83 protein-coding genes (1 of these 83 running past the window's edge) are annotated in these 115,343 nt (G+C 73.7%); 52 read left to right on the top strand and 31 right to left on the bottom strand.

The features are described from left to right. Together BCD49_RS11560 and BCD49_RS11555 are read right to left on the bottom strand one after the other, a co-directional pair. Positions 1-2,492: the 5' end (the start) of an Lhr family helicase gene (locus BCD49_RS11560; protein ID WP_051467544.1), read on the bottom strand. 2,617 nt of this gene lie to the left of the window's left edge; only the first 2,492 of its 5,109 coding nucleotides appear in the window; the start codon lies at positions 2,490-2,492; the stop codon falls past the left edge of the window. Between the two features lie 118 nt (positions 2,493-2,610). Then, on the bottom strand, positions 2,611-4,221 hold the full coding sequence (locus BCD49_RS11555; RefSeq protein ID WP_241832306.1) for an HNH endonuclease: 1,611 nt from the start codon (positions 4,219-4,221) through the stop codon (positions 2,611-2,613). Positions 4,222-4,721: 500 nt separating this feature from the next. Here BCD49_RS11555 and BCD49_RS11550 point away from each other — a divergent pair, with 500 nt between their 5' ends. The 12 genes from BCD49_RS11550 (at position 4,722) to BCD49_RS11495 (ending at position 18,441) form a co-directional block, all read left to right on the top strand. Continuing rightward, on the top strand, positions 4,722-4,916 hold the full coding sequence (locus tag BCD49_RS11550) for a DUF3046 domain-containing protein (RefSeq protein ID WP_007513398.1): 195 nt from the start codon (positions 4,722-4,724) through the stop codon (positions 4,914-4,916). Between the two features lie 243 nt (positions 4,917-5,159). Further along, positions 5,160-6,197, top strand: coding sequence for a recombinase RecA (gene recA, locus BCD49_RS11545; protein WP_007513396.1), 1,038 nt, complete (start codon positions 5,160-5,162; stop codon positions 6,195-6,197). An 11-nt stretch (positions 6,198-6,208) separates the two neighbouring features. Further along, the gene (gene recX / locus BCD49_RS11540; RefSeq protein WP_007513394.1) at positions 6,209-6,769 is read left to right on the top strand and encodes a recombination regulator RecX; all 561 of its coding nucleotides are present in this window, start codon (positions 6,209-6,211) and stop codon (positions 6,767-6,769) included. A 517-nt stretch (positions 6,770-7,286) separates the two neighbouring features. Further along, a complete protein-coding gene (gene rny, locus BCD49_RS11535; protein WP_007513392.1) occupies positions 7,287-8,963 on the top strand; it encodes a ribonuclease Y in 1,677 nt (558 codons plus the stop codon). 101 nt (positions 8,964-9,064) lie between these two features. Continuing rightward, positions 9,065-10,540, top strand: a complete 1,476-nt coding sequence (gene miaB, locus BCD49_RS11530; protein WP_007513390.1) for a tRNA (N6-isopentenyl adenosine(37)-C2)-methylthiotransferase MiaB — start codon at positions 9,065-9,067, stop codon at positions 10,538-10,540. Next, entirely contained in the window at positions 10,537-11,331 is a 795-nt protein-coding gene (locus BCD49_RS11525) for a class III extradiol dioxygenase subunit B-like domain-containing protein (protein WP_007513387.1), read from the top strand. Before miaB ends, BCD49_RS11525 begins: the two co-directional genes overlap by 4 nt. Further along, positions 11,328-12,215: an alpha/beta fold hydrolase gene (locus BCD49_RS11520; RefSeq protein ID WP_007513385.1), complete on the top strand. Its 888-nt coding sequence runs from the start codon at positions 11,328-11,330 to the stop codon at positions 12,213-12,215. The genes BCD49_RS11525 and BCD49_RS11520 overlap by 4 nt, the downstream gene beginning before the upstream one ends. 103 nt (positions 12,216-12,318) lie before the next feature. Further along, positions 12,319-13,239 carry a tRNA (adenosine(37)-N6)-dimethylallyltransferase MiaA gene (miaA, locus tag BCD49_RS11515; RefSeq protein ID WP_007513383.1) on the top strand — a complete coding sequence of 307 codons (921 nt, stop codon included), beginning with the start codon at positions 12,319-12,321 and terminating at the stop codon, positions 13,237-13,239. 134 nt (positions 13,240-13,373) lie between these two features. Beyond that, complete coding sequence (locus BCD49_RS11510; RefSeq protein WP_007513381.1) at positions 13,374-14,246, top strand: EAL domain-containing protein; 873 nt, start codon at positions 13,374-13,376, stop codon at positions 14,244-14,246. A gap of 47 nt (positions 14,247-14,293) precedes the next feature. Beyond that, positions 14,294-15,208 (top strand): diaminopimelate epimerase, encoded by a 915-nt coding sequence (dapF, locus tag BCD49_RS11505; RefSeq protein ID WP_007513380.1) that lies wholly within the window; start codon positions 14,294-14,296, stop codon positions 15,206-15,208. A gap of 280 nt (positions 15,209-15,488) precedes the next feature. Next, positions 15,489-17,105, top strand: a complete 1,617-nt coding sequence (hflX, locus tag BCD49_RS11500) for a GTPase HflX (RefSeq protein ID WP_083401387.1) — start codon at positions 15,489-15,491, stop codon at positions 17,103-17,105. A gap of 40 nt (positions 17,106-17,145) precedes the next feature. Continuing rightward, on the top strand, positions 17,146-18,441 hold the full coding sequence (locus BCD49_RS11495; RefSeq protein WP_007513376.1) for a hypothetical protein: 1,296 nt from the start codon (positions 17,146-17,148) through the stop codon (positions 18,439-18,441). A gap of 45 nt (positions 18,442-18,486) precedes the next feature. Here the strand turns inward: BCD49_RS11495 and lexA are convergent, their stop codons facing one another. Further along, positions 18,487-19,335: a transcriptional repressor LexA gene (lexA, locus tag BCD49_RS11490; protein ID WP_007513374.1), complete on the bottom strand. Its 849-nt coding sequence runs from the start codon at positions 19,333-19,335 to the stop codon at positions 18,487-18,489. Positions 19,336-19,770: 435 nt separating this feature from the next. Here lexA and BCD49_RS11485 point away from each other — a divergent pair, with 435 nt between their 5' ends. From BCD49_RS11485 to BCD49_RS11470, 4 genes are all read left to right on the top strand, one after another. Further along, on the top strand, positions 19,771-20,103 hold the full coding sequence (locus BCD49_RS11485) for a hypothetical protein (protein WP_007513372.1): 333 nt from the start codon (positions 19,771-19,773) through the stop codon (positions 20,101-20,103). 437 nt (positions 20,104-20,540) lie between these two features. Next, entirely contained in the window at positions 20,541-21,065 is a 525-nt protein-coding gene (gene nrdR, locus BCD49_RS11480) for a transcriptional regulator NrdR (RefSeq protein WP_071041471.1), read from the top strand. 146 nt (positions 21,066-21,211) lie between these two features. After that, entirely contained in the window at positions 21,212-24,274 is a 3,063-nt protein-coding gene (locus tag BCD49_RS11475; RefSeq protein WP_007513368.1) for a vitamin B12-dependent ribonucleotide reductase, read from the top strand. A 369-nt stretch (positions 24,275-24,643) separates the two neighbouring features. Further along, the gene (locus BCD49_RS11470) at positions 24,644-26,302 is read left to right on the top strand and encodes an FAD-dependent oxidoreductase (RefSeq protein ID WP_071041470.1); all 1,659 of its coding nucleotides are present in this window, start codon (positions 24,644-24,646) and stop codon (positions 26,300-26,302) included. 98 nt (positions 26,303-26,400) lie between these two features. Here BCD49_RS11470 and BCD49_RS11465 read toward each other — a convergent pair whose 3' ends face one another. Beyond that, positions 26,401-27,834: an ATP-binding protein gene (locus BCD49_RS11465; RefSeq protein ID WP_051467389.1), complete on the bottom strand. Its 1,434-nt coding sequence runs from the start codon at positions 27,832-27,834 to the stop codon at positions 26,401-26,403. A gap of 281 nt (positions 27,835-28,115) precedes the next feature. Further along, complete coding sequence (gene phnF / locus BCD49_RS11460; protein WP_241832305.1) at positions 28,116-28,892, bottom strand: phosphonate metabolism transcriptional regulator PhnF; 777 nt, start codon at positions 28,890-28,892, stop codon at positions 28,116-28,118. Positions 28,893-29,023: 131 nt separating this feature from the next. Between phnF and phnG the strand changes: the two genes are divergently transcribed. Genes phnG through phnN form a run of 9 tightly spaced genes read left to right on the top strand, consistent with a single transcriptional unit; the run spans position 29,024 to position 36,411 of the window. Continuing rightward, complete coding sequence (phnG, locus tag BCD49_RS11455) at positions 29,024-29,554, top strand: phosphonate C-P lyase system protein PhnG (RefSeq protein ID WP_007513360.1); 531 nt, start codon at positions 29,024-29,026, stop codon at positions 29,552-29,554. Continuing rightward, complete coding sequence (phnH, locus tag BCD49_RS11450) at positions 29,551-30,219, top strand: phosphonate C-P lyase system protein PhnH (protein WP_007513358.1); 669 nt, start codon at positions 29,551-29,553, stop codon at positions 30,217-30,219. Before phnG ends, phnH begins: the two co-directional genes overlap by 4 nt. A gap of 4 nt (positions 30,220-30,223) precedes the next feature. Next, positions 30,224-31,417 (top strand): carbon-phosphorus lyase complex subunit PhnI, encoded by a 1,194-nt coding sequence (locus tag BCD49_RS11445; RefSeq protein WP_007513357.1) that lies wholly within the window; start codon positions 30,224-30,226, stop codon positions 31,415-31,417. Further along, the gene (locus BCD49_RS11440; protein ID WP_007513355.1) at positions 31,414-32,316 is read left to right on the top strand and encodes an alpha-D-ribose 1-methylphosphonate 5-phosphate C-P-lyase PhnJ; all 903 of its coding nucleotides are present in this window, start codon (positions 31,414-31,416) and stop codon (positions 32,314-32,316) included. Before BCD49_RS11445 ends, BCD49_RS11440 begins: the two co-directional genes overlap by 4 nt. After that, positions 32,313-33,092, top strand: a complete 780-nt coding sequence (phnK, locus tag BCD49_RS11435) for a phosphonate C-P lyase system protein PhnK (RefSeq protein ID WP_007513353.1) — start codon at positions 32,313-32,315, stop codon at positions 33,090-33,092. The genes BCD49_RS11440 and phnK overlap by 4 nt, the downstream gene beginning before the upstream one ends. A 7-nt stretch (positions 33,093-33,099) precedes the next feature. Then, positions 33,100-33,846 carry a phosphonate C-P lyase system protein PhnL gene (phnL, locus tag BCD49_RS11430; protein ID WP_007513350.1) on the top strand — a complete coding sequence of 249 codons (747 nt, stop codon included), beginning with the start codon at positions 33,100-33,102 and terminating at the stop codon, positions 33,844-33,846. After that, positions 33,843-34,637 carry a DUF1045 domain-containing protein gene (locus tag BCD49_RS11425; RefSeq protein ID WP_007513349.1) on the top strand — a complete coding sequence of 265 codons (795 nt, stop codon included), beginning with the start codon at positions 33,843-33,845 and terminating at the stop codon, positions 34,635-34,637. The genes phnL and BCD49_RS11425 overlap by 4 nt, the downstream gene beginning before the upstream one ends. After that, positions 34,634-35,809 carry an alpha-D-ribose 1-methylphosphonate 5-triphosphate diphosphatase gene (locus BCD49_RS11420; protein WP_007513346.1) on the top strand — a complete coding sequence of 392 codons (1,176 nt, stop codon included), beginning with the start codon at positions 34,634-34,636 and terminating at the stop codon, positions 35,807-35,809. The genes BCD49_RS11425 and BCD49_RS11420 overlap by 4 nt, the downstream gene beginning before the upstream one ends. Before the next feature lie 29 nt (positions 35,810-35,838). Then, positions 35,839-36,411, top strand: coding sequence for a phosphonate metabolism protein/1,5-bisphosphokinase (PRPP-forming) PhnN (phnN, locus tag BCD49_RS11415; protein ID WP_007513345.1), 573 nt, complete (start codon positions 35,839-35,841; stop codon positions 36,409-36,411). Positions 36,412-36,432: 21 nt separating this feature from the next. Here phnN and BCD49_RS11410 read toward each other — a convergent pair whose 3' ends face one another. Beyond that, positions 36,433-37,332, bottom strand: a complete 900-nt coding sequence (locus BCD49_RS11410; RefSeq protein ID WP_007513342.1) for a hypothetical protein — start codon at positions 37,330-37,332, stop codon at positions 36,433-36,435. Then, complete coding sequence (locus tag BCD49_RS11405) at positions 37,329-38,669, bottom strand: hypothetical protein (RefSeq protein ID WP_007513341.1); 1,341 nt, start codon at positions 38,667-38,669, stop codon at positions 37,329-37,331. The genes BCD49_RS11410 and BCD49_RS11405 overlap by 4 nt, the downstream gene beginning before the upstream one ends. A 26-nt stretch (positions 38,670-38,695) precedes the next feature. Between BCD49_RS11405 and BCD49_RS11400 the strand changes: the two genes are divergently transcribed. The 4 genes from BCD49_RS11400 (at position 38,696) to BCD49_RS11385 (ending at position 44,551) form a co-directional block, all read left to right on the top strand. After that, positions 38,696-39,799, top strand: coding sequence for an AAA family ATPase (locus BCD49_RS11400; protein WP_007513339.1), 1,104 nt, complete (start codon positions 38,696-38,698; stop codon positions 39,797-39,799). Next, a complete protein-coding gene (locus BCD49_RS11395) occupies positions 39,796-41,025 on the top strand; it encodes a vWA domain-containing protein (RefSeq protein WP_007513337.1) in 1,230 nt (409 codons plus the stop codon). Before BCD49_RS11400 ends, BCD49_RS11395 begins: the two co-directional genes overlap by 4 nt. Positions 41,026-41,349: 324 nt before the next feature. Next, entirely contained in the window at positions 41,350-42,819 is a 1,470-nt protein-coding gene (locus tag BCD49_RS11390) for an amylo-alpha-1,6-glucosidase (RefSeq protein ID WP_106410573.1), read from the top strand. A 463-nt stretch (positions 42,820-43,282) separates the two neighbouring features. Further along, complete coding sequence (locus tag BCD49_RS11385; protein WP_007513335.1) at positions 43,283-44,551, top strand: RNA polymerase sigma factor; 1,269 nt, start codon at positions 43,283-43,285, stop codon at positions 44,549-44,551. Between the two features lie 78 nt (positions 44,552-44,629). Here BCD49_RS11385 and BCD49_RS11380 read toward each other — a convergent pair whose 3' ends face one another. After that, complete coding sequence (locus tag BCD49_RS11380) at positions 44,630-46,624, bottom strand: acetoacetate--CoA ligase (protein WP_007513334.1); 1,995 nt, start codon at positions 46,622-46,624, stop codon at positions 44,630-44,632. A 244-nt stretch (positions 46,625-46,868) separates the two neighbouring features. Here BCD49_RS11380 and BCD49_RS11375 point away from each other — a divergent pair, with 244 nt between their 5' ends. The 4 genes from BCD49_RS11375 to BCD49_RS11360 all read left to right on the top strand — a co-directional run bounded on the left by BCD49_RS11375 (position 46,869) and on the right by BCD49_RS11360 (position 56,937). Beyond that, a complete protein-coding gene (locus tag BCD49_RS11375) occupies positions 46,869-48,206 on the top strand; it encodes an acetoin utilization protein AcuC (protein WP_007513333.1) in 1,338 nt (445 codons plus the stop codon). 68 nt (positions 48,207-48,274) lie between these two features. After that, positions 48,275-50,923: a bifunctional acetate--CoA ligase family protein/GNAT family N-acetyltransferase gene (locus tag BCD49_RS11370; protein WP_071041469.1), complete on the top strand. Its 2,649-nt coding sequence runs from the start codon at positions 48,275-48,277 to the stop codon at positions 50,921-50,923. A 291-nt stretch (positions 50,924-51,214) separates the two neighbouring features. Continuing rightward, positions 51,215-56,029 (top strand): SpoIIE family protein phosphatase, encoded by a 4,815-nt coding sequence (locus BCD49_RS11365; protein WP_131803442.1) that lies wholly within the window; start codon positions 51,215-51,217, stop codon positions 56,027-56,029. A gap of 86 nt (positions 56,030-56,115) precedes the next feature. Then, on the top strand, positions 56,116-56,937 hold the full coding sequence (locus BCD49_RS11360; RefSeq protein ID WP_035931278.1) for an ABC transporter ATP-binding protein: 822 nt from the start codon (positions 56,116-56,118) through the stop codon (positions 56,935-56,937). 305 nt (positions 56,938-57,242) lie between these two features. On the opposite strand, the gene BCD49_RS11355 is transcribed toward BCD49_RS11360, so the two are convergent. Next, positions 57,243-57,731, bottom strand: a complete 489-nt coding sequence (locus BCD49_RS11355; protein WP_083401399.1) for a hypothetical protein — start codon at positions 57,729-57,731, stop codon at positions 57,243-57,245. Between the two features lie 965 nt (positions 57,732-58,696). Here BCD49_RS11355 and BCD49_RS11350 point away from each other — a divergent pair. Beyond that, positions 58,697-59,041 (top strand): histone-like nucleoid-structuring protein Lsr2, encoded by a 345-nt coding sequence (locus BCD49_RS11350; protein ID WP_007518406.1) that lies wholly within the window; start codon positions 58,697-58,699, stop codon positions 59,039-59,041. Positions 59,042-59,854: 813 nt separating this feature from the next. Here BCD49_RS11350 and BCD49_RS11345 read toward each other — a convergent pair. After that, positions 59,855-61,270: an aminopeptidase P family protein gene (locus BCD49_RS11345; RefSeq protein ID WP_035932181.1), complete on the bottom strand. Its 1,416-nt coding sequence runs from the start codon at positions 61,268-61,270 to the stop codon at positions 59,855-59,857. A gap of 842 nt (positions 61,271-62,112) precedes the next feature. Between BCD49_RS11345 and BCD49_RS11340 the strand changes: the two genes are divergently transcribed. Continuing rightward, a complete protein-coding gene (locus BCD49_RS11340) occupies positions 62,113-63,513 on the top strand; it encodes an LCP family protein (protein ID WP_007518410.1) in 1,401 nt (466 codons plus the stop codon). A 46-nt stretch (positions 63,514-63,559) separates the two neighbouring features. Here BCD49_RS11340 and BCD49_RS40530 read toward each other — a convergent pair whose 3' ends face one another. The 4 genes from BCD49_RS40530 to ppgK form a co-directional block, all read right to left on the bottom strand. Beyond that, on the bottom strand, positions 63,560-64,918 hold the full coding sequence (locus BCD49_RS40530; protein ID WP_007518412.1) for a YihY/virulence factor BrkB family protein: 1,359 nt from the start codon (positions 64,916-64,918) through the stop codon (positions 63,560-63,562). A gap of 269 nt (positions 64,919-65,187) precedes the next feature. Further along, on the bottom strand, positions 65,188-65,391 hold the full coding sequence (locus BCD49_RS11330) for a DUF7455 domain-containing protein (RefSeq protein ID WP_007518414.1): 204 nt from the start codon (positions 65,389-65,391) through the stop codon (positions 65,188-65,190). Between the two features lie 259 nt (positions 65,392-65,650). Further along, on the bottom strand, positions 65,651-68,308 hold the full coding sequence (gene sepH / locus BCD49_RS44980; protein WP_007518416.1) for a septation protein SepH: 2,658 nt from the start codon (positions 68,306-68,308) through the stop codon (positions 65,651-65,653). Between the two features lie 455 nt (positions 68,309-68,763). Then, positions 68,764-69,579, bottom strand: coding sequence for a polyphosphate--glucose phosphotransferase (gene ppgK / locus BCD49_RS11320; RefSeq protein WP_007518418.1), 816 nt, complete (start codon positions 69,577-69,579; stop codon positions 68,764-68,766). A 249-nt stretch (positions 69,580-69,828) separates the two neighbouring features. On the opposite strand from ppgK, the gene moaA reads away from it, so the two are divergent. From moaA to BCD49_RS11305, 3 genes are read left to right on the top strand one after another with little or no spacing between them, the layout of a single operon-like run. Further along, the gene (gene moaA / locus BCD49_RS11315; RefSeq protein ID WP_027141421.1) at positions 69,829-70,815 is read left to right on the top strand and encodes a GTP 3',8-cyclase MoaA; all 987 of its coding nucleotides are present in this window, start codon (positions 69,829-69,831) and stop codon (positions 70,813-70,815) included. 10 nt (positions 70,816-70,825) lie between these two features. After that, positions 70,826-71,503 (top strand): molybdenum cofactor guanylyltransferase, encoded by a 678-nt coding sequence (gene mobA / locus BCD49_RS11310; protein WP_007518423.1) that lies wholly within the window; start codon positions 70,826-70,828, stop codon positions 71,501-71,503. A gap of 41 nt (positions 71,504-71,544) precedes the next feature. Further along, on the top strand, positions 71,545-71,790 hold the full coding sequence (locus BCD49_RS11305) for a DUF6457 domain-containing protein (RefSeq protein WP_035932174.1): 246 nt from the start codon (positions 71,545-71,547) through the stop codon (positions 71,788-71,790). A 293-nt stretch (positions 71,791-72,083) separates the two neighbouring features. Here the strand turns inward: BCD49_RS11305 and BCD49_RS42145 are convergent, their stop codons facing one another. Beyond that, the gene (locus tag BCD49_RS42145) at positions 72,084-73,307 is read right to left on the bottom strand and encodes a hypothetical protein (RefSeq protein ID WP_157845339.1); all 1,224 of its coding nucleotides are present in this window, start codon (positions 73,305-73,307) and stop codon (positions 72,084-72,086) included. 583 nt (positions 73,308-73,890) lie between these two features. On the opposite strand from BCD49_RS42145, the gene BCD49_RS11295 reads away from it, so the two are divergent. Next, positions 73,891-74,613, top strand: coding sequence for a hypothetical protein (locus BCD49_RS11295; protein WP_007518427.1), 723 nt, complete (start codon positions 73,891-73,893; stop codon positions 74,611-74,613). A 311-nt stretch (positions 74,614-74,924) separates the two neighbouring features. Further along, positions 74,925-77,450, top strand: a complete 2,526-nt coding sequence (locus BCD49_RS11290; protein WP_007518429.1) for an AAA family ATPase — start codon at positions 74,925-74,927, stop codon at positions 77,448-77,450. A 33-nt stretch (positions 77,451-77,483) separates the two neighbouring features. On the opposite strand, the gene BCD49_RS11285 is transcribed toward BCD49_RS11290, so the two are convergent. Further along, positions 77,484-79,073 (bottom strand): MFS transporter, encoded by a 1,590-nt coding sequence (locus BCD49_RS11285; RefSeq protein ID WP_083401384.1) that lies wholly within the window; start codon positions 79,071-79,073, stop codon positions 77,484-77,486. Between the two features lie 324 nt (positions 79,074-79,397). On the opposite strand from BCD49_RS11285, the gene BCD49_RS11280 reads away from it, so the two are divergent. Next, positions 79,398-80,027: a DUF222 domain-containing protein gene (locus tag BCD49_RS11280; RefSeq protein ID WP_007518432.1), complete on the top strand. Its 630-nt coding sequence runs from the start codon at positions 79,398-79,400 to the stop codon at positions 80,025-80,027. 721 nt (positions 80,028-80,748) lie between these two features. Here BCD49_RS11280 and BCD49_RS11275 read toward each other — a convergent pair. The 6 genes from BCD49_RS11275 to BCD49_RS11250 all read right to left on the bottom strand — a co-directional run bounded on the left by BCD49_RS11275 (position 80,749) and on the right by BCD49_RS11250 (position 88,209). Next, complete coding sequence (locus tag BCD49_RS11275) at positions 80,749-82,152, bottom strand: acyl-CoA carboxylase subunit beta (protein WP_007520370.1); 1,404 nt, start codon at positions 82,150-82,152, stop codon at positions 80,749-80,751. A 352-nt stretch (positions 82,153-82,504) separates the two neighbouring features. Further along, the gene (gene fabF / locus BCD49_RS11270) at positions 82,505-83,734 is read right to left on the bottom strand and encodes a beta-ketoacyl-ACP synthase II (RefSeq protein ID WP_007520368.1); all 1,230 of its coding nucleotides are present in this window, start codon (positions 83,732-83,734) and stop codon (positions 82,505-82,507) included. After that, on the bottom strand, positions 83,731-83,979 hold the full coding sequence (locus tag BCD49_RS11265) for an acyl carrier protein (RefSeq protein WP_007520367.1): 249 nt from the start codon (positions 83,977-83,979) through the stop codon (positions 83,731-83,733). The genes fabF and BCD49_RS11265 overlap by 4 nt, the downstream gene beginning before the upstream one ends. Before the next feature lie 144 nt (positions 83,980-84,123). Then, on the bottom strand, positions 84,124-85,014 hold the full coding sequence (locus BCD49_RS11260; RefSeq protein ID WP_442960482.1) for a beta-ketoacyl-ACP synthase III: 891 nt from the start codon (positions 85,012-85,014) through the stop codon (positions 84,124-84,126). After that, positions 84,900-86,081, bottom strand: a complete 1,182-nt coding sequence (locus tag BCD49_RS11255; protein ID WP_442960480.1) for an acyltransferase domain-containing protein — start codon at positions 86,079-86,081, stop codon at positions 84,900-84,902. The genes BCD49_RS11260 and BCD49_RS11255 overlap by 115 nt, the downstream gene beginning before the upstream one ends. A 397-nt stretch (positions 86,082-86,478) precedes the next feature. Then, complete coding sequence (locus BCD49_RS11250) at positions 86,479-88,209, bottom strand: helix-turn-helix domain-containing protein (RefSeq protein WP_241832304.1); 1,731 nt, start codon at positions 88,207-88,209, stop codon at positions 86,479-86,481. 172 nt (positions 88,210-88,381) lie between these two features. Here BCD49_RS11250 and BCD49_RS11245 point away from each other — a divergent pair, with 172 nt between their 5' ends. Beyond that, a complete protein-coding gene (locus BCD49_RS11245) occupies positions 88,382-88,927 on the top strand; it encodes a lytic transglycosylase domain-containing protein (RefSeq protein ID WP_007520442.1) in 546 nt (181 codons plus the stop codon). A gap of 127 nt (positions 88,928-89,054) precedes the next feature. Then, positions 89,055-89,567 (top strand): mycothiol transferase, encoded by a 513-nt coding sequence (locus tag BCD49_RS11240; RefSeq protein WP_007520441.1) that lies wholly within the window; start codon positions 89,055-89,057, stop codon positions 89,565-89,567. Positions 89,568-89,621: 54 nt separating this feature from the next. On the opposite strand, the gene BCD49_RS11235 is transcribed toward BCD49_RS11240, so the two are convergent. Further along, positions 89,622-90,137 carry a DinB family protein gene (locus tag BCD49_RS11235; RefSeq protein WP_007520439.1) on the bottom strand — a complete coding sequence of 172 codons (516 nt, stop codon included), beginning with the start codon at positions 90,135-90,137 and terminating at the stop codon, positions 89,622-89,624. 172 nt (positions 90,138-90,309) lie between these two features. Here BCD49_RS11235 and bcp point away from each other — a divergent pair, with 172 nt between their 5' ends. Continuing rightward, on the top strand, positions 90,310-90,801 hold the full coding sequence (bcp, locus tag BCD49_RS11230) for a thioredoxin-dependent thiol peroxidase (protein ID WP_007520438.1): 492 nt from the start codon (positions 90,310-90,312) through the stop codon (positions 90,799-90,801). Positions 90,802-90,850: 49 nt separating this feature from the next. Here bcp and BCD49_RS11225 read toward each other — a convergent pair whose 3' ends face one another. From BCD49_RS11225 to BCD49_RS11210, 4 genes are all read right to left on the bottom strand, one after another. Then, positions 90,851-91,621 (bottom strand): dienelactone hydrolase family protein, encoded by a 771-nt coding sequence (locus BCD49_RS11225; RefSeq protein ID WP_035931273.1) that lies wholly within the window; start codon positions 91,619-91,621, stop codon positions 90,851-90,853. Between the two features lie 161 nt (positions 91,622-91,782). Then, entirely contained in the window at positions 91,783-92,613 is an 831-nt protein-coding gene (locus BCD49_RS11220) for a DsbA family protein (RefSeq protein WP_071041466.1), read from the bottom strand. After that, on the bottom strand, positions 92,610-93,290 hold the full coding sequence (locus tag BCD49_RS11215; RefSeq protein ID WP_007518082.1) for a MauE/DoxX family redox-associated membrane protein: 681 nt from the start codon (positions 93,288-93,290) through the stop codon (positions 92,610-92,612). Before BCD49_RS11215 ends, BCD49_RS11220 begins: the two co-directional genes overlap by 4 nt. Beyond that, positions 93,287-93,964 (bottom strand): SCO family protein, encoded by a 678-nt coding sequence (locus BCD49_RS11210; RefSeq protein ID WP_007518084.1) that lies wholly within the window; start codon positions 93,962-93,964, stop codon positions 93,287-93,289. The genes BCD49_RS11215 and BCD49_RS11210 overlap by 4 nt, the downstream gene beginning before the upstream one ends. A gap of 539 nt (positions 93,965-94,503) precedes the next feature. On the opposite strand from BCD49_RS11210, the gene BCD49_RS11200 reads away from it, so the two are divergent. Continuing rightward, the gene (locus BCD49_RS11200) at positions 94,504-94,881 is read left to right on the top strand and encodes a DUF3618 domain-containing protein (protein ID WP_007518086.1); all 378 of its coding nucleotides are present in this window, start codon (positions 94,504-94,506) and stop codon (positions 94,879-94,881) included. A gap of 19 nt (positions 94,882-94,900) precedes the next feature. Next, the gene (locus BCD49_RS11195) at positions 94,901-95,668 is read left to right on the top strand and encodes a histidine phosphatase family protein (protein WP_007518088.1); all 768 of its coding nucleotides are present in this window, start codon (positions 94,901-94,903) and stop codon (positions 95,666-95,668) included. Here the strand turns inward: BCD49_RS11195 and BCD49_RS11190 are convergent. Then, positions 95,628-97,019: a lysylphosphatidylglycerol synthase transmembrane domain-containing protein gene (locus BCD49_RS11190; RefSeq protein ID WP_007518089.1), complete on the bottom strand. Its 1,392-nt coding sequence runs from the start codon at positions 97,017-97,019 to the stop codon at positions 95,628-95,630. The two genes, BCD49_RS11195 and BCD49_RS11190, sit on opposite strands and share 41 nt — an antisense overlap. A 429-nt stretch (positions 97,020-97,448) precedes the next feature. Between BCD49_RS11190 and BCD49_RS11185 the strand changes: the two genes are divergently transcribed. Next, entirely contained in the window at positions 97,449-97,943 is a 495-nt protein-coding gene (locus BCD49_RS11185; RefSeq protein ID WP_007518090.1) for a glutathione peroxidase, read from the top strand. Positions 97,944-98,004: 61 nt separating this feature from the next. Here BCD49_RS11185 and BCD49_RS43510 read toward each other — a convergent pair whose 3' ends face one another. Continuing rightward, positions 98,005-100,014, bottom strand: coding sequence for a hypothetical protein (locus BCD49_RS43510; protein WP_157845338.1), 2,010 nt, complete (start codon positions 100,012-100,014; stop codon positions 98,005-98,007). Between the two features lie 213 nt (positions 100,015-100,227). Further along, positions 100,228-100,884, bottom strand: coding sequence for a hypothetical protein (locus BCD49_RS11175; RefSeq protein WP_027141418.1), 657 nt, complete (start codon positions 100,882-100,884; stop codon positions 100,228-100,230). A gap of 277 nt (positions 100,885-101,161) precedes the next feature. On the opposite strand from BCD49_RS11175, the gene BCD49_RS11170 reads away from it, so the two are divergent. The 3 genes from BCD49_RS11170 (at position 101,162) to BCD49_RS11160 (ending at position 106,170) form a co-directional block, all read left to right on the top strand. Continuing rightward, the gene (locus BCD49_RS11170) at positions 101,162-101,572 is read left to right on the top strand and encodes a GroES family chaperonin (protein WP_425343362.1); all 411 of its coding nucleotides are present in this window, start codon (positions 101,162-101,164) and stop codon (positions 101,570-101,572) included. Positions 101,573-102,074: 502 nt separating this feature from the next. Beyond that, the gene (locus BCD49_RS11165; protein ID WP_007518097.1) at positions 102,075-102,374 is read left to right on the top strand and encodes a DUF4193 family protein; all 300 of its coding nucleotides are present in this window, start codon (positions 102,075-102,077) and stop codon (positions 102,372-102,374) included. A gap of 196 nt (positions 102,375-102,570) precedes the next feature. Continuing rightward, positions 102,571-106,170: a LuxR C-terminal-related transcriptional regulator gene (locus tag BCD49_RS11160; protein WP_071041465.1), complete on the top strand. Its 3,600-nt coding sequence runs from the start codon at positions 102,571-102,573 to the stop codon at positions 106,168-106,170. A 132-nt stretch (positions 106,171-106,302) separates the two neighbouring features. On the opposite strand, the gene BCD49_RS11155 is transcribed toward BCD49_RS11160, so the two are convergent. Next, positions 106,303-106,614 carry a hypothetical protein gene (locus tag BCD49_RS11155; RefSeq protein ID WP_007518103.1) on the bottom strand — a complete coding sequence of 104 codons (312 nt, stop codon included), beginning with the start codon at positions 106,612-106,614 and terminating at the stop codon, positions 106,303-106,305. 785 nt (positions 106,615-107,399) lie between these two features. On the opposite strand from BCD49_RS11155, the gene BCD49_RS11150 reads away from it, so the two are divergent. Together BCD49_RS11150 and BCD49_RS11145 are read left to right on the top strand one after the other, a co-directional pair. Next, positions 107,400-108,233, top strand: a complete 834-nt coding sequence (locus tag BCD49_RS11150) for a helix-turn-helix transcriptional regulator (protein WP_232794422.1) — start codon at positions 107,400-107,402, stop codon at positions 108,231-108,233. A gap of 1,426 nt (positions 108,234-109,659) precedes the next feature. Continuing rightward, a partial coding sequence (locus BCD49_RS11145) for a type I polyketide synthase (protein WP_071041464.1) occupies positions 109,660-115,343 on the top strand: 5,684 nt, incomplete at its 3' end.

Raw genomic sequence — 115,343 nt, 5'->3', positions numbered from 1 at the left:
CTGGCGACGATGCCGTCGTCGGTGTGCATGATCTGCACCTCGACGCCGTAGCGCTCGCGCAGCCGGCCGCCGATCGCCAGTGCCCACGGGGCGTTGACCCGGGCGCCGAACGGGGAGTGCACGGCCAGGCGCCAGTCGCCCAGCTCGTCGCGGAACCGCTCGACGACCAGCGTTCGGTCGTCCGAGAGCCGGCCGGTGGCGGCCCGCTGCTCCTCCAGGTAGGTGAGCAGGTTGCTCGCGGCCCACTCGTCCAGGCCCGCGGCGCGCAGCCGTGCGTCGGCCTCGTCCGGGGTCTTCCTCATGAGCTCGCGCAGGAACCCGCCGAGCGCCCGACCTAGCTCGGCGGGGCGGCCGGGAGAGTCGCCATGCCAGAACGGCAGCCGGCCCGGCCGGCCCGGTGCCGGGGTGACCAGCACCCGGTCCGGGGTGATCTCCTCGACCCGCCAGCTCGACGATCCGAGCAGCACCACGTCGCCCACCCGGGACTCGTAGACCATCTCCTCGTCGAGCTCGCCGACCCGGCTCGCCTTCTCGCCGACGAGGAACACGCCGAACAGGCCGCGGTCGGGAATGGTGCCGCCGCTGGTGACCGCGAGCCGCTGCGCGCCCGGCCGGCCCGTCACCGTGCCCGCCGCGCGGTCCCAGACGATCCGCGGGCGCAGCTCGGCGAACGCGTCCGACGGGTACCGGCCGGCCAGCATGTCCAGCACGGCCTCGAACGCGGACGCCGGCAGGGTCGCGAACGGCGCCGCGCGCCGGACCAGCGCTCCCAGCTCCTCCACCGGCCAGGTGTCGACGGCGGTCATCGCGACCACCTGCTGGGCAAGGACGTCGAGCGGGTTGCGCGGGTAGTGGGCCTCCTCGATCTCCCCGTCGCGCATCCGCTCGGCGACCACGGCGCATTCCAGGAGGTCGCCGCGGTGGCTGGGCAGCACCACCCCACGGCTGGCGGCGCCGACCTGGTGGCCGGCGCGGCCGACCCGCTGCATCCCGGCGGCGACGCTCGGCGGCGAGGAGATCTGGACCACCAGGTCGACGGCGCCCATGTCGATGCCCAGCTCCAGGCTGGAGGTCGCGACGACGGCGGGCAGCCGGCCGGCCTTGAGGTCCTCCTCGATCAGCAGCCGCTGCTCCCGGCTGACGCTGCCGTGGTGCGCCCGGGCCACCTCGGCGAACGGGAGCGGCTGGGCGGAGCCCGGGGTCCCTGCCGGATCGGCGAAGCCGATCTGGGAGGTCTGCTGGCCCATCATCTCGGCGGGGCTGACGCGGGTCGCCTCCGGCACGGCCGGGAACGGGCCGTCGAGGTCGTCCAGGTCGATCATCCCGGAGCGGCGTTCCACCCCGGCCATCTCGGCGGCCAGCAGGCGCTGCGCGTGCAGCTCGTTCAGCTTGGCGCACAGCCGTTCCGCCACCCGCCGCGAGTTGGCGAACACGATCGTCGACGTGTGCGCCTCGATCAGGTCGAGCACCCGCGCCTCGACGGCCGGCCAGATCGACGGCCGGCTCGGCACGGCGGCGGGCGGGCCGCCACCGAGGGTGTCCAGGCCGGCAAGCCCGGCGAGCGCTCCGGGGCCGTCGGGGCTGGCCAGGCCGACGAGGCTGGTGGGGGCGCCGGGGTCGGCCATGTCCTGGACGGGCACGACGACGTCGACCTGCAGGGTCTTCTCGGTCGGTGGGCGGACCACCGTCACCGGGCGGGCGCCACCGAGGAAACGGGCGACCTCCTCCACCGGGCGCACCGTCGCGGACAGGCCGATCCGCCGGGCCGGAGTCTCCAGCAGGGCATCGAGGCGTTCCAGGCTGAGGGCCAGGTGGGCGCCGCGCTTCGTGCTCGCGACGGCGTGCACCTCGTCCACGATCACCGTCTCCACGCCGCGCAGCGACTCGCGCGCCTGGCTGGTCAGAATGAGGAACAGCGACTCCGGCGTGGTGATCAGAATGTCCGGCGGGGTGCGGCCGAACGCGCGCCGCTCGGTGGCCGGGGTGTCACCGGTGCGCATCGCGACCGTCACCTCGGGCACGGTGACGCCCAGCCGGGTCGCCGCGGCCTGGATGCCCGCCAGCGGAGCCCGCAGGTTGCGGGCCACGTCCACCGCCAGCGCCTTGAGCGGGCTGACGTAGAGGACCCGGCAGCGGCGGGTGGGGTCCGGGGAGGAAACCGGTGAGGACGTCTGCGACGAGGCCCGCGGCGAGGCCCGCGACGCGGACGCGGTTGCCCGTCGTGAGGACCCGTCCGGCGATGACGCGTCCGGCGATGACGCGGAGCGCGGGCGTGCGGCATCTGGCAGGCCGGCACGCACGATTTCGTCCAGCGACCACAGGAACGCCGCGAGGGTCTTGCCCGAGCCGGTCGGCGCCACCACCAACGCGCTGCCGCCCGCCCGCACCGCCGTCCACGCGCCGGCCTGGGCCGCGGTCGGCGCCGGGAAGGCGGCGGAGAACCAGGCCCTGGTCGGCGCCGAGAACCCGGCGAGGGGGTCGGAAAAGGACATGGAGCCAGTCTGCATCCCACCTCCGACACAGCGCTCCGTCCGACCTGGCCGCCTGTGGCGCCAGTCCGCTAYGCAGATGCCCGTGTTCGGCTACGCAGCCGGTCCATACACAGCCGGCCTAGCAGCGGGTGGCCGACGATGTTGCATGAGGGCGATGATGTTGCATGAGGACGAGGAGCGAGTCATCCCAGCTGAGACGTCCACCGTCGTGGGTCTGTATCGCGTCGGCCGCGACGTCTCGCGTCGCCGCGGCGAGGCAGCCGACGGGCTGGGTACCGACGTCCAGGCACGGGGCCGGGGTCACGACGAAGCCGTCGGGCAGTGTCGCGACGATCGTTCCGTCGTCACGGCGGCTCAGGGTGATCCCCTCGTCATGGATCAGCTGGTGATGGCGACTGCACACCAGCGTCAGGTTCTCCAGATCCGTGTCGCCCTCGTCGGCCAGCCACTCCAGCAGGTGATGCGTCTGAAGCCAGCGGGTGTGGCCGCACCCCGGGTACTGACAAGTGCCCTGGTCACGGGCGTGGACGGCCTCCCGTAGCCGGCGGGTCGGTACCCGGTGCCRCCGCCCGAGCGCGAGCGKGTTCCCGGCCGTGTCCCGGACCAGCGCTCGCATCAGTCCGTCGCAGCCGAGCCGGCGCAGCACCGCCTTGGGCAGGCCGACCTCGGGCTCCGCATCGCAACGCAACAGGCCACGGGCAAGCCTGCTGACCGGATCCGAACCGGTCGCCGCCGTGTTCGGTGGCCGGCCGGTGCTTCGCGGGGGCTCGCCCGTCGGGGCCATCCCATCCCTCGCACGGCCGGTCGGGCCTGCCGGCACGCTCGCGGGGCTCTGGGCCCCCGCCACGCGCTGACCGGTGCTCAGCAGAGTCTCGGCGTCGACATGCACGGTGACCGTGTGGGACGGGCTCATCAGGTCTGGGACAGGCCGGTGAAGGAAGCCCTCAGCCAGCGCCACCAACGCGTCGGCGTCGGCCTTCCGGTCGCGCGGGGCGTTGACGATCGGTCTGTCCGCAGGCGACGCGTCGGCCTCGGCACCAGTCCGGGATGGAGCGGTGTCGTCGAGGCTTGCTCTCGCGGCGTCGATCGCGACGGCCAGCCGGGCGCCCTCCTCCGCCGTCAGCACAGCCTGCAGGCGGAACAGCCCGTCCGCCCGGGTGCTCCAGGTCACCTTCCGTGCCGCCCGCTGCTCGGCCGGATCCGCCGTCAGCTGGTGGTAGCGCGACGCGAGCCGCTCAAGCTGGCCCGCGGTGCAGTGCAGCGCATGCGACAGCCAGGTCTGCTCCGTCGCGGCCTCGGCCACGCGCGCCACGGCGCGCACCTTGGAGTAGGACAACCGTCCCTCGGCGAACGCCGCGCGCAGCGCGGGCAGCTCCTCCAGCGCGCGGGCGACGGCCATATGTTCCTGTGCCGTCCGGATTCCCAGGCCACACCGCCAGGACAGCCACTGCGCGCAGGTCGCCATTCCGAGCCCCGACCAGCCTCGCCGCCGGTCGAACGCGGCCAGCATCATCAGCAGTTGGCAGGTCGCCGCGGCGATTCGTGCCGCCCAGGCACAGATGGCGCGTTCCAGCTCCGTCAGCGGGACCGTCTCGACCTCGGCCACCACTGAGTCGGACGCACCGACAGCGGGCGACTCGGCGCTGAGGGAGTTGATGTCGATCTTCGTGTTGGCCATGGGCACCGCCGGGACAGGGGAGGCGGGCCCCGCGCCCGCCGCTGCCGCCATGGTCGCGTCCGGGTACGACATTTTCGCAGGTCAGCCTGGGGGAGCGAGGTTCGTGAAGGTGGCGAGGTGAGTCTCCGCGCTCATCCGTGTCCCGCCGTTCACCGTCCGCTGTCCGTCGTCCTCTGGCCGCTGTGCTCCGTGTCCGCTGTCCGGCGTCGCCGCCGGTTCCGCGGGCCAGAAAAATGATCTTCGCGTTCCGCGGAACGCGTGTTTCTCCGCGGTCCGTCACACCAGCCGCCCAGAGGTAGCCCCCGGGGAGACGGCGCCGGACATGCGCCGCGGGACAGGCGACCGGCACGTCCGGGTCGATCACCGGGCGAGCGGCTCTCGGCGCGCCGCGTCGGTCCCTCGACCCGTGTCGACAGTGGGACGTGGCGCTCGCGCGGTTGTCCGGTTGTCCGGTCGGCACCGTCGGCCCCCGCCGCCTGGCTTCAGCCGGCTTCGGCTGTCGGTCCAGGGGCGCAGGGTTCACCGGGTGGGCTGGCAGGCACACTGGATCGGTGCGACTCACCGAGTTCTGGGCCCGGATGAACCGGCAGTTCGGCGCCGAATACGCGGAGTCAGTCGCCCGCGACCACGTGCTGGCCAGCCTCGGCGGCGTCACCGTGGAGGGCGCGTTCGCCCGGGGCGAGGACGCGAAGGCCGTCTGGCGTGCCGTGTGCACGGAGTTCGACGTCCCCGCCAGGGAGCACTGAGGCGGTCCCGCCGAGGTCCGGGGGACGCTCCGCGCCCGCCGCCATCGGGGAGGCTGGCCCGTCGGGGAAAACGTGGCGGGTTCGGCGTGTCGAGTTCGAACTCGAACGCGTGTTCGGCTAAGGTTGTCCACATGCGCGCGGTTGTCCACAGTTGCGAGGCGGCCCTCGAAACTGTCGGACCGACCCCCTAACGTCGCCCTCGTGGCCACCAAGACTCGACGACCTCAGCCAGGAGTTGCTCCGATGGCAGGACCCGACCGTGACAAGGCGTTGGACAACGCTCTCGCGCAGATCGACAAGCAGTTCGGCAAGGGCTCCGTCATGCGCCTCGGTGACGAGACCCGCATGCCCATCCAGGTCATCCCCACCGGGTCGATCGCGCTCGACGTGGCGCTCGGGATCGGTGGCCTGCCTCGTGGCCGGATCATCGAGATCTACGGCCCGGAGTCGTCCGGCAAGACGACGGTCGCGCTGCACGCGGTCGCCAGTGCCCAGGCCGCCGGCGGCATCGCCGCCTTCATCGACGCCGAGCACGCGCTCGACCCGGACTACGCGTCCAAGCTGGGCGTCGACACCGACAATCTGCTGGTCTCCCAGCCGGACACGGGCGAGCAGGCCCTCGAGATCGCCGACCTGTTGGTCCGCTCCGGCGCGCTGGACATCATCGTCATCGACTCGGTGGCCGCGCTGGTGCCGCGGGCCGAGATCGAGGGCGAGATGGGTGACAGCCACGTCGGCCTGCAGGCCAGGCTGATGTCCCAGGCGCTGCGCAAGATGACCGGTGCGCTGTCGAATTCCCACACCACCGCGATCTTCATCAACCAGCTCCGCGAGAAGATCGGCGTCATGTTCGGCTCGCCGGAGACGACGACCGGTGGCAAGGCGCTGAAGTTCTACGCCTCCGTCCGCCTCGACGTCCGCCGGATCGAGACGCTCAAGGACGGGGCCGAGGCGGTCGGCAACCGTACCAGGGTGAAGGTCGTCAAGAACAAGGTCGCCCCGCCGTTCCGGACCGCCGAGTTCGACATCGTCTACGGCGGTGGCATCAGCCGCGAGGGCTCGCTCATCGACATGGGCGTCGAGCACGCGATCATCCGGAAGTCCGGCGCCTGGTACACCTACGACGGCGACCAGCTCGGCCAGGGCAAGGAGAACGCCCGCAACTTCCTGCGTGACAACCCCGACCTCGCCGACGAGATCGAGAAGCGCATCAAGGAGAAGCTCGGCATCATCCCCACCCTCGACGACGGCGCCCTGGCGCCTGTCCCCGTTGATCTCTAGGAGGAGAACGGATGACGGCGCCGGTCCCGTCCGCGCACAGGCAGGCTGACGCCGGGCGGGACCCGGTGGGGGTGGCTCGGGAGATCTGCCTGCGGCAGCTGGCCGTTCGGGCGCGTAGCCGGGCGGAGCTGGCGGGGACCTTGCGGCGGCGCGGGGTGGCCGACGACGTCGCGGAGGCGGTGCTCGACCGGCTGACCGAGGTCGGGCTGATCGACGACGACGCGTTCGCGACGGCGGTGGTCTCCTCGGCCCGGGAGAACCGCGGGCTGGCGAGGCGGGGGCTCGCGGTCGAGTTGCGGCGGCGGGGTGTGGACGACGACGTCGCCGCCGCGGCGCTCGCGGACGTCGGCGGCGAGGAAGAGGAAGCCGCCGCCCGCGAGCTCGTCACCCGCCGGTTGAGGACCATGGCCGGGCTGGACCGGCAGGTCCAGCTGCGCCGCCTGGTCGCCATGCTCGGCCGCAAGGGCTACCCGACGGAGCTCGCCGTGCGTGTCGTCACCGAACTGGTCAGCTCGGCGAGCGCCCCTGACGATCACCTCGCGGACGACGCCGACCTCGGCGACCTCGACTAGTGGGAGCTACCGGGTCGGCCTAAAGGCCGGCTCGGCGCCGGCGAAGGCAGACCAGCCTCTGGCCAGGGCCGGCGGTCCGGACATCCGGTATTTCTTGACCTGGGAAAAGTGGCCGACCTACTCTCAGCAACGGTGCGAGGACTCCCGCGGACAACGCGGTCGCGATAGTTGGCTAACTACACACGAGGGCAACCTTGGCGCTCCGTGGCGCTGTCGGGGCCCGGCTGTGGCGTGAGGACATGCGTCTGCGCCCGGTTGGCGCTCGGCAACGCTCAGTGGGCGCTGGCTGTGCAGTGAAGGTGCGGCCGCGCCTTCATCCGCCCTGGTGGACGCCGCCGTCTGTGGTGGGTCCTTCGCCGCTCCGGTCCGTTCTTCGGGAACTGGCGGGGTCGGCTTCGTGTTCGCCGGCCTATGGCTGGCTTCCTGGTGGGCTGGATGGCCCGGGGAGCAGCTTCCTCGTCGAGATCCGTGCGCGGAACGGACGGGGACCCGGCTCCCCCTCCCGGGAGGAGCAGCGGTGGTCGGCGTGCTCGTGGCCCTCGTCGCGGTGGTACTGGTCGCCGTCGTCACCCTCGTCGTGGTCGCCGCGCGGCTGATCCGCGCGGGCGCTCGCCCGGCCGAGACGCCCCACGCGTCCGCCGACGCACCGGCTGGCGCCGACGCCCAGACCGCGGCCGCGCTGCTGGCCGCCCAGGCGGACGCCGCAGCCAAGGCCGAGACGGCCACCAGGGAAAAGACCGAGGCGGCCGCCAGGGAGAACGCCGAGGCGCTTGCCCGCAGGCTCGCCGAGGCGGAGCGCGACCGGGCCGAGGCCGCCCGGCGCGAGGCGCAGGCCGAACGCGACAAGGCCCTCGCCGACCTGCGAGGCCGGCGCGAGGAACTGCGCGACTGGGACAGTCGCCTCACCCAGCGTGAGGCGCGGGTCGAGGAACGGCGGGCCGCCCTCGAGGACCAGACCCGCCGGATCGAGTCCCGCGACCGCGAGCTCACCGAGCGGGACGCGGCGCTCGCCCGCCGGGCCAGGGAGGCCGACGACCTGGACGCCCGTCGGGTGGCCGCCCTCGAACAGGCCGCCGGGATGACCTCGGCGGAGGCGCGGACCGAGCTGCTGGCGGTCGTCGAGCAGCAGTCCAGGCTCGAGGCGGCGACCCTCGCCCGGGAGATCGAGGCCCGCGCCGAGGAAGAGGCTCAGGATCGGGCGCGGCGCATCGTCACCCTGGCTATACAGCGGGTCGCCGCCGAGCAGACCGCCGAGTCGGTGGTGTCGGTGCTGCATCTGCCGGGCGACGAGATGAAGGGGCGGATCATCGGCCGGGAGGGCCGCAACATCCGCGCCTTCGAGTCGGTCACGGGCGTCAACGTCCTCATCGACGACACCCCCGAGGCGGTGCTGCTCAGCTGCTTCGACCCGGTGCGCCGCGAGGTCGGGCGGATCACGCTGGCCGCGTTGGTGGCTGACGGCCGGATCCACCCGCAGCGCATCGAGGAGGAGTACGAGCGCGCCCAGCGCGAGGTCGAGGCCCGGGTCGTGCGCGCCGGCGAGGACGCCGTCCTCGACGTCGGCATCGGCGACATGCACCCCGAGCTGATCGTGCTGCTCGGCCGCCTGCGCTACCGCACCAGCTACGGCCAGAACGTGCTGGCCCATCTCGTCGAGTCGGCGCACCTGGCCGGCGTGATGGCGGCCGAGCTGCGCCTCCCATTGGCCGTCGCCAAACGCGGCACGCTGCTGCACGACCTCGGCAAGGCGCTCACCCACGAGGTCGAGGGGTCGCACGCGCTGGTCGGCGCCGAGATCGCCCGCCGCTACGGCGAGCACGAGGACGTCGTCCACGCCATCGAGGCGCATCACAACGAGGTCGAGCCCCGCTCCGTCGAGGCGGTCCTCACCCAGGCGGCCGACGCGATCTCGGGCGGACGGCCCGGCGCGCGCCGGGACAGCCTCGAGTCCTATGTCCGCCGACTGGAGCGCATCGAGCAGATCGCCGGCGAGCGCCCCGGCGTCGAGCGGGTGTTCGCCATGCAGGCCGGCCGTGAGGTCCGGGTCATGGTGGTCCCCGAGGAGGTCGACGACTCCGCCGCCCACCTGCTCGCCCGCGATGTGGCCCGCCAGATCGAGGACGAGCTCACCTATCCGGGCCAGATCCGGGTCACGGTCGTCCGCGAGACCCGCGCCATCGAGACCGCCCGTTAAGCCGACGGTCTGGAAGTGCGCTGGCGCGCGCGTCCCGACCATCGCCGTACGCTGGTCGGGTGAGTGACCGTAGGTACCAGGTACGCACATTCGGGTGTCAGATGAACGTGCACGACTCCGAGCGGATCTCCGGACTGCTGGAGTCGGCCGGGTACGTCCCGGTGGCGGATGGCGAGACCCCGGATCTCGTGGTGTTCAACACGTGCGCCGTCCGGGAGAACGCCGACAACCGGCTGTACGGCAACCTCGGTCAGCTTTATCCGACGAAGAAGGCCAACCCGGGCATGCAGATCGCCGTCGGCGGCTGCCTCGCGCAGAAGGACCGCGGCACGATCACCCGCAAGGCGCCCTGGGTCGACGTCGTGTTCGGCACCCACAACCTGCACCGCCTGCCGGTGCTGCTCGAGCGGGCCCGGCACAACGCCTCGGCCCAGGTCGAGATCGCCGAGGCGCTGGAGGTCTTCCCCAGCTCGCTGCCGGCGCGCCGGGCCAGCCTCGCCTCGGCCTGGGTCAGCATCAGCGTCGGCTGCGACAACACCTGCACCTTCTGCATCGTGCCCAGTCTGCGCGGCAAGGAGCGCGACCGCCGCCCCGGCGACGTGCTCGCCGAGGTCGAGGCTCTCGTCGCCGAGGGCGCCCTCGAGATCACCCTGCTGGGCCAGAACGTCAACTCCTATGGCCGCTCGTTCGGCGACCCGGCCGCGTTCGCCAGCCTGCTGCGTGCCTGCGGCCAGATCGACGGCCTGGAGCGGGTCCGGTTCACCTCGCCGCACCCGCGTGACTTCACCGACGACGTGATCGCCGCGATGGCCGAGACGCCGAACGTCTGCCCGCAGCTGCACATGCCGCTGCAGTCCGGTTCGGACGCGGTGCTGCGCCAGATGCGCCGCTCCTACCGGCGTGACCGTTACCTCGGCATCGTCGAGCGGGTACGCGCCGCGCTGCCGGCCGCCGCGATCACCACCGACATCATCGTGGGCTTCCCCGGCGAGACGGAGGCCGACTTCGCCGACACCCTCGACGTGGTGCGCGCCGCCCGCTTCTCCAGCGCGTTCACCTTCCAGTACTCGCCGCGTCCCGGCACCCCCGCGGCCACGATGGACGACCAGGTCCCGCCGGAGGTCGTCGCCGAGCGCTATGCCCGGCTCGTCGCGCTGCAGGACGTGGTCTCCCTGGAGGAGAACCGTGCCCAGGTAGGCCGGGTCGCCGAGGTGCTCATCGCCGAGGGGGAGGGCCGCAAGGACGACGCCACCGGCGGTCGCTCCGGCCGGGCCCGCGACGGCCGTCTGGTCCACCTGGGCCCCGACGCCAACTCCAGAGCCCGCTCGGGCCTGCCAGGTTCGGCGGCGGGTGACGCGGCCGTGCTCGCCGAACTCGCGCGGCTGCGCGCCGGCGACGTCGTCACCAGCGTCGTGACCTACGGCGCCCCGCACCATCTGGTCGCCGACGGCGCGCTGCTCACCGCCCGCCGCACCCGCGCCGGGGACCTGTGGGAGGCCAACCGCGCGGCGCCGGCCCGCCCGTCGGTCAGCCTCGGCATGCCCAGCCTGGGCGCACCCTCCGCGGCGGCCAGGTGACGCTCGTCGCCGCGGCGGTCTGCCCGCATCCACCCCTGCTCGTACCCCAGGTCGGCGCCGGTGAGCCGGTGGCCGCGCGGGAACCGGCGCTCGCCGCCGTCCGCCGGCTGCGCGCGGCGAACCCCGACGTCGTCCTCGCCGTCGGCGACGACCCGGAGGCGCTCGCGACCGGTTCCCGGCCCTACGGTCCGGACGCGGTCGGCGACTTCCGCGGCTTCGGCGTCGACTTCCGCGTCCCCCTCGGGCCGCCGGCCGGCGCCGGGCGGGCCGCCGCGGGGTCCGTGAACGCCGGCACAGACGTGGGCACGGACGGTCGCCGGCTGCCGTTGTCGCTGGCGGTCGGTGCCTGGCTGCTCGCCGAGACCGGCTGGGAGGCGGCGCGCCGCGGGCTCGGCGTGTCCCCGAAGGCCGAACCGGCCGAGGCCGCGGCGCTCGGCGGCGGGCTGGTGGCGGCCGCCGCGGCGGCGGGGGAGCGGGTCGCCCTGCTGGTGATGGGTGACGGGAGCGCGCGGCGGACGGCGAAGGCCCCGGGGTCGCTCGACGAGCGGGCGCAACCGTACGACGAGATCGTCGGGCGGGCGCTCGCGGACGTGGACCTCACCGCCCTGCTCGGCCTGGAGCCCGGACTCGCCGCGGACCTGCTGGTCGCCGGTCGGGCTTCCTGGCAGGTGCTTGCCGGCGCCGTGCGCGCCGCCGGTGCCGCGGGGTGGACCGCGGACCCGCTCTACGCCGACGCCCCCTACGGCGTCGGCTACTTCGTGTGCGTGTGGGAACGGGGAGGTGCCGCGTGACGGCGTCCGCTGCGCAGCCGGGCCCACCGCGGCGCACGACGGTGGCCGGTCTGGCGGCGCTCGCCGCCGGCCAGGACGACCTCCCCACCGTCGTCATGCTGCCGGGCTACACCGGCAGCAAGGAGGACTTCGCCCCCGTCCTGCCGCTRCTGGCCGCCGCTGGTCTGCGGGCCGTCGCGGTCGACCTGCGGGGGCAGTACGAGTCCGTCGCCGACGCGGACGAGCCGGACAGCCAGTTCGCCATCGACGCCCTCGCCGCCGACGTGGCCCTCGCCGCCGCCCAGCTGGGTACGCGGGTGCACCTCGTCGGGCACTCCTTCGGCGGGCTGGTGGCCAGGGCCGCGCTGATCGCCCATCCGGCGGCGATCGCCTCCGTCGTGCTGCTCGGATCCGGCCCGGCGGCGATCGTGGGGCCGCGCGGGCTGGCGCTGCACGCGATGTTCGCCCTGTATCGACAGGCTGGGCGCGCCGGGGTCTGGGAAGGTGTGCGCGCCATCGACACCACCGTCCGGCCGCCGGCGGAGGCCGAGTTCCTGCGCCAGCGCTTCTTCGCCAGTTCCGAGCGGGGGATGCTGGCCATGGGGGAGGCGCTGCTCGCCGAGCCCGACCGGGTCGCGGACGCGGCCGCCGCCGCCGCGGCGCACGCCATTCCCCTCCTGGTCACCCACGGCGTCGGCGACGACGCCTGGCCGCCGGCCATGCAGGCCGACATGGCGACCCGCCTCGGTGCCCGCTACGCCGTCATTCCCGACGCGCTGCACTCGCCCGCGGCCCAGAACCCCGCCGGCACGGCGGACGTCCTCGTCGGCTTCGTCCGCGACGCCGTCGCCGGATCGTCCACGGAGACGCTCCCCGCCTGCGAGGCCACCGCCGAGGTCAGCTGAACGGTCGGCCGAGCTCAGCCGGCCCGCGCGCCGCTGAGGCGAGCCAGGGCGCCGATCTCGGCCGGCGGGCTCGCGGAGCGGTGCGCGTGGCAGGCTTGAACCTGTGCGACAGGATGATCGGGGGCGCGGCGGCCGGGTCGTCGCGATCGTCGGGCCCACCGCGGCCGGCAAGAGCGATCTGGCGATCGACTTCGCCGCCTCGCTGGGCGACGGCGTCGCCGAGATCATCAATGCGGACTCGATGCAGCTCTACCGCGGGATGGACATAGGCACGGCCAAGGTTCCGCCGGCCGAGCGGCGGGGGATCCCGCATCATCTCCTCGACGTCTGGGACGTGACCAGGACGGCCGACGTCGCCAGCTACCAGCGGGACGCCCGCCTCGTCGTCGACCGCCTGCTGGCCGAGGGGCGGGTGCCGGTCCTGGTCGGCGGATCGGGCCTGTACGTGCGGGCCGTGCTCGATGAGCTGGAGTTCCCCGGCACCGACCCCGTGGTGCGGGCGAGGCTCGAGCAACGGCTCGCCGAGGACGGCCCGGCGGCGCTGCACGCCGAGCTCGCCGCCGCCGCTCCCGAGGCGGCGGCGGCGATCCTGCCGACCAACGGCCGGCGGATCGTGCGGGCGCTCGAGGTCGTCGCCCTGACCGGCGGATTCACCGCCACGTTGCCCGAACACCGGTCGCGCTATGACGTGGTCATGATCGGCGTCGACCGGGAGGATCTCGACGCGCGGATCGCGCTGCGGGTCGACCGGATGTGGGCGGCCGGGTTCCTCGACGAGGTCCGCGAGCTGGACAAGGTTGGGCTCTCGACCGGCCGGACGGCGTCGCGGGCACTCGGCTATGCCCAGGTGCTCGGCTGGATCTACGGCGAGTTCGCTTCGTCCGAGGACGCCCAGTCCGCGACGGTGACCGCGACGCGCCGCTTCGCGCGTCGCCAAAGGTCATGGTTCAAGCGTGATCCACGGATATTCTGGCTTGGCCAGCCCGATGTCGGCACCGTCCGCCGCCTGGTGGGCTCGCTCTGATATTGGCAGGGCCTCCGGGTGAAGCCTCGTGACAGTGGTGCGCCCGTCGGCCTGACGTACGACCGACCGTTCCCTCGCTGTGGTGCGCCAGCGGAGGCATGGCTGGTCCATCCCGGCGTCCGGGAGAGGCCTGCGTGACCGAGCTCGACCTAGCGCTCATACATGCCTTGTATGCCGCCTTCGATGACGGCACCCTCAGGTTCTCCTTCGAACCAGAGGTGGATCTGCGCACCGGATCCGTCCCCGGCATGACGGCTCGCCTCCAGTGGGCTCACCCCGACCGGGGCCTGCTCGACACCGGAGACGTCCGCGCCATCGCCCGGTTCGCGGGCCTCGCCGACCAGCTCGACCTGTGGGCGCTACGGGCCGCCATCACCGAGTGCCGCACCTGGCACCGGATGGCGGCCGGCACCCACATCCGCCCGCCCAGGCTGTGGCTGCACGTCGGCTCCCGTCAGCTCGCCCGGCCGACGTTCGCCGCCGAGGTGACCGCACTCGTCCGCGACCGGGGTGCCCTGCCCCCGGGCGCCGTCGGGCTCGCGTTCACCGAGGAGACCCTGGGCCGGGCGGCGCCGTCGCTGCCGCGCCTGCTCGCCGGGCTGCGCACCAGCGGCGTCGCGGTCGCGGTCCGGGCGTTCGGCAGCTGGATCGGCTCGCCGGCCACGCTCGACCTGCTGCCGCTCGACCTGGTCCGCGTGGACGACCGGTTCCTGCGAGCCACCCTGCGTGACCTCGAGGGCGAGGCGGTCTTCGCCTCGATGGTCGCGCTCGCGCACCGCCGCCACGCCGTCGTGCTCGTCGACGGCGTCGACACCGCCCGGTTCGCCGGCCGCGTCGCCAGCCTCGGCTGCGACCGCGCCGCCGGCCCGGTCTTCTGCCCGCCCCTGCCCGTCGACGACGCCCGCCTCCTCGCCCTGGGCCGCGGCCGCCCCACCCACACCCGCCACCCCCCTTCCCCTGGCACCCCCGGCCCCGCCGCTCCCTACGACATGCAGCCCACCGCCTGACGACGCCGGGCCCGCGGCCCGGCCCGCCACCGCCGTACGCTTCTGGGGTGCGGTTCGTGAAGGGGCATGGGACGGGTAACGACTTCGTGATCGTGCCGGATCCGGACGGTGACCTCGACCTGACGCCGGAGCTGGTGCGGGCGCTGTGTGACCGGCGGACCGGTGTCGGCGCCGACGGGGTGTTGCGGGTGGTGCTGGCCGCGGCCGACCCGTGGGCCTCCGCGCGGTCCGCGGCGTGGGCCTCCCAGGCCGGGACGCCGGCCGAGGCGGCCCGCTGGTTCATGGACTACCGCAATGCGGACGGGTCGCTCGCCGAGATGTGCGGCAACGGGCTGCGGGTCTTCGGCCGGTATCTCGTCGACGCCGGCTACGAGCCGCCCGGCCTGATCCCGGTCCTGACCCGGGCGGGTGTGCGGGTCGCGGACGTGCCCGCCGAGGGTGCGGTGACGGTCGAGATGGGGCCTGGGTTGGTCGGCTCCGCGGGCGCGGCGACCGTGACGCTCGCCGGGCGGACCTGGCGGGCCACCCCGGTGTCGATGGGCAACCCGCACGCGGTCTGCTTCGCCGACGACCTGAGCCCGGCGGGCCTCGCCGCGCTCGACCTGACCAGGCCGCCGGACGTGCCGTCGGAGGTGTTCCCGGACGGCGTGAACGTCGAGATCGTCGTCGGCGCGCCGGACGCCGTGGCGATGCGGGTGTACGAGCGGGGCGTCGGGGAGACGCTGTCCTGTGGGACCGGAGCCTGCGCCGTCGCGGTGGCCAGCGCCACCCGGGCGGGCCTGGGACCGGGGGTGGCGGTGCCGGTGGCGGTGCCGGGCGGCCTGCTGACCGTGCTGTGGGACGACGACCAGGTCCGGCTGCGCGGCCCGGCCGTGCTGGTCAGCGACGGCCTGCTGCGCCAGGACTGGCTGGCCGCCGCCGCGGGGGACAGCCGGTCCGCCGTGGCCGCGGGGCTCGTCTAGGCCGCCGGCCGCGGCCGCGCGGCTTCGGACACGGCCGTGCCGGCGCGCCGGGCCGTGGTCCTGCGCGGAAATCCCGTCGCGGGAGCACGCCGGGCGTGGCACGCTACCGTCACCGAAGGCGTGGCGGTTCCCGCGTCAGCGGGGTGAATGCGTGGCCCGCGCCAGCGGGGTGAAGACGTGGATCGTGTGCCACCGATCCTGGACGCACATCCCGGACAACTAGGCCCGACCGGCCACCGCGCGGAATCGAGTGCGGGCCGGTCGTGTTGGAACGGACGGTATGAGTCTTCCCGCTGAATCCGCAGTGACCAGCCCGACCCGCGAGCCCAGCTCTCCCATTGATTCCGTGAGCGGGATCGATGCGGACGGCGGCGCAACGCGGGGCGACGGGAACATTTCCGAGGCGGTCGCCAGGGTGCTGACGGCCGACTCCGGYGCCGCTGAACCCGCCGACACCGTCGGACCGGCGGACACCGCCGCCGACGCCGGTGGCGCGATCACGCTGCCGGGTCTCGGTTTCTACGATGACGCCGGCGACGAGCTGGCGGTCGAGGAGCGCGACGCGCTTCGCCGGATGCCGGGGCTCACCACCGAGCTCGCCGACGTCACCGAGGTCGAGTACCGCCAGCTGCGCCTGGAGCAGGTGGTCCTGATCGGTGTGTGGACCACCCGCTCGATCGAGGATGCCAAGACCTCGATGGCCGAGCTGGCCCAGCTGGCGGAGACCGCCGGCTCGGTGGTGCTCGACGCGCTCGTCCAGCGCCGGGACAAGCCGGACACCGCGACCTACGTCGGTTCCGGCAAGGCCAAGGAGCTGGCCGAGGTCGTCCGCGCGGCCGGGGCCGACACGGTGATCTGCGACGGTGAGCTCACTCCGGGCCAGCTACGCCAGCTGGAGGAGGTCGTCAAGGTCAAGGTCATCGACCGGACGGCGCTCATCCTGGACATCTTCGCCCAGCACGCCACGTCCAAGGAGGKCAAGGCGCAGGTCGAGCTCGCGCAGCTGCAGTACATGCTGCCGCGGCTGCGAGGCTGKGGTGAGTCGATGTCCCGGCAGGCCGCGTCCGGTGGCCGCGCCCCGATCGGTACCCGCGGCCCCGGTGAGACGAAGATCGAGACGGACCGGCGCCGGCTGCGCGCCCGGATCTCCCGGCTGYGGCGTGAGCTGCGCGAGATGGAGACCGTCCGCGAGACCAAGCGGTCGGCGCGTCGGCGCGGCGCGGTGCCTTCGGTGGCGATCGCCGGTTACACCAACGCCGGCAAGTCGTCGCTGCTCAACCGGCTGACCGGCGCGGGCGTGCTCGTGGAAAACGCGCTGTTCGCCACGCTGGACCCGACGGTGCGCCGCGCGACGCTGCCCGACGGCCGGGTGTTCACGCTCACCGACACGGTCGGCTTCGTCCGCCACCTGCCCCACCAGATCGTCGAGGCGTTCCGCTCCACGCTCGAAGAGGTCGCGGACGCGGATCTGATCATCCATGTGGTCGACGGCTCGCATCCGGACCCGATCGGGCAGCTCTCGGCCGTGCGCGAGGTGCTGAACGACATCGACGCCGGCGACGTGCCCGAGCTCATCGTGGTGAACAAGACCGACATCGCCGACAAGACGACGGTCGCGGGCATCAAGCGGATCGCTCCCGACGCGGTGTGCGTGTCGGCGCGGACGGGTGCCGGCCTGGAGGAGCTGGTGGAGGCCCTGGCCGCCCGGGTGCCGCACCCGCAGGTCGAGGTCGACGTCCTCGTCCCGTACAACCGCGGGGATCTCGTCGCCCGGATCCACGAGTCCGGTGAGGTTCTCGACCAGGCGCACACCGCGACGGGCACCGAGCTGCGCGCTCGCGTCTCCGCGGGCCTGGCCGCCGACCTGGACGCCTTCCGCCAGAGCGTCGACGCCTAGGGCGCATCACCGCCACGGCGCCTGTCGGTAGGTTCGTGGCGTGGCCGTGGAGGAATCGGGCAAGGCGGACAAGCCCGGTTCGCTCGGGCTGGCCGCTGTCATCGGCGCGGTCGCCGGGCTGTCCCTCGCCACTCGGTGGGGTGCGCTCCCCATGATCGCGGCGGCCGTCGTCGGTGGCCTGCTGACGACGGTGTCGGAGGCGGTCGCGCGGGCGCGGCAGCGTCCCGGCCAGATCCCCGCGTTGTGGTCGCGCATCGTGATGAGCACCGCGATGGCGGCGCCCCTGGCGTGGGCGCTGGCGGCGGTGACCGGGGCCGGGCCGGTGGTCGTGGGCCTGGTCGCCGGCGCGCTGGCCGGCGCGCTGGGGCTCCGTCCGCAGAAGGTGGTGCTTGGCCCGCTGGTGGGGCTCGCCATCGGCTACGGGTGCCGGCTGCTCTGGGGCGACGTCCCTGCCGCGATCGTCGGCGCGGCCACCGTGCTCGCCTTCCGGACCGTGTCGGCGGCGATCTTCCGGGACCCGCAGGTGATGATGCTCGCCGAACGGGTCAGCCCCGCGGATCTGCCGTTCGTGGTCCCGCTGGTGGCGCGGACCCGCTATGTCGGGACGGGCTACGTGCGCGACCTGGCCGAGGTGCTCGGCGGCGACTACCAGGCCGCCGCCCCCGACGTCGGGATCGTCGCCTCGCTGGACGAGCTGGCCGGCCCCGAGTTCGATCCCGCGACCGTCGCCCCGCTGGTGCGGGAGTTCTACGAGCACACCACCCGGTTCACCCTCGACATCGTTCCGCGATGGCGGTTGTGGGTGCGGCCCGGCTACCTGCTCTACCGCACCGTGCTCGCGCGCCCGCTGGGGCAGGCGAACGTGCCCATGAACCAGCGAGAGGCGCAGCGTGGGGTTCGCAGCCGGATCGACACGATCAGCGGCACCGACGACGGCACCGTAAGCATCCGGGGCTGGATCAGGTCGTACGTCGACAACGACGAACCCATCTACGTGGGGATCTACACGACCTACCGCCGGGACGGCCGCGGCTACGTCAGCGTCGGCTTCCCGCTGCCACAGGCCAGCTTCACGGCCACCCTCGCGCCGACCGCGCGGGCCGGCGGCGGGCTGGTGCTGTCCAGCCGCGGCGACCTGGACCAGCCCGGGCACTATCTGACCTATGTGGACGCGGAGACGAAGGAGCTGACCGCCGCGGCGGTCCACGGCTTCGCCGAGCAGCTCGACGTCTACCTCGAGGACGGCGAGCTGCGAGCCGAACACGAGTTCTGGGTGTTCGGCCTGCCGTTCCTCGTGCTCCACTACTCGATCCACCGCAAGGCCGAACTCGGCTAGCCGAGTTCGGCTAGCCGAGTTCAGTCTCAGCGCCTCACGGAGTGCTCAGACGCGGCGCATGACGGCGACGACGCGGCCGAGGATGGTGGCGTCGTCGCCGGGGATGTCGTGGAAGGCCGGGTTCTCCGGCTGGAGCCACGCGTGGCCGTCCCGGCGGCGCAGCCGCTTGACGGTCGCCTCCCCGTCGATCAGGGCGGCGACGATCTCGCCGTTCTCGGCGACCGGCTGCTGGCGGACCGCCACCAGGTCGCCGTCGCAGATCGCCGCGTTGATCATCGAGTCGCCGACGACCCGGAGCAGGAACAGGGTGCCCTCGCCGACGATCTCACGCGGCAGCGGCAGCACGTCCTCGACCGCCTGCTCGGCGAGGATCGGCCCACCGGCGGCGATCCGGCCGACCAGCGGCACGTAGGCGGTCGCCGCCTTCAGCGAGTCCTGCTCGCCGGCCTCGCGGGCGAGCGCGTCGTCGGCCGGGCCGAGCGTGTGCACCCGCAGCGGGCTCACGCCGCCCCGGCCCCTGCCCGCGCCGGCCGTCTGCCGGGTCTTCGGGATCGGCCTGACCGGCCGGCCACCCTCGGGGGAGACCACCTCGATCGCCCGCGGCCGGTTCGGGTCGCGGCGCAGCAGGCCCTTGTCCTCGAGCATCCTGAGCTGGTGCGCGACGCTGCTGGTGCTGGTCAGGCCCACCGCCTCGCCGATCTCGCGCACGCTCGGCGGGTAGCCGCGCCGCTCGACCGCGTCACGGATCACCTCGAGCACCTTGCGCTGACGGGGAGTCAGGCCGTCGTCGTCGACGGGGCCGTCGGGGAAGGCGCGTACGGTGCCGTCGCTCTCCTCGTCGCCGCTGGCCGACGGGCGTCCTGCCCTGCGCGGCCCCCTGCCCTGCGTGGTCATGGCCTAGGTTCTCCCTCGCTCAAGGTCATGGTGCGGGACCGGGCCGCCGGCTTCTCATCGGCCTCACCTGTGGATAAGGGGAGCCGGGTTGCGCCCGATCGTGTGACGACCGTAGCCCGGTGGCGCGCGAATCTCAAACAGGCGTTCGAGCGTGTCTGCGTGCTCTGTCGGCCTTGTGCATGTAAGAATCGACCATCAGTTCGAAGCGGGCCCTGTCCTCGTCCTGACTTCCGCTACCGGCTACTGCCGCCGGTGGTCGCCAGTTGTAGATCTTGGGCTACCTTCCCGATGGCCCCAGATGTCTGCCGGGGATGTCTCCCTCGATGACCGGTCGCCACGGTTCTTCGAGGGCTCGCGCCCCGGACCCCCCGACGTTGGTTGAGCTTCGCTCGACGAGCTGTGCCGGGTAATGGCCCGGCCGCTAGGAGGTTTGGCGTGACGAACCCGCGTGGGGCCACCCTGGTCCCAGGGCGCCCGGCCCCGCGACAGCCGGACGGCGCCGATGTGATCGCCCTGCCCGTACCGAGCCGTCGTCGGTCGGCGAACGCCGCCCCGCCGGCGGTTCCCAGCCCGCTCGCGCGGGCTGTCGCCGCCGAGCACCCGGTCGCCGGCGCGAGGTTGGACCGCCGGCGGGCGGGACGGCCGGCGCCCGCGCTGAGGCTGACCGGCCGCGGCCGGGCCGTCGCCGGGCTCCTGCTTGTCCTCGCTGTCTGGGGCGCCACCAGCGCCGCATGGCTCGCCGTTCACTGGGCGCTCGCCGCCTTCTGACCGGCGGCGTCCTTCCCTGGCCCGACGCCCGCGCCGACCACCCGGTCGGCGCGGGCGTCGGGCTGTCGGCATGTGACGGTTCRTCGCGAACCTGCTGCTTCTCCCCGTCTGGGCGGGTGGGATCCGACACGCGCGGGGGGCATGCTCACGGGTGATCCGGGTATGCGCTACTCTGGCAGCACAACATCTTGTAGTTACATACCTGTAAGTAGTCCACAGCTTGTAGTTGCGGAATAGCTAGCCGCGGAACGGCAGCGTTCCGTGGGAGCTGTGGAGACCGTCCCGACGGTGCGCGGTCGCGCTCGTGGGAGCTTCCCCGGCCAGGTCGCCATGCCCTGCGTCAGCCATGCCTCGGGAAGCAGGGACGGGGCCGAAGCGTGGACGCGTTCTCTCGCGTGCGTGGTTGTTCCTACAGGGGTCTGACGAAGGGAGGAGCCGTGCGGTGTCCGTTTTGCCGGCATCCCGACAGCCGAGTGGTGGACAGCCGGGAAGCCGATGAGGGCGCGGCCATCCGGCGCCGCCGGGCGTGCCCGTCCTGCGGGCGGCGGTTCACGACCATGGAGGAGGCCTCGCTGCAGGTGCGCAAGCGCAGCGGTGCCGCCGAGCCGTTCAGCAGGGCCAAGGTCGTCGCTGGTGTCCGCAAGGCCTGCCAGGGCCGTCCGGTGAGCGCCGAGGACCTTGCCAGGCTCGGTCAGCGAGTGGAGGACACGGTCCGCTMGTCGGGCGCCGCCGAGGTCGCTGCCGAGGATGTGGGCCTCGCGATCCTCGGGCCGCTCCGTGAGCTCGACGAGGTCGCCTACCTGCGGTTCGCGTCCGTCTACCTGTCGTTCGAGTCGCTCGCCGACTTCGAGCGGGCGATCACTCAGCTGCGCGCCGACCAGGCCGGGCAGGCCGACCAGGCCGGGCAGGACCTGCCGGACGACGTCGTCGCCGTCACCTCGCCCGGGTCGCCCAGACCCTAGGCCTCAAGGCCGCATCCTTCGGCCGTATCCGGGTCCCGCGGCCGCCGGCTCTGTTCGGCATGCCCGCGATCCGCCCCAGAGACGACTTCCAAAGACTTCAGAGCCAAAGACGACCAGAGCAAAGACGACCAGAGCTGAGGAGTGTCATGACGGAGACCCGCGGCACGAAGCAGAAGGCCAGCTCCAACGGGAAGGCCGCCTCGGCCGTCGGGAAGCCCGCCTCCCTCGCCGGCGCGGTGAGCGAGGCCGCGACCGTCCCTGCCGCTGGCAGCGGTGACGGTGGCGACGGCCCGGCCGGCGAGACCGGTAAGGGCGGCGGGACCGGCAAGGCCGGAGGGACGGGCAAGGCCGGCGCCGCCAGGGCCGCCGGCCTGCGGATCGAGCGCCGCAACACGACGGCCGGTGTGCACCCGTACGACCAGGTGACCTGGGAGCAGCGGGACGTCGTCATGACCAACTGGCGGGACGGCTCGATCAACTTCGAGCAGCGCGGCGTCGAGTTCCCGGCGTTCTGGTCGATCAACGCGTCGAACATCGTCACCAGCAAGTACTTCCGTGGCGCCGTCGGCTCCCCGCGGCGCGAGTCGTCGCTGCGCCAGCTGATCGACCGGGTCGTCGGGTCATACGGAAAGTCCGGCCGCGAGAACGGCTACTTCGCCTCCGACGAGGACGCGGAGATCTTCGAGCACGAGCTCACCCACATGCTTCTGCACCAGATGTTCAGCTTCAACAGCCCCGTCTGGTTCAACGTCGGTACCACGGCGCCTCAGCAGGTATCCGCGTGCTTCATCCTCGCGGTCGACGACAACATGGACTCGATCCTGAACTGGTACCGCGAGGAAGGGCTCATCTTCAAGGGCGGCTCCGGCTCGGGGCTCAACCTGTCGCGGATCCGGTCGTCGAAGGAGCTGCTGTCCTCGGGGGGGACGGCCTCCGGGCCGGTCAGCTTCATGCGGGGCGCGGACGCGTCGGCGGGGACGATCAAGTCGGGTGGGGCCACCCGGCGGGCCGCGAAGATGGTGGTGCTGGACGTCGACCACCCCGACATCGTCGAGTTCGTCGAGACGAAGGCCCGCGAGGAAGACAAGATCCGCGCGCTGCGTGACGCCGGGTTCGACATGGACCTGGGTGGCAAGGACATCGCGTCCGTGCAGTACCAGAACGCCAACAACTCGGTGCGGGTCACGGACGAGTTCATGCGTGCCGTCGAGTCCGGCGCCGCGTTCGACCTGCGCGCGCGCCTGGACGGCCGGGTCATCGAGTCCGTGGACGCGCCCGCGCTGATGCGAAAGATCGCCAAGGCCGCCTGGGAGTGCGCCGACCCCGGAATCCAGTACGACGGCACCATCAACGACTGGCACACCACGCCGGACGCCGGCCGGATCTCGGCCAGCAACCCGTGCAGCGAGTACATGCACCTGGACAACTCCAGCTGCAACCTGGCGTCGCTGAACCTGATGCGCTTCCTGCGCGCGGACCGCACGTTCGACGTCGAGGGGTTCGTCTACGCCGTCGAGATGATCATCACCGCGATGGACATCTCGATCTGCTTCGCGGACTTCCCGACGCCGGAGATCACCGCGGTCACCCGGGCCTACCGCCAGCTGGGCATCGGCTACGCGAACCTGGGCGCCCTGCTCATGGCCAGCGCCCGCGCCTACGACTCCGAGGGCGGCCGCACACTCGCCGCCGCGATCACCTCACTGATGACCGCCACCGCCTACCGCCGCTCCGCCGAGCTCGCCGGCGTCGTCGGCCCCTACGACGGCTACGCCAGGGACATCGACAGCCACCGCCGGGTGATCCGCAAGCACGCCGCGGCCAACGACGCCGTGCGCTCCGGACATGTCGAGGACGCCCGGGTCCTCGCCGTGGCGTCGAAGGAATGGGAGAAGTGCCTGGCGATCGGTGAGCGCAACGGCTGGCGCAACGCGCAGGCCAGCCTGCTCGCCCCGACCGGCACGATCGGCCTGGCGATGGACTGCGACACCACCGGCATCGAGCCGGACCTGGCGCTGGTGAAGATGAAGAAGCTGGTCGGCGGCGCCAGCATGAAGATCGTCAACCAGACGGTGCCGGCCGCGCTGCGGGCGTTGGGCTACGCGGAGGAGACGGTCGAGGCGATCGTCGAGTTCATCGCCGAGCACGGCCACGTCGTCGACGCGCCCGGCCTGCGCCCCGAGCACTACGAGGTGTTCGACTGCGCGATCGGTGAGCGGGCGATCGCCCCGATGGGCCACGTCCGGATGATGGCCGCGGTGCAGCCCTTCCTGTCCGGGGCGATCTCGAAGACGGTGAACATGCCCGAGTCGGCCACGGTCGACGAGGTCGAGGAGATCTACCTGGAGGGCTGGCGGCTCGGCCTGAAGGCGCTGGCGATCTACCGGGACAACTGCAAGGTCGGCCAGCCGCTGACCGACGTGCGGGGCGCGAAGCGGTCGGCTGACGAGGCGAAGGCGATCGCCGACGCCGTCGCAGGCACGATCGGGACCACCCTCGCGGCCACGCCGACCACCCTGGCCGACCACCGGCCCGTGCGGCGGCGACTGCCGAAGATCCGGCCGTCGCAGACGGTGTCGTTCTCGGTTGGCGGGGCCGAGGGGTACATGACGGCCGGCTCCTACCCGGACAACGGCCTCGGCGAGATCTTCGTCAAGATGTCGAAGCAGGGCTCGACACTGGCCGGCGTGATGGACGCGTTCTCGATCGCGATCTCGATCGCTCTGCAGTACGGCGTGCCGCTGGAGACCTACGTCTCGAAGTTCATCAACATGCGCTTCGAGCCGGCCGGCATGACCGACGACCCGGACGTCCGGATCGCCCAGTCGGTGCTGGACTACCTGTTCCGCAGGCTCGCGCTGGACTACCTCTCGGATGAGCAGCGCGCCGAGCTCGGCATCCTGACCGCCTCCGAGCGTGCCCGCCAGGTCTCGACCCAGTACGGCGGGGTCGCCGCGCCCGACGACGAGGACCTGACCGCCACCGAGTCTGGCCCGACCGCCGCCGCCCGGCCGGCGCCGGCCGCGGCGGCGCACGCCCACGGTCCGGAGTTCGTGGAGCTGGAGCTTCGTTCCGCCGCCCCCGGCCAGTCGCTGCTGGCCCAGACGGCGGTCGACGCCCCGCTGTGCTTCACCTGCGGAGTCACGATGCGCCCGGCCGGCAGCTGCTACGTCTGCGAACAGTGCGGCTCCACCAGCGGCTGCAGCTGACGCGGCATTCCGTGGGGTAGGTGATCATTCACCTACCCCACGGTCTTCCTACCCGTCGCTGCTACATCGACGGATGTCGGGTCCAGGGTCGGCGCGGCCGGGTCGGAGGACGGCCTGTGGGCMATGGCGTCAGACCGTGGGTCTGGCTGCCTGTCGACGTTCCTGCCCGCCCGTCGCTCCGCTCCGCCATATTCTGGATCGTGCGGTAGCGGAAACTTAAGTTTCAATATTTCGATCTTGACTTTGTTGAATCACGAGTCTCCGAGGCCGGTCGAGCGTCAAGATCGAAATGTGCTGTATATGCACGCTGGGGTGCGATATCTGCCAAAGTTCTTGACCGGGCAGGAGCGAAAACTGAGAATCCGGGACATGAGTGGTGGAGTGTGGGACGAGGTCTTCGACGTCGTCGTGGTGGGTAGTGGCGCGGGTGCCCTGACTGCGGCGCTGCTCGCGGCCGACGGCGGCGCCAGTGTCTGCGTCGTGGAGAAGTCCGAGTACATCGGCGGGACGACGGCAACCTCCGGCGGGGACATGTGGCTCCCCGTGAACCGGCATATCGCGGACCAGGACTCGCGCGAAGAGGCGATCGCCTACGTCACCCGGCTCTCCGACGGCCGTGCCTACGACCCGCACCTCATCGAGGTCTATGTCGACACCGCGGCGGAGGMGCTGGACTACCTCGAGGCCAACACCGACCTGGTGACCCGTGCCCACAAGGGGCTCCCCGACTACTACGCGGTCGTGCCCGGCCGTATCCCCGGCACCAAGGAGATCCCGCGGTCGGTCTCGTGCCAGCCCTACCCGGCGCGGGAGAAGCTCGGCGCCGAGTGGGCCGCGCGGGTGAACCCCAGCCCGTGGGTGAAGCCTCCGGAGGTGGCCTACGCCGAGGCGATCGAGGTCGTCCCCCGCGAGGAGCTGGAGCGGCGTCGGCGTGAGGGGTACCGGGCGAAGGGCGGCGCCCTCATCGCGACGCTGCTGAAGGCGCTGCTCGATCGCGGCGTCTCGGTCCGCTACTCGACGTCGGGGCGCGAGCTGGTGACGAACGACGCCGGCGCGGTCGTCGGCCTCGTCGTCGGCGAGGACGGCGCGCTTACCCGGCTCGGGGCCCGCAAGGGCGTCGTGCTCGCCACCGGCGGCTTCGAGTGGAACCCCGACATGGTGACGACGTTCCTCGGCTACGACGTGAAGCCGTGTACCCCGTGGACCAACACCGGTGACGGCCACCGGATGGCGATGCGCGCCGGGGCGCAGCTTGGCCTGATGACGTCCTTCTTCAGCTATGGCGTCATGCACGACCCGTGGGAGATCGGCCGCGACGGCAACCCGCTGCCGCAGATGGAGATGGGCCTGGGCGCCGGGTCGATCATCGTCAACCAGCATGGCAAGCGCTTCATGCACGGCGGCTACACGTACAACGACTTCTCGCACCCCTTCAACTTCTTCGACCAGCGCAACCCGGGCTACACCAACAAGGGGCCCGCGTGGTGCGTCTTCGGCGCGGCGCAGTGGGAGAGCAAGAAGGGCGTCTTCGGCGGCAAGATCGTCGACGGGGAGATCGTCGGGCCGAACGGCCAGCCCGCCCCGTCGTGGCTCGTCGCCGCCGAGAGCATCCGCGAGCTCGCCGCGAAGATCAACGTGGACCCGGACGCCCTGGAGGAGACCGTTCTCCGGTACAACGCCTTCGCCGAGAAGGGCGAGGACCCCGACTGGGGCGACCCCGAGCAGGTCCRCTCGGCCACCGGCCCGGACACGACGAGCCTCAAGCCCGTCGTCGGCCCGTTCTACGGCGCGATCCAGCAGTGGCCGGGGACGCTGGGGACGAGCGGCGGGCCGAAGATCGACGCCGACGCCCGCGTGCTGGGCACCGAGGTGCCGATCGTCGACGGTCTCTACGCCGCCGGGAACACCGCGGCATCCGTCCTCGGCGGGACCTACCCGGGCGGCGGCTCCTGCGTCGGCCCCAGCATGGTGATGGGGTACCGGGCGGGGCGGCACGCCGCCGCGCGGCCCGCCCGCGACATCGGCTGATCGCTCTGTTCGAAAACGCGCTGATCGCTCTGTTCGAAGGGGCGAACCTTGCGTCGGGCCGGCCGGGACATGCGTCCCGGCCGGCCCGACGGCTCTGACTAGCCGAATACGTCGGCGGCGGTTACGCGAAGCACATCGTCGGGCAGATTGCCGGTCACTTCCTCCCGGGCGGCGATGGCGTACAGCGGTTCTGGAAAGTCCGGGCTCAGCAGGTTGGACGCATGCGCCTTGCGCACGAGGGCGCGCAGGACGTGGCCGCCTTCTTCTCGCCTGGCCCACTTCACCTCGGCGGCGAGGCTGAGCCGTCCTCCTGGCTCGCTGAGCATCGCGACATCGATCTCGGCCGGGTCGGCCCCGTACTGGTGCCAGAACCGGCCAACTTCGATGACGGGCGCCAGCCTGGGGTCGTCCGCCATGGTCTGGATGAGATGTGTGCGTACCGCGTCCTCCCAGCGGTCGCCCATGAAGTTGTCGAACTGGCCTTCCATCACGCCTGCCACGGACTTGCCGAGGCCCTGGATGATGCCCGCCCGGCGAGGCTCCGCGATGGCTAGCCAGAAGGCCAGGAAGTTGTCCGCCACTCGGTAGTAGGCCCGTCGCGGGTCCGCACTGCGCCCGACCGGAAGCACCCGCTGGACCAGGCCGAGGTCGGCCAGAGCGGCCAGTGCTCGGGTTGGGTCGGTACCCAACGCGCCCTTGATCTCTCCGAACCTGGTGCGTCCGGCCGCGATCGCCCGAAGTACCTGTTCCGGGATACGTTCGCGGCGCCCGCCGGCGAAGTCCTCGGTGGCGAGGATCAGCTGGCCTTCGTTGAGAAGAAGCCCATGCTCGTCCGCGACCAGTCGCGTGAGGTTGTCCCGGAACGACCCCGACTGGTCCCACAGGTCAAGGTAGAACGGTATGCCACCGCAGACGCCCCAGGCCTTGGCGCGTTCGGCCGGTGAGAGGTCGGGCAGCATCAACGCCGCCTCACTGGGCAGAAACGGTCGGACCTGCAGACGGAGGGTGGCCCGGCCATAGAGCGGGGCGCGTTCCTCCTGCAACGCCTCCATGGTGCGTACCGCCGAGCCGCAGAGGACCAGACGGACGGGATGGTCGCCCATGCCCTCCCAGATCGCGCGCAGCGTGCTCTCGATGCTCGGATCGCTCTGGACCAGTTCGGGGAATTCATCAAGAATCAAGACCAGCGGCGATTCCGAAGCCGTGCGCCGAAAGATCTCGAATGCCTCGTCCCAGTCCCGAAACGGGCGGCTGGTCAGGTCGCGGTCGGCGAGTTCGAGCACCGGAGCCGCGGCCGCCGAGAGGGCAGCAAGTTCCTGGTCGAGCGCGCGGTTGCGCGACACGTGGTAGATCGCGCGTTTGCCGGCTGCCCAATGCGCCAGCAAGTGGGACTTCCCGACCCGCCGTCGTCCCCATACGACGCCGAGTTGAGGCCCTGGACGCCCGAACCACTCGTCCAGCAGGGACAGCTCCTTGACTCGATTGACGAAGCGCACCTTGGTCCATCTCCAGTAGCGGATCGGTCGCTCCATCGTACCTGCGATGGTCGCAGCCTTCGACCATCGCAGCCTGCGATGGTCGCAGGTTGCGCGAGACGTGCCTGCGGAGTCGGTGGGCACCCYCGTCCGGCTCAGGCCGTCGAGGGCGAGGGCGCGTTGCCAGCCGTCGGTCCGGGGGCGTCGCGGATGGGGTCGTGGACGGCGAAGACCCAGGTGAGGTCTGCGCGGGCGAGGTCCGGACGCAGGTGCCATCGCCCGACGCATCGGTAACGAGGTGGTCGCCGGAGGCCGGATGCGGGCTTGCCGAGGGCTTGCTAGGCCGGCCCGTCCAGTTCGAGGTCCGCGTGGCCGACGTCCAGCTCGACGCGGGCGGCGACGAACCGGGTGATGCCGAGCTGCAGCGGCGTGCCGTCGGTCAGGGTGTCGAGGGACCGGGTGACGAGGACGACGGAACCGGCCGTCAGCCCGAGGTCGGCCGCCTCGGCGGCGGTGGCGTGCCGCGCGCTGACCGTGGTCGCGGCCCGCACGTAGTCGTCGATCCCGACAGCCCGCAGCGCCGCGGTTATCGACCCGGTGGCGTCGAAGCGCTCCGCGAGCCCCGGCACACGGTCGGCCGCGAACCAGTGCGTGCCGCGCGAGATGGACAGGCCGTCCACCGAGCTCGCGGTCTCGAGTCGCAGACCCGCGCCGCCGCCGAGCGCGAGCCGCTCGGCGACCTCGGCGGGTGGCTCCTGCTCGACGGCTGACGCGAGCAGCCGGCGCGAGGCGCTGCCGCGGCTGCCCAGGCTGTCGGTGAGACGGGTGCGCGCGCCGATGCGGTGCACCAGCACCGTGTGCTCGGCGACGTAGGTCCCGCTGCCGCGGCGGGAGACGACGAGGTGTTCGGCGGCCAGGGCGGCCACGGCCTGGCGCACGGTGTTGCGGTGCACGCCGAAACGCTCGGCGAGCTCGCCCTCGGGAGGGAGCTTGGCGCCCGGTGCCCGGGCACCGCCGACGATCTCCCGGCGCAGCTCCTCGGCGATGAGCCGCCAGGTGGCGTATCCGCTGGGGGACCTGCTCTGCGCCGTCATGACGTTCGGAACTCTACCCACCTCGGCCGCCGCGTTCCCCGGCCGTTCACCTCCTGTCGGACAGATCGCCGCTTATACGTCATGGCGCCAAGGTCCCGTGTTGKGGTAACGTCAAGTTGTCTAGATAGCTGGACAACTTGACGGAGGATGCTGTGACACCACAGACGCTCCCGACTGAGGCCCCCGGCGACACTGGGACCCCCGGCGAGGCCGTGGCCCCCGATGAGGCCGTGGCCGCCCGGCAACGGTGGATGCGGACGCTCGCGATGGCCGGCCCGGCCGACCTCGACGCGGCCTGGCGGGGCTGGGCACCGAAGCCAGCCGTGCAGGCGGTCCGCGGCCCCGAGGCAGGCCTGGTGATGGTGCGGGCGCGCGTCGACGGCGGCGGGGCGCGCTTCAACCTGGGGGAGGCCACCGTCACCCGGGCCGCCGTGCGCCTGCACGGCGAGCCGCTGGCCGCCGACGCCATCGGCACCTCCTATGTCCTCGGCACCGACCTCGAGCACGCGCGGCTCGCGGCCATCTTCGACGGCCTGCTGGCCGACCCCGGGCAGCGCGAGCGGGTCCTGGCAGAGGTCATCGCGCCGCTCGAACAGGCGCATGCCGAACGCGACGACATCCGTGGCGCAGAGGCGCGCAGCACGCTCGTCGACTTCTTCTCCGTCGCCCGGGAGCACGAGTGACCCCGGCCGCGCTGCCCGCGCCCGGCTTCGCCGACCCCACGCGTGACGCGCAGCGCGCCTTCCGTGCCGTGCTCGACGCGCTCGCCCACCCCACGCGCCCCTACCCGCTGGCCGGACCGGCCGAGCCGCCCGCCGCGCTCGGCCAGGGTCTCGCCGCCGTCGCGCTGGCCCTGCTCGACGAGGACTGCGCCGTCTGGCTCGGTGGCGCGCTGGGCCACGACGCCGAGACCGCCGCCTGGCTCGCGTTCCACACCGGCGCGCGTCGCGTCGCCGACCCGGCCGCGGCCGGCTTCCTCATCACCGGCCCGGACGCGCTGCCGCCGCTCGCCTCGCTGGCGCTCGGCACGGATGAGGCGCCGCACCTGTCGGCCACGGTCGTCCTGGACATCCGCGGCTGCGCCGGGCCCGCCCGGTTCACCGCGCGGGGGCCCGGCATCGACGGTCACGCCACGCTCGCGGCCCCCTGGGCTCCGGACGCGTTCGCCGAGGCCTGGCGCCGGAACACAGAACTCTTCCCGCGCGGCGTCGACCTGCTGCTGGTCGACGCCGGGACGGTCGCCGCGCTGCCCCGCACCACCCGCCTTACCGCCGCCGTCGCCGCGGACACCGAACAGGCCGCGGACACCGAACAGGCCGCGGACACCGATACCGAACGGGAGGCCTGAGCCGATGTACGTCGCGGTCAAGGGCGGGGAACGCGCCATCGCCAACGCCCACGCCCTGCTCGCCAAGGAGGGACGCGGGGATCCGGGCCTGCCGCGCATCGAGCTGGCCGCCGTCGCCGGCCAGCTCGGAGTCCTGGTCTCGCGCGTCATGACGGAGGGGTCGCTGTACGACCCCGAGCTGGCCGCGCGCGCCATCCTGCAGGCACAGGGCGACGTGCTCGAGGCCGTGACGCTGGTGCGCTCGTACCGCACGACCCTGCCGCGCTTCGGCTACACGCTGCCGGTGGACACGGCTGGGCTGCCGCCGCAGCGCCGCATCTCGGCGACCTTCAAGGACCTGCCCGGCGGCCAGCAGCTCGGCGCAACCTTCGACTACACCCACCGGCTGTTCACCGACCGCGACACCGCGGGCCCGCGGACCGGGCGGGAGGCCGGGCCACGGCCGGAGATGCCGCGCGTGACCGACCTGCTCGGAGCGAGCGCGCTCATCGAGCCCGACCATGCCGGCACCGGCACCGGCACCGGCACCGGCACCGGCATTGGCACCGGTGACCCGGAGCCGGCTGACCTCACCCGGGAGCCCGCCGTCTTCCCGATGAGCCGGGCCGAACGGCTGCAGGCACTCGCCCGCGCCGACGAGGGGTTCCTGCTGGCGCTGGGCTACTCGACTCAGCGTGGCTACGGGAGCACGCACCCGTTCGCGGGAGAGATCCGCGTCGGCGAGGTCGAGGTCGAGTTCGAGGCACCCGAGCTCGGTTTCGCGGTCCCGCTGGGCCGCCTCGAGGTCACCGAGTGCCAGATGATCAACCAGTTCCAGGGCAGCGCCGACACCCCACCGCAGTTCACCCGTGGCTATGGCCTGGCCTTCGGCCGCGGCGAGCGCAAGGCCATGTCGATGTCGCTGGTCGACCGGTCGCTGCGCGCCGGCGAGTTCGGCGAGCGCGTCGTCGCCCCGGCACAGGACGAGGAATTCGTGATCAGCCATAGCGACAACGTCCAGGCCACCGGCTTCGTGGAGCACCTGAAACTGCCGCACTACGTCGACTTCCAGGCCGAGCTCGGGCTCGTCCGCCGCCTACAGGCCGAGTTCCGTGAGCGGGCCGCCGCCCGGCCGGCCTCCCCGGCGCCAGCCGGGGCGGACCCCGCTGACGGGACCCCCGCCGGCCAGGCACTCAGCCTCGCGGAGGCAATGGCATGACCGGCGGACTCGGCGGATACAACATCGGCTACCTCGACGAGCAGACGAAGAGGATGATTCGTCGGGCGCTGCTCAAGGCCGTCGCCATCCCCGGCTTCCAGGTGCCGTTCGCCTCACGCGAGGTGCCGATGCCGCGTGGCTGGGGAACCGGCGGCGTCCAGGTGACCGCCGCGATCATCGGGCCGGACGACGTGCTCAAGGTCATCGACCAGGGCGCGGACGACACCACCAACGCCGTGTCGATCCGCTCGTTCTTCGCCGCGGTCGCCGGGGTGCGCACGACGACGCGCACCGACGAGGCCAGCATCATCCAGACCCGCCACCGCATCCCGGAGACGCCGCTGGGCGAGGGGCAGACGATCGTCTACCAGGTGCCGGGCCCCGAGCCGCTGCGGTTCCTGGAGCCACGTCTCACCGAGACCCGCCGCCTGCACGCGCTGGCGGACTACGGACTCATGTACGTCAAGCTGTACGAGGACATCGCCAAATACGGCCACTTCGCGACGACCTACGACTACCCCGTCATGGTCGCGGGCCGCTACGTCATGGCACCGTCCCCGATCCCCAGCTTCGACAACCCGAAGATGCACCGCAACCCGGCCCTGCAGCTGTTCGGCGCCGGGCGCGAGAAGCGCATCTACGCCGTGCCGCCCTACACGGACGTCGAGAGCCTCGGCTTCGAGGACTACCCCTTCGAACCACAGCGCTTCGACGAGCCCTGCGCGATCTGCGGCTCCGTCGGCGTCTACCTCGACGAGGTCATCACTGACGACGTGGGCGGCTCGATGTTCGTCTGCTCCGACACCGACCACTGCGAGCGTGCGGCAGCCGGCGCGGCCGCGGCCGGCGCCGACACGGCCGACACCCAGGCCGCCGGCACCGAAGCGGTGACCGCATGAGCGGCGCGCAACCCCTGCTGGAGGTCCGCGACGCGGGCCACCGTTACAGCGACCGCTGGGGCTGCCGTGGCGTCGACCTCGACCTGTGGCCCGGTGAGGTGCTCGCCGTGGTCGGCGAGTCGGGATCCGGAAAGTCGACGCTGCTCGGCACGCTCTCCCAGCGCCTCAGCCTGACCGAGGGCAGCATCCGTTACCGCGCCGCCGACGGCGAGGTGGCGGATCTGTCCGAGATCGGCGAGAGCGCGGTGCGCCGGCTGTGGCGCACCGAATGGGGCTTCGTCCACCAGGATCCCGCCGACGGGCTGCGCATGCACGTGAGCGCGGGCGGCAACGTGGGCGAGCCGCTGATGGCGACGGGCTGGCGCCACTACGGGCGCATCCGCGCCGCCGCCGCGGAGTGGCTGCGGCGGGTGGAGATCCCCGCCGACCGCATCGACGACGCTCCCGTCACCTTCTCCGGCGGCATGCGCCAGCGCCTGCAGATCGCCCGCAACCTGGTGGTCTCGCCGCGGCTGGTGTTCATGGACGAGCCCACCAGCGGCCTGGACGTGTCGGTGCAGGCGCGCCTTCTCGACCTGATTCGCTCGCTCGTCGCCGAGCTGGGCCTGGCCGTGATCATCGTGACGCACGACCTGGCGGTGGCCCGGCTGATCTCGCACCGAACCCTGGTGATGAAGGACGGCCGCGTCATCGAGTCCGGCCTGACCGACCGGGTGCTCGACGACCCCCAGGCCGCCTACACCCAGCTCCTCGTCTCCTCGATCCTCCAGGGGTGATCAGACCATGGCTGTCCCAGCGGCTGCGGCCCCGCCGATCCTCGCCGTCTCCGGCGTCGACAAGACCTTCACCATGCACCTGCAGGGCGACCAGCGCCTGCCCGTGCTGCGCGGGCTGACCTTCGAGGTGCACGCCGGCGAGTGCGTCGCGCTCGGGGGAGTCTCGGGCGCCGGCAAGAGCTCGATCCTCAAGATGGTCTACGGCAACTACGCCGCCGACCGCGGCAGCATCGTCCTGCGCCGCCCGGGCGCCACTGCCGACGGCGGCGTCATCGACATCGCCGCCGCCGACCCGCGCCAGGTTCTCGGCGCCCGTCGCGACACGATGGGTTACGTCAGCCAGTTCCTGCGCTGCGTGCCACGCGTCGGCGCCCTGCAGGTCGTCGCCGAGCCGCTCGTCGAGCGCGGCGTGCCCGCGGCGCGGGCACGCGAGCGAGCGGCGGAGTTGCTCGCCCGGCTCGCCATCCCCGAGCGGCTGTGGAGCCTGCCGCCGGCCACCTTCTCCGGCGGCGAGCAGCAGCGGGTCAACATCGCGCGTGGGTTCGTGACCGAGCTGCCACTGCTGCTGCTGGACGAGCCCACCGCCTCGCTCGACGCGCGCAACCGCGACGTCGTCACCGAGCTGATCCGCGAGAAGCGCGCGCGGGGCGTCGCGATGCTCGGCATCTTCCACGACGCGGCGGTGCGCGAGGCGGTCGCCGACCGCGTCCTTCCCGTGGAGATGTTCGCCCCGGCCGTCGGGGCGGCGGCGTGACCGCACGGTTCGCGATCTACGCGGCGCCGGGCACCGGTCCGACGGACGCCGCGGCCGTGGCGCTGCGCGAGAAAGCCGAGCGGTGGCTGGGCCGCGCCGTCTCGGGGGAGCCGGTCACACCCGGCGTCCCCGCCGGCTGGACCCGCGAGACGGTCGACGCGATGACGGTCGACGCGCGCCGATACGGCTTCCACGCCACGCTCAAGGCGCCGTTCCGCCTCGCCGAGGGCCGCACGCCCGACGAGCTCGACGCCGCGTGCGCGTCCTTCGCGGCGGGGCGGGCCGGCGTGACGATCCCGCGGCTGTCTCTCGCGCGCCTCGGCAGCTTCTTCGCCCTGGTACCAGGGGCGGAAGCGGCGGAACTGTACGCGCTCGCCGACGACGTGGTGACCGGTTTCGACGGCTTCCGCGCCCCGGCGACCGAGGCCGAGCTCGCCCGCCGCAAGCCGGCCTCGCTCACGCCGCGCCAGCGCGAACTGCTGGGGGCCTGGGGCTACCCGTACGTGCTCGACGAGTTCCGTTTCCACCTCACCCTCACCGACGGCATACCGCCACGACGGCAGCCGGACGTGGAACGCGCCCTGAGCGGCTGGTTCGCCGCCTCGCTCGGCGCCACCGTCCGCATCGATGCGCTCGCCCTGTTCACGGAGGCCGAGCCCGGCGCCCCGTTCGCGCTGCACGCGGTGCATCCGCTGCGGCCGATCCCCGCTTCCCCACCTGTTTGCGCACCCGGATCCGAACCCGCACCCGTACCTGCCGAAGTCTCCACAGTCAGCGAAGGAACGAGATGACGCGCGAAACTGTGCTCCGCAACGCCCGCATCGTCCTGCCCGAGGAGATCCTGCACGGCTCGGTCGTGATCCGCGACGGCCTGATCGCCGGCATCAGCTCGGGCCAGACCGGCGTCGGCGAGGACCTGGACGGCGACTACCTGCTGCCCGGCGGGGTCGAGCTGCACACCGACCACCTGGAATACCACTTCTCCCCGCGGCCGGGCGTGCGGTGGGACCCGCTGCCCGCCGTGCTCGCCAGCGACGCGCAGCTGACGGCCGGCGGCGCGACCACGGTTCTCGACGCGGTGCGCATCGGTGCCGGCTCATCCGGCAAGAGCGACGTGGCGACAGAGCATGCCCGGCACCTGGCGGACTCGATCGAGCTGGCGGCCGACGCGGGCCTGCTGCGTGCGGAGCACGCGATCCACGTGCGCTGCGAGGTGTCCGCCGAGGACTGCCTCGACTCGTTCGGTGTGTTCGTGGACGACCCGTATGTGCGGCTGGTCTCCCTGATGGACCACACCCCCGGCCAGCGCCAGTACGCGGACATCGAGGTGTTCAAGCGGTACCAGGTCGGCAAGGGCAACATCACGGAGGCCGAGTTCGACGGCTACGTCGGTCCCCTCATCGAACGGTCGGCGCGCTACGCCGACGGCCACCGCCGCGCGATCGCGGCGCTCGCCGCCGAGCGCGGGATCCCGCTGGCCACCCACGACGACGCGACGGCCGACCACGTCGCCGAGTCGGTGGCTCTCGGGGGGTGCATCTCCGAGTTCCCGACCACCGTGCTCGCCGCCGCCGAGGCCGTGAAGCGTGGCCAGCAGATCGTCATGGGCGCCCCCAACATCGTCCGCGGCGGCAGCCAGTCGGGCAACGTGGCCGCGGCCGAGCTGCTCGAGCTCGGGCTGCTGCACATCCTCTCGTCCGACTACGTGCCGTCGAGCCCGCTGCAGGCCGTCTTCCAGCTGGCCGCCGACGGCGCGATCGGGCTGCCCGAGGGCGCGGCGCTGGTCAGCGGCAACCCGGCGCGGTCGGTCGGCCTCGACGACCGCGGCGAGATCACGGTCGGCAGGCGCGCCGACCTGGCGCGGGTGTGCGCACACGACCTGCCGGGGACCGAGCTCCACCCGCGAGGGCTGCGCGTGCCCGTCGTCCGCGGCGTGTACCGCGAAGGGCAGCGGGTGGCGTGAGCGCGGCGGCGGAGCGAACTCGAGATGCGGTGAGCGAGCCGATCGGGCCCGGCGCGTTCGTCGCGGTCGTGGGTGCCAGTGGCGTCGGCAAGGATGCCCTGCTGTCGTATGCCCGCGAGCATTCCGGTGACCTCGCCCGCTTTCCCCGGCGGATCATCACCCGCCCGCCGGGGCCCGGGGAGGACCACGAGCCGGTGAGCGAGGAGCTGTTCGCCCAGGCCCGCGACCGCGGTGACTTCGCCGTGTACTGGCAGGCGCATGGCCTCCGTTACGGCATCCTGGCGTCGGTCGACGCCGAGGTACGCGACGGCCGCGTCGTGGTCGTCAACGTCTCCCGCGCCGTGATCGACGAGCTTGCCGGCCGCTACCGGCGGCTCGTCGTCGTCCGGGTGACCGTGTCAGCGGAGGTTCGCGCGCGGCGACTGCGCGCCCGGGGCCGCGAGCCCGAACCCGGTATCGGGCAGCGCCTGGCCCGCCAGGACCCGGCCCCGGGCCACCGGGTCGACGCGGTGATCGAGAACGACGGCACGCTCGCCGAGGGCGGCGCCCAGCTGGTGCGTGTCATCAACGACGCGGCGGCCCGCCCGGCGGCCGCCCGCTGAACGGCCCGGAACCGCGCGCCGTCACCAGGTGCGGAGGGTGACCTTCTGGGGCTGGCCGAAGTCGGCGGCGACGGTGGTGAAGGTCCAGTCGCCGGGCGGGCCGGGCTGGGCGGTGAGGCAGAAGCGGCCGGCGAGGGTGGCGAAGCCGCGGGCCCAGACGTCACGTAGCCAGCTGAACGGCAGCTCGATGGCGATGACGCCGTCGGTTCGGCGGGCGGCGGCTGGCGAGGCGGCCAGGCGGACGTCGAGTGTGGCGCCGCCGCCGAGCCATCCGCGGGCGGCGGTCAGCGCACGGCCGTACAGGGCGGCGTGCAGCGCGGGGAGCGCCGCGGTGACCCGCGGGTCGTCGTCGGCGATCCGCTGCGCCCAGGTGGCGACGACGGTGGCGACGAGCCGGTCGGGCAGCGCGCCGGGTAGCCGCAGCAGCATGGGGAGCGGCTCGTCGTTCTGGTGTGGTCCCGGGCCTGAGACGCCTCCGTGGCTGAAGCCGCCGCCGTAGAAGAAGTGGCTGTGGCTGACGAAGGCGCCCTGGCCGCCGGACACCGCGCCGGGCCACGGCGGGCCCGGCGGCGCGGGCCATGGGCCTGGCGACCCGAAGGTGGCCGCGACAGCTCTGGCTGGGACATTCAGACCACCAGGCCCACCTGTGACCCCGATGGCTCGGGGGTCGAGGTGGTCGGCGGCGCCGCGGCTCGCGAGCAGCAGTACGTCGAGATCAGCGCGGTGGCGCTGCCAGGCGTCGAGGATCTGGATGCAGGGCATGGGCTGACCGCCGAGCGCGGCGAGCGTGCGTTCGCCGTCGGGGTCGTCGTGGTCGGGCGTGCCGAGCTCGCCCTCGGACCACCGGAGCCGGTGGTTGGCGTCGCCGCAGAGGATCGTCTCCTCGAGGGGTGTCAGGCCGGCCCACCAGGAGGGTGTCACCGCGCGTCGTCCCAGGTCAGGGGCACGGCGATGACGGCCCGGGCCCGGTCGGTGGTGAGGATGATGTCGAGCCGCGTGGCCTTCGGGTCGAGCGCCGGCCAGAAGCCGAGGGTGCCGGAGACGATGCCGCCGCCGCCGCTCCAGCTGCCGAACCGGCCCAGGTGGACGTTGCCGCGGTCGTCGAGCGCGGAGAACGTCACGAAGACCTGGTCGAGGGTGGAGCCGCCGGCCATGCCGACCTCGAATGGGCCGGAGAGCTCGACGTCGCACTGGAATCCGGCATCGGTGGAGGTGAGGTCCATGAGGACGGCGCTGACCTGGTCGAACACCGGTGTGGCCACGCCGACGAACAGGGTCCCCGCCGGCCCGCCGGTGTCGCCGCGGCGGGCGAGCAGCGAGCGCCACGGTTCGGTCGCCCCCGGGGGCGGCGGGACGTGTGGCGGTGCGGGCGGTGGGGCCTGCCTCCGTGCGGGCGGCGGGGCCTGCTGCCACGCGGGCGGCGGGATGAGCTGGCGGCCGACCTGGGTGAGCGCCTCGTGGACCGCGTGGGTGGCGGCGATCGCGGGATCGGCGGGATCGACGAGGCCTGCGGCGGTCAGGGCCTCGAGGGCCTCGGGCAGCGAGCGGGACTGGGGACTCCTGAAACCGGTTCCGGCCAGGCACTGGGCCAGGTAGCGCTCGACCGCGTCGGCCTCGGTGAGGTCCTCGATCGTGACCATCCGGTCGCCCAGGCTCGGGCCGAGCTCGACGCGCTCTCCGTAGAGCTCGATCCAGGTGGTGTCGGGCGCCAGCGCGGGCCGCAGCGTCAGGGACCCGCGCCACTGAAGGGCCGTGCCGCCGCCGGAGAACTCCGACGAGGTGACCGTGTTTCCGTAGTCGTCGGTCACGGTGATCGAGGGCACCCCGGTGACGCCGATCGGCATGGCCGCTGGGCGGCCCCCCACGTGGGGCGGGACCTGGGCATTCGATCGGAAGATGATGGCGAGGCGGGTCTCGGCCTGGCTGAGGATGACGTAGCGGATCTCCAGATCACCCGTCGGCTGCCTGATCACGCGGTGGCACAGGGCGATCCGGCGAGGCCCCTGAGCCGTGGCCGAGGGTGGCCCGAAGGCCGAGGGTGGCCCGACGTGAGCTGGCCCGCCCAGGCCACGCAGCGCGCGGACGCGGGCGTAGTCCTCGACGACGCGGCGCGCCACCGGGGCGGCGACCGCGCCGACGGTCGCCAGGGCCCGGGCCTGCTCGACCAGCGGGTCACCGTGCGGCTGCTGGTTCCCACCGGAGAGCAAAGCTCTCTCCCCGAGCAGGCGGAGGTAGAGCTCACCGTCAAATCCGTCCACTTCGGAAAGCCTGCCACACTGCGGATGTGAGTGGTCAGTCCTCCGTAACCAAGGCGCTCGGCCTCGCCGTCGCGGCCAGGGTCCCCGTGCTGCTCTGGGGTCCTCCCGGCACGGGCAAGACCTCGGCGGTCCGGGCGATGGCCGAGGCGGCGGGCTGGCCATGCGAGACGGTGATCTCCTCGATCCGGGAGCCGTCGGACTTCGCCGGGCTGCCGATCGTGACCGGCGTCGACGGGACGGCCCGGGTGGAGTTCGCCCCGCCCCGGTGGGCATCGCGGCTGGTCGGCGCCGGGCACGGGCTGGTGTTCTTCGACGAGATCTCCACCGCGCCCCCGGCGGTGCAGGCCGCGCTGCTGCGGGTCGTGCTGGAACGCACCGTCGGTGATCTCACCCTGCCCGCCGAGGTCTCGGTGGTGGCCGCGGCCAACCCGCCGGAGCAGGCCGCCGACGGCTGGGATCTCTCCGCGCCGCTGGCCAACCGGTTCTGCCATCTGGACTGGCCGCTGGACGCGCGCGCCGTGGCCGACGGATTCGTCGGCGGCTGGCCGACCGTCCCGCCGCCCCGGTTCGCCGCCGACTGGGCCGAACGGATCCCGGTGGCCCGCAGCTGGGTGGCCGGGTTCCTGACCGTGCGACCGGAGCTGACCATCGCCGTGCCCGAGGCGGCCGTGACCGCCGGCCGGGCGTGGCCGAGCCCGCGGACCTGGGAGATGACGGCGCGACTGCTCGCCGCCGCGCGGTCCTGCGACGTCGACGACACGGTCGTCTCGCTGCTGGTCCGCGGCTGCGTCGGGCCGGGCGCGGGGGCGGAGCTCCTGACCTGGCTGGTCGAGGCGGACCTGCCCGACCCCGAGGCGGTGCTCGCGGACCCGGACTCGTTCGTGCTGCCCGAGCGGGGTGACCGGGCCTATGCGGCGCTGTCCTCGATCGCGGCGGTGGTCGCCGCGGACCCGAGCTCGGGGCGTTGGGAGCGGGGCTGGCGGGCCTTCGGGCGTGCCGCCGGCGCGGCTCCCGACGTCGCCGCGGCCGCCGCCCGCACGCTGGTCCGCTGCCGGCCGCCCGGCGCCCCGGTCCCGCCCGAGGTGGCCGCGTTCGCCCCGCTGCTGCGCGAGGCCGGCCTGCTGGGATGAGCACCCTGGCCGGGCCGGAACGGACGAAGATCGCCGCCGCGCGGGTCTGGGCGGTCCACCGCCAGCCTTACCTGGCCAGGGCGCTGTTCGCCTGCGCCGTGGAGCCTGCGCCCGGAAGCGGCACGATAGCCGTCGACCGGGCGTGGCGGCTGCACGTCGACCCGGACCTGCTGGCCGGCTTCGATCCGGCCGAGCTTGGCCGGCTGTTCATCCATCTCACCAGCCACCTGATCCGCGATCACGCGGCCCGCGCCGAGGCGAACCGCGTCGCCGAGGACGAGAGCCGCGCCCGCTGGAACCGGTGCGCCGACGCGGAGATCAACGACGATCTCCAGGTCGACGGCTGCCGGCCGACCGTGGCCCCCGACCTGCCGGCGGATCTCGGCGCCTCGGACGGGTTGCTCGCCGAGGCCTACTACCAGGTAGCGGCGGACGGGCCCCGGCACTGGGACTGCGGGTCCGGAGCCGATGCCGGGGACCGGCCCTGGGACGGCCAGTGCGATGGTTCGCCCGGACCGCGCGACGGCTCGCCCGGCGGGCTCTCGGGTCCGCAGGGTGACCTGCTGCGGCTCACCGTCGCCGCGGACATCCAACGGCAGCAGGGAACCGAGCCGGGCACGGTCGCCGGCGGCTGGCTGCGGTGGGCCGAGGCCGTGCTGCCCTCCCGGGTCGACTGGCGACGGGCGCTCGCCGCCGAGATCCGCTCCGCGATCAGCGCCGCGGCCGGCGCGGTCGACTACAGCTACCGCCGGCCGTCCCGGCGGGCCCGTGCCGTGCCGGGCGTCGTGCTGCCCACGATGCGGCGGCCCGTTCCCGAGGTGGCGATCGTGTGCGACACCTCGGGCTCCATGCATGACGGCCTGCTCGCGCGGGCGCTCGCCGAGATCGACGGCATTCTGGTGCGAGCCGGGCTACGCGCGGACGGGGTGCGGGTGCTCGCGGTCGACACCACCGTGCACACGCTGCGACGGGTCAGCCGGGCCGGTCAGGTCCGGCTCGCCGGCGGGGGCGGCACCGACATGGGCGCCGGCATCGCCGCCGCCGCGGCGCTGCGGCCCCGCCCGTCGACCGTCATCGTGCTCACCGACGGCTATACGCCGTGGCCAGACCGGCCCCCGCCCGGGATCCGCGTCGTCGTCGGCCTCCTGCGTGACGGCGCCCAGCCCGGCGGCCACGGGAACCCGCCCGCGTGGGCTCGCGCGGTGGTCATCGAAGCCGAGGCCTGACGGTCCTGACGGTCGGGGCGCGGGCTTCCCGCCCAGGCGCGCGGGCGGGCCGGCGCGCCCGGGTCCGCGACGGGTACGCGACAGGCGCGTGACGGGTGACCGAAAGGACGATCAGGCATTGGCGGGACAAGTCGTTGGGGAGCGCGCCTATCCGGATACGGATCAACGTGAGCGGGCGAACCAGATTGGCCCGTTCACGACCGAATCCGCTGTTTTGTCCTGATGGACGCGGAACTGGTCCGGACGGGGAAGGAAACTCCGCGGCTGTGGCGCTTCTACCGGGTACGAAGCGTCGGCGCAACAGAAGGTCGATACCCTCGCACGATGCCTGTTCCGACGTCCCCCGGTGCCCCCGTTCCCACGCTGTCTCCTAGCCTGCAGGCCCTGCGCGCGACCGCGCTCGAGGTACTGCACGGAAACGACCTCGGCGACGTCACCAGGCCATCCCCCACCCTCTACCCACACCAGTGGCTCTGGGACTCCTGCTTCATCGCGATCGGGCTGCGGCACATCGACGCCGAGCGGGCCGCCGCCGAGGTGCTTTCCCTGCTGCGCGGTCAATGGCCGAACGGCATGATCCCGCACGTGATCTTCGCCGAGGTCGACGACTTCTACCACGCCGGCCCGCAGCGCTGGCGCTGCGACCGGTACGTGACGACGGCATCGGGTGCGCAGAGCACCGGCATCACCCAGCCGCCGATGATCGCCGAGGCCGCCGTCCGCGTGGGCGAGATGCTGGACCCGAAGGCCCGCGCCGACTTCTACCGCGCGCTGCTTCCCGGCCTGATCCGCTTCCACCAGTTCCTGCACACCGAGCGTGACCCCGACGACGACGGCCTCGTCACGCTGGTGCACTCGTGGGAGTCCGGGATGGACAACACGCCGCCGTGGATGGAGGCCACGCTGCCCATCACCCCGCGCCGGGTGAAGGTGCTGCGCCGGCTGGGCACGGCGGAGGCACTCGACGCGCTGCGCCGGGACGCGAAGGAGGTGCCGGCCGAGGAGCGGCTCACCTCGGCGGACCTGTTCACGCTGTACCGCGTCGTCCGGGAGCTGCGGCGGTCGTGCTACTCGTTCCGCAGCATCCGGGAGACCGACGTGCCGCTGGTCCAGGACGTCGCGTTCAACGCGATCCTGGTGCGGGCCAACGACCACCTCGTCGAGATCGCCGCCGAGGTGGGGGTGAAGCTGCCGAAGCAGCTGACCCGCTCGATGCGCCGCTGCCGGGAGGCGATCGAACGGCTCTGGTCGGAGTCGACGTACTACAGCCGGGACTTCCGCACCGGCGAACTGCTGCTGCATGAGACCGTCGGCGGTTTCCTTCCGCTGTACGCCGGCGTCGTTCCCGATGACCGGGTCGACGGCCTGGTGAAGGCCATGACGTCGCCTCGGTACTGGCCGCGGTACGGCGTGGCTAGCGTGCCCGCGGACGACCCCGCCTTCCTGCCGCGCTGCTACTGGCAGGGCCCCGCGTGGATCAACATCAACTGGCTGCTCGCCGACGGCCTGGAACGGTACGGCCGGCTGGACGCGGCCCGGGAGCTACGAGCGGGCATCCTGAACCTGATCTCGGGCTCGGGCCAGATGTTCGAGTACTACTCGCCGCTGGACGGCACGGGCGCGGGCAGCAACAGCTTCTCCTGGACGGCCGCGCTGCTGGTGGACCTGCTGGCCCGGCCGGACCTGCCGGAGATCGAGGCCACCGCGGCGCGCGCGGCCTCCCGGCTGGGGGTTTCCGGGGTGCCGGACGCCCGGCGCGCCAGCGACCAGCTGCCTTCGCCCCCGATCGGCTAGCTCCCCTCGGAGGGAATCCGGGCCGCGGGCCTATGGCGTGTCGCAAAGATGTGGCGTGGGTCACGCCGATTGGCCCGATTAGGCCCGGCGCGCCGGGTACTCCGTCTGGGTCGGGCAAGGGGATGTCCCGAGGGAGGGTCGGGCCGCGCGGCGTGATGTGGGTTTCTGCGCCGAGGGTATTGGCCTTACTTCGTGGCGTTACCTAAAGCAGCCCGAGGAGCGCTGGCGCCGGGGAAGTGCTACCCAGATAGTTGGTTGTTCTGACCACAGGTGCCGATCTGCGGGGTAGTCTTCGCGACAAGCGGGTTCAGTGCCCCGAGGGTGAGGGTCTACACTGCGGCGTAGGCCCGGCGTTCACTGCCGTCCGGCTGTGCCTGCGCGGGGAATCGGTTCGCGTCGTCAGACGTTACCTCCACGTGCAAGGACGACGACCCACCCGCACCGACCTTCGGATCTATCACTGATGACGCTGCCTGCTCTGGACCTTCACGACGACGCCCCGCGCGCGCGTACCAGCGCGCGGCGCCCGCGTCGGTCGACTGCTGCCCGTTCTTCCTCCGGCCGTACCCTGACGGCGGTCGCCGAGGACATCGATGAGCTCGACGTCAGCGCGGTCGCCGACCTGATAGCGCGCGGCCGTGAGTCCGGCGAGGTCAGCCGGTCTGAGCTGCGCGAGGCCCTCGAGTCCGCCGATGTCGGTACCGAGCTTCTGCCGGCGCTGGTCGCTCGGCTGACGGCCGCCGGCGTCGACGTCCTCGAGGAAGAGGAGGGCGAACGCGCCTCCCAACCCGCGGAGACCGGCCGGACGACGACCGAGCATGCGGGCACCGCCGACCTCGTGCGCATGTACCTGCGCGAGATCGGTCGAGTCCCACTGCTCAACGCCGCCCAGGAGGTCGAACTCTCCAAGCGCGTCGAGGCTGGGCTGTTCGCGGAACACAAGCTGGCCACGGCCGAGGAGCTCGGGACCGACCTGCGTCGGGACCTCAAGCAACTCGTCCGCGACGGCGAGGCCGCGAAGCAGCAACTCGTCTCGGCGAACCTGCGTCTCGTCGTCTCGGTCGCGAAGAAGTACAGCGGCCGAGGCATGACGCTGCTCGACCTGGTTCAGGAGGGCAACCTCGGCCTGATCCGCGCCGTCGAGAAGTTCGACTACGCCAAGGGTTACAAGTTCTCCACCTACGCGACCTGGTGGATCCGTCAGGCCATCGGCCGGGCGCTCGCCGACCAGGCTCGCACCATCCGCATCCCGGTCCACGTGGTCGAGCAGATCAACAAGATCACTCGACTGCAGCGACAGCTGGTCTCCACGCTCGGCCGTGAGCCGACCGACGAGGAGCTCGCGCTGGAGCTGGACATGCCGCTCGAGCAGGTCGTGGAGCTGCGCCGGTACGCGCAGGACACGGTCAGCCTGGAGACCGGCGTCGGCGACGACGGCGACTCCGTGCTCGGCGACTTCATCGAGGATGCCGACGCGACCTCGCCGGCGGACGCCGCCTCGTACGGCGCCATGCAGGACGAGATCGACAACGTGCTCGGCAACCTGTCGCCGCGCGAGCGCGAGGTGATGCGGCTGCGGTTCGGCCTCGCCGACGGCAAGCAGCACACCCTCGCGGAGGTCGGCAACCGCCTCGGCCTGACCCGCGAGCGGATCCGCCAGATCGAGCGCGACACCCTCCGAGAGCTCCGCAAGCCGGCCGTAGCCGGCCGCCTGCGCGAGTTCTTGGACTAGTCAGTTCTTAGATCTGGTCAAGGAAGTAGAAGGCCCGCCCCCTCGTCGGGGGCGGGCCTTCGTCGTTGTGCGGGGTACCTAGCGGATGAACGGCGCCAACGCCTCCGGGTTCGCGACCGCCGCGAGGCTTACGGCTCGGTCCAGGGGGACGCCGGTCAGGAGGCGCTTGACGGGGACCTCGAGCTTCTTGCCGGTGAGGGTTCTGGGGATGTCCAGGACCTCGATGACGCGGTCGGGGACGTGGCGAGGGGAGAGCTCGGCACGGATCTCGGCCTTGAGGGCCTCGCCCAGCGCCGGGGTCAGGCTGCCGCGCCTGGTCGGGACGACGAACAGGAACAGCTGACCGCTCTGGCCCGGACCGGAGGTGTCGACGACGAGGCTGTCGGCGATGCCCTCGAACCGCTCCACCACCCGGTACAGCTCCGCGGTTCCGAGCCGGACGCCGCCCCGGTTCAGCGTCGCGTCCGAACGGCCCTCGATGACGACGGCCCCGCCCAGGGTGAGCCGGGCGAAGTCGCCGTGYCGCCACACGCCCGGATACATCGAGTAGTAGCTCTCCCGCAGCCGGGAGCCGTCCCGGTCGCCCCAGAACAGCAGCGGCATCGACGGCATCGGCGCGGTCACCACCAGCTCGCCGACCTCGTCGACGACCGGCCGGCCCTGCTCGTCGAAGACGTCCACGGCGCAGCCGAGCGCGCGCAGGCCGATCTCGCCGGCGCGTACCGGCATGGTGGGCAGCGCCGCGGCGAGCGGCCCGCACACGTCCGTGCCGCCGCTGATCGACGTCAGCAGGATGTCCGGCTTCACCGAGTCGTACACCCAGGCGTAGCCGTCGGTGGACAGCGGCGAGCCGGTCGACCCGAGCGTGCGCAGCGTCGACAGGTCGGCGACCACGCAGGGGGACAGCCCCCGGCCGAGGCAGCTGTGCAGGTACGCCGCCGACACGCCGAGGCAGGTCAGGCCGATCGCCTCGACCAGCCGCCACAGGGTCGACAGGTCCGGAAAGCTGGGACTGCCGTCGTAGAGCACGATCGTCGACCCGACGAGCAGGCCGGAGACGAGGAAGTTCCACATCATCCAGCCGGTGGTGGTGAACCAGCAGAAGCGGTCATCCGGGCCCAGGTCCAGCAGGAGCGCGAGCGACTTCAGGTGCTCGAGCAGGATCCCGCCGTGGCTGTGCACGATCGGCTTGGGCAGCCCGGTGGTGCCGGAGGAGTAGAGGATCCACAGTGGGGCGGCGAACGGCATCGGCTCGAACTGGGGCACCTCCTCCAGGCCGATGACCAGCTCGTCCCACCAGGTCATCCCCGGCAGGTTCAGCCGCTCGGCGCGCTCGACGACGTCGGCGGCCACGTACGGGACGACGACGGTCGCGGCCAGGCCGGGCAGCACCTCGACCAGCTCGGCGATGTTGTTCAGGATGTCGTGCGGCGTTCCGTTGTAGGCGTAACCGTCGACGACGACCAGCACCTTCGGCGCGATCTGGCTGAACCGGTCCGCCAGCCCCGACGGGCCGAAGTCCGGCGAACAGCTCGAGAAGACCGCGCCTATGCTCGCGGTGGCGAGCATCAGGATCACCGTGTGGGCACAGTTCGGCAGGACCGCGGCCACCCGGTCACCGCGGTGCACCCCCAGGCGGCGCAACCCCGCGGCGCACCGGGCCACCTGGCGGCGCAGCTCGTCCCAGGAGATCACGACCGTCGCCGCGTCCTCCCTGACGGCGATCAGCGCCGGCCCCGGGCCGCGCCGGCTCAGGGCGTTCTCGGCATAGTTCACCTTCGCGCCAGGGAACCAGACCGCGCCGGGCATCCGCGCGTCGGCCAGCGCGGGGCCTTCGCCTCGCTGGCCGCGGACGCCGCAGAAGTCCCAGATCGTGTCCCAGAACGTGCCGGGCTCGGAGGCGGACCACCGCCACAGCTCCTGCGGGCCGGCGAACGACAGGCCATGCTCGGTGGCGAGGAACTCGAGGTAGTGCGTCATCCCGGCGTCGCGTACGCGTTCGGCCGACGGCTCCCACAGCAGCGTGCCGGCCCGCACCACCTCGGTCGTGCCCTCGTCGGAGGTCTGCGCCATCTCGTTGCCCGCCACGTGACCTGACCCTAGTCAATCGGCCTGGGCATTCCACCCCTACCACCACGTGACGGTCGATGACCGCGATGGGGACCACCCGGCGAAACCGGTCGGTGGCGCGGCGCCGCACGGGGTGCCGAGGCGTCCCGGACCTCCCAGGCCGCGGACCTCGCGGCGGACCTCTCGGACCGGGTCTCGCCGATGCCGAAGGCCGTCGCGGGGCGGACCGGCGGGCTACCGTCTTCCCATGGAGACGATCGGCGGCGCGAGCGACGGCTCGGCGCGCAGCGCCGCCGGGCTCGGCGGCGGAACCGAGCCCGGCCAGGCTGGCGGGACCGGCCAGGCTGGCGAGCCCCGCCAGGACACCCTGGTGGTCTGGGACGAGGCGATGCTGGGCTACGACTTCGGCCCGCACCACCCGCTACACCCGGTGCGCCTCGCGTTGACCATGGACCTGGCGACGCGCGCGGGTGTGCTCGCGTCGCCGGGGATCGTGACCGCCGCCGGTTCGCTCGCGTCCGACCAGCTGATCGAGCTGGTGCACGACCCCACCTACGTCGCCGCGGTCCGCCACGTGGGCGCCCCCGGTGCGGGAAACCCACGGCTGGCCGCGATGTTCGCGCTAGGCACCGCGGACAACCCCGTGTTCCAGCGCATGCACGAGGCGGCCGCCGCGGTGACCGGCGGAACGCTCGACGCCGCGCGGGCGGTCTGGTCGGGTACCCACCAGCACGCGGTGGCGCTGGCGGGCGGCCTGCACCACGCGATGCGCGCCGGCGCGAGCGGGTTCTGCGTCTACAACGACCCCGCGGTGGCGATCGCCTGGCTGCTGTCGGCCGGAGCCCGCCGCGTCGCCTACGTCGACATCGACGTGCACCACGGCGATGGTGTGCAGGCCGCGTTCTACGACGACCCGCGGGTGCTCACGATCTCGCTGCACCAGACGGGCCGTAGCCTCTTTCCCGGCACCGGGTTCCCGGACGAGGTCGGGGCCGGGGACGCCGAGGGGACCGCGGTCAACGTGGCGCTCCCGCCGGGCACCGACGACGCCGGCTGGTTGCGGGCGTTCTCGGGGGTGGTGCCGGTTCTGCTGCGCCAGTTCCGGCCGGACGTGCTGGTCACCCAGCACGGCTGCGACACCCACCGCCTCGACCCGCTCGCCGACCTGAGGCTGACCGTCGACGGCCAGCGGGCCTCCTACCTGGCGCTGCACGACCTGGCGCACGAGGTGGCCGGCGGGCGCTGGCTCGCCTGCGGCGGTGGCGGATACGCGCTGGAGACCGTCGTGCCGCGAGCCTGGACCCACCTGCTGGCGATCGCGGCGCACGCGCCCCTGCCGGTGGACCGCCCGCTGCCGGAACAGTGGCGCGAGTGCGCGCCTGGCCGGGTGGACGCGGCCACGCTGCGCCCGCCTGGGCGGGGCGTGGCGATGCCGGCGGCATTCGGCGACGGCGGTGGCCCGGTCACCCACCACCCGTGGGACGCGGGCGAGGGCGACCCGGACGACGCGCTCGACCGGGCGGTCGCGGCCACTCGCCGCGAGGTGCTGCCCCTGCATGGCCTCGACCCGCTTCGTGACCGTTAGCGACACCGTGGTCAGCGACACCGTGGTCACCGGCGCCGTGGTCAGCGATCTCGTGGTCGGCGGACACCGTGGCTGACCAGGCCGCGCTCCCACCGGGGTACCCGGCGGGCTGGGAGGCCGACGTGATCCTCTCCGACGGTGGGACCGCGCACATCCGCCCGATCCTGCCGTCCGACGGCCCGCGGCTGCTGGCCTTCTGGGACCGGCTGTCGGAACGTTCGATCTACCTGCGGTTCTTCGGGGTGCGCCGGCGGCTCAGCCCGGCCGACGTGGACCGGTTCACGATCGTCGACCAGTCGGTGCGCGGCGCCCTCGTCGCGCTCATCGGCGCCGAGCTCGTCGCCCTCGCGCACTGGGAGGGCGTGCCTGCGGCCGAGACGCCGGCCACGCCGGCCACGCCGGCCGCGGTGGCGGACGAGGCGCCCCGAGGCGGGCCGCTCACCCGCCCGGCCGCGGGCGCCGAGGTGGCGTTCCTCGTCGAGGACGCCCAGCAGGGCCGTGGGCTCGGCTCCGTGCTGCTCGAGCACCTCGCCGCCGCCGCCTGGGAGCGTGGCGTCCGCCGGTTCGACGCGGAGGTGCTGGCCGAGAACCAGACGATGACCCGGGTCTTCCTCGACGCCGGCTACAAGGTGTCCAGGACCTGGGATTCCAGCGTGATCCGGCTGTCGTTCGACATCGCCCCCACCGAGAAGTCGGTGGACGTGATGCGGGCCAGGGAGCACCGGGCCGAGGCCGCGTCCATCGGACGGCTGCTGCGCCCGCGCGCCGTGGCGGTGATCGGCGCCTCCCGCCGCGCCGGCGCGACCGGCAACGCGGTGCTGCGCAACCTGCTGAACGGCGGGTTCGACGGCCCGGTCTACCCGGTGAACCCGGTGGCGGCCGCCGGGTCGGGCGCCGYCTCGTCGGTCCGGGCGTTCGCCAGCGTCGAGGACGTCGACGGCCCGGTGGATCTCGCGGTGCTGTGCGTGCCGCCGGCCGAGGTCGACGAGGCGGTCGCGGCCTGCGGGCGGCACGGCGTGCGCGGCCTGGTGGTGATCACGGACCTGCGCGACGAGCCGGCGGAGGCGACGCTCGCGGCCGCCGCCCGAGCCGCGGGCATGCGGGTGGTGGGGCCCGCGAGCCTGGGAGTGCAGAGCCCAGCGGCGGGCCTGAACGCCTCGCTGACGACCCAGATGCCACCTCCTGGACGGATCGGCTGTTACTCCCAGTCCGGGCCGCTGGGGACCGCCATGCTGACAGCCGCGGAGACCCGCGGCCTGGGGATGTCGGTGTTCGTGTCCGCCGGGGACCGCGCCGACGTCAGCGGCAACGACATGCTGCAGTACTGGGAGGACGACCCGGCGACCGACGTCGCGCTGCTGCACCTGGACACGTTCGGCAACCCGCGCAAGTTCGCCCGGCTCGCCCGCCGGGTCGGGCGCTCGCTCCCGGTCGTGGTCGTGCGCGCCGGGCGTTCGGAGCTGGACGCGGCGCTGCTGCGGCAGGCCGGCGTGATCGCCGTCGACCGGGTCTCGGCGGGCTTCGACGTCGCGCAGCTGCTCGCCAACCAGCCGCTGCCCAGCGGCGACCGGGTGACCGTCATCGGCGACTCGCGCGCGCTGGTTCGCCTCACGGTCGAGGCGGCCGAGGGTGTCGGCCTGTCGGTCGAGTCCGTCCTGCTCAAGCTTGGCAGCTCACCGGAGCTGCACGCCGAGGCGATGCTGTCGGCCGCCGAGCGGTCGGACGCGCTGATGGTCACCGTCGCCCCGCTGCCGCCGCTGCCGGTCGCCCCGCTGGCCACGGCCGTCGCCGCCGTCGCCGCGCGGCTGGACATGCCGGTGCTGGCCAGCGTGCTCGGCGGCGCGCCGATACCCGAGCTCGGCGCGGTGCCGGCCTATCCCTCGCCGGAGGGGGCCGTGGCGGCGCTGCGCCGGGTGGTGGCGTACGCGGAATGGAGGTCGCGCCCGCTGGGCGCCGTTCCGGTCCTCGACGTACGGGTCGACGCGGCCAGGGCACTCGTGGGCGGCCGGGTGGGCTGGCTGGACGACGCGCAGAGCGCGGCGCTGCTCGGCTGCTATGGCGTGCCCGTCGAGCCGGTGATCCGGGCGGAGAACGAGGACGCCGCGGTGAGCGCCGCCGACCGGCTGGGCTGGCCCGCGGTACTCAAGGCCAGGTCACGGCCCTACCGGCACCGGCCCGAGCTCGGCGGCCAGCGCCTCGCGCTGCCGGACGAGACGGCGATGCGGGCGGCCTGGGCCTCCCTGCGCGCCCAGCTCGGGCCGGACGTGCCGCTGGTGGTGCAGCGGATGGCGCCCGCCGGTGTGGCCGTCGTGCTGGGCTCCGAGGAGCACCCCCGCTACGGGCCACTGGTGTCGTTCGGCCTGGCGGGGCCGGCGATGGACCTGCTCGGCGACCGGGCGCACCACATCCTGCCGCTGACCGATGTAGACGCCGACCGGCTGCTCGGTTCGGTGCGGGGGGCTCCGCTGCTGTCCGGGTACCGCGGCTCACGGCCGGTGGACGTCGCGGCGCTGCGGGAGACGGTCCTGCGGGTCGCCCGGCTCGCCGACGACCTGCCCGACGTCGCGCGGCTCGTCCTGGACCCGGTGATCGTGTCGGCCCAGGGCGTGACGGTGCTGTCCGCGGAGGTGATCGCGGGGCCGCCGCGCCGGCGCGCCGACGCCGGCCCGCGGCGGTACTGGACGGCACCCGCGCCCGGCGCGGGTGCCGCCTACTGACGCTGTCCGCTCAGCTCACATCGCCAGCTCATATCGTCAGCAGGGTCACACTCGATGGTGCCGCTCGCACCCGCGGCCACATCCGGCGCGGATTGTGACCTGGGCATGTCGCCGCGGATACATGATGGTGCTATTCGGCGCAAACCGGTCGTCGGCAGGGGAGACGTGGGTGGGCTGACGGGCCGATCGAGCGTCCAGGCGCCCGTCGAGAGGGCGTTTCCCGCCTTGCCGGGGCGCCAGGGTTCGGCCCGGTTCCACACAACATGTTCCCACCGTCGACAATCGGGACCCATGACTCCGTCCTCTGCCGCCGAGCCGTCCGGTCGCCAGCCAGCGGGCCAGGGGGGCGCGTACGTGTCGCCATGGCCGGAACACGGATTCGGCACCCCAGAGGACGCGGACCCACGGTCCGGCACGGCGCCGTGGCCACCGGCGGCCCAGCCCGGCGGCCAGGAGTGGAGCGAGCGCAGCTGGGACGGCGGTCAGGACTGGAGCACGTCGGCGGTCTGGCCGCCGGCGGCCGCGACCCGCCCGGAGCAGGGGCACCTCGCCGGGCACGCGCAGCCGCCGGGCCAACCGGCCGGTTCCCCCTACCCCGGCGCCGACCCGCTCGGCGGCGCGCGGACCGGGTACGAGGACGCAGCCGGCAACGGCACCCACGTCGCCGGCGGCCATGCCGCCGGTAACCACGTCGTCGGCAACCACCTGGCCGGCAACCAGGTGGCCGGCAACCAGGGCGCTGACCCCGCGGACAACGGCGGGCCGAGCAACGGCGCCTACGGTGCCACCGCCTACAGCCCTTACCAGAACGGGGCCTACGGCGCCAGCGCGTACGGCGAGGGCRCCTACGACCGCGGCTCGTACGAAGCCGGCGGGTATRCCGCCGGCGGCTACGTCGGTGGCGCCGGCTATGGCGCCGCCGCCCCGGGCGGCAACGCCGGTGGCTACGACTCCGGTGACTATGCCCGCGGCCAGACGCCCGGGTATGAGCTTCCCCAGGAGGCCCGCGGCTACGACCGGGGGTACGCCGCCGGCTTCGACGTCGCGGCACCCCCCGGCGGCCAGGGCCAGCCGCCGGCGTCCGGCGCCTACGGCGACCCGTCCACCGCGCGGCAGGCCTATGGGCAGGACCCGTACGGCCCGGCGGCCCGGCACTCCGCCCCGCCCGCCCCGGCCCCACCCGGGCCGGCGGCGCGCCCGGCGGCGCCCGAGCCGCCCCGCCCCGCCCCGCCGGGGCTCGCCACGACGCCCCCACCGCCACCCAGCTTTCCGCCCGGCGAGTTCCCGCAGTTCGCCGGCCAGGTCCCACCGCCGCCGCCCGGGCCCGCGCCGTCCCCGCCCGCGCCGGTCCCCCCGCCGCCTCCGCAGCCCCCGGCAGCCGTGCCGCCTCCCGGCGTGCCGGGAGGCGGAGCCGGCCAACTGGGTCAGCCGAGCCAGCCCACCCCGTCGTCGGGCGACGCCGGCCAGGGCGGCCCGCAGACGGGCGCGGCGGCCGGCCCCGCGGTCGGCGGCGCGCTGCCGACCTCGGCCGCGGTCGCGGAGACGCTGTTCAGCCAGGCGCCGATCGCGCTCGCGTTCCACGACTCCGCCGGCCGCTACGTCCGTGTCAACGAGGTGCTCGCCCGGCTCAACGGCAGGCCGGTGGCCGACCACATCGGGCGCACCGCGCCCGAGCTGCTCGGCGAGATCGGCCACGAGCTGGCCACCCTGCTCGGCCGCGCGCTGCGCACCGGTGAGCCGGTCGGTGACCTGGAGATGAGTGTCGCGACCGGTGGTGCCGGGCCGACGCAGACCTGGCAGGCCAGCTGGTACCCGGTGCCAGGGCCTGCGGGCGCCCCGCTGGGCGCCGTGTTCGTCGCGATCGACGTGAGCGGCCGCCGGGACGCAGAGCAGGAGGCGGCGCGCGAGCGTGAGCGCCTGCGGCTGCTGGCCGAAGCCGTCGCGTCCGATGTGCTGCGGGCCGGGCCGGACGGCGCCTTCGACGGCGACATGCCGCGTTGGCGGGCGGCGACCGGCCAGCGGCGCGCCCAGTCCGACGGGCCCGGCTGGCTGGACGCCGTGCACCCGGGTGACCGGGAGACCGTACGGCGCGCCTGGCACAGCGCGGTGGAACGCGGCGAGAGCTTCGAGGCGGAGTTCCGCGTGCTGGGCGCCGACGGCGCAGAGCGCGTCATGACCGCGCGGGCGCTGGTGGTCTCGGGCGGCGGCGAGTGGGTCGGCGCCCTGACGGACATCACCGAGCTGCGGGCGGCCCAGGCCACCAGCGAGTCCTCGGCCGGACGGGTGCGGGCCGCCACCGACCGGGTCGAGCAGATCCAGCGGGTCACCGCGGCGCTTGCCAGGGCCGTGACCAGCGACGACGTGGTCGCGGTCATCATGGACGCCGGCCGGGCCCTCGGCGCCTCCGGCCGCGGCGTCGCGCTCATCGACGACGCGCGTGAGCAGCTGACCTTCCGTGCCCTGCAGGGCTACTCGGCCGAGTACACGGCGCGCTGGTCGAGGATCAGCCTCGGCGCCGTCCACCCGGCCGCCGAGGTGGTGCGCGGCCGCCGCTCGCTCTTCCTGGCCAGCCGCGAGGAACTGACCACGCGCTGGCCGGTGCCGGACCTCGTCGCGGCCGTGGGCGCCTCCGACGACCGGGCCTGGGCGCTGCTGCCGCTGGCCACCGGCGACGCCCCCACCGGCGTGCTGATGTTCGGTTTCCGCTCGGCCAGGGATTTCAGCCTGGACGAGCGGGGCTACCTGGAGCTGCTCGCCGATCAGTGCGCGCTCGCCTTCGACCGGGCCGCGCTGTTCGAGGGGGCGCTCGCGCAGGCCGCCGCCGGCCGTGTCGCCCAGGATCACACCGCCGCCGCGCGCGCCGACGCCGACCGGGCCGGCCGCCGGCTGGAGGTGCTCGCCGCCGTCACCGCGGCCATGAACGCCACCGCCGCCCCCGACCCGGCCGCCGCGGCGGCGCTCGCGGCGGCGGCCACCCCGGACCGCGCCCTGCGCGCCCTCGCCGAGGCGGCCGTCGGTGAGATCGCCGACCTGTGCGCCGTGTACCTGCTCGCGGACCCCGCGTCCGCCGGCGACGGCCAGCCAGCCGGGGCAGGTGAGCCCGGCCGCGCGCCCGCCGCAGTGGCCGGTGACGGCGGTGAGAACGACCCAAGCTCATCGCGGGACCCGGGTGCCAGTCCGCCGGGAACCCCGGCCGTGCCGGCGTTGCTGCGCGTGGCGGCCGCCGCGGTGCCGGGCATCGAAGACCCGCCGAGGCCGCGGCCGGTCCGCTGGCCGGCGGCCAGCACCGTGGCCCAGGCTTTCAGCACGGGCAAGCCCTGGCTGAGCACCGCGCGTGACGCGAGCGGCCCTCAGACCTCCCGGCAGACGCTCCAACGGATCTCCCGGCAGACCTCCCGAATCACTGACCTCTCGCCAGATCCGCCAGCGGACCGCCCAACAGGCCTCCCCGCAGACCTCCCTGATCACGACCTCCCAGATCGGCTTCGCCAGTCCGGCAGGGACCCCGTTCGCCAATCTGGCGGGGACCCCGGGCTTCGCCGGTCTGGCGGCGATCCCGTCGCCGATCCGGCCGGATTCTCGGACTCCGCCGGTCTGGGCGGAACCACGGCGGGGGCCGCCGCGGGCGCGGAGCAGCCCACGCGGGCGTTGTCGGCCGCGTCGGCGGACGAGGTGCGTTGGGCGCGCAGGGCTGGCGCGCACACCGTGGCGGCGGCGCCGATCCTGCGCCGCGGCCGCCCGGTGGGTGTCGTGCTGCTGGCCGCGGCGGGTGAGCGCCCGCCGCTGGCCGAGCAGGACCTGGCCCTGCTCGGCGAGCTGGCCGGACGGGCCGCCGAGGCGATCGACCGGGCGGAGCTCGCCGCGGCCGCCGCGCCGCGTGCCCTGGCGGCCAGCCGCCGGTCCGCGCCGCGCCGCGCGCTCACGCCGGCGGGCATCGCGGTCGCCGCGCGCTACCAGGCGGGCGAGGGGAACACGAGCTGGGACTGGTACGACGTGGTGGATCTCGGCGCCGGCCGGGCCGGCCTGGTGATCGGCAACATCGCGGCCAGCGGTGACGTCGCCGCCGCGGCGATGGAGGCGCTGCGCGCCTCGGTGCGGGCCTGCGCGCGCCTGGACCTTCCGCCGCATGAGGTGATCACCCTGCTCGACGGTGTGCTGGCCGATCTCGCCGACGAGCACCGGCCGTCCGGGCAGGCGGCCCTCGCCCGAGGTGTCGTCCCGGCCGGCGGTGGCGACCCGACTGGCGGGGCCGGGGACGAGGGTGTCCCCGGCCAGCTCGCCACCTGCATCTACGCGGTCATCGAGGCCGACAGCGGCCGGGTGACGCTCGCCAGCGCCGGGCATCCGCCGCCGCTGGTGGTGGCGCCGGACGGACTCGTCTCCCGGCTCTACATGGAGGTGGGGCCGCCGCTCGGCGCCCGGCGCGACGACGTGAAGGAGTACGTCGTCCGGCTCGGCCCCGACTGGCTGCTGGCGCTGTTCACCGACGGCGTGGTCGCCGCCGGCGGGCGAGAGCTCGATGCCGGGGTGTCCCAGCTCGCCGGCGCGCTGGCCCGCCCGGGGACGCCGCTTCTGGAGCTCGCGGACGACGCGCTCGCCGTCCTCGGGCCGGTTGGCGGTCCCGCCGAACCCGGCCAGCGGCCGGCCGACGGCGGCCCCGCCGGCGCGGGCCTCACCGCCGACGCGGCCGTGCTGCTGGCCCGCCTGCCCGCGGCGCCGCCACCCGGCACGACGGTGGAGATCGCCGTCGACGGCGGCGCCGCCGATCTCGCGCCGGCCCGCGCCGCGGCGAGGGCCGCGCTGTCCGACTGGTCGCTGCCGGCCGAGGCGCTGGAGACGGCCGTGCTCGTCCTGTCCGAGCTGGTCGGCAACGCGGTCGCGCACGGCCGGCAGCCGATCGACGCCAGGGTGCGCAGGCTCGCCGACCGGGTCGTGGTCGAGGTCGCGGACGGCGGCGGGCGGCTGCCCCGGCGCCGGCACGCCGGGGTCGACCAGGAGGCCGGCCGGGGCCTGGAGCTGGTCGCGACCCTCGCCGACCGTTGGGGGGTCCGCCCGACCGCGGATGGCAAGGTCGTCTGGGCCGAGATCGGCCCGGCGGCGCTGTGATGCCGGGCGCCCGAGACCACGGGTCCCGGGCGCCGGGCGACTGAGGGCGCCCGCCCCGGTACCGGCCGCCCGGTAACGTGAGCGCCATGGCGGACACGATCGTGTGCCTCGAGGCTGTCACTGTGCGGCGCGACGGGGCGGCACTGCTGTCCGAGGTGAACTGGACGGTCTCGGCCGGTCAGCGGTGGGTGGTGCTCGGCCCGAACGGCGCGGGCAAGACGACGCTGCTGGTGGTGGCCGCCGGGCGGCTGTTCCCGACCAGCGGCGCGGTCGACCTGTTCGGTTCCCGGCTCGGCACGGTGGACATGCGCGACCTGCGCTACCGGGTAGGGCTGGTCAGCCCCGCGCTCACCGAGACGCCGCCGGCGGACGAGCGGGTGCTGGACGCGGTGCTCACGGCGGCCTGGTCGGTGCTCGGCCGCGGTCACGAGCACTATGACGCCATCGATGTGACCAGGGCCACCGAGCTGCTGCGCCAGTTCGGCTGCGGATCGCTGTTGGGCCGGCGGTACGGCACCCTCTCCGAGGGGGAGCGCAAGCGGGTCGCGATCGCCCGGGCCCTGATGACCGACCCAGAGCTGCTGCTGCTCGACGAGCCGGCCTCCGGGCTCGACCTCGGCGCCAGGGAGGCGCTGCTGCGTCGCCTCACCCGGTTCGCCGCCGACCCCGCCGCGCCGGCTTTGGTGTTGGTGAGCCATCACGTCGAGGAGATCCCCGTGGGTGTGACCCACGCGCTGCTGCTGCGCGGGGGCCGGGTCGTGGCGGCGGGGCCGGTCGAGGAGACGCTCACCGCGGGCCCGCTGTCGGAATGCTTCGGACTCCCGCTCGAGATCACCGCTGCCGCCGGCCGCTACACCGCCCGGCTCGCGGCCCGTCCGCCGCGGCTGAGTGTGGTCGCGTCCGCCTGAGGTCCGGCTCTGGAGCCGGTGGGTGGGTTGCCGACGGGCCTTTTCCGCGCCTGCTTGCCTGAGCCCGGCGTCCGTCGGTGGCCGTGGAATGACCGCGCGCATCGCTAAGGCGCCCTGACGGCGCGGTGGCGTCCGCCCGGCCTTTTCCCTTACCTTCCCCTGCTTCGGGGCGTCAGCTGGCCGTACGGGTCGTTCTGGGGCCAACTGTGGCTCGTTGACGGCCAGCCCACGGCGCCTCGCCCGCGGCCCTCGCGCCTCATAGGGCGCCGCGGGCTCCATCGCGACCGGGAAATGCTCAGGGCGCGCTACGTCTCGTCCAGGAGCGTCCAGAGGGCTCCGGCGCCGCGGACGTGCGCGCCGGCCTCGACGAGGCGGTGCCGCAAGGCGCGGTCCGACGTGAATACCAGCACCGGCCGTTCGGCGTTCCCCGCCTCGGCCACGATCGTGTCGTCACCCGCGCCGGCCGCGTGGACGACGGCCAGTGGCGCGGCGGGTGGGTGGTCCGCCTTCCGGTCCGGCGAGCCCGGTCCGTCCGGAGTCCCCTCGCGCCAGGGGGCCGGGGATGACGCGGTGCCGGGCTCGACGCCCGCCCTCGCGGCGCCTTCCAAAACCAGGACCACCCGCGCTGGCGGCTCATCCTGCCCGGMCGAGGCCGCCGGCCAGTCGGAAGCGGCGAGCAGCCGCAGAATGCGCGCGTGCAGCCGCGCCGCGGCACCCGGTCGGTCACGCCACCAACCGTCCGGCCGGGCGCCTATCACGTTCGCCGCGTCGATCACCCAGGTTCGCGCGTCCATCACCGGGCGGCTACGCAGGGGAGTGGAATCGGACTACTCATCCAGTAGGTCAGCTGGTAGCTGTTGGTAGTCCGCCGGATGCGCGCGAAAGGCGCGCTGGTGCGTCGTTCAGGTGGACGATGGGTCCGGTTTCCCATTCGTGCCATGAGGTTCCTGCCCTCCGTCACCGGTCCAAAGCCCAGCCGATAGCGTCGATGCCGGGCCAGGAGTGCCGACAGTAGCGAGTCCAAAGCCCACTGGCACCACCCGTCGTTTGCTGGGCAATCGGACCGGACCGACCAGCCAGCGCTGTCCCCGGGTAGCGCGTGGGTGGTGGCACCCATGCGCCCGTGTGGCCCATCTGCCCCCATCGCCGCGAACTTTCGGGTCTGAGATTCCGTTGACATGACCGGCCCTCTATCGTCCCCGCGTCGGCAGACTCTTTGGGTTCCGCTGACACATCCTCCTGACGGCCGGCCTTCCGCGGCCATCGGCATCGCCTCCGCCATCCGGCCGAACGAGGAAGCTGGACATCGGGGAGTCCTGTCCCACTTGATGGACATCACACCCAGGCCGAAGCCGCCAAACCACCTCCTCCACCGATTCGAGGTGGTGTCGCCGGCTGGCTGGTTCGGAGCTTGGGCGCGGCTGAAACGGTGGACTCGGCGCAAGCGGCGAGCAGCGGGCCTTGATCATGCCTTTCCGTGCACCTGCTTGGCCGCTCAGCTTCCCACTGGCCTCGTTGGYGGAGCCACGCTCTTGGGCGACGCGTCTCCAGCCTCCGCGCGAAGCTCGGCATTCGGACGACGACAGTCCCGCCTACAGACATTGCGGCTCTTGGGAAGCTGGTCGAGGTGCTCGCGTGCGAACAGGATCCGCTAGCCCGGCTCGCCGRCTCGATCCAACCAGTCGTGACGCATCCGGGTGTTCTCGTGGTAATACTAGACGCGTGAGTTCTGGCATCCGCTGACCTGAAGGAGTGTGGCATGGCTCAGAAGACCATCGTCTCGTTGATTGACGATCTCAGCGGCGAAGAGGCCGACGAGACAGTCCGGTTCGGCCTGGACGGCGCGCAGTATGAGATCGACCTCTCCGAGAAGAACGCGACCAAGTTGCGTGAGTCGCTGGCCCCGTTCGTGGGTGCGGCCCGCCGTTCCGGCGGCCGTGCCTCTGGCAGCCGTCGCGTCGCTGCTCGCACGCCTTCTCGCCGTGGCGGCGGAACGGACCGTACCGCCGACATTCGCGAGTGGGCGCGCAGCAACGGCTACACCGTGAGTGACCGCGGCCGTATCGCCTCCAACATCGTCGAGGCGTACGAGAAGGCCCACTAGTCTGCTTGGGGTTACCTTGCTCGCCACCCTTCGGGTGGTGGAGGTGGGCGGGACTGTTCGCCAGCCTCCGGCCAGCTTCCCGTAGGCCCGTGATATTGCGCCAGGTGGTCCCGGACCCGATGTCGAGCTCCGCTCCACGGAGCGGACCTCTACCTCTGGGGCAGTTTGCGGGAGTTGTCTTCGGGGGTTGGCGAGCGAATCCGGCGGGTGGCTCGTGGGGCTTCACCGGAGTGTCGCAAAGTGGTCGATGCTCGGTCGTGGTCCAGACGCCGGCCTAACTCGGTTCGGTCGGGTCGAGTGCCCGAGCCGAGGCGGTGGGCCTTCAGGGTCGGCGCGTCAGGCTTCTGGGCGTGGTGTGTGGGTTGCTTGGGTTGGGTGCCGGCGGGCCGTGGGGAATGTGGGGGCCGGCCGCCGGGCCCCTGACCCGCGGTACTTGGCATGTTGATGGCGGGCCGGCTGGTCGCGGGTGGGCCAGCCGGTGTTGCTGTTTCTGGGCTTCTCTGGACGTTCTGGCAGTGGTTGCTCTTTGGCGCGAGGAGGCCACCGAGGATGGCTCGCGGCCTGTTCGGGGTGCCGAAGGGGCCAACCGGCTCTCCTGGTTGGTCACGCTGACCGGATGGGCGCCGGCATAGACGAGTTTGGTCGCGCTTTGTCGACTTCGTGCGGTCGTGGCTGATGTCCGGAGAGTGAAGGAGGCGGGTCGACCGCCTGCCAGGACGCGATGAATCGTGGTCTGATCGATTCGTATTCGGACCAAGCAGAAGGCCGGCCGATCCCGGAGGGGATCGGCCGGCCTTCTCTGTCGGACCGTGGTCAGACCGGGCGGTGCTGGCGCATCCAGGCCTCGATGTCGGGCGCCGAGCGCGGAAGCGCCGTGGACAGGTTGCGGAAGCCGTCGGTGGTCACGAGGACGTCGTCCTCGATCCGCACCCCGATGCCACGCAGTTCCGGGGGGACCGTCAGGTCGTCCGGCTGGAAGTAGAGGCCGGGCTCGACGGTGAGGACCATGCCCGCGGCCAGCTCCGCGTCACGATAGGTCTCGTCCCTGGCCTGCGCGCAGTCGTGAACGTCGAGCCCGAGCATGTGGGAGGTGGAGTGCAGCGTGTAGCGACGGTGGACACCGGCGCCCGGCGCCTTTGGATCCTCCGTTAGCGACTCGTCGACGCTGGCCGGCAGCAGACCCCAGTCGTGGAGCGCGGTGGCAATCACCCGCATGGCGGCGCGATGCGGGTCCAGGAAGGCGGCTCCCGGCCGGACGGCTTCTATGCCGGCCTGCTGCGCCGCGAGCACGACCTCATACACCTTCCGTTGCACTTCGCTGAACTCGCCGCTGATCGGCAGCGTACGGGTGACGTCCGCGGTGTAGAGCGAGCTGCTTTCCACCCCCATGTCMAGCAGCGCGAGCTCGCCGGGACGCACGGGGCCGTCGTCGCGGACCCAGTGCAGGGTGGTCGCGTGGTGCCCGCACGCCACGATCGAGCCGTATCCAACGTCATTGCCGTCGACCCTCGCCCGCCGCCAGAAGGTTCCCTCCAGCCAGCGTTCCCCGTTCGGCAGCGCGACCGCGGCGGGCAGCTCCGTGACGCATTCCGTGAAGCCGCGCACGGTCGCGGCGATCGCCTCCTCCAGCCGGACGATCTCGAAGTCGTCCTTGACCAGCCGAAGCTCGGACAGGGCCTGGGCAAGTTCGACATCCCGGTTCGCCTCGGACGACCTGGCCGCCCGGCCACGCGGATAGCCCAGCACCGCGTCGTCGACTTCCGGGTCGACCCCGCGCAGGACCCGCGTATTCCCCGGGGCGAGCCGCGCCAGCGCGTCCGGGAGCTCGGTGAGCGGCCGGCATTCGATCTCGAGCTCGGCGGACGTCTCCTTTACCCCCGGGCGGGGACCGACCCACAGCTCTCCGTAGCGGCGGTCGGTATAGAAGGCCGACGACGACCGGTCGGACCGGTCGGCCAGGTACAGCACGGCGTCATGGTCGCCCGCGGCGTTGGGCAGCAGGAGCAGCACCGCTTCCGGCTCGTGGCAGCCAGTGAGCCAGAAAAAGTCACTGCCCGGGCGGAATGGGTAGTCGGTGTCGTTTGCCCGGACGCGCGGACCACCCGTGGGTATCACGAGGGCCTCGTTCGGGAATCGCGTCCCAAGCAGGGTGCGCCGTTTGGTGCCGTAGGGTGCGACGTCGTCGCGGGACGGGGCGATGTCGGCGGGTGGTGCCCACCCGCTCGCCATAAACCGGCGGAAGGCCGCGTGCGGTTGCTCGTCGTGGCTCGCCTGTCTCTCCTCGCGCCCACCGGAGCTCTCCGGTACGTCCGCGGCGGCCGCGGCGGCGGCGGGTGAGGTGACGTCGCGCGCCGGCAATTCGGCGTTCGCGGGCGTTTCGGCGGTCACGGCCGGTCCTTCGGCTGGCATGGTCGCCGATCCCGGACCTGCCGGGGCCCCGCCTGCGAGCGCGTCGGTCATACGCGGCGAAGGTGAGCTTTCGACGGGCTGAGCACTCATGCCGTTAACGGTAGGCCGCGGGCCGCCCGCCCGCGTCGAGAACTTCCGAGCGGCGATGGAGCGTCACCCGATGGTCTCCTTCCGCCGCGGCCGGTCGACTGATCCGTACTCGGACGCCGTCATTTCCGTTGTCAGGACGGCGAGGCATGACGCAGTCGGCTGGCCGACGCCTCGACGTGACCCGGTCCGTCCCGAATCGTGGTAGGCAGGGAAAGTGTGCGGTCCGGCTGGCGGGGCGGCTTGACCGGCGGGCTCGAATGCCGGGCGCGGGCCAGGCGGCCGGACAGCTGGTCGAGATCTCGACCGGCTGTGGGCTCCCTGTGTCCCATGGGCGCGAAGCTCATCTGGTCTGGATACTTCGGGAAAGCGGCGGGGAGACATGCACGATGACGCGGCCACCTGAGCCCCGGCCGCCTGACCGGCGGGGATCTTCTCGACGACCAGACGGTGGCGACCCGCGCCACGGCGGTCCGGATCGACTCGCGGCCAGTCCCGCCGGCCCGCACCCGCGTCGGCCCGCCGGCGAAGACGCGGGCCAGGCCGGCCGGCCGAGGCGGCCAGCGGACCCGTCGATGTCACCCACCGTCCCCTATGACGGCGCCGGCCGTCCGCCTGGCGGCGACCGCGGCCGTGGCGGCGGCTACGTCCAAGGCGGCGGCTACCAGCCTGTCAGCGACCGTGGCCACGGTGGCTACCCGCCCGGCGACGGTCGCCAGGACGGCGGTTACCCGTACCGCGGGCCCGCCGAGGACCACCCGGATGAGGACCCGGCTTGGCGGCCGGCCGATGGCGCGCGCCGCGTCGTCACGGTCGTCGCGGCGATCTGTTCGCTCGCGGTCCTGCTGCTCGCCTGTTCCGGCTGGGCGGTGATCCGGCACTACGACGGCAAGGTCGGTCACGTCGACCTGCGCCTGGACTCCGCCGACCGGCCGGCCGCCGCCGGACGCGGTACCCAGAACATCCTGCTGGTCGGCTCGGACTCAAGGGCCGGTACGGGCGGCGAGTTCGGCGAGGTCGAGGGCCAGCGCTCGGACACCACGATCCTCGCCCACGTCGACCGGAACGGCTCGACGACGTTGGTCTCCTTTCCCCGCGATCTGTGGGTGCAGATCCCCGCGTACTCCGGCTCCGACGGCTCGACCCACAAGGCGCAGCAGTCCAAGCTCAACGCGGCCTTCTCACTCGGCGGCCCCGCTCTGCTGGTCCGGACCCTCGAAGGGCTCACCGGCATCCGGATCGATCACTACGTGCAGGTCGACTTCTCCGGGTTCCAGGCGATCACCGACGCGCTCGGCGGCGTCACGGTCTGCGTCAAGGAACTACCGGCGTCGCTGCGTGACCAGGGGTTCGACAATCTGCACGACAAGATGTCGGGCTGGTCGGGCCAGGTCGGCGAGAACCGGCTCGACGGGATCCGCGCCCTCGCCTTCGTCCGCCAGCGTTACGGGCTGCCCGAGGGCGACCTCGACCGGATCCGCCGCCAGCAGCAGTTCCTGGGCGCCGTGTTCCACCGGCTCACGGCCGCCTCGACGCTGGCCAACCCGGTCCGCATCCGCGGCGTGCTGAACGCGGCCACCTCGGCGCTGACGCTGGACACCACGACGAGCCTGATCGACCTCGAGCCGCTGGCCCTGCGGATGCAGGGCATCGCGGGCGGTGGCGGGCTCACGTTCGCCACCGTGCCTGCCTCGTCCGCCACCCGCTCGGGCCAGTCGGTCCTGTTGACCGACCAGGCCAAGCTCGAGGCCTTCCTCGCCCCGTTGAAGTCCGGCGGCGCCGTGGCTGGCGGGGTGCGGGCGCCCATGACCGCCGCCGCGGCCGTGTCGCGGACGGCGGACGATCCGTCCCCGGTACGCCGTGCCTGGCTCGCTGCCGGCTCGGCCCAGCCGGTCCAGTCAGTCCAGCCGGCCCAGTCGCTCCAGCTGGCCCAGTCGACGGCGCAGCCGCCCGCTGCCTCGTCCTGCACCTACTGAGGAGACAGGGCGTGGGCGTCTGCCAGGAGATCCGGGCGGACAAACCCTAGGCGCCGGACTGGCCCGACCGGTCCGGCGCGCCATCCGGCGGCGAGGGCGCCGCCTGGCCGTTCGGAGCGGGCGCCGTCGCTGGCGAGGGCGCCCTCGCCTCGTCGGTGGCGGCATCCTCGGTGGGCCCGTCGTCGGCGGCGTCGTCGTCGGCGGGGGCGTCGGCGTCGACGGGGGAGTCGAGGCCCCGCTTGTCCAGCGATGCGTTCAGCTCGGCGCCGAGGAGCACCGCGAGCGCGGTGATGTAGAAGAACAGCAACGCGGCGACCGGCGCGGCCAGCGAGCCGTAGACGAGCTCGTTACCGAAGACCAGCTCCAGATAGAGCCGAAGCAGGTAGCTTCCGACCAGCCAGCCGAGAAGGGCGAAAATCGCGCCAGGCAGGGCGCTCAGCCACGGCCGGCGCTGCGGCAGCGACTGGTGGTACAGCGAGGTCAGCATCGCCAACGCCAGCAGCCCCACGGCCGGCCAGAACACCTGCTGTAGCAGCATCTTGACGACGGGATGTCGGTTGGCCCGGAACAGGTTCGCGAGCAGGCCCGGCCCGAGCACCAACGAGGGCAGGATGATCACTCCGGTCAGGACCTGGGCGATGTACAGCCTCAGCGCCACCAGCCGGCTGCGCACCGCGGAGCGCAGGTCCCGCTGCCCGTAGGCGATCGTGATCGTGTTGACGTACGTGGCCATGGCCGTGGACCCCGTCCACAGCGACAGCACGAACCCGATGGAGATCACGTCGGGCCGGCCGCGCGAGAGGATCTGATCGACGGTCGGGCCGACCACGTTGTCGACGACCTCAGGGGTCAGCAGGTCGGAGGCACCCTTCAGCAGGCTGGTGCGGATGCTGTTGACGGCGTTGGACCCGAGGGCGTCGGCGATGTAGCCGATCGTTCCGAGGAGCGCGAGCAGCAACGGGGGCAGCGAGAGCAGCTGCCAGAAGCCGGCCTCGGCGGCGAGCCCGAGCACCCGGTCCCGCCAGGCGTTGGATGCCGCTCGGCCCGCCACCCGCAGCGCCGCCCGCGCTCGGTTGCGCACACCGGTCACCAGCCGCCGTCGGGGGGCCTCCCGCGCCGCTGGCTGGTCGGCCGCCGGCTGGTCAGGCTCAGGACGGGGAGGTTTGGACGGCCCGTCCGAGCCGCCCTCCCCGTCGCCTTCCGGCGGTGTCGGCTTCGCGTGGCCGTCGACCGTATCGGCCTGGTCGCCGTCAGCCTCGTGCGTCTTCGCCGTCCTCACGCGCCCGCCCGCCCCGCCGGCCCTGTCGCCGCTGGCCGCACGGCCATGGGTGTTCGTCGGGCGGTCGGCGGACTCCGCCCGGACGGGCGCCGCCACGGCGGATGCGCGCTCGTTGGCCGTGGTCACGGCCCAACCGTACGGGGTTGGCGGCTACCCGTTGTGGACGATGTGCCCATCGAGGCGGTGCCTCCACATCCGGAGTACATGACGCCCACGGTGTGGGTGTGTGAAGTTCCTGGGTTGTTGCCCACGAGTGCCCGCACCCATGCCCGCACCATCACGCGACGACGGTCCGGAAGCCGTCTGGAACGACGAAGGGCACGTCCCGCCGCGTCGCGGAACGTGCCCTTCGAGGCCTAGCCTCGCTGTTCAGTTGTCGAGCGGGTTGGTGCGGGTCAGCCGCCGACCGTGAGCTTGTCGGTCTCGTCGTGGTACTCGACGGCCATCTCGCGGAGCTTCGAGTCGTGAGACTTGGCGTGGTGCCGGCAGAACAGCAGGTCGCTCCCGCCTGGAAGGACGACACGTACGTACGCCTGGGCGCCGCACCTGTCGCACCTGTCGAGGTTGGTCAGCGTCGGCTTGGTGGTAGTACCAGTCACACCCTCTCCAACTGTGTCCGGCGGCCAGACGTTCCAGCCTGGCCGTGTGATCGGTCCCTCACGTGTTGCTAGGACCGCCGGCCATGCGAAAAGGTGCAGTTCGCATGGCCTCCGGTCGTGCCGGCTGGAGTGGCGCCGTTGCGTCCAGAGCGGCCTTACCGCGTCCCGTTGGTTCTCCCATGGGACCACCTGCTCAGGCGCCCACCCGCAAGGGTCCGAGAGGCTGGCAGCCCTCCCGGACTGCCGCGCCTTCCCGTGCCTACGTACGACGGGCTCCGAAGACGATGTCATCCCATGCTGGCACCGACTTGCGTCCGCGTCGACCGCCTCCGGAACGTTCCCCAGTTCGCGGGGCATTACGGGGCCGGTTCGAAGGCTGTGCCGACGCACCCTCCTCACCGTCCGTCGCGGTCGATCCGGGCGCACTGTCCTGGTTCTTCCCGGTCGACTTCTCCGCCTTGTCCGGCTTTTCGGCCGATTTCGGGGCGCTACGGGCCGCCGCTGGCCGGCTGCCGGCCGTGGCGGGAGTCTTCTTCGTCACGTCAGGCTTCGCGGGAGCCGCCGAGGCCGCCTCGGCACCCTCGTCGACCGGCGAAGCTGTGGCGGCCGCCACCTCGGCCCGCGCCTGAGCAGCCGGCTCCTCGGTGATGGGCCGCGCGGCCGGGCCGGCGGTCGGCTCGGCGGCGACCGGCGTCTGCGCCGTGGCCGGGCCGGTCGGTGCCGCCCGGGTGACCGCCGTGGCCGCGACAGCCTCGGTGGCGGGTGAGGCGAGCTCTGGCGTGCGGCTGGACTCGCCTGCCCTGGTGCTGGCGGCGATACCCCCGGCGGCGGGCGCGAGGGCTTCAGCGGCGGTCTCGGCGGGCACGGCGGCGGTCTGGGCCGGCGCTGTGGCGGCCGCGGGCGGGACGGCGCCGGGCGTGGAGACGACCTGTGCCCGGACACCCGCCGAAGCCCTCACGGGCCTGGCGGGGGCGACGGCGGGGCGTGGCCGCGCGGGCGGGGCCGCCTCGGCCGCCTGTTCGCTGTGCGCGAACTCCTGGTCGTCAGGTGCCGCGGCTGGCTCGCCGGACGGGACGGCGGTCTCCCGCGGGCTCTCCTCGGCCGGCCGGCCGAGAGCCCGCTCGGCATCCCACGCGGCGGCCCGCCGGTAGGTGGGGCGAGGGTCCTCGAACGACGCGGCCGGCTCGGCGGGCGGGACGAACGCCGCCGCCGGGGCCGGCACGCCGGTGGCTGGCCTCGCCGGGCCCTGGGGCGTCGCGCGGGTCTCCGGGCGCGGCGGGACCGCGGGCCGGGATGGCACCCCGCGGGGAGGCCCGCCGGAACCCCGCGGCGGGGCGGTCGCGGGCCGCGGCAGTGGCCGCGAGGTGGCCGGGGTCGGCGGATCCAGCCGGTCCACCGGCTCGTAGAACAGGTCGGTGTCCAGGTCCAGATCGAGGTCGGCGTCGTCGTGCCCCGGCCAACGGCGTGCGTCCAGCGGCCTGGTCGGCCTCGTGTCCAGGGTCGGCGGCGTCGCCGGGCGGTGCGCCGCCGCCGGCCGCGGCGGACGGCCGACCGGCGGGCCGAGGGGCTGGTCGAGCTCGAGGTCGTCGGCGGGCGGCTGACCGGAGCGGCCGGCGAGGTGGTCCGGGAAGTGGTAGGCGGCGGGCGGGGCTACCGCGGGACCGGCGGGTGGCTGGGCGCTCCCCGCGTCGAACGGGTCGTTGAACGGCTCGTCGAACGACGGCGAGCCGACCTGGTCGTCCGCGTACGGCTCACCGGCGAACGACGCGAGCGGCCGCGCCGACGGCAGGTCCCCGCCGGGCGGCGGCACCGGCGAGTAGTGGGCCGGGACGAGCGGTTCGGGCGGATAGGGGCCTGTTGGGTATCCGGCCGGCGGGTAGTGCTCCGGCCGCGGCTGAGCGGGCTGGTAGGCGCCCGGGGCCTGGTAGCGGTCGGCGGGCCGGCCGGAGGCGCGGTCGAAGTCGTCGCCGGGCTGGCGCGCGGCGGGCGGCTGGTGCTCGGCGGGGTGCTGGGCAGCCGGGTATCGGGTCGCCTGGTGACGCGCCGCCGGGTTCTGGTGGGCGGGGTACTGCGGCTCCTGGTGCGTCGGCCCGGCCGGGAACGGTGCCACCGGCTGGCCGGTTCCGGGAAAGGGGCCCGCCGGGCCCTGGGAGTCCGGGTACCCCGAGTCGGGGAAGGACGCCGGCTGGGCGTAGCGCGGCCGCTGCTCCGGTGGAAGGGCCGACGGGTGCGCCGGCAGCTGGCGTGAGCCGGGCGGTGGCTGCGCCGGGTCCTGGACGAGCGTCAGCGCGGGCGGGCTCTGCCTGGCCTGCGGCGCGGCCGCCGGGGTCGCCGCGGCCGTCGGAGTGGCCTCCAGAGGCTCCGGCGCGACCAGCGCGCGGGCGGCGTCGTCGTGGGGACGCACGCGGCGCACGACCGGGTCCCAGGTCCAACGCGCGCACCGGCTGTCGGAGGTGAGCTGGACGAGCCAGATCCCGTCGACCCGCCGCCAGGCGTCCCACTGGGCCGCCTCCGGGTCGTCCTGCCCCGCCATCAGGCGAGTGTCGACCACCTCGCCGAGCGGCCGGCCGGCCGCGCCGCCCGGGTCCTTCGGCAGCAGCGCCGCCCTGGCCTCCTGCACCACCCGCGCGCGTTCGGCGAGCACCGGTCCCTCATAGCGCTCGACCCGCTCGACCGGGATGCCGGCGGCGCGCGCGACGTCGGCCGCGGTCTCACCGGCCCGCAGCCTGGCCTGGATCTCACGCGGGGTGAGGGCGCTCTCGGTGCGGACCTCGCTGCGCCTGGCGCCGCGCAGGGCCGCCCGGAGCCGGTCGTCGACGGGCACCCGGAACTGCTCGGCGTCGGCCCGGCCGTTGGCGTCGGCGAGCACGAGATAGCCACCGTCCTCGCTGAGCGCTACCGCCCGCAGCTCACGCATGGCGCCATCTCCTCCCGTCACCGCCGTACCGCCCGCCGCGGGCCGACGCCTTGCCCACCACTCGCCGCCGGTCCGGTCCCCGCCGAGCACCGGGCCGAGGGCCGCCGCTCATCGTCCCGCGTCGCGGCCGCCCCGACTCCCGAACCCCGGACTTCCAGGCTCCGGATCCCTCGTCAGGTATGTGCGACCCGTCGACAGGAGTGAGCCGCGATTCCGGCCCGCCGGCCCGCTATCGCCGATCCGGGGCAAGCCCGGAGAAGAGCGTGGTGAGCCTGGAGCGTCCGACTACGGAAGGTGCGACCGAAAAGCATGGTCGCATCTCCTTTGGCCGGCTGGCGCGCACCGGGCACCGACACGCATAGTCTGCCGTCCCGACCGGGCCGCGGGGATGCTCACCCGGCCGTCCGGGCGTGTCGCGGGGCCTCGGGGGAAGCGGATGCGTGGCCGTCTCGCGGTCAGGGACGGCGGCCGCCGGGTGGGCGGGTGGCCGGTGGGCGGCGGCGGACCGTACGGGACGGGACGCGCGGGCGCGTCTGGTCGACCCCGGCGGCCAGCGCCGCGCCGACGATCCCGGCGTCGTTGCGCAGCTGCGCCGGCACGACCGTCGTGCGCACGGTGAGCTGCTCCAGGAACTTGTCGGCCTTGCGGCTCACCCCGCCGCCGATGATGATCAGGTCGGGCCAGAGCAGGTTCTCCAGGGCGGTCAGGTAGCGACTGACCCGCTTGGCCCAGTGTTCCCAGCTGAGGTCCTCGCGCTCGCGAGCGGCGTCGGAGGCCTTGGTCTCCGCGTCGTGGCCGCCGAGCTCCAGGTGCCCGAGCTCGGTGTTCGGGATGAGCTGCCCGTGCAGGAACAGCGCGGTGCCGATACCGGTCCCGAACGTGGTCATCACGACCAGGCCCGGCACGTCTCGGCCCGCGCCGAACGCCATCTCGGCCACCCCGGCCGCGTCGGCGTCGTTGATGACGACGACCTCCCGGCCACCGAGCGGCTCGGCGAGGGTCGCGGCCACGTCCGTGCCGACCCAGCCCTGGTCGACGTTCGCGGCCGTCTGCGCGACCCCGCCGCGGATGACGGCGGGGAACGTCACGCCGATGGGGCCCTGCCAGCCGAACTGCCCGACGACCTCCGCCACCACGGCGCCGACCGCGGCGGGCTCGGCCGGGCTCGGGGTCGGCAGGCGAACCCGCGGCGAGACCAGGGTGCCGTCATCGATCTCCACCGGGGCACCCTTGATACCCGATCCGCCGATGTCGACCCCGAAGACCTGCATCCCGTTCCTTTCTGTGCCTACAAGTCCGTATCTACAAGGTTCGCTCCCGTGGGTACAGGCCGGTTCCTCGGCTCATCCCACGAACTTCCGGCCGCGGCCGGAAGCATGATCCATTCTGCCCCACCGGATGGCCGGCCGGGGCGACGCCCTGCCCCACTTTCGCCGCCGATGCCACTGGGCGGCCAGTCCAGGCCCCCCGGCGGGCGGCGACGTCGTCACCTCGCGCCGTATGGCCATACCCTGTCAGGTGTGCAGCTCATCGATACGTTCGGCCGGATTGCCACCGACCTGCGCGTGTCGCTGACCGATCGGTGCACGCTGCGATGCACCTACTGCATGCCGGCCGAGGGGGTGCCGTGGCTGCCGGGTGCCGACGTGCTCACCGACGACGAGGTGGTCCGGCTGGTCCGGATCGCCGTCCAGCACCTCGGCGTCACCGAGGTCCGCCTCACCGGCGGCGAGCCGACGTTGCGGCCGCGCCTCGCCGAGCTGGTCGGCCGGCTGGCGGCGCTGCGGCCCCGTCCCGCGCTGTCCCTCACGACGAACGGCCTCAGTCTCGCCCGCACCGCCGGCGCCCTGCGCGCCGCCGGTCTCGACCGGGTGAACGTCTCGCTGGATACCACCAGGCCCGAGCGGTTCGTCGCGATCACCCGGCGGGACCGCTGGCACGACGTGGTCGCTGGGCTCGCCGCCGCCGAGGCGGCGGGGCTCACACCGGTCAAGGTCAACGCGGTCCTGACCCGTGGCGTCAACGATGACGAGGCTCCGGAACTGCTGCGCTGGTGCCTCGAGCGAGGCTACGAGCTTCGTTTCATCGAGCAGATGCCGCTCGACGCCCAGCACGGCTGGCAGCGTTCGACGATGGTCACCGCGGGGGAGATGCTCGCCGCGCTGCGCGCCGAGTTCGAGCTCACCGCTGTCGGCGATCGCGGCTCGGCGCCAGCCGAGCTGTTCGCCGTCGACGGCGGCCCAGCCGTCGTTGGGGTGATCGGTTCGGTGACGGCACCGTTCTGCGCGGCGTGCGACCGGGTCAGACTCACCGCCGACGGCCACGTGCGCAACTGCCTTTTCGCCCGCGAGGAGAGCGACCTGCGCACCCCGCTGCGCCGCGGCGCGGATGACGACGAGATCGTCCGGCGGTGGCGCGCCGCCGTCTGGAGCAAGCGCCCGGGGCATGGCATCGGCGAGCCGTCGTTCCGCCAGCCGGACCGGCCGATGTCCGCGATCGGCGGCTAGCGGCGCCGCCATGACGGGTTGGGACGCGATAGTGCTTGCCGGCGGCCAGGGGCGCCGGCTCGGCGGCGCCGACAAGGCCGCGGTGACGATCGGCGGACACAGCCTGCTGGACCGGGTGCTGCGCGTGCTGGCCACGGTCGACCCCGCCGTCGACCGGGTCGTGGTGGTCGGGCCGGACCGGCCGGGGCTCGCCGGCCGAGGCGTCGTGACGACCCGTGAGGATCCGCCGGGCGGCGGGCCGGTCGCGGGGATCGCGGCCGGCCTCGCCCATGTCCGCGCCCCGCTGGTCGCGGTGCTGGCCGTGGACATGCCGTTCCTCGGCGCGACCTGGCTCGTCCAGCTGCGCGCTGCCGTGGCGGGGCCATCGGGGGTAGGGGCGCCGCCGGGGGCGGCGGCGCCCGTGGGGGCGGCGTCGGCGGGCGGGGCCGTGCCAGCGGAGGCGGCGGGCGCGGTGGACGTGGCGCTGCTCGTCGACCCGGACGGGCGAGAGCAGACGCTGGCCGCCGTCTGGCGCTCGGCGGCGCTGCGGGCGGCCATGCCGGCTCGGCCCACCGGGGCCGCGGTGCGGGCGCTGCTGGCCGGCCGGCGGGTGGCGCGGGTCCCGGCGGACGCGCTTAGCTGCCTGGACTGCGACGCCGAGCCGGACGTGCTCGCGGCCCGCGCCGCGGCCGACGGGTTGGGGTTGTGACGCACCGGGACGGCCCGCGTGGCCGGGAGGGCGAGGAACCGGTGAGTGAGCTGGACAGGTGGGTGGCCAGAGCCGGCGACGCGCTGGGACTGGACCCGGCGGCGATCGATGTGACCGAGCTGCTCGACCTGACGCGCGAGGTCGCGCACGGGGTCGCCCGCCCCGCGGCTCCGCTGACCGCTTTCCTGGTCGGTCTCGCCTCCGGCCGGGCCGGCGGCGGCCCGGCGGCGGTCGCCGACGCGGTCGCCGTCATCCGCGCCCTCCTTGCCGAGGATGACAGAAAGTAACCGCCGTCCACATTGGCGACCCACCAGTGTCACGCCCAACCCCGCCACCCGACGCTGACTGCGAATCGGCGCTGTACCAACCTAGCCACAGGTAGTGACGGCGCATCAGCGCAAAACTCACCCAACCACGTCACTGACCCGGATCCGGCACGACTGCCGCCATATGGCAGCAGTCCGGAACCACGCGGGGAGGGCGCTCAGCGCCCGACAGGCTGCGCCCGGCCGGGGTCCCTGCCGGCTGGCGAAGCGATCTGGAAGGTCTGGGGCGCGGAGCGTCCGGCCGCGGGACAGCCTCAGGGCATCCGGAAGCTGCCGGTGTCGTCCAGATAGCCGCGCATGTCGATCGACATGGTGTGCATCATGTCCTCGTCCGGCTCGGGCTCCGGCGCGTCGTCCCAGCCCTCGTCGTCCCAGACCTGGTGCCGCCAGCCGCGCCGACGCCGGTCGCCGGCCGCGTCACCCTGCCCGCGGCCGGGCTCGTCCTCGGCGTACTCGTGGCCCGGGTACTCATCGTCGTAGCCGGGGCCGTGGCGGTCCTGGTAGTCGTCGGGCTGCTCGTCGCCGGGCTGGCGGCGCCACTCGGCCTGGCCCCGGTCGTCTGGGCGCGGCGGCTGGCCCGGGTAGCGGGCGTCGGCCGCTCGCTGTGGGCCGCCGGGCACCTCGCCGCGGCGTTCCTCGGTTCCGCGGCGGCGTTCACGGCGGCGGTCATCCACGTAGACGTCGTCGACGTAGATGTCGTCCGCGTAATGGTCGTCCGCGCCCCGGCCCGGGGCGGCCCGGCCGGCGGGGTACCGGCCGGCGTCGTCATGGTCGGCGGGCGGACCGCCGCGCCGCTGGCCGGCGCGGGGTGGGTCGACCGGCTCCCGGTGGTCGCGCGGGGGCGGCGTGAACGGGCCTCGCCCAGGCTCGGCCGCGCGCCGGGACGCGGCGGAATCCCAGTCGGTGCCCGACTCGTCGGGGTAGGTCCGTCCGTCCGGACGGCGCCGCTCGTCCCGCTCGTCGGGGCGGGGCGCGCCGGCCGGGGGAGCGGGCCTACGGCGGCTCGGCCGCCCCGGCTCGTCGACCCGGTAGCGCTCCGTGACCTCGTCGGGCTCAGCCCGACCGGCTGCCCGGTACCTGTCCGCTGGTACGGGCGGTGTGGATGGCACGGACCGCCTTGGCTGGGCGGGGAGTCCCCGCCGTTCGGCCTCCTGGTCGTAGGGCGGGCGATCGTCGTACCGGACGGGACGAGGCCGCGCCTCGCGAGCCGGGGCGCCCGGCGCCTGGCGGGGGCGCGCCCCGGTGGCGCCGGCGGCCGCCGCCCTGGTGGGGGCGGGCACCGGCACGGCCCGCCGGACGACCAGCGCGAGGACGATGATCACCGGAAGCGCCACGAGCACGGCGAGCGGGCGCCACAGGGTGACCCCGACGAGGGCGAAGACCGCGACGACGGAGAACACGCCGAGCAGGTGACGCGACCGGGTGCCGCCCGACGAGCTCGGGCCGCCGCGGGGGCCACCCGCCGGCGCCCTGGGCACCGCCCGCGTCGCCGGGGCGTCACGGTACGCACCGTTGTCCCCGGCTGCCCGTGTACGCGCCATGTCGACCAGTGTGCCCTACCGGCCGCCGGTACGGCCGGCTGCGCGTTGGGCCGGGCGAGGTCCTGGTGGCGCTCGCGCCGTGGACTGGCGCGACGGGCCGCCGCGTCGGTCTGCCGCGGCCGGGAGGCGCGCGCGGATGCCGGCCGCCTCTCGGCCTCCACCGGGCCACAGGGCGACCTGACCGTTTTAGCCGAAATGTCCGCCGAGTCGCGTGGGTTTTCAGGCCCGTCAAGAGACGTCAACAAGAACGACAAGTTCGCGACGGACAGTGGCGGTCAGGTGTCGGTGCCTCAGGGTGTCCCCTCCGCACGTCCGGTGGCGGCGCCGTACGGCTCGTCGCATGGTAGTGACATCGCCGTGACTGCGAGTGAGTAGGGGTGTCGCGGAGGTGAGCGGAAATCACGTTTCGCCGATGGGGTGCACACCGATGCCAGTAGTTTTAATGTTGCGTGAAGACCCAGATTGACCATGGCTCGGTGTCGCACCATGGATTTCACCTCATAGCTTGTGGAGGTTTGCCGTGGTCGCGCGAAGATTGGGCCGGCGCCGACGGACGCGGTCCGTCGGCGGGGTCGCCGTCGCCGGTCTCGTGGCCGGGGTACTCCTGTTCACGTCAGCCTGCGGGTCCGCGAGCGACAAGTACGTGACGAACAAGCCCGCCGGCGTCTACGTGAAGCTCCCCGACGGATGGAGCCAGGCGAGGGTCCAGGAACCCCTGCTGATCGGCCTCGACGCGCGTGAGCTGAGCCCCGAGATGTACGCCCTGTTGCGCCAGATCGACTGGCTGACCGGCATCGACGCCTCGGGCAACGAGAAGCCGGACGTGTTCAACCCCGCCGCAGAGCAGCCAAACGGGTTCGTGCAGGTCCGCCAGCTGCTGCCGGAGGAGGCCAAGAGCATCTCCACCAACAACCTGCGCGACCTGGTGGTGCCGATTGACGAGTCCCAGGCGGCGCAGGACGAGCTGGTCCGCAAGGACCCCGTGTCCGCGCGGTTGAAGCCGGCGTTCCTGCTGATCCTCGAGGAGTCGGTGAAGAAGTCCAACGGCGTCCACGGGGTGCACCTCGTCTACCAGCTCTCCACCTCCACCGGGCTGGTGACCTTCGACCAGACGAGCCTRCTCGACAGTCAGCAGACCGTCCTTTACCAGCTCGTCATGACCTGTACCGCGCTGTGCTACGCGCAGTACGGGTCGTCGGTGAGCTCGGTGCAGCGCTCCTTCACGGTCAACCCGACGACCTGACGAATCGACGCGTGACGGGCAGGGCAAGGCGACGGCTGACTGAGGCGACGAGCGTTTGAGGCGACGAACTGCCAGGTGACGGACCTGACCMCCGTGACGAATCCACCAGAACACGCGAAACCGACGAACTGACGAAGCGACGCGGACCACCGGATCGCGAACTCTCCGCAGACCTACCGGATCGACGACCTCCCAGATCGGCTCCGCCGATCCGGCAGGAACCCCGTCGCCGATCCGGCAGAGACCCGGGCCTCGCCGATCCGGCAGGAATCCCGTGGCCGATCTGACAGGAACCCCGGAGGGCGACAGCCATGGACCTATCCGACCTCCCGGGCGGCCTAGTGGGCACGGCCGCCGAGGGCACGGCCGAAGTGGCCGCGGCCGCGGCCACGGGCGGGCTGCCGGCCGCCGACCCGCCGCCGAGGCGCAAGCCGGCGGCGTTCTGGGACCGGATCAAGTTCCTTCTCCTTTTCGGCGCCCTGTTCCTGTTCGTCGTCGCCGCACAGGTCTCCGGCAACCCGCTGATGACCTGGGGCGACGCGGTCAGCATCGAGGCGCGGAACAGCTGGTGGCTGCTCGCGCTGATCGGTGTCGAGCTGGTCCGCCAGCTGCACATGTTCATCGGCGAGCGTTCGTCGCCGTACTACGTCTTCTGGACCGACCGGGTGTTCGGCCGGGCCGAGAAGCGGATGCTGCGGCTCGACGACTGGAACCGCTTCCGGGCGAGCCGGGCGGCGAAGTGGATAGTCGCGCTGCTGGTCGCGCTCTTCATCTACGCGCGCGTCGTGCACAGGTCGATGTTCGACGCCGTTGTCCAGGTGCCCAGCGACCTCTGGGCCGCCATCCCGCTGCTGCTCCAGGTGGTCCTGCTCCTGGTCATCGTGGTCGGTCAGTTCGTCGCGATCTTCTGGTTCATGTCCAAGGGCGGCGTCGAGGTCTACTACCCGGACGACGTCAAGACCCGGTTCGCCGACGTCTGGGGCCAGGATCACGTCGTCTCCCGGGTGAAGGAGAACGTCTTCTACCTGGAGCACCCGGAGGAGATCGAGGGCAAGGGTGGGTACGTCCCCGGCGGAATCCTGCTGTGGGGCCCGCCTGGCACGGGCAAGACACTGCTCGCCGAGGCCGTCGCCGGCGAGACCGGCAAGCCCTACGTGTTCATCGATCCGGGCGCGTTCCAGGCGATGTTCATGGGCGTCGGCATCCTGAAGGTCAAGTCGTTGTTCCGGCGGCTGCGCAAGCTCGCGCTGCGATACGGCGGTGTGATCGCCTTCTTCGACGAGGCGGACAGCCTCGGCAACCGTGGCCAGCTCGCCCAGGGCTTCAACCGCGGCTCCGAGCGCGCCGCGTCCTCGCACCGGGCAACGCGCCATGCCAGCCACCTGGGGGCGCACGGCTGGCGCGCGCCGTCCTACGCGGACGGACTCGCCGACCTGAACGGATGCAACGGCCTGCACTACCTGACCGACCAGGCCAGGTCCGAGGTGGTCGGGCACCGCGCCTCGGTGGCCGGTGGGCTGGGCTCCGGTGCCGGCGGGCCGGCGCAGGCCGGCGGGCGGACCGTCAACCGGGTCGTGGGCGGTATGGGCGGCATGGTCGGCGGCGACATGGGCACCCTGCAGGCGCTGCTCGCCGAGATGTCCGGCCTGAAGAAGCCGCGCGGCTTCCTCAACCGGGTCGTGCGGCGCGCGCTCGGGATGAAGCCCAAGCCGCCGCCCAAGTACCGCATCCTGATCATGATGGCCACCAACATGCCGAACTCGCTGGACGAGGCGTTGCTGCGGCCGGGCCGCATCGACCGGCAGTACGAGGTCGGCTACCCGAGCAAGGAAGGCCGGATCAGGACCTACCAGGGCTACCTCGCCAAGGTGAAGCACGAGCTCACCGAGGACCAGGTCGAGCGGCTGGCGACGATGAGCACCGAGGCGACCGGTGCCACGATCAAGGACACCGTCAACGAGGCGCTCACCCAGGCCATCAAGGACGGCCGCGAGGTGATCACCTGGGCGGACATCCTGCGCGCCCGAGTGATCAAGGAGCACGGCCTGGCCGACGACCACGAGCACATCGAGCGGGAGCGGCACAGCATCGCCCTGCACGAGGCGTGCCACGCGGTCGTCGCCTACCGGCTGCAGCGCGGCCGGGTCATCGACATGGCGACGATCGAGCGGCGCGGCGGGGTCGGCGGCTTCGTCGCGTCGGTCAACGTCGAGGACAGCATGTTCCAGTGGAAGTCCGAGGTCGAGGTCCAGGTGATGGTGTCGCTCGCCTCCCTGGTCGGCGAGCGGATGTTCTTCGACGGTGACAACACCGTCGGTGTGGGCGGCGACCTGCGCAGCGCGACCTACCTGGTCTCCCGGAGCATCTCGATGGCCGCCATGGGCGACACGATCTCCTCCTGGCTGACCTTGTCCAACGACCTCCCGATCAATCCGCTCGCGGTCGACGCCGACCGCCCGTTCGGCGAGCAGGTCGAGGCGAAGCTGCAGGCGCTCTACCGGCGCACCGAGCAGGTGCTGTCCGCCAACCGGCGCGAGGTGCTTGCCCTGACCCACGCCCTCGAGACGCACAAGACCATCACCGGCGAGGATGTCGAGGCGATCATGGAGGGCCGGACGGGGCCGACCGTCGACGGCCGGCGCTACCACGAGCCGGACTTCCTCGACATCGCCGAGGAGTACCACCACAGCGCGCTGCGCGCGCATCGCGGCGCGAACGGTGGCGAGCTGCGCAACCTGCCCGAGCTGGACCGGGTCGCCGCCACCGCGACCGCCGAGCAGGCGTCCTCCTCGTCCTCCTCGTCGTCCTCGTCCTCGGCGGTGGCCGAGACCGACTGAGACGGCCGGGGGCGTGGCGCCGAGCGGCGTCCCTCAGGTGGACGGGGACGGCACGGGGCGCCCCGCCGGCTGGCCGCCCGACGGCACGCCGGCGGGCGGCGCCTGCCGCGCGCCCCGGACCTGGGTCGCGGCGACGGTCACGCCGGTCGCGGTCCCCACCCCGGCGGACGGCTCCACGGCCGCCGGGGCCGGGCGCGCCTGGATCCGGCGCAGCGACGCCAGGCCGATCAGCGCCGCCGCCACGGCGGCGATGCCCGCGAGCACGAGGCCGGCGCGGGCGCCGAAGGCCTCGGAGACGGCGCCGGCGATCGGGCCGCCCAGCGGGGTGGTGCCGAGGAAGGCCATCGACCAGAGCGCCATCACCCGGCCGCGCATGCGCGGCTCGGCCGATAGCTGCACGGTCGCGTTGCCGGTGGCGATGAAGGTGACGCTGGCCGCGCCGGTGATGACGAGAGCCGCGACCAGGACGGTCAACGTCGGCGCCGCGGCGGACAGCAGCAGCAGGGCGCCGAAGACGCCCGCGACGGCGACGAGCGCCCGCGACCCGGTGAGCCGGCGGCGGGCCACGAGCAGGCCGCCGACCACCGCGCCGGCGCCCATGGCACCGGTCAGCAGGCTGTAGGTCGCCGCGGTGCCGTGGAACGTCTCGCGGGCGACCAGGGGCAGCGTCACCTGGAACTCGTAGGCGAGGGTGCCCGTGAGCACCATCATCGTCAGCGGGATCCGGATGCCGGCGGTACGGATCGCGTAGTGGAAGCCCTCGCGAATCTGGCCGGGGGCCCTGGGCACGGGCGGGTTCGGGCGCAGCGCGGCCCGGTCCAGCCGGCCGAGCGCGACCAGCACCGCGGCGAACGACAGCGCGTTGAGGACGAAACACATCCCGTTGCCGAGCAGCGTGATCGTCGCACCGGCGATCGCGGGGCCGACGACCCGAGCGGCGTTCATCGTCACCGAGTTGAGGGTGACCGCGTTCGACAGCGTCTCCGGGCCCACCAGCTCCTGCACGAAGCTCTGCCTGGCGGGGTTGTCGACGGCCTGCGTGAGGCCGAGGCAGCCGGCGAAGGCGACCACCATCCACAGCGTGACCACGTCGGTGAGCACGAGYACCCCGAGGCCCGCGGCGAGCAGGGCCTGGAGGCTGGCCGTGYAGATCAGCAGCCGGCGGGTGTCGGTCCGGTCGGCGACAAGGCCGCCGTAGGCGCCGAAGACGAGCACCGGGAGGAACTGCGCCGCGGTGACGACGCCGAGCAGCGTGCCGCTCGCCCCGAGCGAGAGCACCAGCCAGCCGAGTGCGATCGTCTGCATCCAGGTGCCGCACATCGAGATGACCTGGCCGGTCATGAAGCGCCGGTAGTTCGGCACCCGCAGCGCGGCGAACGTCCCACCGGACGGCGCAGCGGGCCGCCCGCCGCCAGGCGCACCCGTCGCCGATGCCTCGGTCGCGGGTGCCTCGAGGGAACGCGGGGCAGGCGCTCGCCGAGCGTCGCCGGCGGACCTGCCCACGGCCGGGCGGTCGGGCGGGCCGGCGCTCCGCTCCGGCGATCCGCCGCCCACCTCGGGCGATCCGCCGCTCATCTCCGGCGTGGTCGTCGCCACCTCGCGTTCCAGTCCCCGCGACAGCATCAGAACACCTCCTCCGGCCAGAACGCGGCTCGCCAACTAGTTATTTCGCAACAGGTAACTAATTTGCCCCGGCCGGGCTCGTTCCGCGCGGGGGATGGCGAATGCCAGTTCGATCACATATCATGCGAACATACGTTCGAATTTCGACCGTGCTTCCATCCAGCCGAACCCGCTTCGCACGGCCGGCCGCCGGCGCCATCGCGCGTCGGCGGCGGGCTAGCCGTGCCCGCGCGGCGGCGATGTCGGATGGCGGCACCGGGCCGAGACAGGCGCGACCGCGTCGGCCGCGGGCTTCCGTGGGCCGCCAGTCGACCGAGGGGGTGCATGGTGACCGGAGTCCCCGACGACCACGCAGGGGCATCAGAGCCCGAGGTCCCGGATCTGGCCGGCGTCCCCGCCGCCGGCCCGCCGCGACCCGAGGCCGGCGGGCCGGTGCGACCCGAGGCCGGCGGGCCGGTGCCCCGAGGGTCGGCCGAAGGCGGCACCGGAGCAGGCGCTCCTGGGCCGGCGGGTGACCGGCCGCCCGTCGACCCGGCGAGGATGTCGGACGTCGACCTCGCGACGGCGGTGATCGAGGGCCGGGCGACCGTCGACGCGACGACCGCGCGGTGGGTGCTGCTGGTCGGCGAGTTCGACCGGCGCTCGCTGTGGCTCGCCGACGGCGCGGTCTCGGCGGCGGCCTGGCTGCGCAGGGAGTGCCGGATCAACGCGCCGACGTCGACACACCTGCTGACCGTCGCCCGGGCGCTTCGCGACCTGCCCGCGACGAGGGAGGCCTTCAGCACCGGCACGATCAGTTTCGAACATGCCCGGGCGATCGCGCCGTCGGTCGGCGCCGGGCGAGTCGAGCTCGCCCGCCGCGCGGACCCGATCTTCGCCCGCGCCGCCGCCTGGATGACCCCCCGCCAGGTAGCCCGCGTAGTGAGCACCTGGACCGATATAGCCGACGCCTAATTGCTGGTTCGCTCCGTGCGGGCGGCGCGCTGCGGCCCCTTACTCACGACCTGCGGAATCGGCTTCGCCGATTCCGCAGGGACCCCGTCGCTCCCACGGGACCTCCGCGCGCCGTCCTCCTCCGCTCACGTGCCCTTCGGCGACCTCGCGGCGACCCGGCCCACGTCGCTTCGCTTGTAGGCCGGGCCTCCGCGAGGCGCGCCTCCGCGCCAGCTCGGATGCCTGCCGCTGGAACGTCACCAATCCGAAACCGCAACGCTCGTGCGGGCTGTCGCTTCGCTCGTGGGGGTGTCCGCGCGGTTCTGACGCGAATCTTGGGATGCCTCGCCCTCGCCGCCGCCAGCGCCATCGGGCCCTGCGGCGCGCCCCGGCGTGGTGATCGTCGTTTGCGCCCTGCGGTGGTCGCCAGCGGCGCTAAAGCACAACCACCGCAGGGCGCAGACGACGATCAAGTCGCGGCCGGCAGGCCCCATTGCAAGGTCAGCGCCAGATCCGTTCGCGCCCGATGGGTTAGGAAGCGTTAAGTCACAGAATGATTACGGCCCGGGGCCACCAAGATGGCGGCCCCGGGCCGAAGGTGCGACGCCGAACTCAAGATGATCTAAAAACGGTCAAGCGTGACGTAACCGTGCGGCGCGGAGGTGCGCCTCCGCGGAGGCCCGGCCCACGAGCGAAGCGACGTGGGTTGGGCCTCCGCGGAGGTCGCCGGAGCGAACCAATGTCACAGCGGGATGTTGCCGTGAACGTTCTTGTCGGGACGGCCGGCGGCGAGTGCGTCGGCGATCGCCGCCGCGATCGCGCCGCGGGTGTCGATCGGCGAGACGACCGCGTCGATCACGCCGAGCTCGACCGCCTTCTCGACGCCGCCGACGGCGACGGCGTGCTCCTCGGCCAACTCCTTGATGACCTCTGGCTGGCGCTGCGTCGGCACGGCGGCGATCGTGCGGCGGTGGATGATCTTCACGGCCGCTTCGTGGCCCATCACGGCGATCTCGGCCGTCGGCCAGGCGTAGACCGCCGTGGCGCCCAGGCAGGAGGCGTTCATCGCGATGTACGCGCCGCCGTAGGCCTTGCGGGTCACCACGGTCACCCTGGGCACGGTGCACTCGGCGAAGGCGTAGAGCAGCTTGGCGCCGCGGCGCACCACGCCCTCCCACTCCTGGCCGACGCCGGGCAGGTAGCCGGGGACGTCGACGAGGACGATCAGCGGCACCCCGAACGAGTCGCACATCCGCACGAATCGGGAGGCCTTCTCCGCCGACAGCGAGTCCAGGCAGCCGCCGCGGCGCAGCGGGTTGTTCGCGACCACGCCGACCGTGCGGCCGCCGATCCGGCCGAGCGCCGTGACGATGTTGCGGGCCCACTTGGGGTGCAGTTCGATGAAGCCGTCGTCGAGCACGCCGCCGACGAGGGGCCGGACGTCGTAGGCGCGGCGCGGCGACTCCGGCAGGAACGCGCTGAGCTCGCGGGGCTCGACCTGCCCGATGTCACGCTGGTCGGCGAGCAGCGACACGAGGTGACGGGTCGTCTCCACCGCCTGGTCGTCGGACTCGCAGCTCAGGTGGACGACGCCGCTCTTCTTGGAGTGCGTGTCCGGGCCGCCGAGGCTGTCGGCGGTGCAGTCCTCGCCGGTCACCGAGCGCACCACGTCCGGGCCGGTGACGAAGACCTTGGCGTCCGGGCCCATGATCACCAGGTCGGTCAGCGCCGGGCCGTAGGCGGCGCCGCCGGCAGCCGCGCCGAGCACCAGGGAGATCTGGGGGATGCGGCCGGACGCGCGCACGATCGCGGCGAAGACCCGGCCGACTCCGTCGAGCGAGGCGACGCCCTCCTGCAGCCGGGCGCCGCCGGAGTGCCAGATGCCGACCACCGGCACGCTCATCCGGGCGGCCGACTCGATGGCGTGCACGATGCGCGCGCAACCGTCGCGCCCCATCGCCCCACCTTGTACCGTCACGTCGGTCGCGAAGGCGACCACCTCGTTGCCGTCGACGAGTCCCTGCCCTGCGACGACACCCGACGTGTCGGGCGCGGCGAACAGAGTGACCGTGTCGTCGTCGAAGAAGTGGTTCAGCCGGGCGACGGGGGTACGGGGGTCGACGAGTTCCATCGTGGACAGACTCACCGGGAATCTCCTTGCCTGGGCGGCGAACAGCCTGCTCCTGCGACCAACCGCTAGCGCGGCCGGCCGGCTTGCACATCCGTCTGGTACGCGGGGCAGGGCGTACTGACGTCGCGCGCCTCGCGGCGCGCCGGGCGGCAGCGTGCGGGCAGCGCGGGATCACCGTCCTGGCCCGCCGAGGCATCGGCGCCATCGGCGCCGCCACGGCCACGGGGTAGCCGTCGGGTACCCGATCCGGATCCGGGCACCCGACGGCGGTCCGCCGTGTCCTGCCGGGAGCCGGCTTCTGGTCGCCGTCTCCCGTTGTCGCTGACCGCTGGTGCCGGGGCAGGCGTTCGCCCGCCCCGTCCCAACGTCATTCAGGCGTGAACGCTAGGCATACGTCGTGTCCGCCGAACCCGAACGAGTTCGACAGAGCCGCGCCTGACTTGATGTTTCGGTTGTCGATCCGCACCACGTCCAGCTCGATCTCGTCGTCGAGAGCGTCGAGGTTGCGGGTCGCCGGAACGATGCGATCGCGCATCGCCAGCACGGTGGCCACGGACTCGACGGCGCCGGCCGCGCCGAGCAGGTGCCCGGTCATCGACTTGGTCGCCGTCACCACGGCCGARCTCGCCGCCGAACCAAGCGCCAGGTACAGCGCCTTCGCCTCGGCGAGGTCACCGACGGGGGTCGACGTCGCGTGCGCGTTGACGTGCGCCACGTCGGCCGGGGTCAGGTCGCCGGTCTCCAGTGCCTCCTGGACCGCCCGCGCCGCGCCCGCCCCGTTCGGCTCGGGCGCGGCCACATGGTATGCGTCGGAGCTGATCCCGGCGCCGGCGAGGTAGCCGTGGATCCGGGCGCCACGGGCCTTCGCGTACTCCTCGGCCTCCAGCACCAGTATGCCGGCGCCTTCGCCGAGCACGAACCCGTCCCGAGCCTTGTCGAACGGCCGCGAGGCCAGCGTCGGGTCGTCCTGGCGCTTCGACAGCGCCTGCATCTGCGCGAACCCGGCGATCGGCAGCGGCGCGATCGCCGCCTCCGTCCCGCCGGCGATGACGACATCCGCGCGGCCGAACTTGATCAGTTCGTACGCGAGCGCGATGGCCTCCGTGCCGGACGCGCAGGCGCTGACCGGGGCACGCACGCCGCCCTTCGCGCCGAACGCCAGCCCCACGGTGGCGGCCGGGCCGTTCGGCATCAGCATCGGGACGACGTGCGGGGTCACCTTACGAGCGCCCTGCTCGCGCAGCACGTCGTGCTGGGAGAGCAGGGTCAGCACGCCGCCGATGCCGGAGCCGACACAGACCATCAACCGCAGCGGGTCGACCTCCGGTGTTCCGGCGTCGGCCCACGCCTCACGCGAGGCGACCAGAGCCATCTGCTGGGTCCGGTCGAGCTTGCGGGCCTCGACCCGGCCGAGCGGGGGCTCGACCGCGAGCGGGGCGGCGATGTGGACCGGCACCGTTTCGATCCAGTCCTCCGTGAGACGGCGCACACCGGACCGGCCGGCGAGCAGCCCCTCCCACGTGGACGCCACATCGCCCCCGAGCGGAGTGGTCGCCCCGAGGCCGGTGACGACGACCCGCCTAGGGGATCGGATCACGCCGCGACACCCGCCCGCTGGATGTAGGAAACGGCGTCGCCGACGGTCTTGAGGGTCTTCACGTCGTCGTCCGGAATCTTGACGCCGAACTTCTCCTCGGCCGCGACGACGACTTCGACCATCGAGAGCGAGTCGACGTCCAGGTCGTCGATGAAGGTCTTCTCGGGGGTGACGTCGGCCGGGTCCACGCCGGCGACCTCCTCGAGGATCTCGGCGAGACCGGCGAGGACATCAGTCTGGGACATCAGGGACCTTTCTTGATCGGGCAGCTGTAGAGGTTCAGGTTGGTGACGGTCACCCGCAGATCGGGGCGGCGCGCGGGCGCTGGCCCGGCGACACCATCCGACGGGTGGCGAGCAGGGTATGGCTCGCTCCGGTCGGCACCGCCGTCAGGGGCATCGGATGACCTGGCCACAGTAGGTCAAGCCTGCACCGAAACCGAACAGGAGGACCGGGTCGCCGCGCCGTAGCTCACCGGCGTCGACCAGCCGCGACAGCCCCAGCGGGATGCTCGCGGCCGAGGTGTTGCCCGAGTCGACGACGTCACGGCCGACGACCGCGTCCTTCGCGCCCAGGCCACTCACCAGCGCCTCGATGATGCGCAGGTTGGCCTGGTGCGGCACGATCCCGGCGAGCTCCTCCGGGGCGACGCCGGCGCGCTCACAGATCTTGCGCAGCGTCGGGACCAGGGTCAGGGCCCAGCGGAAGACCGCCTGCCCCTCCATCCGGAACAGGTTGTCGCCGTAGCCCGGAACCCTGATCACGTCCGGGCGTGAGCCGTCGTGGCCCCAGACCACCGGGCCGATCTCGTCGTGCTCGGCGGGCCCGACGACCGCCGCGCCGGCGCCGTCGGCCAGCAGGATGCACGTCGTGCGGTCGTCCCAGTCGGTGTAGTCGGACAGCCGCTCGGTGGCGACCACGAGCACGTGCCGGGCGGTTCCCGCGCGGACGGTGTCCGCCGCCTGGGCGAGCGCGTAGCAGAAGCCGGCGCAGCCCGCGTTGATGTCGAACGCGCCGGCCGAGCCCAGCCCGACGCGGTGCGCGATCTGTGGGGCGGCGCCGGGGATCTGTGACGGGCTCGTGCAGGTCGCGGTGATGACGAGGTCGATGTCGGCCGCGGCGACGCCGGCGGCGGCCAGCGCCTTCTCCGCGGCCGCGGCGCCCATCATGACCGTGGTCTCGTCGGCGTCGGCGATCCGGCGGGTGGCGATGCCCGTCCGGGTGCGGATCCACTCGTCGGACGTCTCGACACGCTGCGCGAGGTCGTCGTTGGTGACCAGACGGACCGGGCGGTACGTGCCCAGACCGAGGACACGAGCGGCGGCGGTMATCGGGCCTCCCCAACCCGGGCACCGGCCGAGACCGGCTCGCCGGCGGGCGCGGGAATCGTAACGGTCGTCGCTGGCGGTTGCTCGGTGCCCGCGAACTCGGCCAGCAGCTCGCGCGCGGCGGGCAGGTCGGCGGGGCTCTTCACTGCCAGGATCTTCACCCCTGGCAGTTCCCGGCGGGCGATGCCGGCCAGCGTGCCGGCCGGCGGCAGCTCGATGACGGCCCTGACGCCCAGTTCACGCAGCGTCGCCAGGCACAGGTCCCAGCGCACCGGCGCGGCCACCTGGCCGACGAGGCGGGCCACCATCTGGGCGCCGTCGGCCACCACCGCGCCGTCCGCGTTCGAGACCTGGCCGACGCGCGGCGTTCCGGGGCGGATGCCCGGGGCCACCTCGGCGAGCGCCTCGCGCCCCGAGTCCATGTAGTGGGTGTGGAACGCGCCCGCGACGGCGAGCGCGCGCACCCGGACGCCGGCCGGCGGCTCGGCGGCGAGCTTCGCCAGCGCGTCGAGGTCACCCGCGGCCACGATCTGGCCGGCGCCGTTGCGGTTCGCCGGGGTCAGGCCCAGGCCTTCCAGGTGCGCGGCCACCTCGTCCGGGTCACCGCCGAGCAGTGCCGACATGCCGGTCGGGGTGCGGGCCGAGGCCTGAGCCATGGCCCGGCCGCGCAGCGCCACCAGCGCCAGCGCGGCCTCAGGCGAGAGCGTGCCGGTGAGCGCGGCCGCGGTGATCTCGCCGACGCTGTGGCCGGCGACCAGCAGCGCGCCGGCGGGCGCACCGCCCGCGACGGGCAGGCCCAGCTGTTCGGCCGCGATCAGRCCGGCGGCCACGATCAGTGGCTGCGCGACCGCCGTGTCCTTGATGGTCTCCGCCGGAGCCTCGGTTCCGAGCTCGACCAGGTCGATGCCGGCGGCCGCGGCGAACCAACGCAGGCGCGCGGCGACGCCCGGTAGTTCGAGCCACGGTCGGAGCATTCCCGAGGCTTGGGCGCCTTGTCCTGGCGCGAGGATGGCGAGCACGTCACTACCTAACCCTTCGCGAGGGCCGGTTGTCGCTGGCGGCCACTCACCGATGTGCCGACGGCTCGTTGTAGACGTCCTACAAAACGTCTAGCCCGGACGGGTACGTTAGTCACGTGGCGGTACCTGGGTCGACAATCGTGTGACAGGGCCGTTAAGTCGGGCGATGTGACCGTTCTCGCAGCGGCGACGAGCCGTCGAACGCCCGCGCTCGCGCCATCACGCCTGTAGGTCGTCCACGACACGACGAGTGTTCACCGCGGGGTCTCCAGCGGCTTCGAGGCTGCTCCCGGCGGTGTTTCGCCGCTCCGTTCCGCGGGCCCCCGGATGCCCGCCGGGACGCCCGCCCGTCCGCGTCGGATTGGTGGCGTGGCCGCGTCCGCCGCCTGGCCTGGAGCTATCCCTCGAGACGGCCGAGGAGGAGCGCTATGTGCAGCGTGAAACGTTGGCGATGGTCGGCCGTGTCGAGGCCGCACACCTCCGAGGCCTTTCTCAGGCGATAACGCACCGTGTTGGGGTGGAGGTAGAGGGCCTTCGCGGTCGCCTCCAGCGAGGCACCGAAGTCGAGATAGGTGCCAGCGGTTCCCAGCAGCGGCGCGCCCGCGTCGCGCAGCGGCAGGTAGATCTCATCGATGAGCACCCGGCGGGCCTGCTCGTCGCCGGCGAGCGCCCGCTCGGGCAGCAGCGCCCGCGCGGTCACCGGCCGCGGCGCCGCCGGCCAGGCGGCGACCACGTCGGCCGCGGCGATCGCGGCCCGGGCGGACTCGGCGGCGCCGGCGAGGTCCGCTGCGACCGGGCCGACCACCACCGGACCTGGCCCGCAGGCCGGCATCAGGACCCGAGCCGCCTCCACCGCCGAGTCGACGCTGCTCGCGCCGGCGCCGCCGCCACGGGGGCGGCCGGGCCTGTTCGGGTCGCCGGTCGCCGCCGCGACGGCACGCGCGGCCGCCTCCCGCGGCACCGCGCCCTCCTCGGTCCGGGCCGCCGCGGCGCCGCTGGCCGCGGGCGCGCCGGCCTGGGCGGGAGGCATGTCCGCGGGTGCCCCGGCCGTCCCGCCGGGCACCGCGTCGCCACCGGTGTCGCTCAGCCGGAACCGGCCGCCGACGATCATCACGAGCCGCTGGTTGTGGACGCCGGTCAACACCTCCAGGCCCGCCGCGCGGGCGAGTCGGTGCACCTCGTCGACGACCGCCTCCGGCGACTGCGGCGGCGCGGCGCCGACGACGACGGTCACCGCGGGCGGGTTACGCCAGCCGACCGCCGCCGCCCGCGACGACAGCGCCCTGTCCTGGTCGCCACGCACGACGTGGTCGACGACGAGTGCCTCCAGCCGGGCGTCCCAGGCGCCGCGCTCCTCGGCGACCCGGGCGTAGACGACCGCCCCGGCGAACGCGATGTCACGGGAGTAGCGCAGCACGTCGGCCAGCACGCGCTGCTCATGCTCCGGCTCGACGATGTTCGGGACCTCGGCCTCGATCGTCTCGACGGCCACCCGGACCAGGTCGACGAGCCGGCGGAAGGTGACGGCCCGGACCAGCTCGCGCGGCGCCACCCGGAACACGTCGCTGGACAGGTCGCGGGCGTGCTCGGGACGCCGGCACCACTCGACGAACGAGGCGATGCCCGCCTGCACCACGAGCTGGATGTCGGCGCGGTGCCGGGCCGACATCCCCGGGTACCAGGGCAGCAGCTCGGCCATCCTGGCGACCGCCTTGTTCGCCAGCAGCCCGCTCGCCCGTTCGATGCGCCGGATGACCGCGTCGTTCGCGCCCGCGCCCGGGTCTGCCTCGGCGCGGCCGCCGCCGGACCGGTCCGCTGGCCCCGGCGCCGCCTGCGCCGGCACGCCGGGCCGCCCTGGCGGCGGGTCGGCCGGCGAACCGCCTCCTCTGGCCGCCGGAGCTCCCGCCGGATCGGCGACGCCCGGGGTTCCCGCCGGATCGGCGACGCCCGGGGTCCCCGCCGGATCGGCGAACGGGGTCCCTGCCGGATTGGCGAAGCCGATCTGGGAGGTTGTGATCGGGGAGGTCTGCTGGGAGGTCTGCTGGCGGGTCTCCTGGGCGGTCTGCCGAGGGGTCGGGCCGTGCGCGGACGCGGGTTCGGCCGGAGGCGGAGTCACGGCGACCAGCATGCCTCACGTGGGCTCGCGGTCCCTCGCGCGCGCGGCCACGGCGCCGCGCGGTCCTGCCGGCGTCTGCGGGCGCGCCCGCAGGACGCACCGCCGCGCATACCCCGAAACCGGGGAGCGACCGGCTGAGAGGGGATGCCGGACAAGGCGGCGGGCGCGCGGCGACAATGAGCCGATGCCCGCGCCCAGTCTGACCCGTGCCACGGTTCTCGTGGCGGGCCTCGTCGGCGCGCTCGCCGGCCTGCTCGGCGGGTGCTCGCAGCTGCTGCCGATGAAGACCGATGGCCTGATCCCGGCCGACCTGGTGCCGGTGTTCCGGGAGGCCGCGGCGACGTACGGCCTGCTCTCGGCCGCTCAGCTCGCGGCGCAGGCCCGGGTGGAGAGCCGGTTCGACTCGTCGGTGGTCTCCCGGGCCGGCGCGGTCGGCATGATGCAGTTCCTGCCGCGGACCTGGGCCGAGTTCGGCCTGGACGGCGACGGTGACGGCGTCGCCGACCCGCTCAACCCGCTCGACGCCATCCCGTCCGCCGCCCACTACGAACAGCATCTCTCGGAGCTCGTCCGCGACCTGCCGGGCGACGAGATCTCGCTGGTGCTCGCGGCGTACAACGCGGGCCCGACCGCCGTCCGAACCGCCGGCGGCGTCCCCGACTTCGCCGAGACCAAGTCCTACATCGCGAAGATCAATAGCTGGGCTGAGGCCTACGCATCCGAGATCTGACGGTCGGCGTCGTAGGCGGCGGTGGTGAGGGGGCCGCGCCTCGCGGCCGGTGGCGTCGAACGGTGGTCGTCGCGGCCGTGGCCTGGGACGCTACGGGAGAGGGTCCCAGACGGCGGAAGGGCTCGCGATGGCCAGCAGCGCTGATGTACTCGCGGACGGGTTCGGGCGGGTCAGAGAAGCCGTCCACGACGCGGTGGACGGGCTGTCCGCCGACCAGGCCAACCACCGGCTGGGTGGACAGGCGAACTCCATCGCCTGGTTGGTGTGGCACCTTGCCCGGGTGCAGGACGACCATGTCGCGGACGTCGCCGGCTCGGAGCAGGTCTGGACGTCGGCGGGCTGGTACGGCCGGTTTGGCCTGCCGCTCCCGCCGGAGTCCCATGGCTACGGGCACACCACGGCCCAGGTCGCGAGCGTCAGGGTCGGCGATCCGGCGCTGCTCACGGGCTACTACGACGCGGTCCACGACGCGACCCTGCGTTTCGTCGCCACCCTCGCCGACCCCGATCTGGACCGGGTCGTCGACACCAGGTGGGACCCGCCGGTGACGCTCGGCGTCCGCCTCGTCAGCGTCATCGCCGACGACCTCCAGCACGCCGGCCAGGCCGCCTTCGTCCGCGGTCTCCTCCACGCCGGCTGACGCCGCGCCCGCGGCCACCTCGGCGCCCGCGGCCATCTCGGCGCCTGGTCGGGCTCAGTCTCCGGTGGCGCCGTCGATGCGCTCCCGCAGCAGGTCGGCGTGGCCGTTGTGACGGGCGTACTCCTCGATCATGTGGAGGTACACCCAGCGGAGGGTGAAGGTGGTGCCCCGGTGCAGGAACGTGTCGTCCAGCGAGCGGCCGGCCGCGGCCGCCCGCGCCCTCGTCACCTCCTCCTCGAAGGCGTCGAAGGCCTCCTGGGGGTCAGCGGTGTCGACGTCGTCGAACTCCGCGTCCTGGTTGTCGTCCGTGATCCAGTAGGACGTCAGGCCCTCGCCGGCGAACCGGATGCGAAACCAGCCGCGCTCCACCTCGGCCATGTGCCGGACGAGGCCCAGCAGCGACAGCGTCGACGGCGGCACGGCGCGCTCCCGCAGCTGGTCGACGGTCAGGCCGGCGCACTTGAGCAGCAACGTCTGGCGGTGGTAGTCGAGCCAGGCCTCGAGCTGCTCGCGCTCACCTCCGGAGATCGGCTCGTCCATCCGGGTGATGTTCGGCGCGGTCCACGTCATGCCAGCATCATCGCGGTCGCCTCCGACAGGTTCGGGCGCTTCGCGCACCAGCGTCCGGATGGCGGTGGCCGCCCGCGTGCCCGGGACGACGGCGGGCCGGGCACGCCGCCGGTGCCGGCAGGCCACAGGTGGCGGTTTGCCGGGTTCGGCGCGGCGGGGCTAGGTTGCGGCCATGACCGAGAACTCGGGCGGCGCCCGGCTCAGCGTCGGCGACGTGGCTCCCGACTTCACGCTCTCCGACGCCGACGGCAACCAGGTGTCGCTGGCGTCCTTCCGCGGCCGGCGGGTGATCATCTACTTCTACCCGGCCGCCAGCACTCCCGGCTGCACCAAGCAGGCCTGCGACTTCCGGGACAGCCTGGCCCAGCTGAACGACGCCGGCCTCGACGTGCTCGGGATCTCCCCGGACAAGCCGGCGAAGCTGGTCAGGTTCCGTGACAACGAGGGCCTGACGTTCCCGCTGCTGTCCGACCCGGATCGGGCCGTGCTCGGCGCCTACGGCGCGTATGGCGAGAAGACGCTGTACGGGAAGAAGACCGTCGGCGTGATCCGCTCGACGTTCGTCGTCGACGCCGACGGCAAGATCGAGAAGGCGCTGTACAACGTCAAGGCGACCGGCCACGTCGCCAAGCTGATCCGCGACCTCGGCCTCGCCGAGGTCTGAGGCGGGGGCGCACCGTGCGCCCCCGCACCGCGCCCCCGCCTCCCCGTCCTCAGGCGGCCGGGGCCTTGAGAGTCGTGTCGAACAGCTCCGCGGTGCGCTCCCAGTGACGTTCGGCCGCGGCCTCGTCGTACACGGGGAGGTCCTTCACCGCGAAGCCGTGCATCGCGCCGGTGTAGACCTCCAGCCGGTAGTCGACCTTCGCCGCGTCGAGCGCCGCCGAGAGGCGGGCCTGGTCCTCGGGGGTGCAGGAGCCGTCGTTGTCGGCGACGCCGAAGTAGAGCCGGGCACGCACCTCGGCGGCCCGCTTGTGCGGGCTCTCCGGGTCGTCCTCGACGGCGAGCCGGCCGCCGTGGAACGACGCGGTGGCGGCGACCCGGTCCGGGTGCGCGCCGGCCGCGGCGAACGCGAGCCGGCCGCCCATGCAGTAACCGGTGGTGCCGACCTTGTCGGCGCTGGCGGCCGGCACGTCGTCGAGCGCCGTCAGCAGCGCGCCGGTGTCGCCCATCACCGCGGTCGTGTTCGCCTTCTGCATGACGCCGAACAGGCGAGCCCGGACCTCCGGGTCGGAGAAGGCCGTCGCTCCGTCGAACGGGCCGGCGTCCGGGGTCCGGTAGAAGACGTTCGGCAGCACGACGGCGTAGCCGAGCGCGGCGAGCCGGTCGGCCATGTCCTGCGTCACCGGCCGCACGCCGAAGGCGTCCGGATACATGATCACGGTCGGCAGCGGCTCGCCATCCTCGGCCGGGTGGCCCGGCGGGAGGTGCAGGTAGACATCCATCACACCGTCATCGGTGCGCACGTCGAGCTTGGACACGGTCATGTGACTCCCTGGAGTCTTCTTGGCCGCCGCCACTGGCGCCCGGGACAGCATCCCGCAACCGCCCGGGACGCGTTCCAGACCCCTGACCTGGGGCGGGCGTGATCGTGCCGGCGGCGCCCAGGCCGCCGGCACGGCCCCCGGCTTCGGCCTCGGCGCGCGCCCTAACCGGCGGCGTTGACGGCCGCCGTGAAGGCGTCGGGGACGAGCTGGTCGTTGGTGAGCGTCTTGCCGTTGACCTTGACGGTGGGTGTGCCGGTCACGCCGCGCTTGGACGCGTTGTCCTCGACCTGGGCGACATAGCCGTCGTAGGTGCCGGAACGCACCGCGGTGGTGAACTCCGGCGACGTGAGCCCGGCCTTCGAGCCGAGCTCGACCAGCCTGTCGTTCGTGAAGGCGCCGGAGTTCTCCTCACCCTGGTTGGCGAAGAGCAGGTCGTGGTAATCCTTGAACTTGCCGGCCTGCGCCGCCGCCGCGCCCGCGTTCGCGGCGCGCACCGAGTCGGGCCCGATGAACGACATCATGTGGTAAACGGCCTTGATCTTCCCGTCGTCGATGAGTGACTGGACGGTCGGACCGGTCGTCGTCTCGAACTGCTTGCACACCGGGCACTGGAAGTCCTCGTAGAACTCCACCGTGACCGGGGCGTTCGCCTGGCCGACGACGATCCCGTTGTCCGGCCCGGTCGCGTTCGCCGGGATCACCACGGGCTTGGAGTCCTGGCGGGAGTTCTGGACGAGGATCCCGACGACGGCGGCGATGATGATGACGCCGACCACCGAGGCCAGCACGATCATCCGGCGGCGTCGCCRCTCCCGGGCCGCGGCCGCCTCGCGGGCCGCGGCCGCTCGCTGCTGACGGGCCGCGGCGCGCGGGTCCCGTCCCGACTGGCCGTCGCCCCGCCCCGCCGCGCCGCCGGCGCGGGTCCGCTGCCCACCGCCTCCAGCGCCCTGGCCTGCCCGGTCGCCGGGCCCGCGGTCCGTGCCGTCGCTCATCGGTCGCGCCTCATCCGTCGTCCCGCCTCATCGTCTCTCTCGGTTCGCTCGCTGTCGCTGTCGTTCCAGGCCTCGCCGTCTTCGTTCCAGGCCTCGTCACCGTCGTCGTACTCGTCGTCGGCCGCGGCCGACCGTGACCGGCTGCCGGCCGGCGCCTCCAGCAGGCGGTCCAGAGCCAGGTAACCGGTGGGCCACCAGACGAGCAGTCCGCTGGCGACCAGAAGCAGGCTGTCGCGAATCAGCTCCGACGTGTAATGAGTGGGCGCACCCTTCGCGAGGTCGCCGCCCGAGGAGAAGCAACCGCAGTCGATGCGCAGGCCACGCGCCGCCGCGGACGCGATCGCCGCGATATACGCCGCGAGCATCAACGAGGACAGCAGCGCGCAGGCACGTACCGCCAGGCCCAGCAGGAGAAGTACGCCCAGCGCGATCTCGACGAACGGCACGGCATAGGCGACGGGATGGACCAGACCTTCCGGCAGGATCCGGAACGCGCGCACCGAGCGGACCATCCCGGCCGCGTCGCCGACCTTGAGCGCGCCGGCCGCCAGCCACAGCACCGCGAGCCCCAGCCGCAGCGCCGTGGACACCGCGCGGACCCAGGCCCGGGCCCCGAGGGTCCGGCCGCCCGCCTCGTGCTCGGCGTCCAGGTACGAGTGCGGGTGCAGGTGGGTCACGGCGTCGCCCCCTGGGCAGCCAGGACCTGAAGGTCATGGATGTAGTCGGTGATCTGGGTGCCCGGCGGGTAGCGCAGGGCCAGCCGGCCGTCGCGGCCGAATGCCAGCACGTCGGCCTCCTGGTTCTGTTCGACCACGCCGTCCGCCCGCGTGCGGGGCTGCTCCACGTCGACGCCCAGGGCCTGAGCCTGGGCCCGTACCTGGGCGAACGGGCCGGTCAGGCCGTAGAAGCCGAAGCCCGGGTCGAAGTGGTGCAGCCAGGCGGCCAGCACGGCCGGAGTGTCGCGCGCCGGGTCGGTGCTGACGAACACCACCCGGACCCGGGCCCGCACCGCCGGGTCGAGCTCGCCCATCGCCTGCGCGAGGTCGGCCATCGTCGCCGGGCACACGTCGCGGCAGTGGGTGTAGCCGAAGTACACCAGCGTCACCAGGCCGGCGGTCGTGGCGCGCAGGTCGAAGGGGCGCCCGTCGGTCCCGGTCAGGTCCAGGGCCGGCTTCGGCGCGGGCGTCGCCGGGCTGATCCCGTGCAGGCCGTCGGAACGCCGCTCGCCGACCGCCGCGGCACGCATGCCGGGGGTGCGGTCCGCGCACGCCGTCGAGCCCGCGAGCAGCACCGCCAACGTCAGCACGGCCATCGGCTGGGAGGTCCGGCGCGCCTGCGAGGTGGCGACCATGATCCTCCGCGTTGAGAGCATGAACAGACGGGGCGGCCCCGCTGGGCACCGGATACGCGTCGACGTGCCGCCACCCGCCGGCAGGTCCTGGTACGTGTCGGCGCCGTGCCACGACGGGCGTGGCCAGGCGTAACCGTAAACGAAGGACGGCGGCGCAGCGTTTCCGGAGAACTGGTCGGGTCGTCCGGCGCATAGCGGGCGAAGGGTGGGGACCATGGCGGCCCGTCGCGCCGGTCGGCCTGTGGTCCCGGCGCCGGTCGGTTCCCATCCTCGGCCCCGACGGCTCCTCGGCCCCGACGGCCCTGATTGGTGCTAACGGGTGTTTGGGCTCGTCAGGGGCTGGCGGGTCTGGCACTCTTGGCAGTGGACCCGTCGGCCGTTGACCGGCGGTAGGCCACGGGCTGTGGCAACCGGCAGCCGATGGGTATGACCGTGCTGGGCGGGTTCGCGAGGAACCGCCGGCCGCGGCCGCCCTCGGGCGAAATCGCCGGTCGCACGACCCCGTGGTCGTCGGCCGTGGGAGACGAGAGGTCAGATCGGTGCCGCAGGACCCAGCGACCATTCAGCGCCAGATCGACGAGACCCGCGCGGAGCTGGCGGAGACCATCGACGCGATCGCCGACATCGTCAGCCCTCGCCGCGTCGCCGAACGCGCGGGCGAGCAGGTACGGGCGAAGGTGGCCGAGCTGCGGGCCCGGGTCGGCCACGGTGGAGAGCCGCTCGAGCTCGCCGCCGACGGCACGACGCCGCCCGCGGCTCTGCCCGCGCCGCGCGCCGCCCTGACGGCGGCGCCGGGCGCGCCGGGGCAGGCGTCGGGCGGGCGCACGGTGCGGTGGGGTCGGGTGGCACTCGCGGTCGGCGCCACCACGCTCCTGGTGGTGCGCACCACGCGGCGCCGCCGGCATCGCCGCGGCTGAGGCCGGGCAGGCAGCGCCGATGAGCCTGGACATCCCCGGCGGTGGCGTGCCGCCCGGCCGTATCGTGCTGATCCGCCACGGTGAGACCGACTGGAGCCGGTCCGGCCGGCACACCGGTCGAACCGACATCGCGCTCACCCAGGAGGGCGAGCGCAGGGCGGCGTCACTACGCCCCGCCCTGCGCGACCATCGCTTCATCCTGGTCGCCACCAGCCCCCGCGCGCGGGCGGTCCGCACCGCGGACCTCGCCGGTCTGAGCCCCGCGACTCCCGCCTCCCCGGTACCCACCGCGGACGCGCTCGCGACCGGAGCGGACACGGCGGACGCGGCCGGCGCCCAGGCCGCAGCCGGCGCGGAGGTCCTGGCGCGAGAGATCTGGCCGGAGCTCGCCGAGTGGGACTACGGCGACCTGGAGGGCCTCACCACGCCCCGGATCCGCGAGGACCAGCCGGGCTGGACGATCTGGACCGGTCAGGTGCCGGGCGGCGAGAGCGCCGCGCAGGTCGCGGCGCGCGCCGACGCCGTGCTGGACCGCGCCCGGCCGCTGCTGCGCGACGGCGACGTCGCGCTCGTTGGCCACGGCCACTTCTCGCGGATGGTGATCGCGCGCTGGCTTGGTCTGGAGCCGGGGCGAGGCGCGTCGTTCCTGCTGGAGCCGGCGAGCATCTCGGTCCTCACGCACGAGCGGGAGACGAGGGTGCTCGGCGGGCTGAACCTGCGGCCCGCGGAGCACACGACGCCGGCGGCTACAGATCTCCTCGCCGTCGCAGCGCGGTCAGGGCGATGATGCCGGGAATCACCGGCAGCCAGTAGCCGATCAGCCGGTAGACCAGCACGGCGGCCACCATCGCGGCGGCCGGGCCGCCGGCCGCGGTGAGGCCGATGGCGAGGGCTGGCTCGATCGCGCCGACATTGCCGGCCGTCGGTGCCGCGCCGGCGACCGCCGAACCGACCAGGTAGACCGCCGCCACCGAGAGCACCGAGACCTGGCCGCCGAACGCCCGCTCGCTCGCGGTCAGCGCGATCACCTGCGCGACCTTCGTACCGGCGAGCGAGGTGGTCAGCAGGGTGGTCCTGCCGGGGGAGTGGGTGAGCCCCCGCAGGTGCGCCAGGAACGTCGCGGCCGGCGCGCGCAGCCGGTCGCGCACCCCGCGGCGGCTGAGCACCAGTCCCAGCGCCGCGAGGACCGCGACGACGGCGATGCACGTCGGCCCGATCCCGACGCTGGCCAGCGTGTCGCGCAACGGCCCCGTCAGCGAGGCGGTGATGCGGGAATCGCCCAGCAGCCCCGCGACGAGGGCGAGCGCGGCCAGGTGCACCAGGCCGCAGACCACCCGCAGCGAGGCGATCGTCGCGAGGCCCGCCGAACGGGCGAGCCCGCGGCGTTCCAGGAAACGCAGGTTGACGGCGATCGCGCCGAGCCCGGCCGGGATGATCCGGTTCGCGGCGGCCGCGGCGCACTGGACCGCCGTCGACACCCGTACGCCCAGCGGTAGGCCGCTGCCGGCCCGCAGCGCGACTCCGTTCGTGATGTAGTAGAGCACCGCCCCGAACCCGCACAGCAGGAGCCAGGGCCAGTTCGGCGCCGGCACGTCGGCCAGCTGCTTCTCGACGTCGGCCCGGAACCGGAAGGCGAGCACCGCCAGCGGCACGCCGAGCACCGCGCCGAGGATCAGCGTGCGCCGCCTGGGCATGCGCAGCGTGGGCCGCAGTCGGGCCGAGAGATCGACGTCGCACGCGTCCAGGACGCGCGGACGCGCGCGCTTCGGTGTGGCGAGCCGTCGCGGCACCGGCAGCACCGCGCCGCCCGCACCCGCCGCTGCGACCGCCGGGCCGGCAAGCGCGCCCGACGTGGCCAGGACCGGCCGGACGGGCCCGCTCGCGAACAGGGGAATCGCCGGGAAGCCGTGGAAGACGGGGATGGCGGCTGGCCCGGCGGTCGCCGCGACGGTGGGCTGGCGGGGGAGCAGCCGGACGGTGAGCTGACCGGAGAACGCCGCTCGCGGCGGACGGGCGGCGCGAGCGCCCCGCGACCGCCTCGACGGCCGGCCGGCCTCCTCGCGTGGTCCGCGGCCGGTGGCTGGTAGCCCCGCCGGGGACAAGGGACGCGCCGTCGTCCCGGTCTGTCCCTCTGCCATCAGCGCCGGAGTCTCGATGACGGGCTCCCCTCGGCCAGATACTCGGTAGGCGAAGTCGGTCCGGTTACCAGCCGGTTCCGGCCAGCTCCGCCCGTCTCATTGTGCGCACGGCCGTGTGCGCTCGGCTATTCCTGCCGCGGACCCCTCGCTGGGGATCCCGGTCACTCTGGTTCGCCCCCGTTGGCGAGTCCCGACGCATCCGAATTGCCGGTCACCTCGGCCTATGCAGCGTCATTGTGGGTGCGCTATGCGGCCTGTCGCCCCGTCGGCGGTGTCCGACTGTGGTCGGACGGGCGAAGTGTCGGTGTGGCTGGCATCGGACGATGCCGGGCGGTCATGACCTACTGTGACATTAGCCTCCGGGGGCAGGGGGACTTTCGGGCGACGGGGCGGCCACGGCAAGGTGGGCTCCGATGGAAGGAGCCAGTCATGGCTGATCTGTTCGACCTGCAGGTAAGCACCCTCAGTGGCGAGGACACCACGTTCGGTGCGCTCGCCGATGGCCGTGTCGCTCTGGTGGTCAACGTTGCCAGTCGCTGCGGACTTACACCCCAGTACGCCGGGCTCGAGGCGCTGCACGAGGAGCTGGCCGCGCGGGGGTTCACCGTGCTCGGCTTTCCGTGTAACCAGTTCATGGGCCAGGAACCCGGCAGTTCCGAGGAAATCGCCCAGTTCTGCTCGGCGACCTACGGGGTGACCTTCCCGCTGACGTCGAAGATCGAGGTGAACGGCCCGGGCCGCCACCCCGTCTATGACGTGTTGACCCAGGCAGCGGACCCCGAGGGCACAGCGGGCGACGTCACGTGGAACTTCGAGAAGTTCGTCGTCGGCGCCGACGGGACGGTGCTCGCCAGGTTCCGTCCGGGCACGGACCCGGCGGACCCGGAGCTGCGGGCCACCATCGAGAAGGCTCTCACCGCCTGAGCGGTCCAACCGCCGGGCGATCCCCGGCGGTTGGGTGGGACCGGGTGGCCCCTGTCCAGATCTATATGACGTCAATGCCGTCGAGGATCGGATCGCGCCGCGACATCCACTCCGGGGTCACGTCGTCGGGTACGGGCGGCCCGAGACGGCGTGCCGTCGGGTCGTTCGGGCGGCCGGTGACCGGGTCCACGCTATCGGTGTGGATCGACCGGTGCGGCGGGGGCGGAGCCGAGATCGAGCGGCTCTGGCCGCGCGGCGGGCCGGCCGGCGGGCGCAACCGCGGGTCGATCGAGCCGGGCAGGCCACCTCCGCCGGCGGGCCCGAACGAGCCGGCCCCGCCACCCGGCTGGGCGGGTGGCACCGGTCCACCCGGTCCACCCGGGCCTCCAGGTCCGGCGGGGCGGTGCTGCGTCTCGGTGAAGTAGCCGCCGTAACCGGGCTCCGGCCGCCCCTGCTCGGGACGAGGCGGGTAGTAGGAGGCGGGTGGTTCTCCTCGGCCCTGGCCGGGCTGGCCGGGCGGCCCCAGGTTGGGGCGCGCGGGGCCGGGGGCGCCAGGACCGGCCGGTCCACCGCCCGGATATCCGGAACGGGCGGCCGCGGGACGTGGCCCGGACTGGCTCGGCGGCATCGACTGGCCCGGAACCGCCGGCTGTCCCGGCGCGCCGGGCGGCGCGGAGAGCCCCGGCAGGCCAACCCCCGGAGGGGGCGTGCTGGGCGGGGGCGGGACACCGGGAGGCAGCTGCCCGCCCCGTGGGAAGGATGACGCGCCCGCCGGGTACCCCCGACCCTCCCCACGGTCCTCCCAGCGGGTGTCCCGGGCGGACGAGGTCGATCCGGGCGGCAGCCCGGGCTCCGCCGGCCCGCCGGGAGCCCCGGGCCGCGCGGAGGGGCGGTCCTGTCCCTGCGGCCGCTGCCCGCCGGTGGGCTGACCCGGCGGTTGGAGGCGCGCCGGCGGTGCGTCGGCTGACGGCTGCCGCTGCGCGGTTGGCGGCTGGTAGCGGGCCTGCGCGCCGGTGTTCCCGTCGTGGCCCTGCTGGAACTGGCCCTCGGCCGGAGGCGGGAAGACCGGCAGCGCGCCGGTCATCCCCGGCGGCGGCAGGATGGGGTGCGCACCGGTCATGCCGGGCGGGAAGCTGAGGCTCGCGGCCGTCGTCCCCGGCGGCGGGAACGCCGGGTTGGCACCGCCTGTCTCGGGCGGCGGGAACGCCGGATAACTCTCCCCTGGCGGCGGGATGTGCGGCATCGGCCCGGTCGGCGGGGGAGTGGGCACGCCGCCGCGCGCGTTGATGGGCGGTGCAGTGGCCGGTGGCGACGACGGCGGCGGTGGCGTGGTGGGCGGAGACGCCGGTGGCGGCGCCTGCCGGGACGCCGTCGGGATGAGGACGCCCCGGCCGACCGTGGCCGGCGGCGTGGCGTCGGCTGGCCGGGGCGCGGCCGGCGGATCGGGCAACATGCCCGGCGTGAGGCGGCCGTCGGGCGCCACGACGGGATGCCCTCGGGCGGCTCTCGCCGGATCCGGGGTTCCTGCTCGATTGCCGGCAGAGTCCCGGCCGGCCGGGCGAAGCCCGTCTGGCAGGTCGGCGATCCGGGGGAGCTGCTGGCTGGCCGGCGGCTGCGCGGCGGCGCGGGCGGCAGGCTGGAAGCGCTGGTCGGTTCCCGCCGCGGCGACGAGGTGCGCCCCGGACTGTGGCTGCGCGAGCTGCGCGAGCTGCGCGGGCTGCGCGCCCGCGGTCGCGAATGCTCCGGTGGCGGCGCCCGCGGCGGCACGGGGCCGCCGGGTGACGCCGGGCAGCGGGCGGGGTGCGGCGGCCTCCTGGTCGGCCGCGGGCAGCTCGGGCGGCAGGCCGGTGACAGCCAGGACGGAGGCACACGGCCAAAGACGGTCGCAGCCGAGGCAGACGTCGAACTCGTTGGGCCGGTGGAGGTCGATGAGCGCGAGCAGGGATCGGATGTGCTCGATCGTGCGCGGCCCGGCGAGCACCGGGCCGCTCCTGATCATGTCAAGTTCCGAGCACAGCCGACCGTAGTAACGCTCGACGTCGGAATCGTCCTGATCCTCCATTATTGCCAAGCATGCACCATGAGGCCAAGCGTCGCGCGAGCGGTACCCGGCGAGCTCGGGCAGGGATTCGTCGTCGCGCCGGCGCACCGGGCGGCGGCGCGACGCTCCCGCCTATCCATGCCGGACATCACTACTGATGCCGGGCAGCCGGCGGCGAGCCCGGTGAGACACCCCGCGGATGCCTCGCCGGGCGGTCGGGCCCGCATGGCGGGACCGTCCCGTTCACCCGCGCTCGGGCCGGACCTCGTCGCCGCGGCGGACCTGCCGCATGAGGCCCTCCTGCAGGCGGGCGAACTCCTCGATGTACGGGCTGTCCCCCTGGTTCGGCGCGCCGGGCAGGTCCTTGCCGGGCTGGCCGCGGTCGAACGCCGGCTCGAAGCCGGCGTAGGGGCCGCCGCTGGGCCGGTCCGGCTGGCCGCCGTCGAACGACGGGTAGTGGCCGCCGCCCTGCCCGGAGGGCCCGCCGCGCTCGGGCGGCGCCTCGTAGGCCGGGTAGTTCGGCATCCCGTTCGGCGGCGGCGTGGGCGGCCGCTCGGGTGGGCCGTCGAACGACGGGTAGTGCGCGCCGGCCGGTGCGGCGGGCCGGTCGTTGCCGCCGTCGTAGCCGAACGGGGAGGAACCGTTGCTCGACGGGGCCGGGCTGATCGACAGTGGCGCGGAGCGCAGCGCGTCCGCGCCCGCCTCCGGCTCGTTCGACAGGAAACCGTCGGTCTGCGGGAAGATCCGCGCCGACAGGCTGACCGACATCGGGTCGCTGCCGTAGGTGATCACGTCTACCTGGTCGTCCGGGCCGATGCCGCCGTTACGGGCAAGGTCGACGAACCGGAACAGATCTGCCCAGCGCAGGCCGTCCAGGTCCACACTGATCCGCAGTGCCATGCTGTGCCCCGTCCCGTGAGCAGTCGTCATGCCGACGGCCCGCCTGTGCGCGCGACCGCCCGCTCGCGTCGGGCCGCCGAATGGGCCCGTCGCCCCGCGGGTGCTTGCCCGCGCCCCGATGTGGAGGTGTCCAACTCCGGGTGATGGGCGGCAGCTTATACCGCGTTGGGTAGGCGTTCCTCATCCGGGAAGCTTCATCGCCCGGTGGCGGGAGCGTGCACCCCTGTAGCGGCGTTTCTTGGGCGCGCGACGAGATGTGGGTCATAGGCGACGGCGGATGGAAGGCGGAGCTGGAGGTAGTGTGCCGCGGGTGACAAGTCTTTCCGGCGGTGTCAACGGCATCGGCGGCACAGCTGGGGTTGACATGCGTACCGGCTCGCTGCCGATCAGACTGCTGCACGATCGTGTTCTGGTCGAGCCGCGGGAGGACTCGGTCGACCGGCGGTCGAAGGCCGGCATCGTCATCCCGGCCACCGCGCAGATGGGCAAGCGCCTGGGCTGGGCGGATGTCGTCGCGGTCGGCACCGCGGTGCGCACCATCCAGGTCGGTGACCGTGTGCTGTTCGATCCCGAGGACCGCGCCGAGGTCGAGCTCCACGGCTCGACCTATGTCCTCATGCGCGAGCGTGACGTCCACGCCGTCGCGGCCGAGCGCCTGGACGACGGTCTCACCGGCCTTTATCTCTAGCCCCACCTTCCGGGCATTCGCGATGTGGCCGGACAGACACCGGAAAGACCACCGCGGAATTGGCCCGCGCCAGGTCCGGGGCCGTATCCTTCGCACCGGCCTTGATGATCGAGGCGGGTGGCGGCGGTCCAGGACCTCCGGCGTCCGCCTCGGCTGGCGAGGACGACCTCGCCGGACCCGCTCAGGCGGTACCTGCACGGGGAATTGTGGACATGCGGCGCCGGGACGTTCCGGCGCCGATGGCATTGCGTAATGTGACCACCCGATCCCGTTCAGATACGGGCCTGGCGGGTATCGACGCCTGTCGTGGACGACGGAATCCCGCGAGCCTGGTCGATCGGGCCTGACGGCGCGTGCGCGTGCGGACGGTAGCGCCAGCGGGCGGGGGCGGATGGGGTTGCCGCCCGCCGGTCTGGCGACTGGCGGCGAGGGGGCGGGTCGGCCCGCCTCGCCGCTGCCCGGGAGACCGGCGGAGGCCGACCCCTGGACTGGAAGGAGAGGCATGGCTCGCGACTTGGACGCCAGGCGTGGCGCCGACGCGGACGACGATGATCTTCAGGAGCAGAGCCTGGAGTCGTTGAAGGCGCAGCGCCTCGGCGCCGCGGCCGACCTGGGCGACGACGTGGATGCCCTGGAGGTCGAGCTGGACCTGCCGGACGCGGAGGTGCGCGACGAGGAGCTCGCGCTGCGCGTGCTGCCGCGGCAGGCCGACGAGTTCACCTGCACGAGCTGCTTCCTCGTACACCACCGCAGCCAGCTGGCTGACGCTCGTCGAACGGTCTGCACCGACTGCGCGGCCTGAGAGGTCTGCGCGGTCGCACGGGCCTCCGGCCGCGCGGCTCGTCCGGGCCGTGCGCGCCTGTCGGCCTGCGCCCACCGGCTCCTCCGGCGTCGGGAGGCGGCGGGCGACACGCGCTCGCGACAGAGAGTGAGACTCCAGCTACCGTACGGTGGGAGCTGGGGGTGAGGGTATGCCGGGGGATGGGGAGGACGCGTGCGTGGGGTCAGCCCGCGCGCGGGACGTCCGGACCGGCATCGCGGCACGCCCCGGCCACGACGGCGCTGACGCGGCCGGCGGCGGGCCACCGCCACGGCGTGGTCAACTCGCCCCGCCCACGCTGCCGGCGCCGTACCTCCCCCGCCCACGGCTGTGGGAGATCCTCGACCAGGGCAGCGGACGTGGGCTGACCGTCGTGCGCGGCCCGGCGGGCTGCGGCAAGACGACGCTGATCGCCTCCTGGTATCTCGCCCGCCGGGACACGCTCCCGATCGTCTGGTTGCGCGTCGACGCCGGACCCCCGCTGTGGGAGCACCTGCTCGCCGCGCTGGCGGGTCATCCCGAGGCCGCCCTCGACGTCGAGCGTGGCGGGCTGCGACCGCCGCCGCCCGGCGCGCCGGTGAACCGCTTCTGGCGCGACCTGGTCGATGTCCTGTCGCGCGGGCGTCCCGCGCCGTTGGTGCTGGCCATCGACGACGTCGAGCTGGTCCGCGACGAGGCGGACATCGCCGGCCTGCGGCTGCTCGCCACCGAGGCGACGGGCATCCGGCTGGTGCTGTGTGGCCGCCGGATACCGGTCGCCACCCACCGGACGCGGGCGGCGGGTCAGCTCACCGAGATCGGCCCCGACCAGCTCGCGTTCGACGCCGAGGAGACCGGGCGGCTGCTCGCGGCGCTGCGCGCGCCGGCCGCCGCCGGCCCCGGCCTGCTGTCCGTCACCGAGGGCTGGGCCGCGGGGCTCCGGCTGGCCGCCGGAGTCCTGGTGTCGAGGCCGGCGCCGGCGGGCTCGTCCGGCCAGGCGGCCGGCGTCCGAGCGGCCGGCACCTGGCCGGCGGCCACCGCGCTCGGCCCGGCCGGGGCGCGGGATCACGCCAGTGCCGGCCTGGCGGATGGCGGACGGGGCCGCCCGGGGCGTCCAGCTCTGCCATCCGCGGCGTTCGCGCCGGTCGCGGAGTACCTGCGGGCCGAGGCGCTCGCCGCCATGCCCGCGCCGGTGCGTCCCCTGCTTCTGCGCACCAGCGTGCTCGACCAGGTGTGCGCGCCGCTGGCGGAGGCGGTCGTGGCCGAGCACGGTGGCGGGGACCGGCTGCTCGCCGAGCTCGCCGCCGGCGACATCCTCGCCACCCAGCTCCCGCTCCCGCCACCGCCCGACCTCGAGACGGCCGCGCCGACCGAGCCCGCGGACGTCACCACGGCGGCACCGTGGTTCCGGTACCACCAGCTGCTGCGCGGCATGCTGCGGGAGGCGCTGCGCCGGGACCCGACCGAGGACGAGGCCGAGCTCAACCTGCGTGCCGCGCTCTGGTACGCGGCGAACCGCCGGCTCGTCGACGCGGCCCGGCATGCCCGGCGCGCCGGCGACTGGCGCTACCTCGCCTGCCTGGTCGCGCGAGGCACGGTCCCGCTCGTCCTGCAGGGCGACCTGCCGGACCTGGCGGCGCTGGTGACCGGCTACCCGGACCGGGCCGCCGGGCTTGGTCCCGAGTGCGCCACGGTCGCCGCGCTTGCCCGGGTGCTCACCGGAGACGTCGTGGCGGCCGGTGAGTACCTGGAGCTGGCGCGGGCAGGAGCGAGCGTGGCCGCGGCGGCGGTTCCCGCGGGCGTGGCCTGGGCGGGACCCGCCGGTCACGAGCAGGCGGGCGACGGCGCGGCGGCGACGGCGCGGCGGTCGTTGCTGATGGCGATCGAGGCCGTCGAGCTGCGGCGCGCCGAGCTGGCCGGCGACGCCGACGCCATGGTGGCCGCGGCACGCCGGGCACTGCGGGCGCGATCGGTGCCGCCGCCCGGCCCGGCCGAGGGCCTGCCCGACGGGCTGCGTCCGCTCGCCCTGTGCGCTCGCGGCCGCGCCGAGCTGTGGCGCGGCCGGCTCGAGGCGGCCGAGGACGCGCTGCGTACCGCGCTCGCCGAGGCGCGCTCGACCGGCCTCGGCGGCGCCACGGCGAGCTGCCTCGGCGCGCTGGCACTCGGCTCCGCCCTGCGCGGGCGGTTGCGCCTCGGTGAGGAGACCGCCGCCGCGGCGCTCGCGGTGATGACCGGGCCGCGCGGCGTAGATCCACGTGGCATCGAGGGGGGCGGGTTGAGCCGGCGCGACCAGGATGACCTGGAGCGGCTGGCCCGGCTCGTGGGCTCGCCCGCGCCGGTCGGCGCCGTCGAGGCACTGCTGGCGTTGGCGGTCGTCGCGGGTTACCGGGGAGACGTCGAGCGCGGGCTTGCCTGGGTGGATCAGGCGGTCCTCGCCGCCGGCCCGGGCCCGGCCGGCCAGCTGCCGGATCTGGCGAACGTCCTGCGCGCCTGGCTTCACCTGGGGCGACGCGGCGCCGACGACCTGCGGGCGGCGCGGCGCGCGCTGGGCGCGGTCCCGACCCGCGGGGGGCCGGCGTTGCTGCTGGCGCTGCGCGAGGCCACGCAGGCCGATCTGCTGGTCGTCGGCGGCAACCCTGACGCGGCGCTGCGACTGCTGGAACGCGACGAGGCGGCCGGGCGGCGCGACGGCCCGGCCGCGCGGCTTGCCAGGGGCCGCGCCCAGCTGGCTCAGGGTGACGCCGCGGCCGCCGCGCTCACGGTCGCCCCGTTGCTGCGCGCCGACGGCGGTGGCGTGGTGAGTGTGGTCGGGGCCTGCGCGGTCAGCGCGCTCGCGGCGGCCCGCCGGGGTGACGGAGCCGCGGCGGGCGGCCTGCTCGCGCGAGCCTTCGCGCTCGCTCAGGACGAGCCGCTGGTACGCCCCTTTCTCGAGCTGGGTTCCGAGGTCGTCGGACTGACCGAGGCGCACCCGAGCCTGTCGGACGCCGCGCCCGCGCTGGTCGCCGCGCTGCGGGCGAGGTTCGCCCGCGAGCCCCGGCGGCGGCCGGTGGAGCCGGCGGTGGGTGCCGGGCCCGGACAGGCCGCGGCAGGCGTCCGCCCGGTCGCGGTGCCCGCCGCGCGCAGGGCTCCAGGCCCCGCCGCAGGCGTCCCGCCCGTGCCGGCGCACCGGCCGGAGGCGGCCGCGCACGGCGAGGAGTGGGAGACGCGGGGCACCGGTGGTGGGGACGCAGACCGTCCCTCGCCGCTGTCCGCCGTGCCAGGGTCGACCGCCGCACCGGGGGCGTTCGCCGGGCCAGGGGCCGCCCCGCCGCCGCCCGCCGCGGGCCCGGGGGAGGGCCGTGGCTGGGTGAGCCCGGCGGGGGCCTCCAGCGGGCATCCATCGACCGTCCAATCCGCGGCGCAGGCCCAGCCACCAGGACCCTCGGCCGCGCCTGGACTCCGGCGCGGCGACGCGGGCCGGACGCCGCGGACTTCCGGAGCATCCGGAGCGGGGCAGCTGGCTGAGCTGGTCGCCGGAGGCCACTCCCCGGCGTCCGGTGGCCAGCCGCGGCTGGCGGGCGACGAGCTGGGCGCGCGGCAGCAGCCGTCTCGGGCCGGGCGAGGGGCCGACCGGCTCAGCGAGCGGGAGCTCGCCGTGCTCAGCTACCTGCCGACGATGCTGACGACGGCGGAGATCGCCGCCGAGCTGTACGTCTCCGTCAACACGGTGAAGACGCACCTGAAAAGCATCTACCGCAAGCTCGACGTGGCCAGGAGGCGGGACGCGGTGCACCGTGCCCGCGCCCTGCACCTGCTCTGAACCCGCGCTGAGAGCCCCGGCGCGGGTCTGCGGGCCCACGGGAGGCCAGGCCGACTCGCGGTGCGGCGCGGCTGCCCGACCCGGGTGTTCCGGGCCGGGCAGCCGACGCGGGGCGGTTCTCGGGACACCCGCCTACTCGGCACGATCCTCTGGGTGCCATCCGCCGGGGCCGGTGGAGACGGGCGGCGCGGCCCGGCCGTGTGGCGGCGCGCGCAAGGGGCTGACAGGCCAGCCACCGAGCTCGGCCGGCGGATCCGTCGGTGGCCGCTGCCAGCCGAGGTCCGGATTGAACAGCCAGATGAGCCGGATCACCAGGGTGACGATCCCCGCGATGGCCAGGATCAGGCCCAGGGCCGGCAGGTTCAGGCCGTGGATGTGCCACGTGACCGCGTACCGGAGAATCGCGCCGGCCACGATCATGAAGATCGACGAGCCGATGGTCACCGCTGCTCACCCCTCTCGGGCCGCGGTCGCCGGCATCAGCCGACGCGCGKGCACGGCCGCGGGCCGGCCGGTCGAACGAGCCGGACCCGGCGGGCCGTGTCGCCGGACTCCATACCCTCGGTAGCAACCAGTTACACAGTGTGAAAGAGAATGGCCGAGTGGTGTGGACTTATTGCCTCTAGTCCGGAAATGGCCCATGTGTGCGGAGCGTGAGTAGCACCATTAGGTGATGTCGGGACGATCATCATGTACGTACAGCAATCGCCTGGTCACTCTCGATAGAGCGAGAGCGCTCTCATAGGACTTTAGGCCCTAGTTGGATCTCTCGATCGGTAGTCGGTGTTGGCAAGAGGTAAAAAGTCCCGGCCCCCGTCTAGCGTGCCTCGGAAGGGGGCCCTACGCTGACCCAACATGTCCAGCTTGGTCGGTAATACTCCGGCGACATCGCCGCTACCGACTAGTAACGAGGGTGTCGACCGGATCCGGAGGCAGGCGTGGCAGACCGCATGCTTGATGGCGTGAGGGATACTGTTCTGGACGGTATGGCCGGAATCCCGCCGGTTCGTCGCCAGCCAAGACCGGTGACAATCGACACACCATCCGCGGTCCTGCGCGGACCAGCCCCGCGTCTGGAGACCCCCGCGGTTCGGCGACATGCCACCGCTCCAGCAAACGCGTCCATCGGGAACACGGCGATGGGACGGAACGCGTCGTCGGCCGGGCTCCCCGCGCCGCGCGTCGGAATCAACACCACGGCACAGGCCACAGCGCCCGGGGGGGCCGGAATGTCCGCACGTACCCAGTTGGCACCGCGCGCGGCACAGCCGCCGCGGGATCTGGCGCTCGGCGCGGCCGAGCTGCGCGGCATTCTCCGGGTCGTCGAGGACTGCGAACGCGCCCCCACGCTCCCGGCGTTTCGGGAGGCCACGCTCGACGCACTTTCCCGACACCTCGGGTACCGGAACTCCGCGTTCTTCCTCGGCCCGTCGCTGGAGGCGGCCTTCCAGGACCAGCGACCCTCGGGGCGCGGGCTCGCGCTTCGGATGGCCGGCCCCTTCCTCGACCGCTATCGCGGACTCGAGGCGTTCTCCGACCCGGAGAGCCTGCGGCTGATGCACGAGCGGGGTGTGGTCACGCTCGAGGACATCGGCAACCCGGTACGACCGGAGATCCGGATGCGCATGGAGCGTTTTCTGCGCGCGCACGGCATCCACTCCAAGCTTCTCCTGCGGCTCGGCGGGCCGGCGAACATCGGTGCCGTGGTGTCGCTGCTGGACCCGCGGCCCGGCGCCTTCGGAGCGCGCGATCGCGCGGTCGCGGCGGTCCTCGGCCGCCACCTGGGCAACCTCCTGCGATTCCATGTCCGCGCGAACACCGGCCCCGCCGTCACCGCGAAGCTGTCGGCCAGGGAGCGTGACGTCGTCCGGCTGGTGGCCGAGGGCCACTCGAACCGCCAGGTCGCCGAGGCGCTGTGCATCAGCATCGACACGGTCAAGCACCACCTGACGCACGCGCTCGTCGCCACGTCCTGCGCCAACAGGACCCAGTTGGCGCTGGCCTGGCAACGCGAGATGGGCCCGTCGACTCCGCCGGTCGCCCCGGGCGCCGGCCGGGACTGACGCGACCCAGCCGCATCGCCGGCACATCTGAGGCCGTGCCGCCCGCCGCACCGTCGCGGGCGGCATCGGCGCGCCCGTAGGCCGGGCGATGTCGGTGCCCGGCCCGGCGGCCGGTGCCCCTCGGCCGGTACCCGCGGCCGGGCCCGTCCTCTCCGCGGGCATGTCACGGGGACTGGGGCCGCCGGGAGTGGTCGGCCGGGCTGGACGTCCGCGGGCCCAGACGGTGGAAAACGGACATTGATGTCTGTTCGGGGCAATCGGTCGGCCGGCAACGACGCGGCCTGAGTCGGCCTGTGTCCGGGTGGCCACCGACGGAGTGCGGCCCGGGACGTCCCATCCAGGCGCCCATCCGGCTGAACGAGTCGGGCTTCGCGGTTACGCGGGCGGCGGGAAAGGCTTGACTGCCCGAACGCACTGGCGCTAGTCGGGTGAAAAACCCTCTTTACCTGTTCCCAAGGCCCGGGAGAACCCTCCGACCTGACTAGACCGATCGTGCGGGAGACCACCTGAGGTGGGACCCGCCAGGCGGCAGGAGCGGCTCGGCGCCGAGCGCCGAAGGCGCCAGGGACGCGGGACGAGGTCCGGTGCCGGGACGGATCCCGCCATGGCGGACCACCATGCCCGCTAATTCGGTACCGTCGTTTTGGCGGCTAGCTCCCCGGAGGATGCCCTGTTCCTGCTGGGCGCCTTTTGAGGCTTCGTGAATGAATTACTCAAGCCTTCGGCGGCGCTCATCGAGTCATTCTGGATGTCGGGTCAGCAAGCTCCAGGAAACGGCGTAAGAATGTTCTTGATGGATGCGGACGGAATCATTGGTGACGGTTCCGTCGGCATCGATTCCCGTGGATGACGGACCACCCAAGGTACCCCGAAGGTGGTCGCGTATCATGCCCCCGAATGGGGGTATCTGAGTGTGGCCACCAAGGCGCGATCATTGTCGGCGGGCGCGTCGGCACACCCGCCGGCATGCTCTGGGCAGCGCACATCCGCCTCGTCGGGCGGCGCCGCCCAGGGGCAGTTTCGGCGTGGCTATCCGTGTGGCTATAATTCTCAGCACCTTCTCGGACTCTCGTCACGACGGCGTGGAGAGAGCCCGCGTGGGTGCTTGAAACCCGACCCGGGAGCGTCTGGACATCGACGGCGCTCGGCGTAGTACCGCACCTGGAGACGTTGTTTTTCGAGATGACCAAGGCTCCGGCGCAACTCGTCCCGGCACGCCCGCGCGAGTGTGCGTGTCCGCCGGCACCCACCGAGTCGGTGACGAAACCCAGATGGTGATGATGGCCATAGCGGGTCCGTCCGCTGAACCTGTCTGTTCGCCGCGGCATGGCCCGGGGCGGGGCCACCGCCCTGGGGCGATGCCCGCCCCCCTCCCGCTCGCACCCCGGTGTCGCCGCGGGCGTCACTGGCTCAGGAGGACCAGTCGATGACCAGGACTTCCAGTCAGCTCGACCCAGGCCGCCCCACCCGTTGGGAGGATGGCCCGGACGCCCCGGCACCCGCCGGCGCGAGGGATCTCGTCGTCGTCGTGACGCCGTTCGCGGAGCCGAACGCCGCCCTGGTAGCGGCCGTGGAGCGTGCCGGCGGGTTGGGCGTGCTCGACCTGGGCGGCGACGCCGCCCGCGCCCGCCGAGCCCTCGCCGACGCGGCTCGCTGGTGTCCCGCCACGTTCGCGGTCCGGGTGGGCCCGGCCACGCCGCTGCGTCCGGAGGACCTGCCGGCCGAGGTCGACACCGTGCTGCTCGCCGACCTGGACCTGCTGGCCCTGGCGGCGTCCGCCGCCGGGCAGCCTGCGTCCGCCGGGTGGGACATCGCCGGGTGGGACATCGCGCGCGCGGCCGGCCCGACCGGGGCGCGCCGCGTGCTCGTCGAGGTGACCTCGGTGGCCGGCGCGCGGGCCGCGCTCGCCGCCGGTGCCGCCGGCGTCGTGGCCCGGGGCAATGAGGCCGGCGGGCTCGTCGGCGACCTGACCACCTTCACTCTGCTCCAGCACCTGGGCGCGGCCGGCCTGCTGACCAGCGCCGGCGCCCCCGCCCCGTTCTGGGCCGCCGGCGGGATCGGCGAGCACACGGCGGCTGGCGCCGTCGCGCTCGGGGCCGCTGGCGTCGTCCTGGACACCCAGCTCTCCCTGGTGCGCGAGGCGGAGACGGCGGCCGAGGTGGCCGCCGCCGTGCGGGCGATGGACGGCAGCGAGACCACCCTGGTCGGCGGCCACCGGGTCTACGTCCGCCCGGACCTGCCGGTCGCGCGGCTCGCCGGGCTCGCGCCCGCGGCCGGCCCCGGCCCCGGCGAGGCGGATCTTCGTGACACCGGCGGCGAGGTGGCGAGCGACGGTGCCCTGCCCGCCGCCCCTGGAGGGTCAGAGGACGGCGCGCTCACGCCCGCCGAGGCCGCGGCCCGCCTCGGCGGGCGTGACCTGCGCGCCCAGCTCCTCCCGGTCGGCCAGGACGCGGCGTTCGCGAGCGGGCTCGCCGACCGGTACGTCACCGCGAGCGGCGTCGTCCGCGCGGTGCGCGCCGCCATTCGCGACCAGCTGGCGACCGCGGCCGGGCTGCGCCCGCTCGAGCCCGGCGCGCCGTTCGCCGCCGCCCGCGGCCTGCGCTACCCGCTCGCGCAGGGCCCGATGACCAGGGTCAGCGACATCCCGGAGTTCGCGAAGGCGGTCGCCGACGGGGGCGGGTTGCCGTTCCTCGCGCTCGCGCTGCTGTCCGGCGAGCAGTCCCGCGCGCTGCTGGCCCAGACGGCCGAGCAGCTCGGCGAGGCTCCCTGGGGTGTCGGCATCCTGGGCTTCGCCCCCGCCGAGGTGCGCGCCGCCCAGCTGGACGCGGTGCTCGCCGTCCGGCCGCCGTGCGCGCTGATCGCCGGTGGTCGTCCGTCGCAGGCCGCGCCGCTGGAAGCCGCCGGTATCGACACGTTCCTGCACGTCCCGTCCCCCGGCCTGCTGGAGCGGTTCGTCGCCGACGGTGCCCGCAAGTTCGTGTTCGAGGGGCGGGAGTGCGGCGGGCACGTCGGCCCACGGGCCAGCTTCGCGCTCTGGGAGGCCCAGGTAGGCGCGCTGCTCGCGGCGGGCGAGCGACTGGGCGGCGGCTTCTTCGAGGAGCTGCATCTGCTGTTCGCCGGCGGCGTGCATGACGAGGCGTCGGCCGCGGCCGTCGCCGCGGTCGCCGCTCCGCTGGCCGCGCGCGGCGCGAAGGTCGGCGCGCTGATGGGCACGGCGTACCTGTTCACCGCCGAGGCGGTCGCGAGCGGCGCTATCCAGCCCGGTTTCCAGGAAGCGGCGGTGCGCTGCGAGGAGACCGTGCTTCTGGAGACCTCGCCCGGGCACGCCACCCGCTGCGTGCGCTCACCGTTCGTTGACACGTTCCTGTCCACCCGGGCGGAGCTTGCCGCCGCGGGGCACAGCCGCCACGAGATGTGGGCGACCCTGGAGGGCCTCAACCTCGGCCGGCTGCGCATCGCCAGCAAGGGCGTGCGCCGCGACGGCGGGGCGCTGGTGGCGGTCGACGAGACCGCCCAGGCGGCCGAGGGCATGTTCATGATCGGCCAGGTGGCCGCGCTGCGCGCCGAGCGGACCTCGATCCCGGTCCTGCACGAGCAGGTGAGCACCGGCGCGGGCGACGCGCTCGCTCGCCGGGCCGCCGAGCTCGGCCTCGCGGTCGACGGCGCTGGTACCGGCGCCAGCGCCGCCGCGGCTGCCCGGGGCATCCCGGCGCAGCAGGGGGCCGGCGACGAAAACGCGGTCGTGGACCCGATCGCCGCGCGGCGCGCGGCCGCGGCGCGGTCGGTGGCGGCGGTCCGCGAGACGGCCCGGCCGGCCGACATCGCGATCATCGGCATGGCGGGGGTGTTCCCCGGCGCGCCGGACGTGGAGACGTTCTGGGCGAACATCCTCGGCGGGGTCGACGCGGTCACCGAGGTGCCCGCCGAGCGGTTCGAGGCCGACCGCTTCTACTCGCCGGACGCGTTCGTCAAGGACGCCGGCAAGATGACCCCGTCGAAATGGGGCGGTTTCCTGCCGCCCATCCCGTTCGACGCGCTGGCCTACGGAATCCCGCCGCGCTCGCTGCGCAGCATCGAGACCGGCCAGCTGCTCGCGCTGGAGGTCTCGGCCCGGGCGCTGCGCGACGCGGGCTACGAGAAGCGCCCCTTCGACCGCTCCCGTACCTCGGTGGTGTTCGGCGCCGAGGCCGGCGCGGACCTCTCCGGCGCCTACGGCCTGCGGGCCGGCTACCGGGCGCTCGTCGGTGACCTGCCGGCCGAGCTCGACGAGCACCTGCCCGAGCTCGACGAGGACTCGTTCCCCGGCATCCTGGCCAACGTCATCGCCGGGCGGGTCGCCAACCGGCTGGACTTCGGCGGCGCCAACTTCACCGTCGACGCCGCCTGCGCCTCGTCGTTCGCCGCGCTGGACGCGGCCTGCAAGGAGCTCCTGGCCGGAAACTCGGACATGGTGCTCTGCGGCGGCGTCGACACCCACAACGGGCTGAACGACTTCCTGATGTTCGCCTCGGTGCACGCCCTGTCGCCGAGCGGTCGGTGCCGCTCGTTCGACTCCTCCGCCGACGGCATCACCCTCGGCGAGGGTGTCGCGGTCGTCGTGCTCAAGCGCCTCGCCGACGCCGAGCGCGACGGGGACCGGATCCACGCCGTCGTCAAGGCGGTCGCGGGCTCCTCCGACGGGCGCGCGCTGGGGCTGACCGCCCCGCGCCGCGCGGGCCAGGTGCTCTCGCTCGAACGCGCCTACAGCCGCGCCGGGATCTCCCCGTCCGAGGTCGGCCTGGTGGAGGCCCACGCGACCGGCACCGTCGTCGGTGACCGTACCGAGCTCGCCACCCTGACCGAGGTGTTCGCCCAGCACGGCGCCGAGCCGGGCGCCTGCACGGTCGGCTCCGTCAAGTCCCAGATCGGCCACGCCAAGTGCGCCGCGGGCATGGCCGGGCTGATCAAGGCCACGCGCGCGCTGGCCGCCGGGGTGCGGCCGCCCACGCTGCACATCGAGACCCCCAACGAGGCCTACGACCGGGCGAGCAGCCCGTTCGCCTTCGACAAGGCGGCCCGGCCCTGGGCCGCGCCGGCGAGCGAACGGCACGCCGGGGTGTCGGCCTTCGGGTTCGGCGGGACGAACTTCCACGTCGTGCTGTCCGCCTACGACGGCGGCCCCGAGCCGGCGCACGGGCTCGCGCACTGGCCCGCGGAGCTGTTCGTCATCCGCGGCGCCGACAACGCCACGGCCGCCCGGCGCCTCGACCGGCTGACCGAGCTCGCCCAGACGAACGAGGACGCGGGTCGCCCCTGGCGGCTGCGCGACCTTGCCCGCACCATCGCCGAGGACCGGTCGGGACCGGTTCGGCTCGCGTTCGTCGTGTCCTCGCTCGACGAGCTGCCGGCGGCGCTCGCCAGGGCGCGCTCCTTCCAGCCCGACCCGAAGGCCGGGCTGTTCGTCGCCCCGGACGCGCCGGCCACCGCCGGGGCTACCGGCGCCGAGGTGAGCGGTCCCGGGCGGGTCGGGTTCCTGTTCCCGGGCCAGGGCAGCCAGCGCCCGGGCATGCTCGCCGACCTGTTCGTCGCGTTCCCGCGGCTGCGCGAGGTGCTCGAGCTCGGGCCGCGCTGGGCGGGCACGATGTTCCCGCCGGCCGCGCTCAGCCGGGCGGAGGCGGACGCGCAGGCCGCCGCGATCACCGACACCCGGGCGGCCCAGCCGACGCTGGGCCTCGCTGGCCTGGCGATGGCCGAGCTGCTCGGCTCCCTCGGGATCCACGCCGACGACCTTGCCGGCCACTCCTACGGGGAGCTGGTCGCGCTGTCCGTCGCCGGCGCGCTAGACCGTGCCGACCTGATCGGTCTCTCCGAGGCCAGGGCGGCCGCGATCCTCGCGGCGGCGGGCGAGGACCCGGGCACGATGGCCGCCGTCTCGGCGCCCGCCGCCGACGTCCGCGCCGCGCTGGACGCGGCGGGCGGGCGCGCGGCGGAGGTCGTGCTCGCCAACCAGAACGCCCCGAAACAGACCGTCGTGTCCGGCCCGACCGCCGCCGTCGACGCCGCGCTCGCGGCGCTGTCGGCCGCGGGCCTCGCGGCCAAGCGGATCCCGGTCGCCGCCGCCTTCCACAGCCCGGTCGTCGCCGGCGCCGCCGGCACGCTCGCCGACACCCTCGCCGGGCTCACGGTCTCGCCGGCCGCCGCCAGGGTCTGGGCGAACACGACCGCGGCGCCGTACCCGGACACCGCCGCCGAGATCCGGGCGACGCTCGCCGGTCAGGTGGCCGCGCCCGTCCGGTTCGTCGAGCAGGTCGAGGCGATGTACGCGGCCGGGGTGCGCACCTTCGTCGAGGTCGGCCCTGGCCGGGTGCTCACCGGCCTCGTAGGCAAGATCCTCGCCGGTCGGCCGCACCGCGCGGTCGCGACCGACGTCGCCGGCGAGCCGGGGCTGCGCCGCCTGCTGCTCGCCGCCGCCGAGCTCGCCGCCGCCGGTGTCACCCTCGACATCGCGCCGCTGTTCGCCGGCCGGGACGCGCGGGTGGTCTCGGCGGCGGACGCGCCGCGGCGGCCCGGCTGGCTGGTCGACGGCGCCTTCGTGCGCACCGCGGACGGGCGCGTCGTCGCGGGCGGCCTGAAGCCGCTCGCGCGGCTCGAGATCGAGTCCGCGGCCTCCCCGGCGGTGCCGGCGGTCTTCGCGGCGCCTGCCGATCCGACGGCGGACACGGCGGTGCTGGAGTTCCTACGGACCACTCGTGATCTCGTCTCGGCGCAGCGCGACGTCCTGCTCGGCTACCTGGGTCGCGGGGGCGCGGCCGCGCTGGACGCCGGAACGCTCGCGGGCCTGGGCGGCGCGGCTGGCGCGCGGCTCGCGCCGGTCGATGACGGCCGGACGTACGAGCCGGCGCAGGTCGGACGCCTGGCCGCGGCGAACGGCCACGCGCCGGTCATCCCCGCGCAGGCCTTCCCGGTGGACCAGCCGTCGCCGAGCGTGCCGGCACCGGCCGCCGCGTCCGCKGGCCGTGGCCTGGGCCGCGCCGTGGTGCTGGACACGGTGGTGGAGGTGATCGGTTCGCAGACGGGTTACCCGGCGGAGATGCTGGAGCCGGGGTTGGACCTGGAGGCGGATCTGTCGAT

Source organism: Pseudofrankia sp. EUN1h (assembly GCF_001854645.1).
Taxonomy (GTDB): Bacteria; Actinomycetota; Actinomycetes; order Frankiales; family Frankiaceae; genus Pseudofrankia; species Pseudofrankia saprophytica.
The sequence above is the reverse complement of the archived record's forward strand: the minus strand, read 5'-3'. Positions and strand labels throughout refer to the sequence as shown.

Coding starts and splice junctions, on each gene's coding strand:
- recA (WP_007513396.1), top strand. CDS start 5,160: ATGGCAGGACCCGACCGTGACAAGGCGTTGGACAACGCTCTCGCGCAG.
- recX (WP_007513394.1), top strand. CDS start 6,209: ATGACGGCGCCGGTCCCGTCCGCGCACAGGCAGGCTGACGCCGGGCGG.
- miaB (WP_007513390.1), top strand. CDS start 9,065: ATGAACGTGCACGACTCCGAGCGGATCTCCGGACTGCTGGAGTCGGCC.
- lexA (WP_007513374.1), bottom strand. CDS start 19,335: ATGACCACGCAGGGCAGGGGGCCGCGCAGGGCAGGACGCCCGTCGGCC.
- BCD49_RS11475 (WP_007513368.1), top strand. CDS start 21,212: ATGACGGAGACCCGCGGCACGAAGCAGAAGGCCAGCTCCAACGGGAAG.
- BCD49_RS11465 (WP_051467389.1), bottom strand. CDS start 27,834: ATGGAGCGACCGATCCGCTACTGGAGATGGACCAAGGTGCGCTTCGTC.
- BCD49_RS11445 (WP_007513357.1), top strand. CDS start 30,224: ATGTACGTCGCGGTCAAGGGCGGGGAACGCGCCATCGCCAACGCCCAC.
- BCD49_RS11440 (WP_007513355.1), top strand. CDS start 31,414: ATGACCGGCGGACTCGGCGGATACAACATCGGCTACCTCGACGAGCAG.
- phnK (WP_007513353.1), top strand. CDS start 32,313: ATGAGCGGCGCGCAACCCCTGCTGGAGGTCCGCGACGCGGGCCACCGT.
- phnL (WP_007513350.1), top strand. CDS start 33,100: ATGGCTGTCCCAGCGGCTGCGGCCCCGCCGATCCTCGCCGTCTCCGGC.
- BCD49_RS11420 (WP_007513346.1), top strand. CDS start 34,634: ATGACGCGCGAAACTGTGCTCCGCAACGCCCGCATCGTCCTGCCCGAG.
- BCD49_RS11395 (WP_007513337.1), top strand. CDS start 39,796: ATGAGCACCCTGGCCGGGCCGGAACGGACGAAGATCGCCGCCGCGCGG.
- BCD49_RS11390 (WP_106410573.1), top strand. CDS start 41,350: ATGCCTGTTCCGACGTCCCCCGGTGCCCCCGTTCCCACGCTGTCTCCT.
- BCD49_RS11385 (WP_007513335.1), top strand. CDS start 43,283: ATGACGCTGCCTGCTCTGGACCTTCACGACGACGCCCCGCGCGCGCGT.
- BCD49_RS11375 (WP_007513333.1), top strand. CDS start 46,869: ATGGAGACGATCGGCGGCGCGAGCGACGGCTCGGCGCGCAGCGCCGCC.
- BCD49_RS11360 (WP_035931278.1), top strand. CDS start 56,116: ATGGCGGACACGATCGTGTGCCTCGAGGCTGTCACTGTGCGGCGCGAC.
- BCD49_RS11350 (WP_007518406.1), top strand. CDS start 58,697: ATGGCTCAGAAGACCATCGTCTCGTTGATTGACGATCTCAGCGGCGAA.
- BCD49_RS11340 (WP_007518410.1), top strand. CDS start 62,113: ATGTCACCCACCGTCCCCTATGACGGCGCCGGCCGTCCGCCTGGCGGC.
- sepH (WP_007518416.1), bottom strand. CDS start 68,308: ATGCGTGAGCTGCGGGCGGTAGCGCTCAGCGAGGACGGTGGCTATCTC.
- ppgK (WP_007518418.1), bottom strand. CDS start 69,579: ATGCAGGTCTTCGGGGTCGACATCGGCGGATCGGGTATCAAGGGTGCC.
- mobA (WP_007518423.1), top strand. CDS start 70,826: ATGACGGGTTGGGACGCGATAGTGCTTGCCGGCGGCCAGGGGCGCCGG.
- BCD49_RS11290 (WP_007518429.1), top strand. CDS start 74,925: ATGGACCTATCCGACCTCCCGGGCGGCCTAGTGGGCACGGCCGCCGAG.
- BCD49_RS11280 (WP_007518432.1), top strand. CDS start 79,398: ATGGTGACCGGAGTCCCCGACGACCACGCAGGGGCATCAGAGCCCGAG.
- BCD49_RS11265 (WP_007520367.1), bottom strand. CDS start 83,979: ATGTCCCAGACTGATGTCCTCGCCGGTCTCGCCGAGATCCTCGAGGAG.
- BCD49_RS11250 (WP_241832304.1), bottom strand. CDS start 88,209: ATGCTGGTCGCCGTGACTCCGCCTCCGGCCGAACCCGCGTCCGCGCAC.
- BCD49_RS11245 (WP_007520442.1), top strand. CDS start 88,382: ATGCCCGCGCCCAGTCTGACCCGTGCCACGGTTCTCGTGGCGGGCCTC.
- BCD49_RS11240 (WP_007520441.1), top strand. CDS start 89,055: ATGGCCAGCAGCGCTGATGTACTCGCGGACGGGTTCGGGCGGGTCAGA.
- BCD49_RS11235 (WP_007520439.1), bottom strand. CDS start 90,137: ATGACGTGGACCGCGCCGAACATCACCCGGATGGACGAGCCGATCTCC.
- bcp (WP_007520438.1), top strand. CDS start 90,310: ATGACCGAGAACTCGGGCGGCGCCCGGCTCAGCGTCGGCGACGTGGCT.
- BCD49_RS11225 (WP_035931273.1), bottom strand. CDS start 91,621: ATGACCGTGTCCAAGCTCGACGTGCGCACCGATGACGGTGTGATGGAT.
- BCD49_RS11210 (WP_007518084.1), bottom strand. CDS start 93,964: ATGGTCGCCACCTCGCAGGCGCGCCGGACCTCCCAGCCGATGGCCGTG.
- BCD49_RS11195 (WP_007518088.1), top strand. CDS start 94,901: ATGAGCCTGGACATCCCCGGCGGTGGCGTGCCGCCCGGCCGTATCGTG.
- BCD49_RS11190 (WP_007518089.1), bottom strand. CDS start 97,019: ATGGCAGAGGGACAGACCGGGACGACGGCGCGTCCCTTGTCCCCGGCG.
- BCD49_RS11185 (WP_007518090.1), top strand. CDS start 97,449: ATGGCTGATCTGTTCGACCTGCAGGTAAGCACCCTCAGTGGCGAGGAC.
- BCD49_RS11175 (WP_027141418.1), bottom strand. CDS start 100,884: ATGGCACTGCGGATCAGTGTGGACCTGGACGGCCTGCGCTGGGCAGAT.
- BCD49_RS11170 (WP_425343362.1), top strand. CDS start 101,162: ATGGAAGGCGGAGCTGGAGGTAGTGTGCCGCGGGTGACAAGTCTTTCC.
- BCD49_RS11165 (WP_007518097.1), top strand. CDS start 102,075: ATGGCTCGCGACTTGGACGCCAGGCGTGGCGCCGACGCGGACGACGAT.
- BCD49_RS11150 (WP_232794422.1), top strand. CDS start 107,400: ATGTCCGCACGTACCCAGTTGGCACCGCGCGCGGCACAGCCGCCGCGG.